Origin of the sequence: Sorangium sp. So ce362, assembly GCF_051519845.1 — a bacterium.
Taxonomy (GTDB): domain Bacteria; phylum Myxococcota_A; class Polyangia; order Polyangiales; family Polyangiaceae; genus Sorangium.
On the sequence record NZ_CP150332.1, the window covers coordinates 6,852,890 to 6,968,232 of the forward strand.

Here is a 115,343-nt window from a genome sequence, read left to right on the forward strand (position 1 = left end):
GCGTGGGCACCTGCTCGTCGTGGGGGCCTATCGGGACAGCGAGGTGGACGGGGCCCACCCGCTGCGCGCCGCGCTGGAGGAGCTGCGCAAGCAGGGACTCGAGCCGTCCGAGATCGGGCTCCGCCCGCTCGATCTGCCGAGCGTGCGGCTGCTCCTCGCGGAGACGTTCAAGGAGAGCGAGGTCGAGCGCGTGGAATGGCTCGCCGCTCAGGCGATCGCGAAGACCGAGGGCAATCCGTTCTTTCTCTCCCAGTTCTTGATCGGGCTCCACGGCGCGAAGCTCGTGCGGCTCGACCGGGCCACGGGGCGCTGGGTCTGGGACGAGGCCACGATCGCGTCGGCGCCGGTGACCGACAACGTCGTCGATTTCATGGCCACGCGAATACAGGCGCTGGAGCCGAGCACGCGGCGCGTGCTCTCGCTCGCCGCGTGCATCGGCCACCAGCTCGACCTGACGACGCTGGCGACGATCGCGGAGCTGCCGCATGCCCAGACGGCGGTGGCGCTCTGGCCATCCCTGCGGGACGGGCTGCTCTTGCCGATCGGCGGAGACTACCGGCTGCTTCCTGTGGTGAACGATCCGGACGACCTCGATCCGGGCGCGCTGGCCAAGCTGGACGCGTCCTACCGGTTCCTGCACGATCGCGTGCAGCAGGCGGCGTACTCCCTCATCCCGGCGGAGGAGCGGGAAGATGTCCACCTCCGCATCGGGCGGTGCTTGCGCAGGACGCTCCCGGACGAGCCGCGGGCCGAGCTCGCCTTCGAGCTGGTCCGGCACCTCAACCTCGGCGCCGCGCGGATGCGCGACAGGGAGGAGCGCGCCGATCTCGCGCGGCAGAACCTCGCGGCCGGCCGCATGGCGAAGGCGGCGACGGCGTTCGCGTCGGCGGCCGGCCTCTACGCCGCGGGGATCACGGCGCTCGACGGGGGGAGCTGGGGAGAGCGCTACGATCTCACGTTCGCGCTGCACCGCGAGCGCGCCGAGTGCGAGTACATGGCGGGTCGCCTCGACGAGGCCGAGGCGCACCTGGACGGGCTGCTCGCCCACGTGCGCCACAGCGGGCAGCGCGGAGGGATCTTCGGGCTGCGGGTCACGCTCTACCTCGCCCAGGCGCGGTTCGCCGAGGCGCTCGCCGCGGGGCGCCAGGGCCTCGCGCTCTTCGGCATCGACGCGCCCGGGACGAGCGAGGAGACCCAGGCGGCCTGCGACGAGCTGCTCGCGACGATCGATGAGCTCCTCGCCGGCCGAGCGATCGAGTCGCTCCTCGACGCGCCCACGGTGTCCGACCCGGATCTCCAGACCTGCCTTCAGCTGCTCGCCGAGCTCAAGGTGCCGGCCTATTTCGTCGAGCCGGGCCTGTACTCGTACGTCGTGCTCAAGGCGGTTCATCTCTCGCTGTTGCATGGCAATTGTCGCTCGGCCGCGGACATTTTCGTCACGTTCGGGTTCTTTCTCTCTGGCAGCCTGGCCCGCTACGCGGAGAGCGTCCGTTTCGGCAAGCTCGCCCTCGATCTCACCGAGAGGTTCGGCGCGACGAGCGCCTCTCACAGGGTCTTCTATGTGCTCGGGTACCTGATGCCCTACGGGGAGCCCTTGCGCGCGGCGCTCACCTATTTCGAGCGCGCCAAGCAGCTCGGCCTCGAGTGCGGGGATCTCGTCCACGGCTCCGCGGCGATCGGGGAGCTCGTCGCCGCGACGCTCCGCGTGGGCGAGCCGCTCGGCAGGGTTCGCGAGGAGATCCAGCGCGGTTTCCTGGTCACGCGGCGCACGCAGGTCGTGCTGGCCAACGAGATGCTCACGCTCCTGCAGCAGGTCGTCGCCTGCCTGGAGGGCCGCACGGCGTCGCCAACATCGCTCAGCGACGACGTCGTCGAGGAGGAGGCCTGGGTCGCGCGCCTCACCAGCCTCGGGATGAACCACCTCCGGTTCTACCATCTCCTCACCAAGATGCAGCTCCTGTTCCTCCATGGCGACGCCGCCGGGGCGTTCGCCATGATCGAGGCCGCAGAGCAGTTGCGCACGGGCGCGTTCGGGCAGCACTGGCCGACGGAGCTCCCGTTCTACGCGGGGCTCATCCTCGCGGCGGTCTATCCCACCGCGCCCGCGGAGGAGCAGCCGCGCTTGCGCGAGGCGCTGGCCCGCCAGCAAGAGCGACTCGCGATCTTCGCGGACGCCTGTCCGGCGAACGCGCGGCACCAGCAGAAGCTCGTCGCCGCGGAGGTCGCCCGGGTCGAGGGCCGCCCCTCCGACGCGATCGACGCCTATGAGCAGGCCATCCAGCTCTCGCGCCAGCATGGCTTTCCCCATCACGAGGCGCTGGCCAACGAGCTCTGTGCCGGGTTCTTCATGGCGCGCGGACAGACCAGGGTCGCTCACGTCTACATGTCCGAAGCGCTCGGCGGTTACGCGCGCTGGGGCGCCGCCGTGAAGGTCGCCCAGATCAGGGAGCGGTACCCCTCCATGGTCCCGGCCCCGACGATGCTGCCGTTGAGCGCGTCGGCCGTGACGGCGGGGAGCACGACGAACGGGACGACCGGCGCCCAGCTGCTCGACGTCACCGCCGCGCTCCGCGCGGCGCAGGCCATCGCCAGCGAGATCGTGCTGAGCAGGGTGGTTCATCGGGTCATGCGCATCGTGCTGGCGAACGCCGGAGCCGAGCGCGGCTTCTTGATCCTGAATCAAGGCGCGTATCTGCGGGTGGAGGCGTTCCTGCAGGTCGGCCCGGACACCGTGCAGGTGGGGCTCAACACCCCGCTCGAGTCGCGCACGGATCTGGCGCAATCCGTGGTCCAGCTCGTCGCCCGCACGCTCGATCCGGTGGTGCTGAGCGACGCCCGGTACGACCTCCGGTTCGCCGGCGACCCCTACGTCATCGCCGCCCAGCCGAGGTCCCTCCTGTGCATCCCGCTGACGCACCAGGGGCGGCTGCGGGGCGTCCTCTACCTGGAGAACAACGTCGCCCAGGCCGCCTTCACCGAAGGCCGGATCGAGCTCTTGCAGATGCTCTGCGCTCAGGCGGCGATCGCCGTGGAAAACTCGCTGCTCTATGCCCATGTTCAGGAGGTGAGCGCGCAGCTCCAGGAGGCGAACCGAAGTCTGGAGAGGCAGGTCACCGAGCGCACGGAGGAGCTGCGCGACGCCAATCAGCACCTGCAGCATCAGACGGAGCAGCTCCACGTCTCCAATGGGCGCTTGCAGCACGAGCTGGCGGAGCGGGAGAAGGCCGAGCGCTCGCGCGCTGCCTTGCAGGGAGAGGTCATCCGCATGCAGAGCGATCTGCTGGAGGAGCTGTCCACGCCCCTCATCCCGATCACGAACCAGCTCATGGTGCTGCCCCTGATCGGCACGGTGGACAGACGGCGCGCCGAGCGGATGCTGCACACGATCTTGCAAGGCGTCGAGCGCCACCAGGCGCGCGTCGTGATCATCGACGTCACGGGGCTGAAGCAGATCGACGTTCAGGTCGCCGAGACGCTGATCCGCGCCACGTCGGCGCTTCGCCTGCTCGGCGCGAAGGCGGTCATCACGGGGATGCGGCCGGAGGTGGCGCGGCTGCTCGTGGAGCTCGGCGTGGATCTGAGCCGCGTGGAGACCCGCGGCACGCTGCAGAGCGGGATCGCGCGCGCGATCGGCGGCGTCGGGCCGCGCAGCTGAGCGGGGAAGTCAGATCACGGATGGTCGGTCGGGTCGGCCGGGTCGGTGTGATGGTCCTCCTCATCGCCGTCCCGGAAGCCATCCTCATCGCGGTCGAGGCCGATGCGCACCCCTGAACCGGGCGGTACACAGGTGTACGTCAGCTCCCTGTCTGCCACGAGCGAGAGCTGCCGGAGCAGCGCATCGGCGATCGGCGGGAGGGCCACGCGGTTGCTGATGAACTTGCCGTTACGGTAGAGGAAGCCGAGGTCGGCGTGGAGGACGCGCGCCTTGGCCACCAGATCGCACTCGCCGACGTCCGCCCGCGCGATCAGGAGGTCGATGCGCGGCCCGACCGCCGCCGCGTTGCTGCTCGTGAGCGTCACCTGCTGGCCCACGATCGGCGCCATGTTGCTGGCGAAGACGAGCAGGTAGGCCTCCACCGCCCGGCGCAGGGGGTTGCCTGGCGGGCCGTCCGGGAAGGCGCCCGAGGCGAACCCGAAGGGGCTCGCCTGGCTGAAGCCGAGGTTCGTGTGGAAGCGGAACATCGTGTCCGTGCTTCCATCATGCACGAACCCGAAGCCGCGGACCTGATCGCCCATGTGCTCGTGATCGATGAAGTTGAAGTTCGGGTGAGGCGCGAAGCCGAACATGCCGACCTTCTGGTAGAGGTTGCGGAGGTGGGGGATCTTGAACCCCTCTGTCGCGGCGTCGAAATTCCGCCGGCCGTCCGTCCCGAAGAAGCCCGGGATGGCAACGCCGAACTCGGCGTTGGCCGTGGGATCGAGGACGTGGCAACGGGAGCAGGGGAACTCTCCGGGCTCCGAAGGTGAGTTCTCGAAGAAGTCCCGGCCGATGTCCTGCTCCGGCGTGAGGGAGTTGTCCAGGGCGCGGATCGGGTTCGGCGGATAGGTGATCTGCAGGGCGAAGTCGGTGAACGCCTGCATGTCCTCGTCGGGGATGGGCTCGCTCCGCCCGAGGAGGCCCGTGAAGGCCACGCTGAACTCCTTGAACGCGGTGACCTCGTCGAAGATGCCGCTGTCCGGCTGGACGCTGGGCCCCTCATCGCCGCCGGTGCGGTCGCCCCGCCAGTGCATCGGACCGTGGTTGGCGAGCCCGCGGAGGCTCTGCGTCGTCATCGGGCCCTTCATGGAATGGAAATCGTCGTTGAACCCGAAGTCCGACGGCCTGAGCACGAACAGCCCTTCATCCGTCCTCACCACGTCGTCCGGGTTGCCGAGGTTCCACGCGAGGCTGTCGAAATCGCCGAAGACGTGGCAGCTCCCGCACGACGAGTCGCCGTGGCTCGAGCTGAAGGCGGCGTCGTAGAGGAAGCGGCGGCCGCGGACGATGCTCTCCGGCTCGGGGCTATACATCGGGACGTGCGCCACCTCGGTGTTCGTCGTCGTGTTGATCACCGAGATCGAGTTATCGAACCGGGTGAGCACGTAGAGCTTCTTGCGTGGCTCGTCCAGGACCAGGCCCGTCGGCCCGCCGCCGCTCACGGGGATCTGGTTCGCCGCGCTCGGGACGAACGTGTCGCTCTCGAGCTGAGACGTGCTGAAGACGCCGATCTTGCTCGATCCAAAGGCCGAGACGTACAGCTTGGCGCCGTTCTTGGTGATCGCCATCCCGAGCGGCGTGGCGAGGCTCTTCGCGTTCTCGGCGTTCGGGATCGGGGCGCAGCACGCGCTGTAATCGATGTGCTTGTTCAGGTGGCGCGGCGCGACGCCGGCGCCGCTGAGGACGGTGATCCGGCTCTCGTGCAGGTGTCCCCGGACGGTCTGTCCGCCAAAGAGGCCGGGGCCCTCGAAGCGCTTGTCATTAAACGCCTCGGTGTTTGTGACGTAGATCTTCCCGTTCACCGGGTTGACGGCCATGTTGTAGAGGATGGTGCCGACGCCCTGGAAGTAGCCGGCGGGGCCGGCGACCTGCGAGGGAGGGCTGGCCATCGCATCGATGACGAAGACGTCCTTGTCGGGCAGGGAGAACTTCACCTTGTCGTCCCACACCCGGCCGAGCTCATCGACCCAGTGGGTCCCGTCGAACTTGGCGATGAGGCTCGTCTCGGGGCGCGGGACGCCCTCGAAGTTCGTGGCGGGTCCGGGGATGCCGCCGGCGGCCTCACCGCCGTCGGGGACGTGGTTCTCGTGGATGCTCGTGGTGCGGTTCCCCGAGTGGAATGCCGCGGCGTACACCCGCTTGCCGTCGGGCGTCACCTCCAGCGCGCGAGGCGTGTCGCCGAAGAGCGCGACGATGCTCAGGGGATTGCCGCCGAGCGTGCTGCCGAGATTGCCGGCGTCGAAGACCCAGACGTCGGCGCGGCCCACGCCGGGGGTCGTGAGCTGCGGATCGTTCGGGCTGTTCTGGCCGCGGTGCGCCGTGGTGATGAAGGCGCGGCGCCGGCCCGGGCCGGCGAAGACGATGTCGCGGGGCTCGTCGCCGACGAGCAGGGTGCGGACGACCCGGCTCCTCCGCGGGTCCTTGACGTTCACGACGCTGACGCTGTCCGAGAGGTGATTGACCACCCAGACCTCATGGTTATTGCGCGCGGCGACGGACACCGGCTCGAGGCCGACGGACACCGACGCGCGATGCGTGAGGCCATGCGGACCGATGTCGAAGATCTCGAGGCGATTGTCAGGCGTGTTGACGGCGAAGAGCCGCGATCTGTCGGGCGAGAGCGCCAGCGGGCGAACCTGTCCGCTCTCGAAGAGCGTGAACGATCGCGGCGCGCTCTCGACGCGCTCCTGACTGCTTGCGATGGCCGGAGCGTCGGCGGCCGAGTCAGGCTCGGTGTCATCCTGAGAAGGCGAGCAGGAAGAGATCAAACAGACCGTGCACAGGTAGGCGACTCTTCTCATGGGGCATCTCCTTGAATATCGGGCATGATCGCTGACCGATCGTAGGGATGGGAAAGGGCATCTTGATGATGTACAAACTCCGGCGCGATGGGCATCGGGTGCGCCGGACAACGGCTACCATGTCGAATGCAGCCTCGCGGCGGCAAGCCAAGCTGTTGCCGAGAGAGCATCTATGATAAATGCAACAATGAACTAATTCGCGCTCGAGATGACGACGATGTGCGCGGCTGTACGGGGCTGGCGATCGCCCCTTCGAGCCCTTGTACCGCCGGCTGGTCGATCGGCTGCGCCGCGAACTCGGCGCGGCGCAGCCGGCGCGTCCGGCGCCCGCACGCGCGCGCGCGGGGAGTTGGGCGCACTCGCCCCCCCGCGCAGCGGCTTCCTTAATTCCCCTTGAATGTAATCCCGCCCAACTTAGATCTAACAATCTAGCACGAGCGTGACAAATCGAAAAATCGAAAAGGCGGCTACGCAATCCAAAATGGCAGCGCGGCAGCGATCCGGCCCAAGTTGGCGGCGCAGCGTGGGTTGCGTGACAACGGCTATCCAGCCTGGGTCGGGTGACGGCGATGCCCTCGCCGACGCGCCGCGGCTCCAGCCTGCCGCGGCGCGTCCTCGTCGAGGCTCTACCAGAGCTGGTGAACGGCAGGCCGCAGCCGGCGATCGTAGATCTCGCGGATCTTCGCCATCGTCTCCTGCGGCAGGGCGGGCAGGTCCGCCGCGCTCGCGTTCTCGTCCACCTGATCAGGGCGCTTCGCGCCGGGGATCACGCACGTGACCGCGTCCTGCATGAGGATCCAGCGCATCGTCCACGCGCCCATGCTCACGCCGGCAGGCACGAGCGGGCGGAGCTCCTCGACCACCTCGAGGCCCAGATTGTAGTCGACCCCCGAGAACGTCTCGCCCTTGTCGAACGCGGCGCCCTCGCGGTTGAAGTTGCGATGATCGTCGGCCGCGAACTTCGTCGCGGCGCTCATCTTCCCGGTGAGCAGCCCCGATGAGAGCGGCAGCCGCGCCAGGATCCCGACCTGCCGGCGCTTCGCCTCGACGAAGAAGAGGTCGGCCGGGCGCTGCCGGAGGACGTTGTAGATGATCTGCACCGACTGCACACCGGGGTATTCGATGGCCTTGAGCGCCTCTTCCACCCGCTCGACGCTGACCCCGTAGAAGCGGATCTTGCCCGCCTTCACCAGCCGATCGAGGACGTCGAACGCCTCGGGCCGATAGTAGACGTCCGTCGGCGGGCAGTGCAGCTGGACCAGGTCGAGCGCGTCCGCCTCGAGGTTCTTCAGGCTGCGGTCGATGAAGGCCGTGAGGTTCTCGGCGCTGTAGCCGGCCGCGGTGTGCGGGCTCAGCCGCCGGCCCGCCTTCGTCGCGATGACGATCTCCTCGCGCCGCTCCCGCCGGAGGCGCGCGAGCAGCCGCTCGCTCCGGCCGTCGCCGTACACGTCCGCCGTGTCGAAGAAGTTCACCCCGCGATCGGCGGCCCGGTGCAACGCCGCGAGCGACTCCGTGTCGTCGACGTCGCCCCAGGTGCCCCCGATCGCCCAGGCACCGAAGCTCACCGAGGAGACACGGAGCCCCGTCCTGCCAAGTGGTCGATATTCCATGGCGGCGAATACAACCAGATTTCATCGGCCACGGCGAGCGCGCCGTGGGCGCGCTCAGGCGGGCTCGACCCCGCGGCGGCGGTGCGCGCGCTTGCTGCGCTCGACGAGCGCGACGAGCTCCTCCCGCGTGACCCCGAGCCGCGCCGCGGTCCGATGCGCGAGCGACGTCCGGGCGACCCCGTCCACGAACTGGTACGTCGGCCACTGCTGCGCGTCGAGCTCGACCTGCAGGAACACGAGCCGATCGACCGGCCGGTCGCGCTCGAGCCGCGCCGCGAGCTCCAGGAAATGGGTCGTGATGAAGGCCTGAGGGCGGAGCTCCGCGAGGAGCGAGATCACGAGCTGGAAGATCTCCTCTCCTTCCGACGGGTTCGTGCCAGAGCAGAGCTCGTCGAGCACCACCATGTCGCCGACCTGCATCGCCTCGAAGAGCGACCGGATGCGCAGGAGCTCCATCCCGAGTCGGCCCTCGCTCTGGTCGGCCTGCGCCTGCTCGATCAGCGACACGAAGAGCCCGTGGCACGGCGACAGGCGGGCCTCCGCGGCCGGCACGAAGAAGCCCGCCTGCCCGAGCATCTGGGCGAGCGAGAGCGCCTCGAGCAGCCGCGTCTTTCCCCCCGAGTTCGGCCCGGTCACGATGACGGTCGCGTCGTGAGGGTCGGTCGCGATGTCGCACGCGACGACGCGCGACGAGCTCGCGAGCAGGATCGGATTGAAGAGCCCCTTGAGCGCCCGCCCGGGGGCCTCGTCGCGCGCGCCGCCTGGCCGGGCGAGCTCGGGGCCGCTTGGCCAGGCGAGCTCGGGAAGGCAGACGGAGAGCCCGGCCGCGCGGGCGCGCTCGCGCAGCGCGAGGCCGGCGAGGTAGAACTCGAGATCTCCGAGCAGCTGGATGAGCGCGACGAGCTCGTCCTCGATGCCCTCGAACACGCTGTTGACGTAGCGGGTGAGCAGCTCCTCGTCGCTGAACCGGTATCCCCGCCACAGCATCACGAGCTTCGTGAAGACGCGCCCGATCGGCGACTGGTAGAAGCGGTTCTCGCTGTTCTCGCGGATCGACAGGGCGCGGAGGTCGCGGACGTGGCCGTCGGAGCCGACGCGGATCCGGACATCCAGCGTCGCGAGCTCCTCGTCGTACGCGAGCAGGTCCGCGAGGCGGCGGTACGCCTCGGTCTCGCGCACGGCCGCGCCGAACGCGGAGAGCCGCGCGAGACCGGAGCGGGCGCCCGAGAACCCGTCGGCGAGCGCGTCGAACGCCCCCTTCGCGGCGACGAGGATGTCCAGCCGGCGCCGGCTGCCCTCACGGCGCGAGATGGAGATCGTCTCCAGCTGGCCCACCCAGCGGCGCAGCGCCGCGTAGGCGCGCGCGAGGTCGCGGCGCTGCGCCTCCGAGCCGGCGAGCTCGCGGAAGATCTCGCGCCGGAGCTCGACTGTATCGCGGTCGCTCGGCGGCCGGGAGAGCGCGCGGCCGAGCAGCGCCGGGCTCGGGATGTACGTGCGCCCCTCGCTCGTGAAGTGGAGGCAGCCCACGATGAGCTCCTGCAGAAAGACGTGCTGCGCGAAGCGGGCCGGATCCCAGGTCGACGCGGGTAGCGACGCGGAATCGATGTGCCGGTCGAACGCCCCGCCGGGCGCGCCGCCCGCGAACGCGAACGTCAGCGACTCCTTGACGGCCCGCGCGTCGACCCGGAGCGCCGGCCGGTGCGAGAGGAGGTCGGGCGCGGAGCGCTGCCCGGGCGGGGCGTCTGGCAGGACGGGTTCCGGCGACGCCGCGCTCACGACCTCGAGCCTACGCTGTCTCAGGCCGGAGCGCTCGTCCGGTGTCCGCTGCCACCTCTGCGCGGTGGCCAGGGAAGGTCTCGGCATGGTCGTCCCGACACGCGCGCCGCGCGGTTGTTCCCGAGCGGCCGGGAGCGACCGCGTTCATGGCACGACGCCTGCCTCGGTGACCGGTCGGAGATGCACCATGAGCTATCGCTGCACGATGAGCAGAATACGTTGGTTCTCCGGCCCAACCGTCCTCGCGCTCGCCCTCGTCGGCACGGCCTGCAGGAGCGAGAGCGAGAGAGCGGAAGGAGCGGTCCGCGAGCCGGTGGACCAGACCAAGGGCGACAGGAGCGCGCCGCCCGAAGGCCAGAACCGGAAGCCCGGCCAGGAGGAGGCGCGCGAGCAGGCCGAGCGCGCGAGTGAGAAGGCCGAGCAGCTCGCCCAGAAGGGCCAGGAGCTCGGCCGGGAGGCGCGCGAGCAGGCCGAGCGCGTGGGCGAGAAGGCCGAGCAGCTCGCCGAGCGAGGGCGCGAGGTGGGCCGCGAGGTGAACGACCAGATGAACCGGGCCGGCGAGCAGACCGGCGCCCTCAAGGACGACCGGGGCTCGGGCGCGCGCGACCAGGCCGCGCCCCCCGCGGCTCCCAAGGATCAGGGCGCGCAGCAGGGCCGGGAGGCGCACGGCGCGCAGCAGGGCCGGGAGGCGCAGGGCGCGCAGCAAGGCCGGGAGGCGCAGGGCGCGCAGCAAGGCCGGGAGGCCCACGGCGCGCAGCAAGGCCGGGAGGCCCACGGCGCGCAGCAAGGCCGGGAGGCGCAGGGCCAGGCCGGCGGCGCCAAGGACAAAGATCAGGCTGGAAGCACCACCGCGAGCGCGCGCGATGTCTGGACGCAGGCGGCAAAGGACAACGATTATAAGGTCAGCTTCAACCGCGACGGTGCGGTCGTCGCCACCAAGGAGGCGAAGGGCACGGGCCAGCGCCCGCCCGACGAGACGCTCCGGAACGCGGTGGGCGGCAAGCTCGCTGATAGCGACCACGAAGGAGTGAAGAAGCTGACCGTGACGGTGCGCGACGGGGTGGTCACCCTGCAGGGCAACGTCTCCAGCATGAAGGAGGCGACCGAGGCGGTGAAGGACGCCCTGGAGGCCGATGGCGTCACCAAAGTGATCTCCTACATCCGTCACGGGTCATGACCGTGACCTCTTCTCTCCAGCTGCCGTCACGATCGATCGATGGGTGCCCAGGACAGGACCTCCGCCCCCCGTCGATCCCAGCAGCCCGGTGCAAACGCGCGGCCCCGCCCCGCCGGGCGGCAGGTTCTTCTCGCTAGAGCACCGAGCGCGCTGAAGAGCAGAACCCCAGAGACACAGAGCTCCTTCGTCCTCTGCTCTGTGTCTCTGGGCTTCCTTCTCTCATGAGGCCAAAGACGAGCTTGGGCGGCGCGGTACCCGTCAGCGCGCTAGGGAGCGCCTCCGGCCGTGGAGGGCCGGCTGGACCCGGCAGCGAAGTTCGTGGGCCGCAGCTTGACGGAACGCTCGACCGCCTCCGCAGGGGTGAGCGTCAGCATGAGCGTCTCATCGAAGCAGTCGGACCTGGACACGACCACGACCTGCGTGCCCACGGGCAGCTCGGTCTTGAGCGGCGTCTTGCCGAGCATCTTCCCCTTCCAGCTCACGGTGGCGTCGGGCGGGTCGCTCGCGATCACCACGCTCACCTTGGGGCCTTCGTCGGGCTTCTTCTCGACAGCCCCCCCGGCCTCCGCGCCGCGCGCAGCGGCGGCAGCCACCGGAGGCTCGGCCACGGGCGCGCGCTTGCTCGCGACATGCAGCGCGCCACCGGCCACCGCGATCAGCGCGGCCAGGCCGGTCGCTCCGATCAGGTAGCTGCGCCTCGAGGTGGACGCGGGCACCGTCGTGGTGGCGCGCAGGCTCACGGAGTCGCTCACCGGGGTCCTCGGCCGCCCGAGGCCCGAGCCCCGCTCGAGGCCCGAAGCTCCTGCGAGACCCGAAGCGCGATCGAGGCCGGAGCTGCTCGGCTCGCCGACATAGGGGAGCCTGCTGCCCGAGCGCGAGCTCGAGGGACCCGCCGCGAGGCCGATACCGCTCAGCGTCACCGGGCCGGGGGCCTCGCTCATGAGCAACGAGCTCGTCACCCGCTCGATCTGCGCCTTGATCTGCTGGCGGATGGTGGCCCTGTTCTCCGAGAAAATGCCGCGCATGCAGGCGCCGAGGAACTCGCTGCGGATGTCCTCGCCCGACCACTGCAGGTAGCTCTCGAGCACGTCGCACATCTCCTGCGCCGTCGCGAAGCGCTTCGACGGCTCGCGCTCCAGGGCCTTCGCGGCGATCTGGTCGAGCGCGATCGGGATCCCCGGGACGACGGTCGAGAGCCGGGGGATCTTCCCCAGCAGGAGCTGGTGCATCACGCTGATCTGGTCGCCCTCGAACAGCCGCCGCCCGGCGAGGAGCTCCCAGAACACGACGCCCACGGCGAAGATGTCTGCCCGGCGATCCGCCGTCTTGCCCGCCGTGACCTGCTCGGGCGCCATATAGGTGAGCTTGCCCTTGAAGGTCCCGCTCTCGGTGTTGGAGGAGTTGACGGCGGCCTTGGCCACGCCGAAGTCCACGAGCTTCACCGCGCCGTCGTACGTGACGAAGATGTTGTGCGGAGAGACGTCGCGATGCACGATCCCGAGCGGCTTGCCATCGAAGTCGCAGAGCTCGTGCGCGTAATGGAGGCCGCGCAGCACCTCGGCGACGATCCGGATCCACGTGCCGCGGACGAGCCCCCCGGTGCCGGACGCCCGATCGACGGCCGCCTTGATGACGCGCTTCAACGGCTGGCCGTCCAGGTACTCCATCACGATGAAGTACCCTTCCTGGTCGCTGCCGACCTCGTAGGTCTGGACGACATTGGGGTGGTTCATGCGCGCCGAGAGCTTGGCCTCGTCCATGAACATGAGGACCTGGCGGTCCTCCTCATCCGCGAAGCTGCGAAGGCGCTTGACGACGACCAGCTTGTTCACGGAGGCCGGCCCGTGAGCCATGGCCAGGAAGACGTCGGCCATCCCGCCGCGGCCGAGCTTCGCAATGGGACGATATCGCCCGAGCCCAAGCTGGGTCGGCGTGTCTCTCAGGATCGACGCTCCGTGTTCTCCGATCACACCCACCTCAGTATGCAAAATTCATTAATTGTGCGTCCAAGTCAATACGAAGAGTTTGCGTTGTCGTCATTGAGGTAACACTACCCCAGTGAAGTGAAACCCCGGAACTGTGTGAGCGAGAGAGACATACGACGACATCCGAACACAGGCGCCCACGCGCGTTTTGACATCGCTCCCCGCGTCCGCGTGCGCTGACCATTGGCCATTGCCATTGGCCGTTTGATCGCCGCGTGCTCGCGGTCGCTTCGCGCTTCGTTCGACGGACGCTGGCCGGAGGGGTGCCGATGCAGCTGAGCCGGTGACGTGGCTCCCCTGCCGGTTGGGCCGGTGCCCGGTTGACCGCGCTGCCGACGCGGGGTTCGCCGCAGGCGGTGATGTGAACGTAACAAAGGCAACGCCGCGTGCAACACGCCACAGCGCGCTTGGTCGAAAATCCAGCGGCCCTCCACGCCGAGCGCGACAGCACGCCAGGCGCCACCGCCGCACCGCGATGGCGCCACCGCCGCACCGCGATGGCGCTACCGCCGCACCGCGATAATGCCCGCGAGCTCGAAATCGAGCGGGATGCCGTCAGGCTCCCGGTACGCCTCCAGCCGGGTCGCGAACTCGTCACAGAGCGGCTGGAGCACCTCCGGAGGGAACTCCCGCAGCGCGGCGTGGGTCACGAACCCGCTCTCCTGAAGCCAGCTCGCCACCTGCGCGCCGGAGCCGAACCACAGCCGGAACCGGTGGGTCCACGCCTCCACGGTGCGGAGACCGCCGCGCTGGAGCTCCTCGCTGACCTGCCCGGCGCTGTCCGGGACCGGCAGCTCCACCCTGCCAAGGTTGAGCTCGTCGGCCATCCGGCAATAGACCGCGTACGCCTGCGGCGTGCTGCTCGAGAGGTTCGTGAGGATCCCCGCGCGACCGTCGGACCGGAGCATGCGCCCGAGGCACGGCAATGCTGACCGCCAGTTCAGGTAGGCGAGACAGAAGCGGAGGGTGACGACATCGAAGCTCGACGCCGCCGCGCGCCGGATGAAGAGCTCGCCCTCCGCGCGCCTCGTCGAGAGCTGCAGCCCCGCGTCCGCGGCCCGGGCCCTGGCGGCCCGGAGCATCTCCTCGGAGCAGTCGACGCCGACGACCTCGCCGGGCGCGACCTGCCTGAGCATCTCCACGGTCTCGATCCCCGTGCCGCACCCGATATCGGCGCACCGCGCGCCGGGAACGAGCGCGAGCCCCGCCGTGAGCCGGTCCTGAGGCTGCCTCATGTGGCGCCCCCACCGGTCGTCGTACCGCTCGGCGATCCGGTCGTACACCGACCGCACCAGCTGTTCTGCGCTGTGCACCCCCGCCGCGCTCCTTCCTGCTCAGGCGGCCGAGGCGCGCGGAATCAGACGAACCGACGAGGACCGACGAACCGGCGAACCGACGAATCCGACGGTTCGGACGAATCCGACGGTTCGGACGGTCCGACCGACGCACCCCTCCGCCGGCCCGCAGGCGAAGCGAGAACGGTGCCAGGCCCAGCAGGGAGTCGGGCCGGCGATTTATGTACAGCGGCTCAGATCAGAGCTTCCAGAGCGCGCAGCCCCAGTGGACGCCGGTCCCGAGCGCGAGCACCATGGCGAGCTGCCCTTTCTTCAGCCTGCCGGCGCGCATCTCCTCGTCGACGAGGATGGGCACGGTGGCGCCGCTCGTGTTGCCGAATCGCTCGATGTTGCTCGGGAGCTTCTCGACGGGCACGCCGAGATCCTTGCGGATGTGCTCGTTGATGCGGCCGTTCGCCTGGTGCGCCAGGAACACGTCGATCTCCTCGATCGTGACGCCCTGAGAGGCGCAGAGCTCCCGCACCGTCGCCGGGAGCTTGGTCACCGCGAACTTGAAGAGCTCGCGACCATCCATGCGGGGGATGTGGGCGTCGTCCTCGAACGACGTCTCCTTCCAGTAAGGCCGCGAGCGGAAGCCGCCGCCGGGCACGAAGAGGAGCTCGGCGAAGCGCCCGTCAGAGCAGATCTTGTTGCCGCGAAGGCCCGCGTCACGATCTGTCGCACGGAGGACGAGCGCGCCCGATCCGTCCCCGAACAGGACAGCGAGGTTCCGGTGGCGGTCAGCGCGCGCCCGCGCCTCCGGCGTCGCGGACCGGCCGTTCTTCGGGTCGAGCGCTCCCCAGTCCTCCCAGGGCATGAAGCCGGCGTGCGCCTCGGCGCCCACGAACAGGATGGTCTTGGCGGCCCCCGTCTGGACGAGCCCGTCGATCGTCTGAAGGCCGAACAGCATCGCAGCGCACTGCTGCCGGATGTCGAGCGCAGGGACGCCGGGGATGCCCAGCTTCGCGCCGAGCACCGCCCCGGAGCCGGGAAAGATGTAGTCCGGCGTCATCGTGGCAAAGAGGATGTAATCGATCTCCGATGGTGATATTCGCGCGGACTCGATGGCGCGCTTCGCCGCCTCGCACGCGAGGTCGCTCACCCCCGTGCCGTCCGGCGCGTAGTGCCGCTGGCGGATACCGGAGCGCTGGTAGATCCACTCGTCGGAGGTCGTGATCACCCGCGCGAGGTCGTCGTTGGTGACAGGTTCGCCGGGCACGTAGTGCCCCGTCCCGATGATCTCAAATCCCATCTTTGACACAGACCTGCCTTACTCGAACCGCACGCCCGCGGCGACCGGGAACCGCACGAGGCCGCGCCCGAGCGCCTCACGCCGCGACGGGGCGATCCGCGCATTCCCGCGATCGCCCTCATGACGCCGCCCGAGCGGTGCGCCCTGCTTGACGGCCGCCGGCGCTCCGGATAGCCTGTCGCCTCCCCGGGCGCCATGGGTCCGCCGCTGCCGCGGGCCCGCCGACCGCCCCAGCCTCAGCGCCGGCGCGCGGCCCAGCTGCAGATGGGGCAGCCGGCCATGTCGTGGCGCAGCGCCGGGCAGTGCTCGCGGCCGAAGTAGATGAGCTGCAGGTGGAGCTTGTTCCACCGCTCGGGGGGGAACGCGCGCTTGAGGTCGCGCTCCGTCTCGACGACGTCCTTTCCGGACGACAGCCCCCAGCGGAACGCGAGCCGATGAATGTGGGTGTCGACCGGGAAGGCGGGATGGCCGAAGGCCTGCGCCATGACCACCGAGGCCGTCTTGTGACCGACCCCGGGCAGCGACTCAAGGGCCTCGAACGAGGCGGGGACGACGCCGCCGTGCTCGATCGCGATCCGCTCGCTCAGCGCCTTCAGGCGCCTCGCCTTCGTCGGCGCGAACCCGATCCTCCGGATGAGCCCGGCGATCTCCTCGGCCGGCACCGCCGCCATCTCCGCGGGCGTCCGGGCGCGCGCGAGGAGCGCCGGCATCACGGCGTTGACCATCTTGTCCGTCGTCTGCGCGCTGAGCATCACCGCCACGAGCAGCGAATACGGATCCTCGTGGAACAGCGGAATGGCCGGCTGCGGGTACAACCGGTCGAGGACCTCGCCGATCCTCGCGGCTTTCTCGGCGCGCTTCACGGTGGGTGTCAGAGCAGCCCGTAGAACGACAGGAGATCGCCGAGCTCCTCGTCGGAGAGGACCTCGGCGGAGAACGGCGGCATCTGCCCGCCGTAGCCGACGAAGGAGCCGTGCCGGACCTTCTCGACGAAGACCATCAGCCGCTCGCGCTCCGTGTACTCGCCGAACGGGTGCTCCTCGAGCGTCTGATCCGGCAGCGCCGGGGCCCGCTCGACGAGCCGCCCTTCCCCCGAACGAACGCGCCCGTGGCACGAGGCGCAGGCGCGATCGTGGATGGGCCCGCCCCGCCCCGGGTCGCCGGGCGGCGGCTCGCTCAACGTGTAGATCGGCGTGAACGGGACGGCCTCGGCCGCGTCGCCGTCGCTGGGCAGCGACTCCAGGTAGGCGTACATGGCCCGTGCAGCGGGGTCGTCCGCGGTCCAGGGCAGATCCTTGGTCATGAAGAAATAGAGGCAATGGTTGATCGCGCCGAGGAGATCGACCTCCTGCCCGCCCCAGTAATGCGGGCGCGCGACGGCGCCGGCGAGCGGGGCGCCGGGGAGCATGGCGCTCCCCGCCTCGCCGGCGATCGCCTCATGGCACGTCGAGCATGCATAGCGATTGAAGCGCGTCTCCGCGATCGAGGGATCCCGGAAGAGCGCCGCGCCGTGCTCCACGGCCGTCGCGTCGATGATCTTCGTCTCGGGATCGCCCGTGCAACCGCAGAGGAGCGCGGCGCAGGCGAGCGCGGCCGGCGCGCCGGAGAGCGCCTTCATCGCGCCCCCGCGGCGACGCGCGCGAACGCGTCGGGATAGAGGCCCACCTCGGCGTCGCTGCGCGTCTCCAGCGTCTCGGGATCGAGCCGGAGCACCCTGCCGGGGGTCTCGGTCTGATCCCCCTCGCAGACGAGGAAGAGCCCGTGCTCCTCGTCGAGGTCCGCAAGGTGCGGCCTGAAGCATTCCCCGGAGAGCTCCCGTGAGACGATGTCGTCGTCGCCCGGGGCCACGCCGATCAGCGCGATCGCGTCGGGCACCTGCGTCGGCAGGTAGATGCGGCTCCCGTCGGGGGTCCACGCGACGAAGTAGGGCGCGCCGATCACGGGGATCGTGCGGGACTCGTCGAACGTCTCCGACGCGACATCGAAGAAGCGCACGTCTCTCGTCTCTATGTTGCTCACGGCGATGGTCTTCTGATCGGGCGACATGACGGCGGCGTAGGGCCCGTAGGTGGGGTCGGCGATGCGCGGGCTCGGTCCGACGGGGACGCGCTTCACCTCGGCGTCCGGGTCCGTCAGATCGACGATCGCGAGGACGTCCTCGCCATAACAGGCGACGTAGGCGCGGGCGGCGTCCGGGCGCGAGAGGACGATGCCGTGCGCGGCCATGCAGACGGGGATGAGCCTCGGCGCGGCCGAGCCCGAGGGCAGGACGGCGTCGGCATCGATCACCGCGAGGGACGAGCGCGCCGCCTCGATGTCCCCCGGATTGTCGAGCACGCGCTTGAGATCGTAATGAGAGACGACGACGCGGCTGCCATCCTCGGAGATCACGATGTCGCCCGGATTGGGCTCGACGCGCACCTGCCCGAGGACGCGCATGTCGTCGAGCGCGAGCTTCTGGACATAGCCGGCCATCGCGCTCGATCCGTGGGTCGCGTGGGGGCCGATCGCGCCGGCGAGGACAGGGTACGACAGCGCGACATAGAGCGCGTTTCCCGGGGCGTCCACGGCGACATGATGAGGCCCGTCGAGCGTCACCGGATCGCGGCCCACAGGGTAAACACCGAATCGCTCTCCCGTCGCGAGCGCGATGAGGGAGAGCGTGTCGGAGCGGCTATCGGTGACCACACCCATTCCCCCCTCCGGAACCACGATCTCCGGACGCCGGTCCGGATAGGCGTCCCCCTCGTAAGCTCCGTAATGGGTCTCGATGATGGGATCGGGCTCGCCGCAGCCCACCAGCGCCGCCGCCGCGAGCGCGCAGCCCAGGAATCGCGAAATGACCATGGATGACCTCGAGAGGGGCGCCCGGAGCCCGGACGCGCCGCATCGTAGCAGCAGCCGGCGCGCTGGCCGCGGCTCCGCCCTACCATGGTTCAGTCCGCCCGTGCTCATCAACGTGACGCTCCGCGGCGACACCCGGAACACGTGGGATGGTTAACCATCATTCCGGAAACTCTCGTTTCTTTGCCGATGCCGGCCGTCAGCAAGGACGATACCGCCTGAATGAACATTTCTTGATCAGACGCTGCTGTCTTGTCATGTAAGGCAGCGATGAGCCAGACACGAGCAGTGGGTACGAGAACGGCGGAGCCCGGCCGCTCGTTCGGCGCGCGTATGCGCAGGGGTCGCCCCGCGGCGGTCTTCCTCCTTGCGCTCGCGGCCTGCGCGGCGGAGGAGTCCGTCGATCCCGCGCCCCTGCCTGCGCCGACGCCGCTGCCGGCGCTCGCGGGCGCGCCGCCGCTGACGACCGAGCGCACCCTCGTGCCGCGCGCCGCCGTGATCGATCCGCCGGCCAGGAACCCCGCGGTGCCGGTGGAGATCGAGCAGATGCTCGCCGAGGGCTACGGCGAGCTCGAGATCGGGCCGGGACAGCCGCTCGCGCCGGCGACGCTCGACGGCACGCCCCCGCCGCCGCGCGGCCCGCGCCCGAAGCTGCTGACGCGGTTCGTGCACCTCGCCGACACCCAGCTCGCCGACGACGAGTCGCCCGCGCGGCTCGCGATCTTCGACGGGCCCGGCCCCTTCGCGTCGGCGTTCCGCCCGCAGGAAGGGCACGAGTGCCGGATCCTCAACGCCGCCGTGCGCACCATCAACGCGTTCCACCGGAGCACGCCGCTCGACTTCGTCCTGCTCGGCGGCGACAACGCCGACAGCGCGCAGACGAACGAGATCGCGTGGTTCACGGCCATCCTCGACGGCGCCGAGCGCGTCGAGTGCGACTCGGGCGACGACGACGATCCCGTCCAGGGCCCGGACAACGATCCCAAGGACCCGTTCTTCGCCGAGGGGCTGCTCATGCCGTGGCGCTGGGTGACCGGCAACCACGATGTCCTGCACCAGGGGAACTTCCCGGTCGACACCCGCGCCGAGCTCGTGACGGGGAGCCTCTCGGACGGCGGGACACGCGACTGGTCGCTCCCCGGCGGTCCGGTGGTCACCGGCGAGGTCGTGCCCGATCCGAGGCGAGCGCTCCTGAGCCGCCCCGCGCTGCTCGATCAGCTGGCGGCGACGGGCGATGGGCACGGGATCGGGCCCGACGAGCAGGCGTACGGGAAGGCGTTCTACGAGTTCGACGTGAAGGACACGCCCCTCCGCGTCCTCGTGCTCGACACGGCCGCCGAGACCGGAGGCCCGAACGGCGTGATCCTCGAGGACGACGTCGAGCGGTTCATCCGCCCGGCGCTCGACCGAGCGCAGCGCGATCGCAGGTGGGTCGTCCTCGCGTCCCACCACGCGTCGCGCCTGCTCGGGGATGGCTCCTTCGCCGCGACGGGCACCCCCGCCGTGCCCGGCGCGCTCGGCGTCGAGGCGTGGCAGGCGCTCGTCGGCGGCTACGACAACGTGCTGCTCCACCTCGCGGGCCACACGCACGTGCACCGGGTTACCCCGGTGACGCCGAGCGGCGGGCACGCCTACTGGGAGGTCGAGACCTCCGCGCTCTCCGATTACCCCCACCAGGTCCGCGTCATCGAGATCTGGGACGAGGACAACGGCTTCGCCGCCATCCGGGGGGTCGCCCTCGACTACGCCGTCGACGACGACCCGGTCGCCGCCGAGGGGCGCCGCCGGGCCGTCGTCGACGTCACCTCCGGCTTCGGCCGCGACGGCAGCGGCGCGCCGTCGTGGCGCAACGTCGAGCTCTCGATCGAGCGGCCGGACTGACCGCGCCGCGCGGGCGGCCCGCGCCGCCGCTCATCCGCCGTCGCGCAGCGGCACCGTCTCCCGGAGCTCGATCGACAGCGGAGGCTCGCCTCGCGTGCGGATGGCGGCGGCCATCCTGTGCCGCGCCGAGGGCTGGTAGAGCGCGAACTGCCAGGCCGAGGGATCGTCGCCGAGCCGCGGATCGAAGGAGATGCCGATCGCCGGCCCGTCGTCGAGGTGGAACGAGAACTGGTCGAGCGGGATCGCGAGCCCCATCCCGCGCGCCTTGATGTACGACTCCTTGAGCGTCCAGTACGCGAAGAAGCGCGCGCGCTGCGTCTCCTTCGGCAGGGCGCGCAGCGCGCGCACCTCGGCGGGCGAGAAGAAGCGGTCGGCGATGTCCACCGCGCTGCTCGATCGCTCGGTGTCCTCGACGTCGACCCCCACGTCGCGGTCCAGCGCGACAAGGCAGGCGATGAGCCCCCGCGTGTTGGACAGGTTGAACCGGAGCGGCGGCACGCCCGGCGGCCCCGCGATCTGCGGCCGACCAAATTCGTTTCGGACGAACGTCCATGCCTCGGGCGCGACGTCCGCGTACTTCGAGAGGACCGTGCGCGCGAGCGCGCGGGTGAGCAGGTACTCGTGCCGGTTCTCCGCGAACAGGAAGCGCGCCTGCTGCGCCGCCTCGTCCGGCGCCATCAGCCGGTGGTACGCCGCGAGCAGCGCCTCGTCGCAGACCGGTTCGGAGAAGACGTACCAGAGGTGCGCGGTGCCGGGACCGATCTCGAGCATCTACATCATCTCCAGCGGAGCCGCGCCTGCGGCCCCGGGCAGGATCTCCCGCAGGCAGCTGTCGAGGGTGAGCCCGGCGGGCCGCTGGCGCGGGTAGCCGAACGACACCTCCTCGAAACGGACACCGTCGATCCAGTCGGTGCGGGGGATGTGGAGGTGCCCTGAGACGACCACCCGCGCGCGGAACCGCGTGTGCCAATCGTGCGTGCGCCGCGTCCCGCACCAGATCGAGAAGCGCGGGATGCGCCACAGGCGCACGAGCTCTTCTCGCAGCGGGAAGTGGTTGACGAGCACCGTGGGGAGCTCTTCGATCGCGGCGAGTCGGGCCTCTGTCTCGGCGAGGCGGGCCCGGCACCACGCAGGCCGGCTCGCGTAGGGGGCCGGGTCGAGCAGCTCCTCGTCCGTGCAGAGGATGCCGCTCTCCATCGCCCACGCCACCGCCTCGCGCTCGGCCACGCCGGCCGGCCGGAAGCTGTAGTCATAGAGCAGGAACATCGGCGCCAGCACGTGCGGCCCGCCCTCGCCCTCCCAAAGCACGTAGGGATCCTCCGGCGTAATCACCCCGCGGCTCCGGCATAGCTCGACCAGCCGATCGTAGCGGGCCCGGCCGCGCAGCCCGCCGTGATCACCCGGCATCGCATAGAGCTCGTGGTTGCCCGGCGTCCACACGAGCTGCTTGAACCGCGGGCCCAGGGTGTCGAGCACGTAGAGCAGGTGCTGCTCCGTCTCCCCGAGGTCGCCAGCGAGGATGAGCCAGTCGCTCGGCCGCGGCGTCATGCGCTCGATGGCCGACCGGTTCTCCGCATAGCCGACGTGGAGATCACTGAGTGCGAAGAGCTTCATCCGAATGACGCGTCGCCGGTGGACGGGCCAGCAAGCCGGCCAGCCCCACCCACACCACGGGCGGCGACGGGCGTCCACTGCCGAGCGCCGCCCCCCCGGCCCATCCGGGCCGCGGAGAGGGGGGACCGCTCCCCCATTTTTGCGCCCGATTCGGCGGGGATTGGCGCGCCGCATTAACTAGGGCTCCAATCCTTGTGCCACATGTGCTACGCGCGTGTGAAGTCAGCACCATGCCTCTGCCCCAACCACAAGGTCTTTACGATCCGGCTTTCGAACACGACGCATGCGGTCTCGGATTCGTCGCCACGCTCCGCCGTGAAGCGACGCACGAGGTCGTTTGCCAAGCGCTCGAGATCCTCGAAAATCTAACCCATCGCGGCGCCGCTGGCTGCGACCCCTGCACCGGCGACGGCGCGGGCGTCCTCCTCCAGATCCCGCACGAGCTGTACGCCGCATCCCTGGCCGCCGTGGGCATCGCGCTGCCTCCTCCCGGCGACTACGCCGTCGCGACGGTGTTCTTCTCGCAGAGCCCGTCCCGGCGCCGCCAGTGCGAGGCGATCCTCGAGGCCGCGGTCGTGCACCACGGCCAGCGCGTCCTCGGCTGGCGCGACGTCCCGATCGACGACGCGGCGATCGGCCCGGTCGCCCGCGACTCGCGCCCCGCGATCCGCCAGCTGTTCATCGGCCGGGTCGCGCCTCGCCAGTCCTTCGAGCAGGTCCTCTATGCGATCCGCAAGCGCGCCGGCCGCATCGCCGACTCCGAGGACTTCTACATCGCCTCCTGTTCATCGCGGACGGTCGTCTACAAGGGCCTGATGCTCGCGGAGCAGGTCGCGGCGTTCTACCCCGAGCTGTCGGACAAGCGCGCCGTGTCGCGGCTCGCGATGGTGCACTCGCGCTTCTCGACGAACACCTTCCCGACGTGGGAGCGCGCGCACCCGTACCGGGTCATCGCGCACAACGGCGAGATCAACACGGTGCGCGGCAACACCGCGTGGATGTCGGCGCGCGAGGCGCTGCTCAAGAGCGATGTGTTCGCGAACGCGATCGAGGACTTCAAGCCGATCATCCGCGCCGGCGGGTCCGACTCGTCCGCGCTCGACAACGTCGTCGACTTCCTGCTCGCGAGCGGCCGCTCGCTGCCGCACGTGATGATGATGCTCGTGCCGGAGGCCTGGGCGCACGACCCGGACATGTCGGCCGAGAAGAAGGCGTTCTACGAGTACCACGGCTGCCTCATCGAGCCCTGGGACGGCCCCGCGGCGCTGTGCTTCACCGACGGCCAGCTGATCGGCGCGACGCTCGATCGCAACGGGCTGCGCCCGGCGAAGTACGTCGTGACGAGCGACGGGCTCGTCGTGCTCGCGAGCGAGTTCGGCGTGCTCGACATCGAGCCGGCGCGCGTCATCCAGAAGGGGCGCCTCCAGCCGGGCAAGATGTTCCTCGTCGACACGAGCGAGGGGCGCGTCGTCAGCGACGACGAGATCAAGCGGCGGGTCGCGACGCAGAAGCCGTACGCGGCGTGGGTCGCCGAGAACAAGATCGACCTGCGCGCCCTCGAGGACGTGCCGAGCCTCTACACCATCCCGCACGCGGACCTCCGGTCCCTGCAGCAGACGTTCGGCTACACCGAGGAGGACCTGCGGATGATCCTCGCGTCGATGGCCACCCTCGGCGAGGAGCCGGTGGGCTCGATGGGCATCGACATCCCGCTCGCCGTCCTCTCCGAGAAGCCCCAGCTGCTCTTCCGCTACTTCAAGCAGCTGTTCGCGCAGGTCACCAACCCGCCGGTCGATCCGCTCCGCGAGGAGATCGTGATGTCGCTCGTGAGCTGCGTCGGCGGCGAGGGCAACCTCCTCGAGGAGACGCCCCGCCAGTGCCGGATGCTCGAGCTGCCGCACCCGATCCTCACGCAGGACGATCTGTCGAAGCTGCGCAAGAACGTCTTCCCCGACTTCCGCGCGGCCACGCTGCCGATGTACTTCTCGGTCGACGGTGACCCGGAGGACAACCTGCGCAACGCGCTCGCCAAGCTCTGCAAGGACGCGAGCCGCGCGATCGCCGACGGCGCGAGCATCCTCATCCTGAGCGACCGCGGCATCGACGAGACGCTCGCCCCCATCCCGAGCCTGCTCGCGACGGGCGCCGTGCACCACCACCTCATCGACGAGGGGACGCGCACGCGCGCCGGCATCATCGTCGAGACCGGCGAGGCGCGCGAGGTCGGCCACATGGCGCTGCTCATCGGCTACGGCGCGGGCGCGGTGAACCCGTACCTCGCGTTCGAGTCGATCGCGGCGATGTGCCGCGACAAGACCCTCGGCCCCGACCTGTCGCCCCCGGCGGCGAGCTCGCGGTACGTGAAGGCGCTCAAGAAGGGCATCCTGAAGATCATGTCGAAGATGGGGATCAGCGCGCTCTCCAGCTACCAGGGCGCGCAGATCTTCGAGGCGATCGGCGTCGACCAGCTCGTCATCGACGCGTACTTCACCGGCACGGCGTCGCGCGTCCGCGGCGTCGGGCTGCGCGAGATCGCGGAGGAGACGCTCGCCCGCCACCAGGCGGCGTACGGCGAGCGGGCGCGCGCGCACCTCGACGTCGGCGGCCACCACCACTTCCGCGTGTCCGGCGAGCGGCACCTCTGGACGCCGCAGTCGGTCTCGACGCTCCAGCGGGCGGTCCGCCTCGACGACGCGAAGAGCTACGCCGAGTACTCCGCGGTCATCAACGAGCAGCACGAGCACCCGATGTCGCTCCGCGGGCTGTGGGACTTCAAGCCCGCCGGCCCGCCGGTGCCGATCGAGGAGGTCGAGCCCGCCACCTCGCTCGTCAGGCGCTTCGCCACGGGCGCCATGTCCTTCGGCAGCATCTCGAAGGAGGCCCACGAGACCCTCGCCGTCGCGATGAACCGCATCGGCGCGCGGTCGAACACCGGCGAGGGCGGCGAGGACCCGGGGCGCTTCCTCCGGCTGCCGAACGGCGACTCGAAGCGGAGCGCGGTGAAGCAGGTCGCGTCGGGGCGGTTCGGCGTCACGGCCCAGTACCTCGTCAACGCCGACGAGCTGCAGATCAAGATGGCGCAGGGGGCCAAGCCCGGCGAGGGCGGCCAGCTCCCGGGCCACAAGGTCGACGCGGTGATCGCGAAGGTGCGCCACTCGACCGCCGGCGTGACGCTGATCTCGCCGCCGCCGCACCACGACATCTACTCGATCGAGGATCTCGCGCAGCTCATCTTCGACCTGAAGAACATCAACTCGAAGGCGCGCATCAGCGTGAAGCTCGTCGCCGAGGCGGGCGTCGGCACCATCGCCGCGGGCGTCGTGAAGGCGCACGCCGACGTGGTGCTGATCAGCGGCGACTCGGGCGGCACCGGCGCCTCCCCGCTCACGTCGATCCACCACGCGGGCGTGCCGTGGGAGCTCGGGCTCGCCGAGGCGCACCAGGTGCTCGTGATGAACGGGCTCCGCGGCCGCGCCATCGTGCAGACCGACGGCAAGCTGATGACCGGCCGGGACGTGGCGTTCGCCGCCTTGCTCGGCGCCGAGGAGTTCGGCTTCTCCACGGCGCCGCTCGTCGCGGCGGGCTGCATCATGATGCGCAAGTGCCACCTCAACACCTGCCCCGTCGGCATCGCCACGCAGGACCCGGAGCTCCGCAAGAAGTTCACGGGCGCGCCGGAGCACGTCATCAACTTCTTCTTCTACGTGGCGGAGGAGCTCCGGCAGATCATGGCGAGCCTGGGCTTCCGCACCCTGAGCGAGATGGTCGGGCGCTCCGACTGCATCGTGCAGCGGCGCACCGGGCTCCACGCGAAGGCGAGGAAGATCGACTGCTCCGAGGTGCTCTACCGCCCGAAGGAGGCCCTCACGAGCCCGAACCACTGCGTCGAGCCGCAGGACCACAAGCTCGACCGGGTGCTCGACCTCAGGCTGATCGAGCAGGCGCGCGCCACGATCGACGGCGGGTCGCCCGTCGTCATCGAGACCCGCGTGCGGAACTCGGACCGGACGCTCGGCGCCATGCTGAGCGGTGAGATCGCGCGCCGCCACGGCGGCGACGGGCTGCCCGAGGACAGCATCGTGGTGAAGTGCACCGGCAGCTCCGGCCAGAGCTTCGGCGCCTTCGCCTCGCGGGGCATGACGCTCGAGCTCGAGGGCGACGCGAACGACTACGTCGGCAAGGGCCTCTCGGGCGGCGTCGTGGCGGTGCGCCCGCCGCGCGAGGCGCCGTTCAAGCCGGACGACCAGGTCATCGTCGGCAACGTCGTGCTCTACGGCGCGACGAGTGGCCGCGCGTTCTTCAACGGCCGCGCCGGCGAGCGCTTCGCGGTCAGGAACAGCGGGGCCACCACCGTCGTCGAGGGCGTGGGCGACCACGGCTGCGAGTACATGACGGGCGGCACCGTGATCATCCTCGGCACCACCGGCCGCAACTTCGGGGCCGGCATGAGCGGCGGGCTCGCCTATGTCTTCGACGAGGACGCGCTCTTCGAGGCGCGCTGCAACAAGGAGATGGTGCAGCTCGAGACGATGACCGCGGCCGACGCCGAGTCGGTGCGGGCGCTGCTCGAGGAGCACGTACGGCGCACGAGCAGCCGGAAGGCGACCGAGCTGCTCGACTCCTGGCAGGCCGTCCTGTCGAAGTTCGTGAAGGTCGTCCCGAGCGAGTACCGGCGCGCCCTCGAGGCCGCGGCGTCGCCCGCGACGAACGGGGCGGACGCGACGGACGGGATCGTGTCCCTCCTTTCGCCCTCCACCCCCTACGTTTCCACTGGACGTTACATCCCCGCCAACGCGGGCCCCGCGAGCACGGGAGAGAGGTCGGCCGCCCATGGGTAAGGTACGAGGCTTCCTCGAGATCCAGCGGGTCGACATCAAGAAGCGACCCGTCTCCGAGCGTTTGAACGACTGGCAGGAGTTCGAGCTCCCGGTCCCCGATCCCGAGCTGCGCGATCAGGCGGCGCGGTGCATGGACTGCGGCATCCCGTTCTGTCACGACGGCTGTCCGCTCGGGAACCTGATCCCCGACTGGAACGATCACATGTTCCGCGAGCGCCTCCCCGAGGCGATCGCGGCGCTCGACGCGACGAACAACTTCCCCGAGTTCACCGGGCGCGTGTGCCCGGCGCCCTGCGAGGCGGCGTGCGTGCTGAACATCGAGGGCAAGCCGGTCACGATCAAGAACGTCGAGCGCGGCGTCGCCGATCGCGCCTTCGAGCGGAACCTTGTCGTGCCGGTCATCGCGAAGCAGCGCACGGGCAAGAAGGTCGCGGTGATCGGGTCGGGGCCGGCCGGCCTCGCGGCCGCGCAGCAGCTCGCGCGCAAGGGGCACGACGTGACGCTCTTCGAGCGCGACGACCGCATCGGCGGCCTGCTCCGTTACGGCATCCCCGACTTCAAGATGGAGAAGCACCTCATCGACCGCCGCATGGAGCAGATGCAGGCCGAGGGGGTGACCTTCCGCACGGGCGTCCACTGCGGCGTCGACATCACCGGCGACGCGCTGCGCGAGCAGTACGACGCCATCGTGCTCTGCGGCGGAGCGCGCCGGCCGCGCGACCTGGCGGTGCCGGGCCGGGAGCTGAAGGGCGTCCACTTCGCGATGGATTTCCTGACGCAGCAGAACAAGCGGGTCGCCGGCGACGTGATCCCCGACAGCGAGGCGATCCTCGCGACGGGCAAGCGCGTTGTCGTCATCGGCGGCGGCGACACCGGCTCGGACTGCCTCGGCACGAGCCACCGGCACAACGCGGCGCACGTGACGCAGCTCGAGCTCCTCCCCCGCCCGCCCGAGCAGCGCTCGCTGACGAACCCGTGGCCCGCGTGGCCGCTCATCCTCCGCTCGTCGTCCTCACACGAGGAGGGCGGCGAGCGCGACTGGTCGGTCTCGACCACCGCGTTCCTCGGGGACGAGCACGGGCACGTGCGCGCCCTCAAGGCGACGCGGGTGAGCCTGGAAGGCGGGAAGTTCGTGCCGGTCCCGGGGAGCGACTTCGAGATCCCGTGCGAGCTCGTCCTTTTCGCGATGGGCTTCGTCGGCTCCGAGCGCGAGGGGCTGCTCGAGCAGCTCGGCGTCGCGATGGACCAGCGCGGCAACGTGAAGGCGCCGGGCGGGTGCACGAGCGTGGAGGGCGTCTTCGCCGCCGGCGACATGTCGCGCGGCCAGAGCCTCGTCGTGTGGGCGATCGCCGAGGGGCGCAAGGCCGCCGAGGCGGTCGACGCGTACCTCATGCAGCCGGCGAAGCGCCGGCTGGCGCTCGCGGCAGGCTAGAGCTCGCCCGTGCGAGCGCTGGTCTGGGACGGCACGGCGGCGCGCGTCATCGACCGCGACCCGCCCTCGATCACGGCCGGCATGGCCGTGGTCGAGGTGCGGTGCGCTGGGATCTGCAACACGGATCTCGAAATCACCAAGGGTTACATGGGCTTCCGCGGCACGCTCGGGCACGAGTTCGTCGGGGAGGTCGTGGACGGGCCGGCCGCCTGGCGCGGCCGTCGCGTGGTCGGGGAGATCAACTTCGCGTGCGGCCTCTGCACCACGTGCGCGCGCGGGCTGGGGCGGCACTGCCCGGCGCGCACGGTGATGGGCATCGTCGGCGCCGACGGCGCGCTGGCGGAGCGCGTCGCGGTGCCCGTGGCGAACCTCCACGCCGTGGACGACCGGGTGGACGACGAGGAGGCGGTGTTCACCGAGCCGCTCGCGGCGGCGTTCGCGATCCTGGAGCAGGTGCGCGTGGCGCCGGGCACCTCGGCGCTCGTGTTCGGCGACGGGAAGCTCGGCCTGCTCATCGCCCAGGTGCTGCACCAGGCCGGCGCCCGCGTCCTCGCGGTCGGCAAGCACGAGGAGAAGCTCGCCCTGCTGCGCGCGCAGGGCATCGCGACCGAGCTCTTTCGCCCGGTCGCGCCGGCCGACACCGGCGCCGCGCCTCCTCAGGGCGCCTGGGCCGGCGAACCGGCCGAGCTCGTGGTCGAGGCCACCGGCACGGCCGAGGGGTTCACGAGGGCGGTCCGCGCGACCCGGCCGCGGGGCACGCTCGTGCTGAAGAGCACGGTCGCCGGGCTCTCCAGCGTCCACCTCGCGGACCTCGTCGTCCACGAGATCACCGTGGTCGGCTCGCGCTGCGGGCTGTTCGACCCAGCCCTGCGCGCCCTCGAGGGCCGGACCGTCGACGTCCGCTCGCTCGTGTCGGCCCGCCTCCCGCTGGAGCGCGCCGAGGAGGCGCTGCGGGCCGCCGCTGCGCCGGGCGCCCTCAAGGTGCTCGTGACCCGCTGAGCTCATCCCTGAGCTCGGCGGTGGCACTTGCTCTTACCCATCTCCCGAGATGCGACTGCGGCCACAGATGCCGTGTGCAACGGCGAGGCGTCCCCGACGAGCGAGCGCTCAGCCGGCCCGGCGGAACAGCCCGGAGATGAACCGCGATGGCGGCGGCACCGGCCGCGGGCGCCACGCCGACGCGGACACGATGGACACCCCATTGCGCATGAGCAGCAGCGCCGGCTCGTCCGCCCGGACGTCGAACCCCTGGCTGAGGCGCAGCCCTCCGCGGACCGGCGGCTCATGCTGGGAGACGCGCAGCGGCTCGAAGCCGTTCATGCGGAGGCGGCGCTGCCAGGCGCCACGGCGCTCGTGCCGCTCGACCCGCGCCGCCCCCTCGCCCACCACCACGTTCATCACCTCCTGACCGAAGAAGACCTGCTCGATGGTCTCGCGCGCGGCGATGTGCGGCGGGAGCAGTGCCTCGAGCGCCTGGAATACCGCATAGTAATGGCCGATCGCCTCGGAAAGGCGCGGGAGGAACTGGAGCGCGTTGTGCTCCACGTCCGGCTCGACGAGCGTCAGCACGCGCGGCGACAGCGCGCGGATCCTCGTGAGGATGGTGTCGCGGTTCGCGGTGGCGTGCACCGAGGCGTCGGGTACGTGGTGCAATGCAAACGCCGCATTGACGGCGATGGGCGCCGTCGCGCGGGACGCAATACGGCTCCAGTCGACGCGCTCCACCGAGGACGCGACGCCGTGGAACTCGAAGGGGACCTTCAGCCGCTCCGCCCATCCCCCGATGAACGCGCCCGCCCAGCGCAGCCGCTGCTCGGGATCCGGGCCCCGACACGGCAGGTCGATCCCGGTCAACCGGACCCGCGGCGGACCGCCGGGCCGCGTCGCCAGCCGATGTAGCAGGAACGGCCACTGGGTACCGCCCCCGACACCGATGTCGATAACGTGGATCTCCTGCTCGTCCTGGAACGCCTCGACGATCGCCGCGTTCGCGCTGAGGTATCCGAAACGGATGAGCGGCGTCGCGTGCACGAGCAGCTGAAACGCCGCGAGCATGTCCCGCGGTCCAGCGCTGCGCAGGTAGAGGTTGCCATCGCCGGAGCGATCTCCGTCCAGACGAGCGAGCAACGCTCGGCCGAACACACCTGAAATGCGCTCCGACGCGTCCCCCGTATCGGGCTCCGCCCGCAGGATGCCCTCCAAGAGGGCCCTCGCGCTCTCGCCATCCCCTGCGTCGATCGCCTCGCCCGCCGCCAGCAGGCGGCTCAGGAACGGGCGGCGCCGGGAGTGGGTCTGCCGGGTGCCCGAGCTTGGCTGCTGTCCGAGCCCGGGTCCGGACGCGGCCGAGCTTGTCGGCCCCTCGATGTGCTCTCGTAGGCTGACAGACGCCTCTTCGGCCGATGCGTGTCTACGGATCGCGTTCATGGTGTCCAGGGCTGTTCAACCAGGCAGCCCGCCGTCCTGGCTGGGCTCTCCGCGATCGGCCGAGTTCAAGCGCGAACGCATGACGTCGATCACCTCGCAGGAGCCGGGGGTTTCAATGTTTGCTGATGTCGCTGCGGGAGAGCCCGACGGCGAGCCGGGAGCAGGCGTTCGGCGGCCGCGCGCCCGCGGTAACGCTGCGAAGCGCAGCGCACGCCCATGACACGACGGGACCTGAGCTCGCACGAGGGCCCGACAGACAACTCTCTGTACATCGATGAAGCCGCTCGTCCGGTCAAGTCCAAGATCATGATTGTGCATCGCGCTCCCTTCTTCGCGCGCCTCGCACCGTCCGAACCTGCCTTCTGGCGGCAGACGTAGGCTCTCGTAGGCACCGCGCGAGGCAACCGCGGCCGCCTCCCAGGAAGGAGTCCCCGCCCGCCGCGGGGCGCGGGCGGACCGCGATGCGCGCGGCCTCGACGTCGCGGCCTGGCGGCTCGCGCGCAGCGCGACGACGCGCGCCACGCGCAGGACACGGCACACCTTATCGCTGCTTTCTTCAGAGCGCATCGCGCCCTCCGACCTGGCGCGCCGCGCGCGCGCCGGACTCGTTGACTTGACCGTGGTCGTGACAGCACCTCGGGAGACGGGGCTTACACTCCACATTACAACCCGCAACACCACGTCTGTAAAGTCCCTATACATGGGCGCTCGGTCGATCGAGCCGGCGTTGCGTCGCCGGATGGAGGCAACCCTGCGACGACCGGCCTGCTCGACGCCCGGGCCTGGTTCGCCGGAGAGGAGCGGCGCCGCGGCCCAGCAATCGCCCGAGGGAACCAGCGCGCTTGCTGGAGGCAATGTATGGAACGAACGTCCTGTCGGCCTCAGCAGCCTACGCCCGGAGCGACTTCGTCATCGAGGCGCAGCGCGGCGGGCAGGCGCTTTCCATCGATGCCGTGCCGCCATTGACGTGCTCCTGTACCTGTGCTTACGAGGCCGGTGAGCTGCTCAGTCGTTATCGGACAGATCGCTCCCATCGGCGAAGTGGGAGCGATCCACGCCATTCTTCTCTAGCCAGCGCCGAACTCGATTCCTGTGCACGCCGAGCCTGCTGGCCGCGCGAGACACATTGCCTCGCTCGAGGCGAAGCGCCTCGGCGATCTCATCTTCGGGCGGCGCCTGGCTCGCGCGCGAGGGGCCCGGCCTACCATCGCTGCCTGTCTGCCGGGTGCGCGGCTCCAGCGTCTCCGGGCCCAGCCCGATGCCCGCGAGCGGGTCGAGATCCTTGGCCTCGACCGTGCGCCGGCCCTCGTCGAGCGCGCGCGTCACGGCGCGCCGGGCCTCGCCGACGAACTCGCGCAGGTTCCCTGGCCAGCGGCGCATCGCGCACGCGATGATCATCGAATGGTGAGTCGTCGGCGGCGCCTTGCCGTAAGCCGTGCCGACCGCCTTCGCGCATTGCGTGAGCAGCCAGGGGATCTCCTCGGTGCGCTCCCGGAGCGGCGGGAGTCGGACCTCGGGCCGGCCGATGCGGTAGTAGAGATCGTCCCGGAAGCGGCCCTGGGCGACCCGCGCGCGCAGGTCGTGTGTCGCGGCGCAGATCCGGATCTGCACCGGGCGAGGCGCGACCGCGCCGAGCTCGAGCACCTGCCGGGTGTCGATCGTCCGCAACAGCTTCGCCTGGACGGCCGCGTCGAGCTCGGCCACCTCGTCGAGGAAGAGCGTGCCCCCGTGGGCGGCCTGCACGTAGCCCTCGGTGTCGTGCGTCGCGCCGGAGTAGGCGCCGCGCCGGGCGCCGAAGAGGAGCCGCTCGGCCAGGCCCTCCGGGATGGCCGCGCAGTTGACGGCCACGAACGGCCCGCGCGCCTGCGGCCCCGCCTCGTGGTAGGCGCGCGCCGCGAGCTCCTTGCCCGTGCCGCTCTCGCCCGTCACGAGGAGGCTGTCGCCCGCGGCCGCGGCGCGGAGGATGGTGTCGTAGACAAGCTGCAGCCTGGGCCCGAGGACGCTCTCCTTCTCGAGCTGCACGCCCCCGCGCGAGAAGCTCCGGATGTCGGCGAGCGCGAGGAACACCGACGTCCCCGCGCCGACGATCTGGATCGCCTCCCTCCGGACCTCGCCGCGGATGGGCTCGCCGTTGACGGACGTCCCGTTGGTGCTGCCGAGGTCCTCCACGGTCCAGGCCGCCCCGTCGTACGCGATGCGGGCGTGTCGCCGCGACATGAGCGAGTCATCCACCAGGGGCACGCCGGCGACGCCCCCGCGCCCCAGCACCACGGCGCCACGATCGAGGGGGATCGGCGCGCATCGCGGCTGATCGCCCGAGAAAATCAGCACGATTCCGGGAACAGGCTCGGCGACCGAGGTCTCCGGGGGAACCGAGACGCGGACGGTGGAGTGGTCCATCAGGATCTATCTTACCTGTTCAAGAACCTGGCCGGCCAGTGGCCGGCCATCCCATCGGTCGCTTCGGGCTACCAGGGCAGAACTCCTGGTAAATCAAGGTCCTCCCGTTCGCCAGGCTCGGCACGAGTTGTGCTTGTTTTGCCGGTATGGTGGCCTCTGCAAGAGCTCGCATCCATCGGGAACGGGGGTCCGCCCTCGAGGTGAACATGGGTTCCGGCCGCAACATCGACGACGCGGGCCGCCGCTCACCCCGGCGTCTGCACACATCCCGCACCCTGCCGAGCTTCCCTACCCATCCCGGCCTCCAGAGCATCAGCGGCCTCCGCGGCGCGCTCGAGTTCCTGGAGTGGCCGGCCTCCGAGTGGACGCTCACAGACCTCCAGGATTGGTTCGTGGACAACCTCGTGAGCCCGGGTCTGATGAAGCGCCCGCAGATCGTCCGCGAGCCCGGCGCGACGCCCGTCATGCTCGACCCGCGCGCCGACGGCGGCAGCAACCTCGAGGAGCTGATCCACAAGGCCCGCGGTCGCGTCATCACGGCGCTCCGGGGCCTCATCGCTCCCGTCGCCGACGATCGATTCCTGAACGCGGCCATCTACGGGGGCAGGGTCCGCCGGGCCGCGGTCGGCGGCCGTCCCGTCTGGGTCGCCTCGCCGCGCGAGATCGACTTCCTGGGCGACATTGTGCTCAGTTTGCTCGCCGCCGACATCCTGCTCGATCGCGAGTTCTATCGCGCACACCTCTGCATCTGTGAGGTGTGCGGGAGGGTGTCATTCAAGGACAACCCGGACGCGCGAGGCGTATGCAGCGAGCACCGGAGCAGCGTGTCCGGGTTCACGCCGCGGGTGCGCTGAGCGCCTGCGGCGGAGGCGTGATGATGGAGACGATAAAGGCCGGCTGAAGAGCCGGCCTTCGTCATTTCTCTCGCCACGGATCCCGTCCGCCCGTCACGCGACGACGCGCCCGCGTGGACGGCGCGGCGTCAGTTCGCGTCGAACGAGACCCAGGCGCCCGTCGCCCAGGTGTCATCCGCCTTGAAGGCGCCGATGTAGCTCGCCTCCGCGTCGAAGAAGCCGTCGTCGGGCGGCGTCGCCGCGTTGTCGACGAGCGTGACCGCCGGCCGGAAATCGGGCGCCTTGGCGAAGCAGTCGGCGAGCCCCGGATCCTCGACGCTGTTGGACGCCTCGCCCTCGAACCACGCGATCTCGTCCGCTCCCGCGTCGTCGTCGTCATCCAGCTTCGACTCGGTGGTCTCGTTCGCGTCGCTCTCCACGTGGGCGATGTTCGCCGCGATGTTGCCGAAGAAGATCGAGCTCGCGAGCTCGACCTCGGTGAGCTCGTCGCGGAGGTCCACGCCCGCCTCGAAGCCGGTCACGATGATGTTGAAGAGGTGGGCCTTCGTCGCGTGGCGGAGCAGCATGCCGTACTGCTGCTTGTCGACGTCCTTGTTCTTGCCGCACAGGGTCGCGTTGTAGATCGTCGGCTCGCTGACCGGCGTGTTGGTCGATGAGTCGGCGTCGTTGTCGCCCTCGAAGCCGTTCGTGTCGTCGGCCACCGACGGATCCTGCTGGACCGCGATGAACTGGAGCTTGCCGACGTAGCCGAGGTCCCAGTCGATGCCGTCGTCGCCGTTCTGCGCGCAGATGAGGTGCTTCGCGTTGACCGTGCCGCCGAAGAACTCGAAGCAGTCGTCGAGCGTGTGGTGGACCATCACGTGATCGACCGTCGTCCCGGAGCCCACCCCGGCGAAGGTGAGGCCGTTCACCTCGTTGTCCTGAGAGAGCAGGATCCCGCTGTACTCGATGCGCACGTACTCGAGGACGCCGCTGTTGTCCTCCGGCTTATCGCCGCCATACTCGGTTCCTTCGCCGGTGATACCCTCGACGGCGGCCTTGCCGCCTTCGACGTTGATGGGCGCCTCGCCGAGCAGGATGACGCCGCCCCAGTCGCCCGCGGCGCGGTCCCCCTTCTCGCCCTGGCTCGTGAACACGATGGGCTTGTCGGCGGTGCCCTTGGCGTGGAGCTTCGCGCCGGGCTTCACGACCAGCGTCGCGAGGCTCACCTTCTCGCCCATGATCGTCGTGCCGGGCTCGACGGTCAGCGTGGCGCCGGGCTCGACGAAGACGATCCCCTTCATGAGGTAGCACCTGTCGGCGGTCCACGTCGCGTCGGCGGTGATCGCTTTGGTGACCTCCACCGGGGCGGCGCAATCGGCACCACCACCACCACCACCACCACCGCCGCCGCCGCCGCCGCCACCACCGCCGCCGGAGCCGCTCGTGGACGAGGAGCTGGTCGTGGTCGGGGAGATCGACTCGTCGTCCCCGCAAGCGGCGAGCGCCGCGACGGAGAGCGCCGAGGCGCAAGCCAGGGTAATTCCTAATGTACGCATGCTATTTACCTCCTGGCGACCCAACATGCATCACGCGGGCGAAATCGCGGCGATCGCCGCGTGACGATTCAATGGCACGCGCTCAATAGGTGTACGAGGCGCTCAGCGTCACGGTCGTTCCGGTATTGTATTGACTGACGATCTTGTCGTCGTCGTTCGCTTTGCCCTGCGTGACGCGAACCGGAGCATCGATGAGGTTCTCGCCGGCGAGCTTCAGCTCGACGTGCTCGCCGATGCGCTGGGCGACGGTCAGGTCGATCTGGTGCCGCGGCTGCTCGTACTCGTCCTCCAGCCCTTGGCTCCCCACCCTCCTGAGCCGGGCGCCGAATACGTTGTAGAGGAGCCGGGCGCTCGCTCCGGTCGACTCTCCGGTGTAGTCGAGCCCCAGGTTCACGACGAAGGGGGATTGCCCGTGGAGCGGGTGCGCCGGATTGCTCTGGATTTTGACCCCGCCCGCGCTGGCCTCCGGATCGACCGTCACCTCCGAGGTAACGAACGTGAGGTTGCCGAGCGCGGTGACCTCCCGCAGGAGCGGGGCGATGAAGCCAAGGCCCTTCCTGAGCTCGATCTCGACGCCGGCGACATGGCCCACGTCTCCGTTCACATAGGTGAGCCTGCCCCTGCCGCCGTTCGGGAGGATGACCTCCTCGATCGGCCCCTGGAAGTGCTTGTAAAACACGCTGACCGCAGCGACCTCGCCGGCCGTCGGGAAGATCTCGAAGCGGAGATCGCCGTTCACGACGCTCGTCCGCCGGAGCTCGGGATTGCCTTGCGCTTCTCTGCCGCTATAGCCCTCCTGATACAAGGTCGGGCTGAGCTCGCGGAGCTGGGGACGAGCCAGCGTCCTGGCCACGCCGAACCGGACATTCGAGTTCGAGCTCGCCTTGACGATGATGTTGACCGCGGGCAGGAGATCGATCTTGGCGCTCTCCACGTTGGTCTCGGGGTTCGCCGGAGAGTACCTGTCGAACGCCCTCAGTGACAGCGCGGAGGCCTCGATCCGGGCGCCGAGCACCGCGCGGAGCCATCGCGTCGCGGCGGCGTCGGTCATCACGTAACCCGCGTAGAGATCGTCGTTCGCCGTATAGGAGTCGGTCTCGCGCGTGATCTCCTCCAGCTCGAGCACCGCGCCGATGTTCTCGTCCGAGAACAGCCGATCCGGCTCCTGGCGCAGGAGCATCGAATCCGAGCCAGGACGCTGCTTGAACCGGAACCGGCGCGCGTTGAACTCGCGCTCTCGACGGTTGAGCAGGCCGCCCACCTTCAGCCGGGTCGGGGTGTCCCCGCGGACGAGGGGCTGGGTATAGGAGAGCTGCCCGCCGTGGCTCACGTCGCTCATGTCGCTGAAGAAGTGCGCGCCGCTCAGCGTGCCCTCGTCCCACGAGAAGGCGCCGCTCGCGTCGTCCCGGATGTAGACGGCTTCCCTCGTGTCGGGCTCGTCCGAGGTCGCGAGAGAAATCGATGCTTTCCAGTCGACGGTCCCGCCGAGGAGCGCCCCGATGCGATGCTCTCCCTGGAGCTGACCCAGGGTGAGCGATCGCGAGATGAACCGCAGCAGCGTGTCGCGAAACGCGCTGTCACCGCGGCTCGGGTTCCCGTCGGCCTGGCTGGCCAGGTCGTCCGACGAGCGGCTGTGGAGCCCGGTGAGCGTTACCTTGTGGTCCGGAGCCGGGTTGTAGGTGGCGCTGGCGAAGCTGCCCCAGGACACCTGATCACGGATGCTCCCCGTCGCGATGTCGCTGGCGCGAATGGGCTCGCCGCCTCGAGGGTCGGGGTCGAAGTCGCCGAGGGCCTCGTTGGCGCGCGGAGAGAACTTCCGGCCGTAGCTCAGGGTGGCGATGTAGCCGAGGCGCTGCTCGCCGCCGAGCTTCAGCGTGTCGCCGACGACCACGCTGCCGCTCCCGTTCGGCGGGGTGAACGCCCGCGTCGTCGCCATCGACGAGTTGATCGCCCTGCCGTAAGCCGTCATCTCGTCCCTCGTGAGGGTGCCGCCGCCCGGCTTGGGGCCGAGGCGCACCAGCTTGTAATCGGGGATCTCGCCCGGCAGCGCGCGGGCGCCGCCGTCGATCCCGAGCCAGTCGGTCCCGGATCCGGCGTAGCTCATGCGATCCCGGAACGTCGCCTGGCTGTTCAGGCCGAGCGACAGCGAGGCCTGGAAGAGGAACCTGGTCGGGAGCTCGCGCGTGTTGACCTGGACCGAGCCGCCCGCGAAATCGCCGGGGATGTCGGGGGTGAACGTCTTGACGACGGTGATGTCGCTGAGGACCAGCGACGGGAAGAGATCCAGCGGGACGGCCTGCCGGTCGGGCTCGGGGCTCGGCAGCGGGGCGCCGTTCAGGAGGGCGTTCGTGTAGCGCTCGCCCAGGCCGCGCACGTACACGTATCTGCTGTCCACCACGGTCGCTCCGACGATGCGCTTCGCGGCCTCGGCGGCGTTGCGATCGGGCGTCTTCGCGATCTCCTTCGCGCCGACCGCGTCGCCCACGTGCGCCGCGTTCTTCCGGATGAGCAGCTGCGCCGCGACGCTCGCCCGCTCCGGCTCGAACTCGACCTCGATGACCTCCTCCGCCTGCTGATCCGGATCGAGGCCGACATCGATCTGGCTCACTTGCCCGGCGGTCACGCGCACGTCCTGCACGCGCCGGGGCCTGTACGCCTCGTACCAGATCCGAAGCTTGTAGCTCCCCGGCGGGAGCTCCAGGCGGTAGCGGCCGTCGAGATCCGCGATGGCCTTGAGCTTCGTCCCGACGACCGACACCTGGGCGTCGAGGAGGGGCTCCTTCGTGGCGGCGTCCGTGATGACGCCCCACACGGCGCCCTTCCCCGCCGGCGGCGGGCGCGACGGGCTCGGCTCGTCGAGGCCCCCGGCGTCCTCCGCCGCCGGGGCGCCGGCCGGGGTCCCCGCGCCTTCGGGCGGCGGCGCGGCCGCTCCAGGGTCGCCCTGGGCGAGGGCCGTGGCCCCCCAGCAAAGCGGCGCCACGAGCGCTGCGACTACCCCCGAGATCCTTCTGCGATTCATGCACCTGTCCCTTCACGCCCCGAGCTCGGGCGCGCCTGTCGATCCGATGGCTGGGCGCACCTGCGCCCGTCGATGAGGAGAGCGGAGAGCCAGCTACCCGCCGCCCTCTCCTGTGCGCCGCGCCGCGAGCGCGCCCTGGGACGTCGGCCCCGCGCGCGCCCTGTCAGCGCCGCATCGGGGCCGAGCGCCGCGCCGGCTCAGCGCCCGGTCTTCTCTGTCAGGACGGCGATCGTCTTCGCCCCGCCCATGCGCGCGGCGTCCATGGCCTCCACCGCGACCGCGTAGACGGCCTCGTCCTCCGCGTCGAAGTAAAGCACGCTGTCCGAGCGCGCCGCGAAGATGCGGGCGAGCCGCTCTCTCAGCTCGCCGCGCTGCACCTCGGCCTGGTTGATGCGGATGACGCCGCGCTGATCCACCGTGAGCACCACGGGCTTGCTGGCGTCGTCGGGGGGTGGCGCGAGCTTCGCGGTGTCGTCCTTCTTGGGCAGGTTCAGCCAGAACTGCTTCGCGAGCAGCGGCGTCACGACCATGAAGATGATGAGGAGCACGAGCACCACGTCGACGAGCGGCGTCACGTTCATGCTCGGCGCGACGCCGCCCCTCTTGCCTCCGCCCTGCGAAACGCTCATCCCCACGACGCTAGCCCTCCTCCGGCTCCGGGGAGGCCCCGCCGCCCCGCTGGCTCACCTGCAGCGAGATCCCGCCGAAGCCGACCTCCTGGCACAGCGCGAACGCCTCCCGCACGCGACCGTACTTCACGGAGGCGTCGCCCTTGATGACCACCCGGCGCTCCGGCTCCGCGGCGCGGATGGCCCGCAGCCTCTCTCCGAGCGACGGGAGGTCGGCGACGGCCTCCTTCTCCAGGAACACGGTGCCGGCGCCGGTGATCGTCACGTAGATCGGATCGAGCGCCGATCTCGACCTCCGATCGGGCTGAAACACCGCCGGGAGGTCGACCCGCTCGCCGTGCTCCATCTGGGGCGCGATCACCATGAAGATGATGAGGAGCACGAGCACCACGTCGACGAGCGGCGTGACGTTGATCTCCGGCTCAGGCGGCGGCTGCCGACCCGAACGACCGCTCTCCGCTCGAACGCCCATGCTCGTTCTCCATTTCATCGATGAGCTCACCCGCGCTGCGCTCGAGCGCGAGCTCCACCGCGGCGATGCGGGTGGTGAGGTAGTTGAAGCAAAGCACCGCCGGGATGGCGACCCCGAGCCCGAGGGCGGTGACGATGAGCGCCTCGGAGATGCCGCCGCTCACGGCGCCGAGGCCGCCCGAGCCGGTCGAGGCGATGGTCTGGAAGGCGGTGATGATGCCGATGACCGTGCCGAGCAGCCCGACGAACGGGGCCACCGAGCCCACCGTCGCCAGCACCGAGAGGCCGCGGCGCAGGTCGGCGGAGATCGCCTCGCGGCGCCGCGACACCTCGCGGCGCGCGAGCTCCACCGGGGGCACGCCGCCCTCGCCGGCGTCGACGGCGCGCTGGAAGCGGCGCACCGCCGCCGCGACGAGCCGGGCGAGCGCAGAGCGCCCGTACCGGTCGGCGATCGCCGCGAGCCGCGCCGTGTCCCACGCTTCCATCACCGGCCGCGCCTCGCTCGCGAAGCGCCGGCTCTCCGAGGCTTGACGCGCCAGCGCGATGAGCCGCTCCACCACGACAGCGACGCTCGCCAGCGCCATGAGCACGAGGGCGAACGCGACGAGCTTGCTGAGGAGCCCCATGGTCGCCCAGATGTGCCCGAGATCAAACTGCATCATGGCTCTACTCCTTCACTCCTCTCGCGAGACGCCGCCTCCGCGGCCGCGCGCTCGACGTCATCTCTTCGCCTTGAAGGGGATCCTGACCGTCTTGAAGGTCGACACCGGCCTCCCCTCGTGAACCGCCGGCCGGTAGCGCCACGTCTTCACCGTCGCGAGGACCACGTCGTTGAAGAGCGGATGGCCGCGGACGATGGTGACGTTCGTGACCTCGCCCGTCTCGGTCACCACGAACCTGACGACCACGGTGGCCTCTACCCCTGCGCTCAGCGCCGCCTCGGGGACGGAAGGAAGCGCGTTGGAGAGCGCGACCGGCGGCGTCGCGTTCTCGGGGAGGTGAATCGGCCCTCTCGGCGGCGGCGGCGGCGGGGGTGGCGGCGGCGGCGGGGGCGCCGCCACGGCGGCCGTTCCCGTGCCGCCGGGGACCCCGCCGGGCACGCCGCCCGGCGCACCGCCCGGCTCTCCGTAGGTGTCGTCGTCGCTCGCCGTGGCCTGGCTCGGGTCCGCCTCCGCCGGCGCCTCGGAGGGCACCGTGGTCGGCGCGACGAGCGCCGGGCGCCGGGGCGCCGCGGGGCGAGGCGCCGGGGCCTCCGCCGCCGGCGGCGGGGGCGCCGGCGCCGCTGCGACGGGAGGCGCCTCGGGGAGCCGGGCGGCGAGCTTGACGTCGACGACCTCCTCCTCGGGCGGAGGCGGCCGGATCGCGCCGCTCAGGCGGGCGGCGGAGAGCGCGATGCCCGCGAACAGCAGGAGCCCGGCCGCGTACCCGATCGCGAGCCGCCTCGCTCGGTCAGGATCGGCCTCCCCCGCATTCCACGTCTCAAGGTGCATCGAGGCTCCCGGCGCCAGCTAGCGAAAAGACCAGAGCTCCACCCGAGCTCCAAATAAGGACGAGCGGCTTCAATGGGTTATCCCATCGTGGGATTCAACATTCGCACTGTATACCAGCTTGCGTTACGGCAGAATGGCGTGGCGGCAACGATTGTCGCGGATCGCCCGGCATCGCGATCACGCGCTGCGGCTCTCGGGCACGTCGGGCGACGCGGCGAATCGATAGCCGATACCGCGGACGGTCTGGATGTAATCGCCCGCGCGGCGCAGCTTGTCGCGCAGGCGCTTGACGTGGGTGTCCACGGTCCTCGTCGTGATGCTCACGTCGATGCCCCAGACGCCGTCGAGGAGCGCGGTGCGCGTCTGCACGCGCTCGCGCGCCTCGTACAGCGCGACGAGGAGCTTGAACTCGAGGAGCGTCAGCTCGACCTCCTCGCGATCGACCCACACGCGATGTGCGCCCTCGTCGATCCGGAGACACCCGAACTCGATGCACCGCTCCCCGTCCCCGGAGGACTTCGCGCGGCGGAGCACGGCCTGCACGCGCAGCACGAGCTCCCGCACGCTGAACGGCTTGACGACGTAATCGACGGCGCCGAGCTCGAAGCCGACAATGCGGTCGACCTCGTCCCCGCGCGCCGAGACGATCATCACGGGGATACGCTGGGTGTCGTCGCTCTGCTGGAGAGCGCGGCACACCTCGGTGCCCGAGATGTCGGGCAACATGAGATCGAGCAAGACGAGATCGGGTCGCTGGTCCAAGGCCAGCCGGACCCCCTCACCGCCCTGCCCCGAGAGGAGCACCTCATGCCCGGCTTGCCTGAGGTTGTAATCGAGCACCTTCTGGAGCGCCGGCTCGTCCTCGATGACCAAAATCCGCGACATGCTGAATAGCGCGTGTACCCGAGCGATGTGACGGGCCGATGACCGGAGGGCAACAGCGCGGTGCGCCGGCTCCTCCGGAGGAGAATGCGCCGCGGTCTCTCCTGGAGGTGGGCCCGCGCAGCAGAGGGGGTGCACGGTCGCGCGGCGAAAGCTCGCACGGTCGGGGCGAGGTGCGCTAGTCTCGCGGGGATGCTGCGGACTTTGCGACTCATCGCTGCCGACGTGCGCAAGAAGGCGACATGGTGCTACGGCAGCGACCCATTGCCGACGCTCCTGAAGACGCTGGCGACCGACGGCACGGCGGCGATGGTCCTCTACCGGTTCACGCAGGCCGCGCGAGCCCACCGGATGCCCGTGGTCGAGATGCTGCTCAACAAGGCGACCAACCTCGCCGGCGGCTGCGTCATCGGGCGGGGCGCGGACTTCGGGCCGGGCTTCGTGCTCATCCACTCGAACGGTGTCGTCATCAACGGCAACGTCCGTGGTGGCACGAACGTGCTCATCGAGCACCAGGTGACGATCGGCGCCGACCGGCGTCAGACGCCGGTGCTCGGGAGCGACCTCTTCATCGGCGCGGGCGCCAAGATCGTCGGCGGCGTCACGGTCGGCGACGGCGCCCGGATCGGCGCCAACGCCGTGGTCGTGCACGACGTCGCGCCGAACACGACGGTCGTCGGCATCCCCGCGAAGCCCGTGCAGCGGCGCGAGGACCGCCCCGCCCCCCGCCCCATCACAGACGACACAACCGGCTCACAGAGCTGACCCCCCACCGCGCGCCTGGGCTCCAGCTCCAGAGCGGCAGTCTAGCGAGGAGAGCGGGCGTGGAGCTCTTGCCGGAGCTGCGCGATCTCGTGGCGGAGCGGACCGATGAAGTCGGCGCTGATCGTCCGGTTCCGCCCCTCCAGCGCGCGCGCCGTGTGCCACTTGCTGAGCGCGAGCCGCGCGCCGGCGCGGATGAAGCTCCGCCCGGTGGCCCCGCGCCAGCCGAGGGTGCACCGGAGCCGGCCGATCGGCGAGCAGACGAGCTCGAGCTCGTCCTGGGTGAGCATGCCGAGCGCGACCTCGTCGCGCAGATGATCCCGGATCACCCAGCCCTTGCGGACGACGAGCGCCACGATGATCCCGAAGAACGACGCGACGAAGCATAGCCAGAGCAGCAGCCACGGCATGAAGAGGTCCCCCATCGCGCGCCCCAGCGCGGTCGGGAGGAAGTTCCACACCGCGTGCAGCGCGACGCCGAGCAGGTAGCCGCCGATCGGGGCCGCGACGCGCACCCAGGTCTTCGACGACTCCCGGGCCAGGCCGAAGCCGATCCCGGTCATCGACGTGAACAGCGGGTGGAGCCAGGGCGTGAACACGCCGCGCAGGACGAAGGTCCCGGCGAGCACGTCGCTGCCCTGCATCGAGGCGCGCGCGTAATAGAGCACGTTCTCCACCGCGGCGAAGCCGAGCGCGCAGAACGTGGCGTAGATGATGCCGTCGACGATGCCGTCGAACTCCCGGCGCAAGAAGTAGAAGAAGCCGAACACGCCGAGCCCCTTGAAGAGCTCCTCCGCGAACGGGGCGCTGACCGACGCGCTGACGAGCTCGCCCACCGGCTCGCCGAAGTTGCTGGAGACGCCGACGTGGACGCCGGTGTTGATCAGGATCGAGAAGCCGGTCGCCGCGAGCGCACCCCACAGGAACGCCATCAGCAGGCACCACCACGGCTCAGGATCGTACCGATCGATGACCATCGGGACGAAGAGGTAGAGGACGAGCGGCGGGAACGCGAAGAGCGCTCCGACGAGCATGGCGCTCAGCATGCTCCCCCCGGACTCGATCACGCCGAAGAGCGTGAAGATCAGGTTGAGGACCGCGCCCGCGATGATGCCGTTGGCCCACAGCCACAGCCCGGCGATGCGCCGCCGCCGATCCGGGTCGGGCCTTCGCGCTACCCGGATGACCGCAGGGTAGCCGGCGTGGGGATGCGCGGGCGCAGGGTGCGCGGCGCCGTACAGCGCGGGAGCGCCGTGCGGCGGAGCAGGGCCCTGCGCTGGCATCGGCGCACGGGCTGGCGGCCAGTAGCCCGGCGGCGCGTGCCCGTAGCCCGGAGGCGCATGCCCGTGTCCCGGAGGCGCATGCCCGTGTCCCGGAGGCGCATGCCCGTGTCCCGGAGGCGCATGCCCATGTCCCGGAGGCGCATGCCCATGTCCCGGAGGCGCATGCCCGTGTCCCGGAGGCGCATGCCCGTGTCCCGGAGGCGCATGCCCATGCTGCCCGTGCCCCTGCGGCCAGTGCGGCGGCTGTCCCGAGGAGAGCTGCCCCGCGCCGTGCGCCGGGGACCCCGAGCGAACCTGCCCGCCACCAGGCTGGGCATGCTCGCTCGGGCGCTCCGCCGGCCGGGGTTGCTGCGGCAGGCCGGGGAAATCGGGACGGCGTCCGTGGGCGTTGTTCATGGATCGAGCGCTCTCGCGAAATCCTCGTGACAGCGGGTGACCTTCAGCCGAGACGAACCGCCACCGCACACGTGGAGCCGCCAGAAGCGGCGACGATCCGAGGCGGGCAACGGCAGTCTCGGAGCTGTCGCTCACACCCGTCGGATCGAAGCATCACACGATATTTCTACCACGGCAGGGACGCGCCGGGCAGATCTCCCAGCAGCATCGGCACGTCGCGCGGCCGGCTAGGAGCGCGGGCGCCGTGACGCTCCGCTTCCTCGATCTGTGGGCAGTGGCAGCGCGGCGGGGCTCCGCGCCGGAAACATGGCGGGATGACGTCAGGGGCGGACGACGCGCGTGCCGGGAGGGGGCGTGAAGTCGAACTCGTTCTTCGCGGTCGGCTGATTGACGACCGGCGACGCGAAGTCGAACCGATTCCGGTTGCCCTGCGCGTCGAGGATCAGCACGCGCCGGACCTGGTTGGTCTGCCCGTCCACGTAGAGGAGCATCTTCTGATAGGCAGGGGTCGCCTCCTTCGGCGTCCCCTCGAGGACATAGCCGCCCTCGAACTTCATCTGCGCCGGGTCGAGCAGGCGCAGCGAGAAATCCTTCGTGAGCTGCCCCTTGCCCATCAGGAACGAGAGCGCCGCCGGGTACTGGGAGCCCTTCACCGGCGTCTCGAACATCTGCTCGTTGTCCTTCTCGTAGACCTTGATCGTGACGCCGTCGGAGACGACGCGGTTCCCGTTCGGCGCGTCGTAGACCCAGCTCATCTTGCCGGGCTTCTCGAAGATCACCTTGCCAGTGGAGACCTTCTTCACGTCCTGGACCTTGATCGTGTAGGTCTGCGTGAAGCTCGCCTTGAAGGTCTTCGTGGAGTCGTAGAACTGCTGGACGCGCCTGCCGAGCTCCTCGGCGGTAGGGCCCGCTGCCTGGGACTCGCCGGCGGTCGCGAGCACGACCGTGACAGGCGCCGTCAGCCCGATGAGGCACGCGGCGGCCAGGCGGTAAAGTGAGGTTCGCGTCATCCTTCCCGATCTCCTTTGATGTCCAGAGGCGTGTCGCCTCCGCGCTTCGTGAGACAGGGGCGCCGGTGATGCACCGCCGGTTCCCCCGGCGACCGCCGCCCTCGCTGAAGCCGGGGCGCGCCGCACGTTTTCACCTTGGACGCGGCGCGGGCGCGTCCGATGCAGGCTCCATAGCACACGGGGTGTGCGCCCGAACCGCCCGGGTCGCGCCCGGCGGATCCACGTCGAGCCCAGCCGCCGCGCCCCGCAGGCCCACGCTCAACCCGGGCGCGCCCGTCGCGGTCTGGCCCGGGACCGGACGGGCGCGCCGGACGCCGCCAGCGCGGCCGCGAAGCCCGCGGCGCTGAGGTGGGTCATCGCGATGGCGAGCGCGTCGGCCGCGTCCGGCCGCGGGGGCGCGGCGAGGCGCAGGACCGCGGTCATCACCTGCGCCACCTGCGCCTTCTCGGCCGCGCCCCGGCCGACGATGGTCCGCTTCACCAGCGCCGGCGCATACTCCGAGATCGGCACGCCGGCGCGCGCCAGCCGCAGCAGCACGACCCCGCGCGCGTGGCCGAGCTTCGCCGCGCTCTGCGCGTCCTTCGCGAAGAACAGGCTCTCCACCGCCGCCGCGTCGGGCGCGTGCGCGGCGATCACCTTGCCGAGCTCGTCGTCGATCTCCACCAGCCGGCCGGCGAACGTCCCGGTCGTGTCGACGTCGATGACGCCATGCGCGATGTGCTCGATGCGCGTGCCCTGCCGCACGAGCAGGCCCCAGCCCAGGTGGCGCGAGCCGGGATCGATGCCGAGGACCCGCATCGACTAGCAAGCCCCGTGCGACGGCGCCGCGACGTGGGTCGGGAAGCCCGGCGCGCGCTCGGTCCCCCCGTCGCGCTCGCCCCGCTCGACCGCGGTGAGCGCGCGCCGCGGGAAGATCTTGTGCGGGTTGAGCAGGCCCTTCGGGTCGAAGACCGCCTTGATCCGGCGCTCGAGCGCGATGAGCTCCGGCGACTGCTCGAGCGCGAGGAACTCGGCCTTCGACGTCCCGATGCCGTGCTCGCCGCTCAGCGTGCCGCGCATGCCGATCACCGCGTGAAACAGGCGCGACAGCGCGATCTCCACCTGGGGGACGAGCTCCGGATCGTTCCAGAGCAGGTTGACGTGGAGGTTGCCGTCCCCGGCGTGGCCGTACGTCAGCATGCGGACGCCGGTCGCCGCCGAGATCTCCGCGACCTCGTCGAGCAGCGCCGGGATCTTGTTGCGCGGGACCACGACGTCCTCGGAGATCTTGTAGCGCGCCATGGCGCGCGTCGTGGGCGAGAGCTGGCGGCGCGCCTCCCAGAGCCGGTCGCGCTGCGCCTTGTCCTGCGCGACGAGGACGTCGAGCGCCCCGGCGTCCATGCAGACCTCCCCCACCCGCTCGGTCTGGACCTCGCAGTCCGCGGGCTCGCCGTCGACCTCGATGATCAGCATCGCGCCCGAGCGCTCGTCGACCCCGACGCCGCGCGCCCGGACCGCGTCGAGCGTCGAGCGGTCGAGCAGCTCGAGGCAGCGCGGCACGACGCCGGCCGCGACGAGGGCGCTCACGGCGCGCCCGCTCGCGTGCACGTCCGGGAACAGGCAGAGCAGCGTCATGACCGACGGGGGCTTCGCGATCAGCCGGAGCGTCGCCTCGGTCGTGATCGCCAGCGTGCCCTCGCTGCCGACGAGCAGCGCCGTGACGTCGTAGCCCGTCACGCCCTTCACCGTGCGCCGGCCGGTGCGGAGGCGCGTGCCGTCGATGAGGATCGCCTCGAGGCCGAGCACGTACTCGCGCGTGACGCCGTACTTGAAGGCGCGCGGGCCGCCGGCGTTCTCGGCGATGTTGCCGCCGAGCGCGCACATCTTGAGCGAGTTCGGATCGGGCGGGTAGAAGAGCCCCTCGGCCTCCACGGCCGCGTGCAGGTCGGCGAGGATGACGCCCGGCTCGACGACCGCGACCTGCTCCTCGCGGCTGATCTCCTTGATGGAGCTCATGCCGATGGTGGCGATGACGATGCCGCCCGCCACAGGCACCGCGCCGCCCGACTTGCCGCTGCCGGCGGCGCGCGGCACGACCGGCACCTCCGCCTCGCTCGCCGCTCGCACCGCCTTCTCGATGTCGGCCGCCGAGGACGCGAGCACGACCGCATCCGGGCTCACCGGCGGCTGATCCGACTCGTCCCCCGCGTAGGCGGCGCATCCCTCGGCCGACGTGATGACCTTCGAGGGGCCGAGCGCGCGCTCGAGGAGCCGGCGCGCCTTGTCGATGGCCGCCGCCGACGGGCGCGGGAACGTGGGGTGAAGTCGCATCTCGCCTATTTACCGCGGATCGCGCGGCGACGCTGCGGGATCCGCGCGGTCAGAGTAGATCGAGGAAGGCGAGCAGCGCCTCGATCGCCCCGGCGTCCAGCGCGCCGAGGTCCTCGCCCGCGGGGGCGCCGTCGTGAAAGAAGGCCCCCGACGCGGCGGCGGCGCTCGGCCCGCCGTCGGCGGCGGCGCGGCCGCCCGTGTCACCGAAGCGCGCCCGCTCGAGCACCTCCCGCAGGCTCTTCGCCGAGCCGTTCGTGAAGTACGGCCGCTTCTTGTAGAGCCGCCGGAGCGACGGCACCCGCGCGCCATCCTCGTGCACGTACGGCACGACGCCGGTCTTCTCGTACCCGGCCCGGCCCCACACGATCGCCCCCTCGGGCGCGAGCACGAGCTCCTCCCAGCGCTCGAACGGCGCCGCGGAGCCGGGATCGTCGCTGCGGAGCACGGGCGCGTGGCAGCGCGCGCAGCGATCCCGGAACACCCGGGCGCCCTCGCGCTCGAGCGGGGTGAAGCGCGAGCGGCCGAGGGCGGCGGGGTTCGCGCGGTGCGAGAACGCCATGAGAAAGCTCATGAGCGCGCGGCGGAGCGCCTCGGGCGGCAGCCCGGCGCGCGCGGCGTCGGCCAGCCCGAGATCGACGAGCCACGGGGCGTCGGCGGCGGAGAGGGGGAACCACGGGTCGTGGCCGCTCAGCGCGCCGGCGACGCGGAACTCGTTGTCCGCCACCGCGGTGAGATCCGGATCGAGGGCGCGGGAGAAGTGGGGGCGGTTGTTGAACAGGCCGAGCAGCGGCTTGGTCGTGGCGCGCACGTCGCCGCGGCCCGTGTGGTGCGTGCGGCCGTCGACGTAGCCCTCGAAGTGGCACGTCTCGCACGTGAACCGGCTGAGCGGCCCGTCGGTCCGGTTCCAGGGCGCCATCAGCGACGTGAAGAAGAGCGCCTCTCCGAGGCGGAGCTCCTCGGAGCGAGCGTCCTCGCCGCCGTCCTGGACCGGCCGCTTCGAGACGCTGCCCTCGTCGCCCGCGTCGAGCAGCCACGCGTCGAGCAGGGGGTTCGCATAGGCGAAGGCGCCGCCGCCGAGCGCGACCATGCCGGCGACGCCGGGGGCGAGCGGGCGGGTGGAGACCTCCGGCGCGGCCGAGAGGCCGGCGTCCGTCGCGCGGAAGAGGAGCTCGGCCCGGCGGTCGCCGCCGTAGCCGGTCGCGACCACGCGCACGCCGGCCGCGCCCGGGAGCGCCGAGAGCGCGATCGCCTTCGGGGTGAGCACGCCGAGCTCCGAGACGTTCACGGCCGAGAGGCGCGCCGCCTCGGGCCGGGCGCCGGTGGTGACGCGGTAGAGGAAGACGAACGAGTCGATGTAGCCGAACGAGCCGCCGGTCCGGTCGAGCGGGCGATCCTCGACCCCGCCCGCGGCGAGCAGGAGCCCGCCCCCGGCGTCGGCCGTCTCGAGCGCGTCGAAGCTCCAGATCGGGCCGTCGTGGCGGATGCGCGCCGCGCCGCCCGGAAGCGGGCGGCCGTCGGCGCCGACCGGGAGCACGACGAGCGTGTGGTCGAGGAGGCAGTCGACGATCAGGTGGCGCGCGAGGCGCACGACGCGGAACGGGCCGGCGCCGATCGGCTCGTCCCAGCGCTCGACCTCGAGGCGCCCGTCCGCGCGGGCGGGACCAGGGCGCAGCGTGAGGAGCGCGCCGGCGCGCTCGTCGAGCGCATAGAGGACGCCCTCGGGGCCGGCCGCGACGTCACGGACGCCGTGGAGTCCCGCGAGCTCGATGCGCCCCGCGGGCTCGAGCGAGGCGCCGCGCACGACGTAGCGGAAGAGGACGGGCGACGCCTCGCCGCTCGCGAAGACCTCGCCGGACGGCATGACTGCGACCCCCGTCGGCGAGGCCGGCGCGGGGGCCCGGGAGAGCTCGCGCAGCGACGCGTCGAGCAGGACGAGCGCGTCGCGGCCGCGGAGCGGCGAGAGCAGCGCGGGCGCGCCCGGCGCGGCGGGGCGACCCCGCGGATCCACGGGGCGAAGCGCGATCGGATCGGGCCCGAGCAGCCGGTCGGAGCTGGGCAGGCGGGAGAAATCGGTCGCGGCGCGCCGGGACGCCTCGAAGCGCCGCAGCGGATCGAGCGGGTCGGGGCCGCCGCCGCCGGGGGCCGGCGCCGCGGAGGCGGGGCCGCCGCCGGGGGCAGGCCCCGCGGGGCGGCCGTCGCAGGCCGCGGCGGCGAGGCCGAGCGAGAGCGCGAGGCGGAGCGCGGCCATGCGCCGATGCCACGGGGCAGCGGGCCGAGCCGCCGCGCCGATCACCAGCCGCCGGTGCTCGCCGGCTTGGCGGTCTCGGCCGGCGCCGTCTGCGCGGGCTCGGCCGCCTTGGGCGCGGGCTTCACCGGCTCGGCCGTGGTCGCGGCCTTCGCCGGCTCGGGCGTCGCCTGCTGGTGCTTGTCCTCGCAGCCGATGAGACACACGGCGCCGAGCGCCACAAGCACGGTCAAGACATTCTTCATGGGGCTCCTCCTGAATGAGCGGCGCAAGCGAAGCACATTCGCTGGGCGCTCGGAAGGGGGGCGCTGCGCCCGCGGCGAGCGGACGCGGCACGACGGTTGCTGCGGCAATGGAGGGTTGCTGCGGTGATGCGAAGCGGACGCGCATCGACGCGCGCGCCGGGATGTGCGCGCACAGGCGGGCGCGCGCTGGAGGCAGGGCGCGAGGCGCCGGCTATCCGGCGCCCGCGCCCTGCGCGCTCGCTCACGTCCCGGGGACGATCTTCACGAGGCTGTTGCGGTTCGCCACGAAGTAGAGCTCGCCGGCGTTGTCCTCGACGATCGCGGTGAGCGCCTGGAACGCCGGCAGGCCGCCCTGGCGCGTGAACGCCGGAGCGTTGGGCGTGTTCGGATCGGGGTTCTTGTTCAGGAGCGTGAGGGGCGACGTCTTGTCCCCGCACTGGACGAGCGCGCCCATGCGCGCTCCTGTGTAGTCGCCGAACAGGTACACACCCTTGAGCTGCGGCACCTCGCTGCCCCGGTACACGAAGCCGCCGATGACCGATACGTAATCGCGGAACGGCCCCGTCGCGCTCCGCCGCCTGTCCATGTCGACGATGGGCCGCGTGTGCGTCGTGCCCTCACGCAGGTTGCGTCCGGGGCAGGTATCCGCGTGGTCGCCCTCGTGCTTCGCCCAGCCGAAGTTCAGCCCCGACACGCCCGCGGGAGCGAAGTCGACCTCCTCGTAATCATTCTGGCCGACGTCGCCGATGTAGAGGTCGCCCGTCGCGCGATCGAAGCCGAAGCGCCACGGATTGCGCATGCCGTAATGCCAGGTCCGCGCGCCGTCGCCCGGGAAGGGATTTCCGGCCGCGGCGTACGGCGCGGGAGCGTTCGGATCGAGGCGCAGGATCTTGCCGAACGGCGAGCTCGGGTCCTGCGGTGTCCCGGGCTTGTCGCTGTTGCAGGAACCGCCTCCGTCGCCCGTGCCGACGTAGAGCATGCCGTCGGGCCCGAACGCGATATGGCCGCCGTTGTGGTTCACCATGGAGCTGTCGAGCTGCAGGATCGTCTTCGTGGGCGTCGGGTTGGCCACGTAAGGGTCGTCGGAGCGCTGGTACTCGAGCACCGTGTCGCGGTTCATGCTCGCGCCCGCGGTCGGCGTCATCATGATGTAGAACTTGCCGCTCGTCGCGTAGTCGGGCGGAAACGCGATGGTGAAGAGCCCGCGCTCGTCGTCGAACGAACCGCTGAGGAGCTGGATGTCTTTGCTCACGTCGAGGAAGACCGCCGGCCGCAGCGCGCCGCCCGTGAACACGCGGATCTGCCCGGTCTGCTGCACGAGGTACCAGTCGCTCGATCCCTTCGGCTGAGCGGCGTAAACCATCTTGTCCAGGCCGGTGACGACGGGAGCGAGCGCCAGCTTCCCGACGTCGGGAGCGGCGCTGGCGTCGCACGCCAGCGGCTCGCCGCCGCCCGCGCCGCCCTGTCCCGTGGTGCTCCCGGTCGCCGGCGTGCTGCCGCCGGCACCACCGGAACCGCTCCCGGCCCCCGTCCCGCTCCCGGCCCCCGTCCCGCTCCCGGCCCCCGTCCCGCTCCCGGCCCCCGTCGTCCCGGTGGAGCCCTGGCTCCCCGGGCCGGACGTTGTGTCGCCGGAGCTGGTCGCCCCGTCATCGCTGCATGCGCCGGCGCCCAGCGCGAGACACGCGCTGCCAACCAGCGAGAGGGACATCCAGAAAGCCAAGGTCGTTCGCTGCTTTGTCATGGGACGCATTCTACCTGACAGGCGCCGTGGCGCCCACATGATCTATTGCCCGGGCGAAAGAGCCAGGTCTGCAGTCGCAGAGGCCATGGCCCGCGGGCCCCAAGGCAGCCGATAGGCCCGCTCGGCCGCTCGCCGCCGTTCATCGCTGTCGAATGGCATGGTCTTGCCCATGGAGTCAATCGGGGCATTCAGGTGGAATGCGCCTGACACGCGCCGAGGCGCTCCGGCGATGCACCCGATGTCTCTCCAAGGCAGACATTTGAAACAGAGCGGTAGCCACGAATCCCGTTTGGAGGTCGGGCCAAGCTATATTCCCGCTCAGCATCCTTCTGATCATCGCCTGCACGGATCCCCACCGGCGAGGCCTACCGCCGAGGCTCAACGGACGTCAGTCATCGCGGATCAGAGAAGAGGTCTTGTGGAGGGGGCGGCGGGCGCCGAGGCAGCGGCTGCGCAGGCCGCACCGGCGGCCGTACGACCGGCGCGGGAGCGCTCGCCGGCCGCGCCGTGGGCTCGCTCGCCGGCGGCAGCGCACGCGAAGCCCCGGGCGCGCCTGGCGCCGGCGCGGGGCCGCCGTCGAGCAGCTCCGGGAGCTTGCCGGTCTCGGGCCCGGGCAGCGTCACGGGCGCGGCCTCGCCGTGCCGCGGCGTCTCCGGCGACAGGGAGGCGCCGAGCTCCGTGCCCGGCGCCGAAGGGCGGAGCGCGACCCACCCGAAGCCCGCGCCGACAAGGAGCGCCGCGGCGAGGCCCGCCGCGATCCCGAACGTGCGCGCCCCGGTGCGACCAAGGCTCGCGGAGGCGCGTGCGCCGCCCCAGGAGCGATCCGCGGCCGCGCCGTCGGCCACGAGCGCCGCGGGCGCGCCGGACCACGCGGAGATGGCCGGCACGCCGGGGCCGCCCGAGCTGCCGCCGGGCTGCGGCGGCGCGCTGGCGGGCCCGGGCGCCGTGGAGAGCGGGCGCCGCGGCGACGCGAGCTCGCGGCGCCCCTCCGCGCCGCCCTCGGCGAGCCCGTCGAGGCGGATCCGCAGCACGCGCGCCGCCCGCTCGGCCAGGTGCTGCGCGTGCGGCGGCGCGAACCGGGCGAGCTCCGCGGCGAGCTCGGCGATGTTGCCGAATCGCTCGCCAGGATTCCTCTGGAGGCAGCGGTGCACCGCCCATTCGAGGCGCTCGGGCACGTCGGCGCGCAGACCGCGGAGCGGCGGCGGCCCCTCCAGGATGCGGTCGTAGATCTCCATCACCGACTCGCCATGGAAGGGCGTGGCCCCCGTGAGCAGCTGTACCAGGATCGCGCCCATCGACCAGACGTCGGCGCGCGCATCGACCGTCTTCGAGGAGACCATCTGCTCGGGCGCCATGTAGAGCGGAGAGCCCAGCATCGTCGATGTCTGCGTCATGTCGGACACCTCGGGCGCCGTCGTCTCCGCCGCCAGGGCCATCTTGGAGATGCCGAAATCGATCACCTTGATCAGCGGGCTGCCGTCCGCCCGCTGGCTCAGGAACAGATTGCCCGGCTTCAGATCCCGATGGATGATCCCGAGCGCGTGCGCCTCCGCCAGCGCCTCGCACGCCTGCAGCAGGTAGTCGCACGCGAGCTCCACCGGCAGCGGCCCGCGGTCGCGCAGGAGCTCCTTGAGGTCGATCCCCTCGAGGTGCTCCATCACGAGGTACGGCTCGCCCCCGGCGAGCTTGCCGACGTCGTACACGCGCGTCACGTGCTCGCTCCGGATGCGCGCCGCGGCCTGCCCCTCCCGCAGGAAGCGGGCCACGAGCTCCGGGCGCGACAGCGCCTGCGGCAGCAGGAACTTGATGGCCACCCGCTCGCCGAGCAGGAGATGGCGGGCGGCGACCACCACGCCCATCCCGCCTTCTCCGAGGACGCGCTCGACCTGGTATTTCTCCGCGAGGACGTCCCCCTCGCTGACCGGTGCGCCCATGCATGTCCTCGCTCTGCGTCTTCGCTAGTATCAAAACGGAGAGTGCGCGACAACGCGAGCTTTCCCGGAAACCCGGAAGGAAGAGCCTCCACGCCCTCCTCGCCGCGAGGGCGCGCGCATCGCCGCCGAGAGAACGTGCGCCCCTTGTGTCCTCGCCGCCTCGACAGGGCGCGCGCAGGGCCAAGGGGCTCGTTCGGGTTCGCCAGGCGCGCTCGCTGCCTGTATATGCATGCCGCAATTTCACCATGACCAACGAGCCGACCGACCCCTTCGCCCTCGCGCGCGAGCTCCTGGAGCAGCGGCAAACCACTGAACCGACCGACGCGACCGCCATGACGCTGGCCACGGCGGATGCGTCCGGGCGCCCCTCGGCGCGGATGGTGCTGCTGAAGGGCATCGACGAGCGCGGATTCGTGTTCTTCACCAACCACGAGAGCCGCAAGGCGCTGGAGCTCACGGCGAACCCGTTCGCCGCGCTGTGCATCCACTGGGCGAAGGCGGCCGAGCAGGTCCGCGTCGAGGGCAGCATCGAGCGGATCAGTGACGCAGAGTCGGACGCCTACTTCGAGACCCGCCCGCGGGGCAGCCAGATCGGCGCGTGGGCGTCGCGGCAGAGCGCGCCGCTGCCCTCGCGCGAGGAGCTCGTCGCGCGGGTGCGCGAGATCGAGGCCCGCTTCGAGGGACGGCCGGTGCCCCGGCCGGCGTTCTGGGGCGGCTACCGCGTGGTGCCGGAGCGCATCGAGTTCTGGCGCGGCCAGGAGAGCCGCCTGCACGACCGCGTGCTCTACCTCCGCGACGGCGACCGCTGGCGCGTCGAGCGGCTCTACCCCTGAGCGGCGCGGTGGTCGATCGCGCGCGCCGTCACGCTCCGTGACGTGCGCGCGCGGGAGGAGCCATGAAGTCGAAGGCCGACTATTTCTATTTCGAGGCGAAGACGAAGCGCGAGCGCATCAGCGTCGCCGTCGCCCTGGTTCCGCGCGCCAGCGATCCCTGGCGCGCGGAGAGGCGGGCGCGACGCGCGCGCCAAATCATAATATAGCGAATTCGTTGATACTTTGCCGAATCGGCGCGCTAGCCGCCGACCTGCGCCGCGGACACCGACGCGTCGGGTCGGCCGGCGCAGTACGTCTTCGCTCCGCGCTGCATGAGCGAGGCGATCGCGCCGAGCGCGTCCGTCCAGGCCTGCTGGTGCTCGGGGGTCCAGTCGGCGGCGGCGACCTCGGCCATCGCCGAGATCAGCGCGTCGGCGACCCAGGGGTACATCGCGTCCGTGACGCCGTAGTCGACGTGCTTGGCCCCCATCGCCATGAGCTTCTCCTCGAGCCAGGACGCGTCTTCCAGCCGGTCGATGACCGCGGCGAGCGCCTCCGTGAGCATCTTCTCCTGTTGGTCCTGGCTGTTGCGCCCGAAGAGCGGCTTCACCTGCGGATACCGCGAGAACAGGATGCCGTAGAAACGGTGTGTGAGGTTGGGCTCCCTCTCGATCACAAGCTCGAAGCTCTCCCGCAGCAGGCCCACGTTCAATCCCATGACAACCCTCCGAGCCGGGCGCGGTGCCCGCGCGCCAGCCGTTTTCTTCGCCATCCAGCTCCCCCGCCGGCGCACAGGACATCGCACGGGCCGTGCCATGAGCGTCTCTCCCGCAGATCGCGCCGATCCCGCCCGCCCGGCGCGCGCCGCGTCGGGCGACGGTTTCCTCCAGGAAACCAGGCCCGCGACCGCGCGCGGCAGCTCCGGCGACGCCGCGCCCGCAAGGCGCCGAGCCGCGCTTGCGCCGCCGGCCCCCAGGGTGTCTCCTGCGGTGGTTTCCGGAAGGAAACCGCCGTGGCATCCGTCTCCTCGAGGAACCCCGTGACCCTGATCGACGCCGTGCTCAGCCTGTCCGAAGCGCCCGTCCGCGACGAGGCGCTGCAGCGGATCCTGCGCGCGCTCGCGCAGGTGACGGCGGCAGACGCGCTCTCGGTGCTCACGGCCGCAGAGGACGGGTCGGTCGGCGTCGCCGCGCAGATCGGGCTGTCGCCGGCCGCCCTCGGGATCAGCTTCCGGCCCGCGGAGCACCCGCGGCTCCGCAGGGCGGCCCTCGCGGCCGGGCCGATCCGGTTCCTCGACCCGAGCGAGCCGGACCCCTACAGCGGCTGGCTGCTTGGCAGCGCCGGCGAGATCAACCCGATCCACGCCTGCATGGCGGTCCCGCTCCACGTGCAGGGCCGCCTCGCGGGGCTGCTCACGCTCGACGCCTGCGATCCCCACGGCCTCCGCGGCCTGCGCGACGAGGACGCGCGCGTGTTCGCGGGGCTCTGCGCCGGCGCGCTGCGGCTCGACGCCGGCCCCGCGCCGGCCCTCGCCACGGAGGCGGGCCTCGCGCTCAGCGGCGCGTCCGGGGGCCCGGCGCTGCCCGGCAGGTCGGCCGCGATGCAGCGGATCGAGCGCGAGATCGCGATGCTCGCCCCGCTGCCCGGGCCGGTGCTCATCACGGGCGAGACGGGCGTGGGCAAGGAGCTCGTCGCCCGCGCGCTGCACGAGCGGTCGCCCCGGGCGGGGCGGGCCCTCGTGATCGTCAACTGCGCGGCGATACCGGCCCAGCTCGTCGAGTCGGAGCTCTTCGGCCACAGGAAAGGCGCCTTCACCGGCGCCACGGCGGCGCGCGCCGGCCGGTTCGAGGCGGCGCACGGCGGGACGCTCTTCCTCGACGAGATCGGCGAGCTCCCGCTCCCGGCGCAGGCGCAGCTCCTGCGCGCGCTGCAGGAGGGGGAGATCCAGCCCGTGGGCGAGGACCGGGCGCGCCGCGTCGAGGTGCGGGTCGTCGCGGCCACGAACCGCGATCTCCGGCGGGAGGTCGCGGAGGGTCGCTTCCGCGCCGATCTGTTCCACCGGCTCTGGGTCTACCCGATCTGCGTGCCGCCCTTGCGCGAGCGGCGCGAGGACATCCCGGCGCTCTCGGAGCGCTTCGCCGCGGAGGTCGCGGCCGAGCTCGGCGCGGAGCGCGTGGACTTCACCGGGCCGGCGCTGCTCGCGCTCACGCAGGGCGCCTTTCCAGGCAACGTCCGCGAGCTGAAGAACACCGTGCAGCGCGCCGCGCTGCGCCGGACGATCGCGGAGGGCAAGAGCGCCGCCGGCAGGCAGCTCGTGCTGCGGCGCGAGGACATCGATCCCGTCGTCGGCGACGCGCCGGAGCGCCCCGGCGCGCTGCTTGTCGAGCCCGCCGGAGCGCCGCTGTGGCTCGGGGACGCGCCGCCGGAGGAGCCGGTGGAGCCGCTGGTCGAGGCGCTGGAGAGGGCGCGTCGCGAGGCGTTCGCGCGCGCCTTCCGGGCCGCCGGCGGCAACGCGGCGACGGCGGGCCGGCTGCTCGGGCTGAGCCGCTCGTTCGCCTACAAGGAGGCGGTGCGCCTCGGGCTCATCCCCGCCCCGCGCAAGCGCTGACGAGCTCGCGGAGGCGGCGCGCCTCGGGCCCGGGCCGGCGCCCGGGCCCGAGGCGCGCCGAGGAGCTCGAGAGCGACGCTGTCGCCTCGACGGGCGAAGCTCAGCGCCCCTGCTCCGGGGCGCCGATCCCCTCCAGCGGTACGCGCGCGAGCGCCGTGTAGCGCGCGCCCTTCGGGGTCATCTCGCTCTGGTAGACGATGATCTCCTCGATCCTCGTCTCGCCGAAGTCGACGTTGCCGACCGCCTGAGCGCACGCGTCGAGCGCCGGATCGCCGCGCGGGTCGCGCGACCGGGCGAGGGTGAGGTGCGGCGCGAACGGCCGGTCCTCCGGCACATAGCCCGTCGACATCGAGAGCGTCTGCTCCAGGTCGCGGTGGATCGCGGTGAGGGCGCCGACCGCGCCGCCCACGCCGAGCCAGAGCACGCGCGGGCGGCGCCGCGTACCGAACGCGCCGCCCTTCTCGATGCTCAACTTGAGCGGCCTGTGGAAGGCGGCGACGCTCCCGGCCGCCGCGATGACGAGCGGCAGGCGCTCCTCTCCGATCTCGCCCATGAAGGCGAGCGTGATATGCAACCCGGCAGGCTCCACCCACTTGGCGGACGGGGCCCGGGGCGAGATCTCCCGCAGGAGCTCTCCGACCTTGGCGAGGAGCTCGGCTCCTGGATCAACAGCGACGAAGACACGCACAGCTCACCTACGCTCGATTACCACCCACAGACTTCACCCTTGTTCTGCTCCTTGAGCCACCTCCTGAGCGGCTCGAAGTACTCCAGCATCGCGCTCGGATCGGCCCCGGTCTCGCCCGTCATCGCCTGCATCGCCTCCTGCCACGGGCGGCTCGCGCCGAGCGACAGCATGGCGCGCAGCTTCTCGCCAGCGGCCTCGCTGCCGTGGATCGAGCACGCATGGAGCGGCCCCGTGTGCCCGGCCGCCTTGCAGAGCGCCCGGTGGAACTGGAACTGATAGATGTGCGCGAGGAAATACCGCGTGTACGGGACGTTCGCCGGGACGTGGAACTTCGCCCCCGGGTCGAAATCGGCCTCGCTGCGCGGCACGGGCGGCGCGACGCCCTGGTACTTGAGCCGGAGCGCCCACCACGCCTTGTTGTAGTCGGCCGGCTTCGTCCTGCCCGAGAAGACGTCCCACCGCCACTGGTCGATGAGCTTGCCGAACGGCAGGAACGCGATCTTGTCGAGCGCCTTCTTGAAGAGGAAGTTGATGAGCCCCTTGTCGTCCGCGGGCACCCTGTCGATGAGCCCCAGCGTCTTCAGGTAGCTCGGCGTCACGGAGAGGGCGAGCGTGTCCCCGATCCCCTCGTGGAAGCCGTCGTTGGCGCCCGCCTGGAACAGGATCGGGAGCTTGTAATACTGATGGTTGTAATAGATGTGCCCGAGCTCGTGGTGGATCGTGATGAGATCCTCCTCGGTCGGCTCGATGCACATCTTGATGCGGAGATCGTCCCGGTCGCCCACGTCCCACGCGCTCGCGTGACAGACGACCTCGCGATCGACGGGCTTCTTGAGCAGCGACCGCTCCCAGAACGTCGCCGGCAGCGGGTCGAAGCCGAGCGAGGTGAAAAACCGCTCGCCGAGCGAGACCATCTGCTTCTCGTCGAGCTTCTTCGCCTTGATCTTGCGCGTCACGTCGAGCGAGGGCTGGCCCTTGTACGGCTCCATGAGCGCGTAGACGTTCGACCACTCCTGCGCCCACATGTTGCCGAGCACGTGCGCCGGGATCGGGGCCTTGTCGCCGATCCTGTCCTTCCCGTGGATCGCGCGCAGCCTCGCGCGCACGTAGCAGTGCAGCTCATCATAGAGCGGCTTCAGCTTGCCCCAGAGCCGCTCGGTCTCGCCCTCGAACGCGTCGGGGGGCATGTCGTACCCGGCCCGCCAGAGCGCGCCGACGTCCGGGAAGCCGACCTCCGCGGCCCCCTTGTTGCCGAGGGCGACGTAGCGCTCGAACTTCGGGCGCAGCGGCGGGGCGATCGCGTGCCAGCCCGCCCACGCATCGAGCAGCTCGTCCCACTTGCGGCTGGTCTTCAGGATGCTGGAGAGCGCGTCGAGCGCGAGGCACTTCGGCGCCGCCGCGCCCGCCGCTGGCGCGGCGCGTCCCGGCTTGCCCTCCGGGCAGTACTTGCCCTTGCCGTAGAGGCTCGTCATCTCGACCGAGAGCGCGGCCAGCTCCGCGCGCTCCGCCGGGTCGCTCGGCGCCGGCAGGGTGGTCGAGATCTTGAGGAGCGTCAGCTGGCGGGCGAGCTCCGCGGGCAGCGCGAGGCCATCGAAGCGCCTCGCCGCCTTCATCGCGCGGTTGAGGTACTCCATGCTCGCCTCCTCGGCGGAGGCGGAGAGCGCGTCGGTGTCGTCCGTGATGAAGGTCTGGTTGACCCACGCCGCGCGCGCGGCCTGGAGCCGCAGCCTGCGCAGGTCCCTGTCGACGCCGGCCAGGAAGGCCTGCGCCTCGGCCACGCTGGGCGGCGCCTCCTGCGGAGGGGCGGCCTGAGGCCGGGGGACCGCGGGCGCCGCCAGGGGCGCGGGCGCCCCTCCGCCGGGAAGCGGCGGCGCCGGAGACGCGGCGCCGCTGCAGGCCGACCCGAGCCCGAGCGCGACGAGCATCAGGGGGCGCAGGATCGCCGTCCGGGCGGGGGAGTAGCGGACCACGGGCCCTTCATACACGCCGGACCGTGCCGAGGGAACCAGGAGCGACGTGCGATCGTCGCGGCTCGGCCCCGCCGCTCCTCCCCCGCTCCCCGCTCCTCCCCCGCGACCAGGACGAACCGGGCTTGCCGTGACGGCTGCCAAGCGGCCCTGAAGTACCGTTACAATGCGGACCCACCATGAGGAATGCTCTCGCGCCCAGGCCCACGCTCCCGGCGGTCCGCAGCCTCGCCGCCTCCGCCCCGCCCGGCGCCTCGCTCGCCCGAGGACGCAGCGCGCAACCGATGCGCGACGGCCCGGAGCAGCGCCCTGCCGCGTCGATCCGCGAGGAGGCGACGGGGGACAGGGCGAGCTGCGACCTCCAGGGCCGATGCGGGCAGAGCCCCTACCGCGAGGCGCAGGCCACGACCCTGTGCGCGCCAGGCGGCGGCCATGAGTGAGCTCGAACATTTCTCCTTCGTCATCCCCGGCGAGCTCGCCGGCATGGCGTACCCCCACGCGCCGCGGGCTGTCGAGGAGCTCGCGGAGCTCGGCTTCCGCAGCATGGTGTCGCTCTCGCGGCGGGCGCCTCCGCCGCACGCGCTCGGCTCGCTCGTCCACCTGCACTGCCCGCTCGCGGACTTCACGCGCATCCCGAGCGTGGACCTCCTGCGCGCCGTGGCGTTCCTCGACCGGGCGCCGCGGCCGATCGTCGTGCACGGAGAGGGCGGCATCGGGCGCACCGGGGTGGTGCTCGCGTGCCGCCTCGTGTCGCTGGGCCGGTCGCCGGCCGAGGCCATCAACGAGGTGCGGCGCGCGCGGCCGGGCTCGATCGACGACCCCGAGCTCGAGGCGTCCGTCGCGGAGTTCGAGCTCTTCTACCGGAGCGAGCGCGAGCAGTCGACGCCGGTCCCCTTCAACTTCGCGTCCGCGTCGCCGCTCGACAGGGTCGTGCACGGCGCGGAGCGCCCCGGCTTCGGGATGGCGCTCTGGTCGGCCTCCGGGATCCGCTCGTCCGTGGCCCCGACGCCGGGCGCCGCGCAGCAGCCCGATCCGAGCGACGGCCCCATCGAGGCGTGGCTCGGCTTCATGGCCCGGCACGGCATGCGCGAGGTGCTGTGCCTGCTCGACGAAGGGGAGCTGGCGCTCCACCGGGTCCCGCTCCTCGGCCGCTACCAGCGCGAGTTCCTCCGGGTGACGCACGTGCCGCTCGAGGGGGGCGCGATCCCCTCGCCCGACGCGCTGGAGCAGGCGCTCGTCGCGCTCCGGCGCGCGGAGGCAGGCGGCGCGCCCATCGTTGTGCACTGCGCCTCCGGCGCGGGCCGCGCGGGCATCGTGCTGGCGGCGTGGCTGCGCGCCCGGCACGGCCTCGCCCCCGAGGCGGCGCTCGGGGCGGTCCGGGATCACGCGCGGCACTTCGGGGCGCATCGCGAGCCGCTGAAGGCAGGGCCGGCGGTGCGGGACCTGCTCGCGAGCGTGCCGGCGCGCGGGTGAGCGCGGGCGGGCCGGCGCGCGGGTGAGCGCGGCGGCGGCGCCGTGCGTCACCCGCCGGCGTGGAGCCCGGCCTTCCGGTGCCGCTGCTCGCGGTACAGGCGCTGGACGAACGCGCCGGCCGGCTCGTCGCGGAGCGACGCGACGAGGTCGCGGAGGCCGGACGGCAGCGCGCCGGGCGGCGGGAGGGGCACCGGGTGGCGCTCGGGCACGAGCAGCGGCGCGGCGAGCGCGGCGAACGCGAGATCGGCGGCCGAGAACCGGTCGCCGACGAGGAACGGACGCCCGTCGCGCAGGCGCTCGTTCACCACGTCGAAGACCGCGCGGATCTTCCCCCGCGAGCGGTCGGCGCCGACGGCGTCGATGCGCATCGCGCGCTTCATGACCGCGCGCGCGACAGGAAAGTAGGCGCGAAAGGCGCCGCGCCCGAGCCAGAAGCGCGGCGCCGCGCCGGCGCCATCGAGCGAGCGGAACGAGCCGCTCATCAAGGCGAAGGCGGCCTCCTCGTCGGGCAGGAGATGAAAATACGCGACGCGGCGGGCGGCGGGGCCGAGCTCGCGGTCGAAGCGCTCCTCGAGCGCCTCGACCTCGGCCCGGCGCGCGCCGGGCTCGCCGAGGAAGAGCGCGTGCTCCGACGGGACGAACGCGTCGGCGTAGCGCAGGATGTCGGTCGAGTCGCCGAGCACTCCCGCCCGCGTGACGAGCACCGGCACGGAGCGGCGCCCGCCCGCGCGCAGCGCCGGGAGCGCGTGGGCGAGCGGGAGGTAGGCGTCCTCGCGGTACGGCACGCCGGCGCGGTCGAGCGCCCACCGCGCCTTCTCGCAGTAGTGGCTGAAAGGGATGGTGATGAGGCGGAGAGGCGCGGCCGCGCCGGCATCCGACATGAGGACCTCCAAGCTCGGAGCGACCCGGGCGCGCCGGCCGCTCAGCGCCGGATCTCGAAGAGGTGGGTGCCGTACGCGGGGAGCTCGACGCCGAGGCCGCGCGACAGATCGACGAGCTCGTCGCCGTCGCGCGGGTGCTCGTTGCCGGTCATGAGGTCGACGAGCAGGACCTTGCGGCCGGCGATGCCGGCCATGTCGAGCGGGATGCGGCCCCCGCTGCGCGACGGGGCGAAGTTGACCACCGCCACGAGCGGCGCCGCGCTGCGGGGCGCGCCGCAGGCCGGGAGCGGCTCCCACCGGTAGGCGACGAACGCGTCGGCGCCCGGGCCGCGCGGGGTGAGCGTGGCGAAGCTCCCGGTGCGCAGGATGGGACGACGCACCGCGGCGAGGAGCCGCTCGTGGAAGGCGAGGCACGCCTGATCGACCGGCTCCTCGGGGGCGCGGGCGAGGTGCAGCGAGGCGCGCACCGTGCGCCCCTCGAGCTGGCCGTGGTGGATGAACCGCATGCCGGGCACCGTCGCGGCGATGAACTCCGCGGCCCGGCGCCGGTCGGGCGGGAGCACGGCCGCGATGCGCGGCTCGTCGTGGTGCTCGATGAAGCGGACGCTCCGCCGCTGGTAGTCGGGCGTGGCCGCGAGGTGGCCGCGGACCGAGGACGCGGAGGCGTGGCTCAGCCGATCGTAAAGGCTCTTGTCGAAGGTGTAGTCGAACCCGAGCATCTGCAGCCGCCACTCGAGATCCCAGAACGCCTCGGCGATGAAGACGAAGCTCGGGTGGTCGCGGCGGACGGCGTCGATGGCCTCCGCCCAGAACTCGCCGGTGGCCTCGGCCTGTCGCGCTGCGGGCGGCCGCTTGGCCCACGTGTGCCGGAAGACGTCGTCGAGCACGAGCATGGCCATGTCGCAGCGGACGCCGTCGCAGCGCGAGGCGACGCTGCGGAGCGCCTCGGTGGAGGCGGCGCGCGTCGCCGCGAGGCGGTAGTCGAGCTGGGCGGTGTCGGGCCACGGCGGGATGTAGGGGTCGCGCCCGCTGAGCGGGGCGCCGTCGTCGCCGACGACGAAGCACTCGGGCTTCTCCTTGACCCAGTGGTGGTCGCGCGCGACGTGGTTGGGGACGAAGTCAAGGAGGATCCCGATGCCGCGCGCCGCGAGGCGCCGGCGCAGATCCGCGAGCGCGGCGTCGCCGCCGAACGCGGGGCTCACCTCGTACCGCGCGACGGCGAACGGGGAGCCGGCCACGTCGGCCTCGGTCCAGTCCGGCAGCACGCGGTCGTACTCGGCGCGCAGGTCGGGGTGCGTGAGCGAGAGGCGCGAGCCCTCCTGGCCGAGCGTCCAGACGCCCATCAGGTACACGTAGTCGACGCCGAGCGCGGCGAGCCGGTCGAGCGCCGCGTCGGGCACGCTGGCGAGCGTCACCCTGGCCTTGGCGGCGCGCGAGAGCTCATGGAGCCAGACGCGCACGAAGACCGCGTACAGCAGGGGGTGCTGGTGGGCAGGGACTAGGGAGCTCATCGATTGGATTGGGACGGCGGGCCCGCGAGGGAGTCGCGGGCAGGCGGCGTCGGCAGAGGATTGTCTGCGGGCTCGGGTGGTCCCTGCAAGGGCGATCGCGAGGTTGGGGGCGCCGCGGGCCGAGGCCGCGCGCGCCGTCCAGCGCAGAGGCTGTCTCACAGAGACCCGTCCGCCCAGGCTGCCGGCGCAGGCACGGGTGCTCGGTGCGCGCTGCGACCGATCGCGGCGTGCGCCCGACCGCGGCGTGCGACGCTAGCCGCGGCGCGCGCGGCGCCTTCGAGCGAGCGCGGCCGCCGCGCCCAGGGCGACGAGCGGCAAGGCGAGGGGCGTCGAGACCTCCTCGGGCGAGAGCCGGCAGCCGCAGCCGCCCTGCTTCGGCGAGACCGGGGGCGGCGCCTCGTCGGGCGGGATCTCGGCGTCGGAGGGCGCCTCCGCGGGGTCGGACGCGGGCTCGGCGTCGGACGCCTGCTCCTCCTCGGCCCCGTCGCTCTTCTCGGTCTCGGCGCCGGCGCTGTCCGCCTTGTCCTTCTTCTTCTTCTCGCCGGTGAAGACGATCGCGCGGCGATCGATGATCTCGTTGTCGCCCTTCAGGGTGATCTTCTGCCTCTGCCCCATCTGCACGCCGTCGCTCGCGCGCTTGATCACGAGGTCGTACTCGCCGGCCTCGAAGCCGCGATCGCGGCGAAGGACGAAGTCGAACTTGGTGATCGAGAAGACCTTGCCGCTGCCGTCGGAGAAGCCGACGTCCATGCTCTCGTTGATCGACTGCTGGTTCTGGAGCGGGATGCGGTTCAGGATCGGCTTCTCGGGCGACTGGTCGGTGAGCGCTCGCTCGTAGTGCACCGTCGGCGTGAACGAGAACAGCATCGGGATGTGCGAGAGGTGCGGCGTCCCTCCGTAGTTGATCGTCATCTTGAGCTTCCAGCGGCCGCCGTCCTCCTTGGGCGCGCGATCGGCGATGGTGACGGTGCCCGCCGCGTGCGCCGCGGTCGCGGGCAACCACGCCCCGATCAGGGCGAGCGCGGCCGCGACGACGCGCGCGAGCAGGAGCCCGCGGCCGCCGCCGGCGAGCAGGAGCCCGCGGCCGCCGCCGGCGAGGCGGCGCGCCGCTCCGGCGCGGGCGTGGGCGGGGCGGGCGTGAGAACGCTCGGCGCGCTGACGTCGCGCGCCGGGCTGAGAGAGGTGACCGGTTCGAGGTCGGGCGGTTCGCATGCGCAGCACGCTACCAGGGATTTCTTGGAAACGAGGCGCGGACGAGAGGGCCGGCGGCGCGGGCTCAGTCCGGGAACCAGAGCAGGTCGTCGGAGGTGGGCTTGTAACAGGCCTGGCGGCCCGCCTCCTCGTTGTCGGTGCAGCTCGCGTTGTCGAGGCAGTCGATGATCTCGTAGCGGCCGGCGCCGTTGTAGATCGAGGTGAACATCGCGCGCTGGGCCGTCTCGAGCTTGCTGAACGCGGTCTTGCAGTCTGCGACGGGGATCTTCTCGCAGCGGGCCATGCGCGCGCAGCGGGAGTCGATGACGGGCTTCGCCGTCGGCTCGTCCGGGTTGATCTTGACGGCCACCTCGTCGTTGCACTCGAGGATGATCTGACTCCGGTCAGGCGAGCTCTCGGTGGAGGCCTCCATCCGCCGCGAGAAGCAGCTCGTCATCGCACGGAGATAGGTGGGCGAGGAGGTCGGGTAGGCGGCCTTGCACGCGTTGAGGTGCTCCCAGGACGCGCCGGCGCGCTGGAGCTTGGCGAGCGCGGCACACCACTCGGCCTGGGCGGCGATGACGCCGTCGCGGTCGGGAAAGCTCGTAGGCCGCTCGGAGCAAGCGATCACCGGGCCGAGCATCGACGCGGCCACCGCCATCGGCAAGGCCAAGGATCGAAGGGCGAGCATGGGCCGACCCTAGCACGGTGGTCCGCCGGAGCGGAGTTTCCGGGAACGCGCCGCGCGCATCAGGGCCGGTCCGGCAGGAGCTCGCAGCGGAGCCCCGCGCCGCCGCCGCGGAGGGCCGCGGCCCCGCCGGGGCCGAACACCGCGCCGAGGTCCTGCGCGCCCCGGGCAGCGGCGCGGATCTCGATCGCCTCGACGCACAGCGCCCCGCCGCCGCCGGCGAGCAGCGCGGCCCCGGGGGCGTCCTCCTCGAGCAGCGGGGTCCCGCTCCTCGACGCCACCCGCAGCGTGACGGGCAGCTCGGCGATGAACCGGTGGGACGGCCGAGCGCCGCCGCAGTCGCCGGCGCCGATCTCGGCGAGCGACGCGAGGGATCCGAGCGGCTCGAGGGGGCCGACCTGACCCCGGGCGACGTCGAGCGGCCCGGCGACCACCTCCCCCGAGGCGACCGAGTAGCCGACGAGCGCGAGGCCAGGGGCGTCGAGCCGCCGGCCGAGGGTGAGCCGGGCGCCCGCGACGTCGGGGACAGGCGCGAGCCCGGCGACCGGGAGGGTGGCCCGCCGGGTGACGAGGAGGAGGCTCCGCTTGCCGGCGTCGAAGGCGAGCAGGTCGCCGCCCGGCAGCTCGGCCGCGGCGGCGATCGTGCCGGCGTGGTCGAACGGCAGCAGCGCCGGGGGCGCGGCGCCCGCGCGCACGCGGAGGCCGCGCCGCCCCTGCGGTCCGCTGGCGTCGAAGAGCAGCAGCAGATCCACGGGCGCTCCGGCGCCGGGCGCGAGCAACACGGGGACGGCGGCGCCGGAGGCCGCGGCGAGCGAGCGGTCGCGGAGGGACAGGCGGCGCGGCGCGGCGGCGGTCGCGAACGGATCGAGCACGCTGGCGGTGAAGACGCCGTCGCGGAGCGTGCCCAGGGGGGAGAACGGGGCGGTCCACAGCGAGACGGCCGGGGGCGCGCCGCCGAAGAGCCGGGCCGCCGCGGAGGCGCCCGGCGCTGCGAGCGCGACGCGGGGGGCGCGGCCCGGAGCGGGACGAGCCGGGGGGCGCGCCGCCGGGAGGGCGGCAGGGGGCGGGAAGGACGGAGGGTCGCCGTCGAGACGGCAAGAGACGAGCGGCGGAGGGGCGGTCCGGGGCGCGGGGCTCGCCGCGGGGGTGTAGGGCGGCGGCGCGCTGCGCGGCGGCGGCGGAGGGCTGCCCCAGCCGAGGCGGACGAGGCCGTGATCGCCCATCGCGCAGCCGATCGGAGAGCAGGCGAAGGGGGTGCCCTCGTCGAGCGGAGGCTCGATCTGGCGAGCGGGAGGGCCCTCGACGGGGCGCCACGAGCGGCCGCCGTCGGTCGACTCGAAGTAGCCCGGCGGGTCGTCGCCGGTGGCGGCGAGCGCAAACCGGCCGCCGGCGACGACGTGCGCGACGGCGGCCGGGAGGGGATAGACGGTGGCGCCGCCGCGCGCGTCGATGCGCAGGCCGGCGATGCGGCCGCCGCGGCGGCGCGAGAGGAGGCGCGCGGCGGGCCCGGGCGCGCCTTCCGCCGGCAGCGCCGCGCGGTCCGGCGAGGCGCCGCCGGCCGCGTCGGGCAGGTGGAGCCAGCCGCGCACGGCGCCGTCGTCGTCCTCCCAGAAGTCGGTGTCGACGAGGCGCGGCGAGGCGGGGTCGGCAAGCGCCGGGAAGACGCCGCCGGCGAGCGCCGGGTCGCGCTCGCGCACGCGGATCACGCGGACGCCCTCGGATGGGCTCGCGGGACGGGGCTCGCGGTCGCGCGAGACGGGAGGCGACGTGCGCGGCGCTTCCTCGTCCCCGGCGGTCCGCGGTCGCGGCGCTTCCCCCTCGGCGGTCCGCGTTCCCGGCCCCCTCGGCGCCGCCAGCACGAGCGCGGTCACGGTCCCGCGCTCGCCGGCGATCCAGCGGTAGAGGCGGGCGGCATCCTCGCCCTCGATCCGGCGCTCGACCCAGCGGCCGCCGCCGGTGCGCACGCACACGCGCGCGGCGTGCTCCTCGGCGGGCTCGCCGCTGTCGGACGAGCCGCGCGCCATCGCGGAGCGCGGCTCGTCCGGCAGCGGCAGCGCGGAAGGCCAGGGCGACCGCTCGCCGTCCGGCGAGTCGGCGCCGTCCGGGCTCTCCTGGAAGTCGTGGACCCCCGGAGGCGCGCTGCCGCACCGGCCGGAGAAGGCGAGGCGGCCTCGATCGTCGCCGACGAACGCCCCCCGCGAGGGCGCGATCGGATCGGGGTCGCGGCCGCGGGGCGGGAACGTGGCCTCCAGCCGCGGCGCGGCGAGCGTCGTCTCGAGCCGGAGCACCTGGGCGGCCCCGTGCGCGCACGCGAGCAGGACGTCCTCGCCTGCCCGGAACGGCTGGCAGCGCGCATAGCGCGGGTCCAGGCCCTCGATCGCCGCGTCGGCGATGGGCTGGGCCGTCGCCGCGGCGAGCACGGCGAGGTCGCCGTGGCGGGCGACGAGCAGCCTGCCGCCCGGGAGGAGGGCGCCGGTGGCCGCGGCCAGCGCGAGCGCCTCCGGGGCGAGCGCGCGGCCCGAGGAGGCCTCGCGCGGCGGGTCCCGCGCCAGCGGGAGGTGGAGCGACGGGCTCGGGCTGTCGCGCGGCGGAGCGGGCGTGGCAGGCACGAGGCCGGCGGCGGTCACGCGGAGCGCAGCGCCGCCCGAGGGGCCGAGCAGCGCGACCTCCCCGCCCCCCTCCGCGAGGAGCGTCGTGGCGAGCCCGTGGGTCTCGAGCACGTCGATCCAGGTGGCGCCCCCGTCGAGCGTGACCGAGGCGCGGCCGAGCAGGTCGAGGCGCGCCGCGCGCCGCGCGTCGACGGCCACGGCGTCGACCACGCCCGCGGCGCCGAAGCGGCGAAGGGCGAGCGTGGACGGGTCGATCTCGAGGAGCCCCCGATCGCTGCGCAGGAGGATCGCGTCGAGGTACGGCCGGGCGCCGCCGGGGGCGCCGACGTCGGCGATGGGCGCGAGCGCGCCGAGGAAGTCGCTGGCGCGGTAGACGCGGCCCTCGGACCACAGGACGAACCCACCCCCGAGGCGCGCCGGGATCGACCGGAACCCGCGGAGCAGCTCGGACGCGGGCGCGGCGCCGAGCACGACGCCGCCCTCGAGGCGCACGCGGATCCCTTCGTGGAGCGCCGGTTGCCGGCCGGGCGCGGGCGAGCCTTCGCCGGACGCGGCGGCGGCGTCGAAGAGGACCCCGACGCCCTCGGTGAGCACGTAACGCGCCGGAGCGAGCGGCGGCGCGTCGGAGAGCGCGGAGGCCGGGGGACCGGCCCGCCGCGGAGCGCGCTCCGGGGCGGCGCTGCAGGCAGCGGCGAGGGCGAGCCCGAGCAGGACGCCTGCGCGGGAGGGCTTCGCGGCGACGGCGGCGCGGCGCAGGAGCGAGCGCCGCGGCGTCAGCAGAGCGCGCCGGCGGCGAGCTTCGCGCCCCGGACACCGCCGATCCGCCGGGCGAGGGCCGCGCGCTCGACGCGCTCCCGTGCGGACCGGGGGAACATCGCTCTGGGCTCGCTCTGCCGTTCCATCTTCAAGCGCCTCCAGCGCCCTCCGCGGGGCTCAGGCGGCGCACTGTAAACGATCCGAGCGAACGCCGCAGCGCGCTCCTGGCCCGGACCGCCCGGGCGCAGCGAGCGCCGCCTGGACCCGCGTGAGGCGGCTCGCTCCGCCGCCGCGCGCCAAGGCCGAGCCGATCGCGAGCACGCGCGCTCGCCTCAGCGCCCCCTCACGACCGCCTTGCACTGCACCGGCTGCCGCACCTCCTGGCCGTGCTGGACGAGCACGAGCGTACCTCCACCAGCTCCCTGCGCCGGCTCGCCCCGCCGCGCGGGCGCGGGGCTCGGCCCGCCGCGCGCGCCGAGCGAGGCCGCGGGCGGCGGCCCCGCGAAGCGCGCGACGAGCTTCTTCACGACGCCGGGCGGCTCGTAGAAGCCGAGGTCGACCTCGTAGCGCTCGTCCCGCACGGTGAGCTCCACGGCGTCGAGGCACGCGCGATCGCGCGACCACCGGATCACCGCGACGCCGGCCGTCCCGGCCTCGGCGATCCCCGGCAACGCGCCGGGCGCGAGGCCGATCTCCGTATCGAACGGCAGGACCACGCGCGCCTCCCCGCGGCGCGGCGCGCACGACGGCTCGCTGCCCGCGATGAGCTCGCCGAGCGGCGCGAGCGCCTCCTCGGGGCCCAGCTCGCCGAGCTCGGGCTCGACAGGCGAGAGCACCGCGCCGCCGTCGCCGGCGACCGCCACGGCGACCGGCGCGCCCGCGCGCACGCCCGCGCCGAAGGCGAAGCGCGCCTGCTGCGCCGCCGCCCGCCCCGAGCGCTGCCGGTGGAGCTCCCGGAGCGCCGGCGGCGGCCCGCTGCCCCCGGATCGCGCGCTCGCCGACGCCCCGCGCGCGGACCCCGCCTCTCCGCGCAGGTCGACGGCGCTCACCGCGAGGCCGTCGTACCCGGGGCTGAGGAGCACCGCGCGCTCGCCGAGGTCGACGCCGACCGAGAGCCGGGGGACGCAGCCGCCGATCGGCCGCGTCACGCGCGCGGCGTCCAGCAGGCCGGCGAGGCACGCCTCCTTCGGGCCGACCGCGACGGGGGCCACGCGGCCGTCGCGATCGATCACGAGCCCGACCTGCGCCTCGTAGGGCCGGTACGCGAGCTGGGGCAGCCCGGCGCTCGCGAGCGGCACGGTCGCGCGGCGGATCTCGGCGCGCAGATCGAGCGGGGCGATCCAGGCGAGCTCCGCGTCGGCGAAGGCCGCCGGCTGCGCGCCGCCGAACGACGGCAGCGTCAGCACCCCGAGGGTGCCGAGCCGCAGCGGGCTCGTCGCGCGCAGGGGCGGCGCGGCCACGGCGCCGAAGCCGTACGACTCCGGCACGCGCGCGGCGGCGATCGGCCCCGCAAAGCTGCAGGCGAGCCGCGCGATGGGCGGCGGGACCGGCGGCCGCGCCGACCCGTCGCGCTCGCGCCGCGGACGCCCGGCGGACCGCTCCGCCGCAGCCGCATCGGGCAACGACGCCCCGCGCTCCCCGCCGCCGCTCGCGGCCGACGCCCACCCGAGCCGGAGGAACGGGCCGAGGCGGCATCCCACCGCGGAGCAGCCCGCGAGCCCGGCCGCCGCGCTGCCCGGCGGCGGCGCGACGGGCGCCCACCGCCTCCCGCGATCGATCGTCTCGAAGAGCCTGCCGTCCTCCGTCTCGACGAGCGCGAACGGGCCCGACGCCTCGATCGAGCTCGCGCGCGCCGGCAGCGGGAGGCGGCGCAGCCGGCCGGCGGCGTCGATCGCGATCGGCGCGAGCCGGGCCGCGCCTTGCACGGGGAGCCAGCCCTCGATGGCGCCGCCCGCGAGCACGGCGAGCGCGCGCGAGAGCAGCTCCGGCCGCCGGTCGCCGTACGCGGGCAGGACGAGCGGCGGCTCGCCGCGCGCGATCCGCACGACGCGGAGCGCGCCGCGCACCTCGACGCGCTCGCCGTCCGGCAGGAACGAGCCCGATCGCGCGACGAGGGCGACCGCGCCCCCGCCGCCGCGCGGGATCCACGCGAGCACGTCGGTCGCGTCCGCCGGATCGAGGCGGTGCTCGACCCAGACGAGAGGCCCGCTCCGCACGCAGAACACAGCGCTCCGCGGCGCCGGGTCGCCGGCGAACGCCGCGCTCGAGATCGCGCGGAGGTCGAGCCGCGGCTTCGGCAGCCCCTCGCACGGCCCGAGGTAACCGAGCGCCTCGCCGTCCACGCCGACGAAGCGACCGGCCTCCCGCTCCGGCTCGGGCCGGAGCTCGAACGCGCGCTCGATCCGGAGCGCGCGCGGCGCGCGCGCGTCGCTGGCGACGTCCACGACGCTCGCGCGATCCGGGCCGGCGCAGACGGCGAGCAGCGCGTCGCTCGCGCGAAACGGCGCGCACTGGCCGCTGCCGGGCGGCAACGGCGCGACGGACGAGGCGCGACCGGTCGCGAGATCGATGCGGCCGATGGAGCCATCCGCGGCGATCACCGCCCCCCCGTCGGCGAGCGGCAGGCCCGAGGCCACGGCGCCCGCGAGCTGCTCGAAGGGGGCGCCGGGGAGCCACCCGGAGTCGACGCCGGCCGGCGGCCGCGCGCGCGGGGCGCGGGGCTCGCCGAGGCGGCCGCTCGGATCGACGGCGCGCTCGAGGCCGCCGAGGAGCGAGACGACGATCTCCTCGCCGCGGACATCGAGCGCGATCGCGCCGCCGAGCTCCGCGGTGACGTCGCGGTAGGAAGCGCCCGCGTCCAGCGTGAGGAGCGCGCGCCCGAAGACGGTGAGGCCGAGCGCGCGGCGCTCGCCGGCGGCCGCGGCCGCGACGAGGGACGGCAGGCCGAGCGGCCGCAGCGCGCCGCTCGCGCCCTGGACGACGAAGCTCCCGACCGACGTGATCAGGCCGATGCCGTCGAGCCACGGGAACACGCCGGCGACGCTGCCCGGCAGGGTCGCGAGCCTGCGGAGCTCCCCGGCAAACGTGGCCGCCGTGTAGATCTCGCCGCCGCTCCAGAACACGTAGCGCGGCCCGGTCGGCGCGCTGGCCTGAGCCCAGGCGGGGAACGCTGCGCCGCCGGCGAGCTCCAGGCCGTCTGCGCCGAGCGGCTCGATCCGCTCGAGGCCGTGCAGCTCGACGCGCTGGCCGTTGACGACCGCCCTGCCGACCTCCTCGCCGCCGACGACCACGCGCTCGACGAGGCCCTGCGCCGGCGGCGCGACGTACCGGGCAGGGCCGAGCGCGACGACGGCGGGGGCGCGGCGATGCGGCTCGGGTGCGCCGGGCGGCGCGGGCGCCGACGCGGCCGCCCCGCAAGCCGCGAGCGCCGGCGCGGCGACGAGCGATAGCCGGCCGAGCGCGCGGGAGAGCGCGCCCGGGGGGCGCGGAGCGGCGGCCCCGCGCCTCACTCGTCGCCCGGCCGGGCGCCCGCAGCGCACGTCAGGCGCTGCATCGTCGACGCGGTCCGCAGCACACCTTCTCCGCCTTCCTCCCCGCTCCCCTGCCCGCGCGGCGCCGTCCACCGCGCGATCAGCGCCGCGCCCACCGCCGCCTCGCCGCGCCGCCGCGAGTCGGCGACCGCGAGGTGCAGCGCTTCGAGGCAGACGCGCTCGCGCCCCCAGCGTACCTGCGCGATGCCCTGGTCCCCGGGGGCGATCGCGGGCAACGCCCTCCGATCGAGGCGCAGCGCGCCCTCCGGATCGAGCGCCACGAGCGCGCGCCACGCGCCCCGCATGGCGCGGCAGCGCGCGTCGCTCGCGGCGGTCAGCGTCGACCAGGGCGCGAGCGCGACCACCTCGCCCGCCGTCGCGGCCGTGCGGTCGAGCACCGCGGCCCCTGCGGTCTCCGGGGCCGGGCCGTCGAGCACCAGCACGCCGGTCTCGCCGTCGTCGCGCCGGGCCAGCGCCATCGGCCGGCCCCGCAGCTCCTCGCGGTCGAGCCCCACGATGCGCGCGGGCTGCCGGGGCTCCGGCGTGTGCTCCTCGATGGCCGCGCGGCGCCGGTGCTCGCCGAGCACGAGGGCGCGGCCCGGGCCGAGCAGCAGACCGGGGGCCCGCCCCGCGGAGGCGTCCGCAGGGCTCCGGCGCGGCTCGAACACCGGGAGCGCCCGCGCGCCCCCGGGGCCGAGCAGCAGCTCGCCCACGTCGGCGAGGACGAGCAGCGCCGTCTCGCCGCCCGCGGCGAGCAGCGGCACCGAGGTGGCCCGCTGCGCGCCGCGCCTGCCGCTCGGCGCGAGCTCGGTCGCGTTCAGCCGCAGCACCTCGCCGCGCAGGTCGAACGGAGGGCGAAACAGCGCGCTGTGCGTCCGCGGCGCCGCGGCCTTCGGGCCGCCCTTCCCCGGCGCCGCCTCCTCGACCGGCGGCGCCTCCTCGGCCGGCCGCGTGGCGCGCTCGGGCGCCGGCGCGTCAGCGACGATCTCCAGCGTCTCGCCGTACGGCGTCGACACGGTCCATCGCTCCGCGCCGGCCGCGGGCGCCGCCTGCGGGAGCGGCGCCGGCAGGCCGACCGGCGCGCACGACAGCACCGGCAGCCCCGCCGTCGTCTCCTGCGGCCGGCCGCCTCCGCTCGGGCAAGCCGCCGCGCCCGCCCCGCTCGCCTCCGCAGCCCCGCAGCCGGGGCCCGGCGCGGGGGCGACGTCCGGCGACACCTCGCCCGCGCCCCAGCCGAGCCGCACCACGCCGGCCAGCGCGCAGCCGAGCGCGGAGCACGCGCCCTGGAACGACGACGGGGGCACCGGCGAGCGCCCCGCAGCGCGCCACGTCCGGCCGTGATCGAGCGTCTCGTGGAGCTCCGCGCCGCGCGTGACGAGCACGCCGTGATCGCCGGTCACCACCATCCCCGCCGGATCCGGCGGCAAGGCGTGCCTCTCGATCCCCCCGTCCGCCGCGATCGAGACGCCCAGGCTCGCTTGCCTGACGGGATCGGGCCACTCGACCGACGACAGCCACCCGTCGACCCCGCCGTCCTCGCGCGCACGGAAGCGCCGGTCGACGAGCACCCGCGCCCCGTCCCGCGGAGGCGGCGTCCAGTACCAGCCGGGGAGATGCCCGCGCAGCTGCACGACCCGCACGCCCCCCTCGTCGCGGCCCAGCGGCGCGCCGACCGGCGCCGGCAGCGCGTCGCGCTCGCCCTGCAGCAGCGCGACAGCGCTCCCGTCCCGACGCGGCGCCCAACCGACCAGCGCCTCCGCCCCGCCGATCTCGACCGCGTGCTCCACCCACGCGCCCGCGCCGCGCCGCACGCAGATCCTCGGCGAAACCACGACCGCTCCGTAACGGCGATCGCGCTCCTCGTCGCTCACGAGCCGCGGAGACGCCGCGCAGCCGCCGACGTAGCCGAGCGCGCCGCCGTCATCGGCCACGAAGAACCCCTCGTCGCTGAAGGCGCGCTCCACCCGCGGCGCCTCGCCGCGCTCCGAGCGCAGGACGTAGCTACCGTAGCCCTCGTAGTCGTCCCACGCGCACAGGAAGAGCAGCCCGTCCTCCGCGCGCATCGGGGCGCAGTCCAGCCCGTCCGGAAACCAGCCGGCGAGCCGCTCGCGCGTCGCCCCCGTGCGCGCGTCGATCCGCGCGACCCCGCCCTCCAACACCCCGAGCGCCGTCCCGTCCGGCAGGAGCGCGCCGGCGGAGACGGCCGCGTCGAGCGGCGCGAGCTCCTCGACGGCCAGCTCCCCGCGCCCGCCGGCCCGGGGGCCCGCGAAGAGCAGCTGGAACGAGCCGCCCGGCGACATCGCGCGGAGATCGCCGTCGGGGCGCCCGAGCGACCCGTCCGGCAGCACGGCCACACGCCCGAGCGCCGTGCCGAGCCAGAGCGCGTCCGGCGCGACGACGAGGCCGCGCGAGGCGAGGCCGATCCGCCGGCCGACATCGCTCCATGTCCTGCCGCCGTCCACGGTCGTCGCCGCGCGGCCGAAGACGTCGAGGCGCGCCGCGCGCGCCGCGTCCAGCGCGGCGAGATCGTGGATCGCCGGCGCATCGAGCGCCCGGCCGCGATCCTCGCCCGGCAGGAGCGCCCGCGGCCCCTGCTCCGTGAAGACCACGACGCCGCGCAGGCCGTTCCGGGCGCCCCGCACGGCGCGGGCGCCGCCGCCGATCGCCACCTCCGCGAGCGGCCCCGTGAAGCCGCGCGACCGGAACGCCCTGCGCCGGGTCCAGTGCAGGAAGCCCCCGCCGAGGTGGGGCGCGACCGCGAGCGACCCGACGACCGGATCGCCGGACGCCCACAGATCGGGCTCCCACGCCGCCGCGACGACCCGCCCGCCCCCGCCGAGCTCGAGCCGCGCGCCGGCCGCGACGACGCGGTCCACGACGGCCGCGTCCGGTCCGCCGTGCGTCACGCGGAACACGCCGTCCGCGAGCCCCTGGACATAGCGAGCCCCCGCCGGCGCCGCGCCTGCCGCGCCTGCCGCGCCCGACACACCCGACACGCTCGACACACGCGCAACCTGCGCAGACCGAGCGGCCCCCGCAGCGCCGCGCGCAGGGGCCGGCTCGGGCGCGAGCGCGCAGGCGGCCGCGAGGAGCGCCGTGAGCAGACCGAGCGAGCGCGCCAGCATCGGGGAAGACACGACGGTATCCGCTGTACCGTCCCCGTCCAGAGCCGATCCGCCTCGCCCAGCCAACAGCCGCGCTCTCCCCTCGCGCCCCGTCGTAAGCTGCGGCCCACGGCGCGCTGCGCCCGCCCGGAAAGCCCGTGCCCACCCCTCCCCGACCTCGAAGGCCCACCCGCGAAGAGCTCCTCGCCGCCACCGGCACGACGGTGCCGGACGTCATCGGCCCCGACCTCCGCGTCCTCTTCTGCGGCATCAACCCGGGCCTCTACACGGCCGCCGTCGGGCACAACTTCGCCCGCCCCGGCAACCGGTTCTGGCCGGCGCTGCACGCCGGCGGGTTCACCGATCGCGTGCTCGCTCCCTCCGAAGAGCGCGAGTTGCTGAAGCTCGGTTATGGGATCACCAATGTGGTCGAGCGAGCGACAGCATCGGCCGATGAGCTGTCCGCCGACGAGCTCGCCGCCGGGGGGCAACGGCTCGCGGCCAAGGTGCGGCGCTACCGCCCCCGCTTCCTGGCCGTGCTCGGGATCGGCGCCTACCGGAGCGCCTTCGGCAGGCCCCGCGCCGCGCCCGGCCCGCAGCCGGAGACGCTCGAAGCGACGAGGCTCTGGGTGCTGCCGAATCCGAGCGGGCTCAACGCCAGCTACCAGCCGGAGAAGCTCGCGGCGATGTTTCGCGCCCTCCACGACGCGGTCGCGTCTGCCACCGTCTCACCGTGAGCTGCTGAGTCCGCCGACTCCGCTCTCCCGGGAGGTGGTGCCCGCCTGCCGCCGTCGCGCGAGCTCCGTGTTGCGCCGACTCGGCTGTTCCCCCTCAGGCCAGCTCGGCGGTCGCGGTCGACAGGCGGGCTCCCCGCGGACGCGCGCTCGCCGCCTCGCCGCGCGCCTACTCGGGCAGCGCGCTCTCCTCCTCCTGAGGCACCTTTGCGCGCGCGCTGCGGGCCTCCTCCCGCAGGGCCGCGAGGCCGGGCGGCCCCTCGGGCGAGCGCGCGCCGCGGTTGCTCACCGCAGCGAGCCAGGCCATCGGCGAGTCGGGCATCCTTTGCGTGACGAGGAGCACTCCGCGCGACGCGTAACGCGAACAGCCCTCTTCGCACATGGGCAGCACGAGGCCGAGCCCACCGCCGCCGCCTCGGCTCACGAGGGGCGCCACGCGCATCTCGGCCGGATGCGGCGCGAAGGCGGCCACCATCGTGCGCTCGACCAGCGCCACGAACATCCCTCGAGACGTCGCGGGCGGCTCCGCCGCCTGGATCGCGGCGCGCACCGACGCGTCGGACCGGCCCGGCGGGAGCGCGTAGAGCCCCGCTCCGTCGGCCGCGTTCGCCGGCGACGGCGGCAGCGCGCCCACGAGCGCTCCGCCAAGCGCGCCGACGAACGAAGCCAGCTTGAATCCGAATCGCATAGGTGCTCCCTCGGCGGCACATCCAGCAGGCCCCATGCCAGCCACGCGCGGCCGGCTGCCGCGGCGCATCGCGACGCCGGCGCCTGTCGCTCCGCTCGCCGCGCGTGCCGGATCGCCACAGCGTGGCGCGCGGGTCCCGGCGCCGCGCGGCGCGGTGCGACACGGTGGCTGGGATGCTGGAGAATCGGCCGCTGCCGTGCGAGCGCCGCTTTCGCTTGCCAGACGGTCCGGGCGCCGTTAACCGTCATCGTTATGCCCGACAGAAGGCCAGGGCTGAGCCCTTACGAGAAGAAGGCCCCTCTCCCGCCTGGCGCCCCCCTCCCCTCCACGCCTTCCGAGCCCGTCGCGAGCATTCTGCTCGTCGACGATCACCGCCCGAACCTCCTCGCCCTCGAGGCCGTGCTCGATTCGCTGCGCCAGCGGCTCGTCACCGCGCAATCCGGCGAGGAGGCGCTCGAACACCTCACCCGCGAGGAGTTCGCGCTGATCCTCATGGACGTGAAGATGCGCGGTATCGACGGCTTCGAGACGGCCGCTCGCGTGAGGGGGCTCGATCAGGCGAGGCACACGCCGATTATCTTCATCTCGGGGCTGCCGGAGGACGAGGATCGACTGTATCGCGGCTACCGCGAGGGCGCGGTCGATTATGTCGTCAAGCCGTTCAATCCCGACATCCTCCGCGCCAAGGTGGCCGTCTTCGTCGAGCTGCACCGCAGGGCCGAGCAGATCAAGCGGCAGGAGGCGGCGCTCCGCCAGCTGGAGCGCCAGGCGAGCGACGAGGTGTTCCGGCGCATCATGGACACCAGCATGATGGGCCTGCTCTTCAGCGACTACGAAGGGCGCGTGATCGAGGCGAACGACTGCTTCCTCTCGATGGTCGGCTACACCCGCGAGGACCTCAAGGCGGGCTTGCTCACCTGGCAGCTGCTCTCCCCCCCGGAGTACGAGCACGTGCATCGCGACGCGGTCCACGAGCTGAGCGTCCACGGGGCCACGAAGCAGTTCGAGAAGGAGTACATCCGCAAGGACGGCAAGCGCGTGGCGGTCCTCGTCGGCTCCGCCCGCATCGAGACGCAGCGGCGCAACCTCACCTACGTGCTCGACATCAGCGAGCGCAAGCGCGCCGAGGCCAACGTCAGCCTGTTCGCAGGCGCGGGCGAGATCCTCTCCTCGTCGCTCGATTTCCGCGTGACGCTCGGGCAGCTCGCCCGGCTCGTCGTCCCGCTCCTCGCCGACTGGTGCGCGGTGGACATCCAGGCGCAGGACGGCGTCATCCAGCGCGTCGCCGTCCAGCACACCGACCCCGACAAGGTGACGCTCGTCCGGCAGATCGAGGAGAGGTACCCGGTCGATCCCGGGGCGAGCCGCGGGGTGCCGAAGGTGCTCCGGACCGGCGAGACCGAGTGGGCCCACGACATCCCGGACGCGTTGATCGTCGAGAACGCGCGGGACGAGGGGCACCTCCGGATGGCGCGCCAGCTCGGCCTCCGGTCGTACCTTGTCGTGCCGCTGGCGGCGCGCGGGCGCGTCCTCGGCGCGATCACGCTCGCGCACGCGGAGTCGGGCAGGCGCTACACGAAGGCGGACGTGCAGTTCGCCGAGGAGCTCGCCCGGCGCGCCGCCCTCAGCGTCGACAACGCGCTGCTCTTCGAGCGCGAGGTCACGGTGCGCAAGGAGGTCGAGACGCTCGCGGAGGAGCTGAAGCACAGCGAGGCGCAGTTCCGGCTGCTCGCCGAGACGATGCCGCAGCTCGTGTGGACCAACCGCCCGGACGGCCATCACGAGTACTTCAACCAGCGCTGGTACGACTACACGGGGCTGACGGCCGAGGACACGGGGGGCGAGGGCTGGAGCCGGATCATCCACCCCGAGGAGCACGAGCCGGCGATCGAGGCGTGGCGGCAGGCGCTCCGCACGGGCGAGTCGTACGAGAGCCAGTGCCGGCTCCGGCGGGCGGACGGGGTCTACCGCTGGTTCATCGGCCGGGCGGTCGCGGCGCGCGACGGGTCGGGCCGCATCGTGCGCTGGTTCGGCACGTACACGGACATCGACGATCAGAAGCGGGCCGAGGAGGAGCGGCAGCGGCTCGTCCAGGCGCTGGAGCGCAGCAACAAGGAGCTCGACCAGTTCGCGTACGTCACGAGCCACGACCTCAAGGCGCCGCTGCGGGGCATCGCCAACCTCTCGCAGTGGATCGAGGAGGATCTGAACGACAAGATGACGGCGGAGAGCCGGAAGCAGCTCGATCTGCTCCGCGGGCGCGTCCACCGGCTGGAGAACCTCATCGACGGGATCCTGAGCTACTCGCGGGCGGGCCGCGTCCGCGAGAAGCCCGAGACGATCGACGTCGGCAAGCTCCTCCGGGAGATCGTCGAGCTGCTCGCGCCCCCACCGGAGATGCGGGTGGAGATCGCCCCCGACATGCCGGTCCTCGTCACCGAGCGCGCGCCGCTCCAGCAGACGTTCCTGAACCTCATCAGCAACGCGCTGAAGCACGCGGGGCGCGCCGATCCGGAGGTCCGGCTCAGCGCGCGGGACGCCGGCCCGTTCTGGGAGTTCTCGGTCTCCGACAACGGCTCGGGCATCGCGCCCGAGTACCACGACCGGATCTGGGGCATCTTCCAGACGCTGAAGGCGCGTGACAAGGTCGAGGGCACGGGCATCGGCCTGTCGGTCGTGCAGAAGATCGTCCAGAGCAAGGGCGCGCGCGCGTGGGTCGAGTCCGCCGTCGGCGCCGGCGCCACCTTCCGTTTCACCTGGCCGAAGCTCGAGGCCAGAGAGCCCTCCTCGCCCGGATGACCCTGCCGGTCGCCGCGCGCTGCGCGTGACGCAGCGCTGCTTCAGATCCTGAGTTCACATCTTACGTTTGCGACGGCGCGGCGGCGCGGCGCTGGGGCGGACTGGGGCGGCGCGTCACGACAGATGTGGCATTTCGTCACGGAGGCGTCACGGTGAGGGGCGCGGCTGCGGGGGTAAGCGGGCCGTGCAGCGCGATCCGGGGGTTGGTCCGGGGCCTGCAATGCATCCGCTCACGAACCGGCGGACGTCATGTCCGTCACAAGGAGACGAGAGCCATGACGAGACTGAATGACGCGGTGGGGACTGCGAAGGGTGTGTACGAGGCGGCGGCTGGCGGCGCGGGTGTCGCCGCGACGACGGCGAAGATGACCGCGTTCGACGTCGCGAAGGCGGCCGCCGGGATCGCCGCGACCGTCGGGGCGCTCGGCGTCGACGACGTGCTTGGCTGGGTCGGCCTGGCGCGCAAGCGGAGCCCGCTCACGACGCTCGCGTTCTTCGGCGCCGGCGTCGCGGTGGGCGCGGGCGTGGCCATGCTGCTCTCGCCGAAGTCCGGCGAGGCGCTGCGCCGCGACATCCTGAACCACCTCGACGGCCTGAAGCGCCAGGCGACCCGCGGGGTCGAGCAGGCCGAGCGCACGGTCCACGACAAGGTCGACGGCGCCGTCGACGCGGTGAAGGGCGCGGTCTCGTCGTCCGAAGCCGGGAACTCGCATTACGGCACCGAGGGCGGGCGAGCCCAGGGCGGCGAGAGCGGTCACCACCTGAGCTGAGGCGTAAGCCGTGTGGCTCGAAGCCATCATCACGAGGGAGGATCTCGTCCAGGTGCTGGGCGAGTTCCTCCCTGTGAAGATCCACCTGGACGACGACGAAAAGACCGACCGCTGGCTCTACCTGGGCAAGGCGACCCACATCAACCTGGTCGAGGACATGGGCCTGCGCGTCACATGTCCTGCGGAGCTGAAGTGGTCCATCGCGGGCGTGAACCCCACCATCCAGCTCGACGAGCTCAGGGTGCTGATTTCCCCCGAGATCATCGAGAGAAACAAGGGGAGCGTCCTCGCGTTCAACGTCGAGCTCGAGGAGGCTGACATCCGCGGCCTCCCCTCGATCATCGACCACACCATCATGAAGGCCGTCAACGCGGCGCTTGCGAACAAGAAGCCTGAGTGGAACTTCACGAAGACGCTCACGAACACAGTGGGTCTCCCCTCCAACCTCGATCCGATCGAGGGGCTGCACATCGGGGTCGCCTGGGGCAAGCGGCGTATCCGTCAGGACGCGCTCGTGCTCGTGGTCTCCTTCAAGCTCAATTTCGTGCGAAACGATTGAGAGGCGCTCTGAGTCTCCGCCTCTCAGCGACGAGCCCCAGACGCCCCGCCCCCATCTCCGGGGGGCGGGGCGTCTCCACTCGAGCCCGGCAAGCCTCAGCTCAACCGCAGGCCCCCCCAGCTACCCCGCCTGAGCCGCCAGCCGGATCCTCCCGAGCCTCCCCCCGCGCCCCCGCGTGAGCGCCCCCGCGATGTCCGAGTGCTTCACGAGCCCGAGGTAGCTCTCCCCGTCGAAGACCGCGACAACCGGCGTGTTCTTCTCGACCATCTTCCGCCCCACCTCGTCGAGCGACACGTCCGCCGCCACCCGCGGCACGTCGCAGCGCATGATCCAGGCGATGAACGACCCCTCCTCGCCGGCAGCGAGCGCGCGCATCACATCCGTGCGCGTCACGATCCCGATCACGCGATCCTCGTAGACCACCGGGAAGTCGGGCTCCTGGCTCGCGAGCATGCGCCGCGCGGCGTCGCGCACGAGCTCGCCGGGCCACAGCTGGACCGCCCTGCCCTCGCGCGCCTCGGACGACGCGACAGGCGCCATCACCGCCTGCGCCGCGCTCCACTCCCGCCGCGCTCCCAGGAAGAGGAGCGCCGACAGCACCGCGATGAGGAGCTGACCGCCGATGAGCGCGATGAAGAACAGCAAGGCCGCCGTCGCCTGCCCGATCGTCGCCGCCATCGACGTCGCGAGCCAGGCGCCGGTGAGCGGCGACAGCGCCTCGCGCAGCACCCGCCCCCCCTCGAGCGGCAGCGCGGGGAACAGGCCGAGCAGCGCGATCCCGAGGTTCGCGCTGGCGATCCACACGACCGCCGTCTCGCGCGAGGGCGCCTCCGCCGCCTGCAGGACCGACGCCCACCGCAGCTCCTCCGCCCCGTGCTGGGCCCCTGCGGCCACAAAGAGGAGCACCGCCAGCGCGAAATTCGCCGCGAGGCCGAGGGCGCCGCTCTGCGCCCACCCCCCATCGGGCCGCGAGCGCCTCGCGATCGCGCCGATCGGTGAGAGCAGCACCTCGCTCAGCCGGAGCCCGAGCTGCCGCGCCACGATCCCGTGCACGAGCGCCTGCAGCGCCACGCACGCGAACAACGCCGCCCCCAGCGCGCAGCCGAAGAGCGCGCCGCTCCCGCCGTGCCGCGCTCCCCACTGGAGCGCCCCGATCGGGATGAGCAGGCCGAACGCCGCGTGCGCAACGACATCGATTCCGCCGATCCGCGTGATCCTGATGACCCAATTCATGGCGTGTTGCTCCTGGATTCCCGCGCAGGCACCTGCGCAGAGCGGGAGGGGCAGTGACGACCTGCCACGCCCCAGTCCCCCCGGGGCGTGGCGAAACCTCGTCGCGCGGTCGACGGCTGACGGGCCAACGTGCCGGATCTTTCTATGTTCACAGCAAATCACATGCCGCTTTCCTGCGCCTGCCGGCGAGCGGCGCCCACCGCCGCGCAAAGGCGGGTCGCGGCGGGCGATGGAGCGCGCGGAGGGGCGCGAAGGTCCCTTCCGCGCTCCGCTTGATTCATCGGGTCGACGCGGGCGCGACGGGGCGCTCACGCGGCCGTGATGCGCCGGATGAGCGCGCCGGCGTCATCGCCTCTGCCTCGATGTCGCGGTGTGGCGTTCCGCTACGCAGCGGGCGCGCTCCAGGGCGCGCGCGTCCAGCACCTCCGTGAGGCTCCCTACCCTGCGCATGAGCAGGCACGCGACCCCGCCGATGAACAGCGCCGAGAGAAGCGACCGCAGATCGGCCACGAGGTCCTGACCGAGCGGCGTCATCTTGGCGAGGCTCGCCGTCAGGATGATCCCGAGACAAAGCGTCACGGGGCCAATTGCCGCGTCGAGCGTCTTTTCGTCCCATGGCGTCGCCGTCCGTCGCACGACGACCGGACCGGCGCGCCGGAAGAGAGCCCCACAACCAGCCGAGCGAGCGCGAAGCCGACCGGAACGCTCGCCGCGACGATCACCCACGGCCACAAACCGTCGGCCGGGAGCCCCAGCCGGGCGCCGAGCGATTCAACGTCCGAGTTCTGCATGGGCCTGCTCCTTCAACCAGCGCCGCGCGCGCCGTCACGTCATGCCAGGTCCACCCCTGAGGCACGGCCCCCGTGGCCCCCGCGAGCGCGACGGGAGGGGCCATGACGCGGCGAAGCGCCACGGGCTCATCCATCCTGTATGCGGCATTGCCACGGCACAGAGCGTGCCGCCGAGTCCGCTCCGGCATTTCCCTCTGGGTGTCCGGCGCGCTCTGCTGGCGAACAGCCCACATCGCGATTACAGGTGGAGGCAGCCCTGCCACGCTGCGACAAATCGCTACAACGCCGCACGACTCCCCCTTGTCCGTTCCGTTCCAACAATCTGCGCTGGCCCGGCATGCGGCGTGCAGCTAAGTCAATCAGAGAGTCGAGATCAGCTGAAGAGACGCAGCAAAGGACTCGTTTATGTCAGAGCGCCGAAGCCAGGTCGATGATTTCACGCGGCTCACCGAGGAGACGGAGCGGCTCGCGAAGCACGTCGAGGATCTCCGGCTCCGGATCGCCGCGACGACCGCGAAGCGGCGCGCATCATCCGGCACGCTCCCTGCGCAGAATGCTGCCGCGATCGAGGGGCTCCTCGGCTCACCCTCGGAGCGGCCGCATCCCGGCTCGCTCTCGGAGCGGCCGCATCCCAGATCGCTCTCGGAGCGGGCCCTCGACGCCATCGAACGGCCGCACGACGCCGCCTCGGAGCGGGCCCACGACGCCGCCTCGGAGCGGGCCCACGACGCCATCGAGCGGCCTCACGACGCCGCCTCGGAGCGGCCGCACGACGCCGCCTCGGAGCGGCCTCACGACGCCGCCTCGGAGCGACCGCGCCCCCGTCACTCTCCGTTTCCCGAGCGCCCCTCGTGCCTCGCCAGCGTGTCGCGATGGCTGCCGCCGCTGAGGCCGGGGCGAGAGGCGATGGATTCGGGCGTCCACGAGAGGATGGGTGAGGCAGGGCGTTACTGCATCGTCACGCCACGCGAGAAGCCCAGCGCTCCCCCGCCGAGGCGCCGGACGCCCAAGGCCGACGTGGCCTGAGGCAGCGCCTCGGCCACCACCTGCGCCGGCGCAACACCCGCGCCCATGCGCAACCCCCGCGCCACGGCAGCATGCGGCCAGCGCGCGCACGCGGCGCGAAGCTTGCTCGGATGCGCGCCTGCGTAGTATACGAAACCCATGCTGCGGCGCGGCGGGTGCAAACGCGCATGGCCACCGTGCCTCGAAGCCTGAACCCGATGGGCCCCGACGGAATCTTCACGGTCGGGCCGCGAGAGCCCCGCCTCCTGGCGGCGCGAGGCGCCCCGCCGAAGCCCGAGGCGGTCGCTGATTCCGCCGCGCAGGCGAGAGGGCAACTCCACCTCTCCTCCTCTCGCCGCCTTGCGATGATGCCATGGCGCCCGGGGGGCGCGCCGGGGCGCCGGGTCCCACCGCTTCAGGCGCTCCGGGGTCCCTCCGCGGCCCAGGCGCGCTCTCGTTTCCCTTGACAGATTGGCCCTGCCCGCAAGGCAGGGCCAGGAGAACAGCGGCATGGAGCAGCGAGGCGACCTCGGCAAGGCCCGGAAAGCGAAAGCTGGCAGTGGCAAGAGCAAGAAGGGCCTGTCCGGCGAGGGGTTGCACGGCGCCGCACACGCGACAAAGGCCCCCGCGGCGGTGAGCCCGCCCATCGAGCGCGACAGGCTCGACCGGCGGGCGCTGCTGACCTCGCTGATGAGCCTCAAGAAGGGCGATTTCTCGGTGCGGCTGCCCGTCGACTGGATCGGGCTCGACGGAAAGATCGCGGACACGTTCAACGATGTCGTCGAGCTCAACGACCGGATGGCGAAGGAGCTCGACCGCCTGAGCCGCGTGGTCGGCAAGGAGGGCAAGCTCTCGCAGCGCGCCTTCATCGGCGAGGTGAACGGCGCGTGGGCCGACGAGGTCGCGTGCATCAACGCGCTGATCGGCGATCTCGTCCACCCCACCGCCGAGACGGCGCGCGTCATCGGGGCCGTCGCCAAGGGCGATCTCTCGCAGGTCATGGCCCTGGAGGTCGACGGCAGGCCGCTCGACGGCGAGTTCCTCCGGACGGCCAAGACCGTCAACACGATGGTCGAGCAACTCGGCTCCTTCGCGTCCGAGGTCACCCGCGTCGCGCGCGAGGTCGGCACCGAGGGCAAGCTCGGCGGACAGGCCGACGTCCGCGGCGTCGCCGGCACCTGGAAGGACCTCACCGACAACGTGAACTCGATGGCCGGCAACCTCACCGCCCAGGTGCGCAACATCGCGACCGTCACCACCGCCGTCGCCAACGGCGACCTTTCCAAGAAGATCACCGTCGACGTCAAGGGCGAGATCCTCGAGCTCAAGAACACCATCAACACGATGGTCGATCAGCTCAACTCCTTCGCCTCGGAGGTCACCCGCGTCGCGCGCGAGGTCGGCACCGAGGGCAAGCTCGGCGGGCAGGCCGACGTCCGCGGCGTCGCCGGCACCTGGAAGGACCTCACCGACAACGTGAACTCGATGGCATCGAACCTCACGGCGCAGGTGCGCAACATCGCGACCGTCACCACCGCCGTCGCGAAGGGCGACCTCTCCAAGAAGATCACCGTCGACGTCAAGGACGAGATCCTCGAGCTCAAGGACGCCATCAACACGATGGTCGATCAGCTGAGCGCTCTCGCGGCCGAGGTCACCCGCGTCGCGCGCGAGGTCGGCACCGAGGGCAAGCTCGGCGGGCAGGCCGACGTCCGCGGCGTCGCCGGAACCTGGAAGGACCTCACCGACAACGTGAACTCGATGGCCGGCAACCTGACGAGCCAGGTCCGCGGCATCGCCAAGGTCGTGACCGCGGTCGCCAACGGCGATCTCAAGCGCAAGCTGATCGTCGACGCGAAGGGCGAGATCGCCGCGCTCGCGGACACGATCAACGGCATGATCGAGAAGCTCGCGACGTTCGCGGATCCGGTGACGACGATGGCGCGCGAGGTCGGGGTCGAGGGCAAGCTCGGCGGGCAGGCGAGCGTGCCCGGCGCGGCCGGCACCTGGAAGGACCTCACTGACAACGTGAACCAGCTCGCGGCGAACCTCACCACGCAGGTGCGCGCGATCGCCGAGGTCGCCACCGCCGTGACCAAGGGCGACCTCACCCGGTCGATCAAGGTCGAGGCGCAGGGCGAGGTCGCGGCGCTGAAGGACAACATCAATGAGATGCTCCGCAACCTCAAGGACACGACGCTGAAGAACAGCGAGCAGGACTGGCTCACGAGCAACCTCGCCAAGTTCTCGCGCATGCTCCAGGGGCAGAAGGCGCTCCTCACCGTCGGCAGCCTCATCCTGTCCGAGCTCGCCCCCGTGGTCGCGGCGCAGCAGGGCGTCTTCTACATCATGGACTCCTCCCGGGAGGAGCCCGTCCTGAAGCTGCTCGCGAGCTACGCGTTCAAGGAGCGCAAGCACGTCGACAACCAGTTCAAGCTCGGCGAGGGGCTCGTCGGGCAGTGCGCGCTCGAGAAGAAGAAGATCCTCCTCGTCAGCGCGCCGCCCGACTACATGACGATCACGAGCGGCCTCGGCGAGGCGCCCCCGGTCAACATCATCGTGATGCCCGTGCTCTTCGAGGGGGAGGTGAAGGCCGTCATCGAGCTCGCCTCGCTCGAGCGCTTCAGCCCGACCCACCAGGCGTTCCTCGGCCAGCTCACCGAGTCGATCGGCATCGTGCTCAACACGATCGAGGCCAACATGCGCACCGAGGACCTGCTCAAGCAGTCCCAGTCGCTGGCGCGCGAGCTCCAGAGCCAGCAGGAGGAGCTCCAGGAGACGAACGCCGCGCTCGGCGAGAAGGCGCGCCTGCTGGCCGAGCAGAACGTCGAGGTCGAGCGGAAGAACCACGAGGTCGAGCAGGCCCGCCAGGCACTCGAGGAGAAGGCGCGGCAGCTCGCCCTCACGTCGAAATACAAGTCGGAGTTCATGGCCAACATGTCCCATGAGCTCAGGACCCCGCTGAACAGCCTCCTCATCCTCTCGGACCAGCTCTCCAGGAACAACGACCAGAACCTCACCCCGCGGCAGGTCGAGTTCGCGAAGACGATCCACGCGTCGGGGACCGATCTCCTGACGCTCATCAACGACATCCTCGACCTCTCGAAGATCGAGTCGGGCACCGTCGTCGTCGACGTGGGCGAGATCAACTTCAAGGACCTGTCCGATCACGTACAACGTACGTTCCGGCACGTCGCCGAGTCCAAGAAAGTCGATTTCGAGCTCGCCTTCTCGTCGATGCTGCCGTCCTCGATGCTCACCGACGCGAAGCGGCTGCAGCAGGTGCTCAAGAACCTGCTGTCCAACGCCTTCAAGTTCACCGAGCGCGGCAGGGTGATCCTGGAGGTGACAGTGGCCCGCGACGGCTGGAGCCGTGAGAACGATGTGCTCAGCCGGGCCGACGCGGTGATCGCCCTCTCCGTCCACGACACGGGCATCGGGATCGCGCCGGACAAACAGCAGATCATCTTCGAGGCGTTCCAGCAGGCGGACGGGAGCACGAGCCGCAAGTACGGGGGCACCGGGCTCGGGCTCGCGATCAGCCGGAAGATCGCGCGGTTGCTCGGCGGCGATCTCACGCTCATCAGCGCGCCGGGCCGCGGCAGCACGTTCACGCTCTACCTGCCGCGCACCTACCGGCCCGTGCGCGCCGCGCGGCGGCAACCGGCGTACGTCCTCGACACGCCGCCCGCCCTCGGCGAAACCGTCCACAGCAGCTGGCCCTCGGAGCGCATGGCCACGGTCGCGGACACGCAGATCATCGACGACAGCGAGACCGTCCGCCCCGGCGACCGCGCGATCGTGATCGTGGAGAACGACACAGCGTTCGCCCGTTTCCTCGTGGACGTCGTGCGAGAGCACGGCTTCAAGGCGGTCGTCGCCGTCCGCGGCGCGACGGGGCTCTCGCTGGCGCGCGAGCTCAAGCCGTCGGCGATCACGCTGGACATCAACCTGCCCGACATCGACGGCTGGCGCGTGCTCGACTGCCTGAAGCGCGATCTGTCGGCGCGGCACGTCCCGGTCCAGGTGATCACGACGGAGACGGAGGAGGAGCGGAGCCGCGCGCGGCGGATGGGCGCGGTGGGGCTCCTCATCAAGCCGCTCAGCAGCCGGACGGCGCTCGACGAGGCGTTCGCGCGGCTCGACGGGCTGGTCAGCTCGCCGCGGCGCCGGCTGCTCGTTGTCGAGCCGGACAGGGCATCGGGCGATCCCGTTGTCGAGCTGCTCGGGGACGAGGGGCTCGCGATCACCAGCGTGACGACGGGCCAGGAGGCGCTCGCCGCGCTCGAGCGCGAGCCGTGCGACGCGCTCGTCCTCGGGCTGCGCCTGCCCGACATGCCCGGCTTCGAGCTCATCGAGCACCTCGACCGCGCCGGGCGCTTCGCCGATCTGACGGCCATCGTGTACACACCGGCCAATATCGCCGGGGACGACGAGGTGCAGATCGGCCGCCTCGCGCAGCGGCTGCCCGTGAAGCACGTCCAGTCGAGGGAGCGCCTGCTCGACGAGGTCACGCTCGCGCTGCACCGCCGGATCTCGGATCTGCCCGAGCCGAAGCGGCTCATCGTGGAGCAGCTCCACGAGTCGGCCGCCGCGCTCTCCGGCAAGTTCGCGCTGATCGTCGACGACGATTTCCGCAACATCTACGCGCTGAAGACCGTCCTCGAGAACCACGGGATGACCACGCTCGCCGCCGATACGGGCAAGGCCGCCATCGAGCGTCTGGAGAGGACGAGCGGCATCGATGTCGTCCTCATGGACATCATGATGCCAGAGATGGACGGATACGACACGATGCGGGCGATCCGGAATCGGCCCGCCTTCCAGACGCTGCCGATCATCGCCGTCACGGCCAGGGCGATGAAGGGCGATCGCGAAAAATGCCTGGAGGCCGGCGCGACAGACTACATCTCCAAGCCGGTCGACACGGAGCAGCTGCTCGCGCTGCTCCGGATCTGGCTGCATCGCTGAGCTCGCTTCATCCCCGGCTCACCGCCGCGCGGCCGTGTCCGAGCGCGCGCGGGTTCGTCTTGGCTGCAATGACGCCCCAGTGTGGCGTCTCTGCGCAGGCTCGCGCGCCGACCGTCCACAGCCGACGGCGCAGGACAGCGCGCATTGGAGGCATTCTTTGCTGGCACGGAGCCTGCTGTGCCGGCGTGGGACTCCAGAGTACAGAGAGGGGACGCGCCCGGCGAGGACGTTCTTCGGGAAAGGAGCCGTAGGTGAGGGCAAAGCTGGTGACCGGTCTTGTGAGGACACGGCTCGACGCCGAGAGAGCGGTTGAGCGCGTCATGAGCTGTGGATACAAGCGCGATTCCATCAGCCTTGTCATGAGCGACGCTGCGTGCAGCCCCCCTGTCGACGGCGGAAACGGATCGATGGCGGACGTCGGCGGCGCGGTGGGGGCGGCCTTCGCCGCGTTCGCGGGGGTCGGCGCGAGCGTGGCGTTCCCTGGCCTGGGGCTCGTCGTGGCGGGCCCCATCGAGGCAGCGCTCGCGGAGGCGGGCGGCGCGGCCGGCGGTCTCGTCGGTGCGCTCGTCAGCGCAGGAATCCCCGAGCACCGCGCGCGCGTCTACGAGAGCGGCCTGCGGCAAGGAGTGATCCTTGTGGGCGTTCATGCGACCTCGGGGCGAGACGCCGAGATCCTGGAGATGATCCTCGAGTATTCCGGCGCCGAGAACGTCCGGAGCGAGAGCGCGCAGCGACGTCCTTATGACAGCTTCATCTAGTCGGCTCGCGGGGCGGGGCTCGCGTGCTGCCGGGGCGCTGCTCGGCGCGTGGCAACTTGCCTCGCACGGTCGCGCCGCCGCTGACGGCCCCGCGCGGCATTTCAGGCGCTCCCCGAGAGGAACGCCTGGCACGAGCGATGCTCCAGGTTTGGCCCGTGGCGAAGCGTGACGTGGTGGGCGGCGGATGGCCGAAGCAGGCGGCAGGAGAGCGCATGTCGAGCAACATGACCCAGAGGCTCGAGCACACCTTAGGGGAGCGCTTCGAGGCCGGCACGGTGGTGGGCGACAAGTACCAGCTCCTGCGCAAGGCGGGAGAGGGGGCGATGGGCTCTGTCTGGGTCGCCGCGAACACGGCGCTCGAGGCCAACGTCGCCATCAAGGTGCTGCGGCCGGAGATGCGCTCTCCTGCGATCGCGGAGCGCCTGCTGCGCGAGGCGCGGGCCGCGGCGAAGCTCAGTCATCCGGGGATCGTGCGCGTCTTCGATCTCGGCAAGACCGCGGAGGGCACGCCGTACATCGTGATGGAGCTCCTGGAGGGCGAGGCCCTCCGGGACGTGCTCTGCCGCGAGCAGCGGCTCTCGCCCGAGGCGGCGCTCGCGATCCTGCTGCCGGTCGCGAGCGCGATGCACGCGGCGCACGAGCGCGGCGTCGTCCACCGGGACCTCAAGCCGGACAACGTGATGCTCGCGGCACAGGGCGACGGGAGGATCCATCCGAAGGTCGTCGATTTCGGGATCGCGAAGGTGACGTGGACCGAGCCCGAGTCCGGCTCGACGGGCGCGGCCGTGATCGGGACCCCGCAGTACATGCCGCCCGAGCAGGCGCTGGGACAGGGCCGCATCGATCATCGCGCGGACATCTGGGCGCTCTGCACGATGCTGTACGAGTCAATCGCGGGCGAGACGCCCTATGCCGGGGAGCAGGGATTCGGGACGCTTCGGGCGGTCATCCAGGATCCGGTGCCGTCGCTCGTCGAGCGGTGCGGCACGGACCCGGCGCTGTGGTCGCTCATCGAGCGCGGGCTGCGCAAGGCTCCGGCGGATCGCTGGGGGAGCATGCGTGAGCTCGGCGTCGCGCTCGCGACGTGGCTCCTCTCGCGGGGTGTCTCGGAGGACGTGTCCGGCGCGTCGCTCCGCGCGCAGTGGCTGGACGAGCGGGCGAGCCAGCTCCCCGCGCAATCGCCGCGGTCGATGGTGGTGAGCGCTGCGCCGACGCTGCACTCGCGCCGCGCCGACGAGGCGCCGGAGCAGGGCTCCTCCTTCGCGTCCGCGCGCAGCGCGCCGGCGGAGGCGGCGCGCCGGCGGATAGAGGAGAGCGGCGAACGCGCGTGGTCCGAGGCGACGGTGGCGGTGAACCTGCGCGAAGCGTCGGCGCCGGCGCGGCGACCGCCGTGGCGGCAGCGCTTCCCGCTGCGCCGAGCGGCGGCCGCGGGGTTCGTGCTGATGGCGGGGGCGACGGCGTGGAGCGTGGCGCCGATCGTGGGCGTGGGGGACGCTCCGCTGAGCCCGGTGCAGGTCGCGCCGGGCGCGCTCGCGACGGCGCCGTTCGCCGGGGCATCCGGGGCCGAGCCGCCGCGCCCGCCGGCCGGGGCGAGCTCGCTCGCGGCCAGCATGGCGCGCGGGGTCGCCGTGGTGCCGCCGCCGGCGGTCTCGCCCTCTCCTGCTGCGCCGGCGCGCGCCAGCAAGGCCGCTCCGTCAGCGGCGCCGACCGCCGTCGCCGAGACAAAGCAGCCTGTTCGGGTGCCCGCCGCCCTGCCGGAGCTGCCAGCGGCCGACGCGGGGGCGGAGGGGGCGGAGGCGCCGGTGGTGCCAGCGCAGAGGATCGCTGCCGGCGGCTTGACGGCACTGGACGGCGGCCCGTCCTGCTCCGCCGCGGGGATCGAGGCCGGGAACGCGGCCTGCCCGCCCCCCGCCGACGCCTCGACCCACATCAGGGAGGACGAGGACGCCGGCGCGCTCCAGGGCGCCTCGGTCCAGGGCGACGCGGGCGCTCCCTCGTCAGCCACAGAGGAAATACCGCCAGCGCCTGTCGAGGACGCCCCGGCCGACGACGCGCCGGAGGCGCCGGGCTCCGAGGCGCCCTGATCCGCGCCTGAACCGCCCATCGTGAAGCTCCCGCGCCGCGCCAGGAGCCAGGAGTCGATAGCAGCGGAGGCACGCAGGGCGCCCCGCAAAGCCAACGATCGCGCCCTGGCAGCCGGAGCTATGCCCCGCTTCCTGGACCGATCAACGCAGGCCCACGCAACCAGGAAATTCCCTAGGGACACGCCAAATTCAGCCTACGCCATTCTGAAGTTTGTTCTCCCAGTTCGTTAGCTGGTGGACATTTCGGACCAATACCGTATTGTCCGCCCTCCAGGCGCGCCGTGTTCTGTCTTGCACAAGCGCCTTGTTTATCATTCCCTTAGCGGGACGAGCATCAGAGGTAGGGGCATGTGGGGACCGGACTGCCGCGCTCTCGGGAGGGGGAGCGTCATCGGCGTGGCTGGAAGTGCGCGCGGAAGCTCCTGCAAACGTGGAGCGAGAGCGCGGCTCTTCCATCCCGGTGACGGGCCTTATTGAACGGGCCGCGGAGCGATCGCACCACCGGGAGCTGTCGGGGTGTCCCCAGATAGAGATTGGCACGAACGGAGAAATGAAACGATGAACAGCGACGGCAGCTTCTGGGTGGAGCTAGTGGGAGAAATCATCGTCGTGCGCGTGCGCGGCCGCCCGACCGAGGACAGCATCCGTGGCTGCCAGGACGCTGTGCTGATGCTCCTGCGCGACACGGCGCGGAGCAAGATCCTGTACGACACGCTCGAGATGGTCGACCCGACTGCGGATCTGGCGATCGCGCAGCAAGCCCTGGACGTCCAGATCGCGGATCGCCACATACGCCGCGCGATCGTCGTGCCCAACGCGCGGCTCGCCTATCTGTCACGCATCGCGTTCGGGGACGGGGAACACCGCGTCTTCTACAACGATCTCTCCTCGGCCTTCGTGTGGCTGCAGGACACGCCCACTTCCACCTGAGCAGCGCACCGCGGGGGCTCCTTGAGCAGTCGTGAGTAGCCCGCCGCGGGACCTGCGGCGCGGTGAGCTCATGCCTCGCGGTCAGCCCGGCTGCGCCGCAGCGAGCCGCCGATCCCCTGCCGCTGCCGCGCGCGCGGCAAGCACGCGCGAAGCGCGCGCCGTCCCCTGCGCCGTTCAATCCAAACCGTAAATCGACACTTCAGCAGCAATTCGCGCTCAAGCATCCCGTTAGCAGTCGTCAAATTCCTGCGAACGCGGGCTTATTCCACGCCATGACATGATTATGGCGTTCCGTACAGGACATGATTATGGCGTTCCGTACAGGACATGATTATGGCGTTCCGTACAGGACACGATCATTTGTCTTGTTCGGATAACTTTAAATGCTAACAATGCTGAGCTCGTCCGGTACGCACGGGATGTGTGCGCCGCGCTCGAAGCGTAAAAAACATTACATCGTCCTGCGCAGGCCGGTGGAATCATCGCGCGCGTCCGCGGGGCGCTGGCCTTCATTGCTGAGGCAAAGGAGCGATCATGAGCGACCTGATCGAGAGCATCGTCATTCTGGGCGGTGGAACTGCGGGCTGGATGGCTGCCTCGTATCTTTCCAAGGCCCTGCAGCACAAAGTGAAGATCACCCTGGTTGAATCCAAGTCCATACCCAAAATCGGGGTCGGCGAGGCGACCATACCGAATCTTCAGAAGGCTTTCTTCGATTACCTCGGCATCCCCGAGCGACAATGGATGAAGCACGTCAACGGCGCCTTCAAGACGGGAATAAAATTCGTCAACTGGAAGAAGACGCCGGAACCGGGGCGCGAGAACGCCTTCTACCATCTGTTCGGCAATTTGCCGGCCTGCGACGGCATCCCGCTCGCACACTACTGGGTGAGGAAGCACAAGGAGGGTTTCACCGAGCCCATGGCGTACGCCTGCTATCCGCAGCCGGAGGCCCTGGACGCGAAGCGCGCCCCGTGCCTGCTCGACGGCACGAGGCAGATGTACTACGCCTGGCACTTCGACGCGAACCTCGTCGCCGACTACCTGAAGCAATGGTCGATCGAGCGAGGGGTCACGCACATCGTCGACGACATGGTCGACGCGACCCTCGACGCCAGGGGGCACATCGCCAGCGTGTCCACGAAGGAGGGGCGGACGCTGCGCGCCGACCTCTACATCGACTGCTCGGGCTTCCGGAGCCTCCTCATCAACAAGACGCTGAACGAGCCCTTCCTCGACATGTCCGACCACCTACTTTGTGACAGCGCGGTGGCGAGCGCGGTTCCGAACGATGACGCGCAGTTAGGGGTGGAGCCGTACACGTCCGCCATCGCGATGAACGCCGGGTGGACGTGGAAGATCCCGATGCTCGGCAGGTTCGGGAGCGGGTACGTGTTCTCGAGCAAGTTCACGTCGCGCGAGCAGGCCACCGCCGACTTCAGGGCGCTCTGGGGGCTATCGGAGAGCCACCCGCTGAACCAAATCAAGTTCAGGGTCGGGCGGAACGCGAGGAGCTGGGTCAAGAACTGCGTCGGCATCGGCCTCTCGTCGTTCTTCCTGGAGCCGCTCGAGTCGACGGGCATCTACTTCATCTACGCGGCGCTGCACCAGCTGGTGAAGCACTTCCCGGACACGTCGTTCGATCAGCGTCAGATCGACAGCTTCAACAAAGAAATCGCGTACATGTTCGACGACTGCCGGGACTTCATCCAGGCCCACTATTTCACAACGTCGCGGGACGACACGCCGTTCTGGCGCGCGAACCAGCACGAGTTGCGGATCTCCGACTCCATCAAGGAGAAGATGGAACGGTACAATGCCGGCCTTGTGGTAACAGCGACGAACCTCGAAGAATCCAGCTACTACGACAACTTCGACTACGAATTCAGGAATTTCTGGCAGGACGGAAACTACTATTGCATCCTCTCCGGCATGGGGTGCCAGCCGGAGCGCGTGCTGCCTGTGATTCGTTACCGGCAGTCCTCCATCGACAAGGCGGAGGCGATGTTCCGCGAGATCAAGCTCCGCTCCGAGCAGCTGAAGTCCAGCCTGCCCACAAACTACGAGTACCTTCAGGCGCTGCAAGGCGGGAGGGTGGGCACGCTCCGCCAGCCTCACCCGACCGAGCCGTCCTCGCTCGCGTAATCGTGCCCCCAGCCGCTCCCAGTGTACCGCTATGGAACCGGGCAACAATTTCGCTTCGCTGCACGCCGCGATCGCGGCACGCAATCCCCTGAACGCGACCGCCACGGTGCTGCGGCTGCGGATGTTGAACCAGGAGAAGGACGTGGGGGGCATCTTGCATCACCTGCGAGACATCCTTCCGCGCCGGGAGCAGGTCAAGGCGTACGACTTCGCGGACGCCGCGGCCGCCATGCGCGACATCGGCTTCTTTCTGGGTTCCCTCAAGAGGCACGGGCACGAGCCCGTCGAGGCGATGCCTGGTCTGGAGCCGCTCCTCCTGGATCTGGCCCAGGCCACCGGCTTGCCCCCGCGAGAGACCCTTCTGCACGTGACCGTCTGGAACCCTCCCGGCGATCACGTGGAGAGGACGTACACCTGCTCTCGTGACGAGGTCCACCTCCTCGAGAGCGTCCGGATATCGATGGCCGCGCTGGAGTCCGCCATTCATCGCACCGTCGTGCTATCCGATGTATCCGTCCGATCGAGCGCGTTCGCCGCGACGTGCGATGACATCACGGACAACCTCCAGAAGATGGTGGAGTCCATCGTCTACGCTCGGCGGAACATTTCGCCCAGCGTCTTCATCCACGAGCTCAGGCCATTCTACGATCCCATCCGCGTCGGAGGCAGAGAGTACCTGGGCCCCGGCGCGGTCGAGATGCCGCTCTTCCTGTTCGACCATATCCTGTGGGGCTCGCGCTCGGAGTACCAGCCATACATCGATTACAAGCAGACGTACTTGCCTTACATCCTCCCTCAGCTGCGGGACATCTACGCGCGGTTCGACGGTCGAGCGCCGCTGCTCGACCGAGTGCTGGAGGAGGCGAGCGCGGCAGGGGCGGAGTCTGACATCGTCCGGAATGGCTTGCGGTCGCTGGACAAGATCTTCGATCTCCTGACGCGCTTCCGCGCGCCCCACCTCCGGATGGCGGAGGAGGCCTACCGAGCCGGCGAGGAGGTGCACGTGGTCGGCAGCGGAGGTTACGCGCCCACCTTGCTCAGCGAGCTCCTCACGCTCACGCGCGACGCTCGGTCGCGCCTCTCTGTCGTGCTGCGCAGATCGTGAGACGACCGCGGATCGAGCGAGACGCTCGACCCGCCTGCCTCACGACCCCAGCGGCACCACGACGAGCACTCTCACCGAACCACGACAGGAGAACCTCTTTCGATGCAACATCGTGACCACAAGGCCAACGGCAAGAGCAATCATTTCGACGTGATCATCCTTGGCTCGGGGATGTCGGGCACGCAGATGGGCGCGATCCTCGCCCGGCAAGGCTTCCGCGTGCTGATCGTCGAGGAGTCGTCCCACCCGCGGTTCACCATCGGAGAGTCCAGCATCCCCGAGACCTCGTTGATGAACAGGATCATCGCGGACCGCTATGGGGTGCCCGAGATCAAGACGATCACCTCGTTCTATACGACCTCGAAGAAGGTCGCCTCCAGCACGGGCATCAAGAGGAATTTCGGCTTCGTGTTCCACAAGCCCGGCCAGGAGCACGACCCGACGGAGTTCACTCAGTGCATCATCCCGGAGCTGCCGTGGGGCCCCGAGAGCCATTACTTCCGGCAGGACGTCGACGCGTACCTCATGAACGCCGCGATCCGGTACGGCTGCACCGTCCGCCAGCGGACCACGATCACGGACTACGAGGCCGACAAGACCGGCGTCGCGGTGACCACGTCTCAGGGCGAGCGCCTCACGGGTCGATACATGATCGACTGCGGCGGTCCCAGGGCGCCGCTCGCGGCCAAGTTCGGGCTCCGGGAGAACCCCTGCCGGTACAAGACGCACTCGCGCTCTCTGTACACGCACATGGTGGGCGTCAGGCCGTTCGATGAGATCTTCAGGGCCAAGGGGCAGCGCTGGAGGTGGCACGAGGGCACCTTGCACCACATGTTCCATGGCGGCTGGCTGTGGGTGATCCCGTTCAACAACCACCCCTGGTCCACGAACGAGCTCGTGAGCGTGGGCCTGCAGTTCGACCCCCGTATCCACCCGAAGACGGACATCCCGGCGCAGCAGGAGTTCGACGAGTTCCTCGCGCGCTTCCCGAGCATCGCGGCGCAGTTCAAGGAGGCGAAGCCCGTGCGCGAGTGGGTCAAGACGGACCGGCTGCAGTACTCCTCGACGCGCACCGTGGGAGACCGCTACTGCCTCATGCTCCACGCGGCGGGCTTCATCGATCCGCTCTTCTCGCGCGGGCTCGAGAACACCGCCGTCACGATCCACGCCCTCGCGGCGCGCCTCATCAGGGCGCTCCGGGACGATGACTTCTCTCCGGAGCGCTTCGAGTACATCGACCGCCTGCAGCAGGCGCTGCTCACGCACAACGACGACTTCGTGAGCTGCTGCTACACGGCGTTCTCCGACTTCCCGCTCTGGGATGCCTTCCATCGCCTGTGGGCCGTCGGTACCATCCTGGGGCAGTTCCGGCTGATCCAGGCGCACGCCAAGTTCAACAAGACGCGGAACGAGGACCACCTGGACCACCTGGACGACAACCCGCCCTACCTTGGCTACCTGTGCGCCGACATGGAAGGCTACCACCGGCTGTTCAACGACGCCAAGGCGGAGGTCGAGGCCGTGGCCGAGAAGCGTAAATCGTCCGCGGACGCCGCGGCGAACATTCACCGCATGATCGACCAGGCCGACTTCGCCCGGCCGCTCTTCAGCTTCGGCTACTGCGTCACCGGCGCCAAAAGATACGTCAACCACTCCAAGTACAGCCTGCTCCCCGCCGCGCGCCTGTTCCACTGGACCCAGACCGCGGCGCCCCCCGAGGTCAAGAGGTACTTCGACAGCCCCATGCTCTCTCTGCTCAGGTCCTACGTACAGGCCCGGGTGGAGATGGTCATGAGGTGAGCGCTCGCAGGCCCTCTCGACTTCACAACACCGTCTCGGCCGCCGAGGAGCTTGGAGATGATCGACATCGCTGAAATCGAGCAACACCGCGACAAACCGACTTCCAGAGCGGAGTACGCGACCACGGACCTCGCTGCGAGCTGGTACGTCGCGATGCGGTCCACGGATCTGAAGAAGGAGCCCGCAGCGCTCAAGATGTTCGGCCAGCTGCTGGTCGCATGGCGCGACGGATCGGGTCGCCCCGTGGTCATGCACCGCCACTGCTCGCACCAGGGCGCGAGCCTCGCCGAGGGCAAGGTGGTGGACGGCTGCATCCAGTGCCCGTTCCACCACTGGCGGTTCGACAACGCGGGCGCGTGCGTGCTCATCCCTGGGCACAGCACCTCGGTCCGCAGGCTCGAGCCGATCCCTCGCACCGCACGCCAGTCGACCTACGCCACCTGCGAGCGGTACGGGTACATCTGGGTCTGGTATGGTACGGCGACACCTCTGTTCCCCCTGCCGGAGCTGCCGGGCGCCGACGAGGGCGATCAGGACGGCTACATGTGCCTGAGGTTCGCTTACGAGACGAAGACGTCGGTGCTCAGGATCGTGGAGAACTTCTACGATGCGCAGCACGCAGCCCCGGTGCACGAGCTGCCGGTCTCCGCCTTCTCGCTAGGCGCGCTCGAGGACCATCGCCAGTCGAAGCTGGACGTCGAGGCGCTGGCCCAATCAGGCGCGTGGTTCGGCGGGGTCATGGAGTTCCACGTCGACAGGTACTTCGGGCTCATGGGCGTCGTCTCCCGCCTGGTGGGGCTCCAGATGAGCAAGATGAGCCTCCGGTTCGACGGCTACCCCGGCGGGTGCATCATGACGGTCCTCATCGATGACGAGGAGAAGTACAAGCTGCTCCAGTGCGTCACGCCGGTGGACAAGGACGAGACCAGGCTGCACGTCCTGATCACGATCAAGAAGGACAGCAGCCTCCTGCGGAACGCCGCCAACTACGTCCTCTTCGGCATGCAGACGAAGGTCGCGGCCGGGTACGACGTCGCGATCTGGAACGCGATGAAGTCGAACGGCGGAGGGGCGTACATCAAGTACGACCAGCTGGTCTTGAAGTACAGGGCGTTCTACCGGAGCTGGGTGGACAAGGTGGTCCAGGGGCAACCGGGGCGCGCGGCGTAAAGAGCGGGCCCGGAGCTCGCGGATCCCTTGGGCCCGCGGTAGCAGTCAACCTCCTCCTTCCACGCGCAGGTCGTCATCACGCGTCGGTCCGCACGGGCGCGCCCGCTGCAGCGTTCCAGCATCGTACGATGCGACGTCCCCTCCTCGTTCCCGGGGCGCGCGGCGCTCCCGGGGGGACAGCCTAGATCCCGAGGGCTTGGAGCCGCCCGCCCTCGCGGAGCTCGCGCACGCCCGCGGAGCTCGCGCACGCCCGCGGGGCTCGCGCACGCCCGCGGGGCTCGGCTCCAGGAGGTCGAGGCTCAAGCTCGACAGCGCGTGGCGCAGCCGCGCGAGCGGCGCTCGTAGGTGACCGCGGGCGGCCTGGGCGCGTCGGTGATGAGCTCCACGTCGTCGTAGACGCCGCCCGTCCAGTAGTGGATGGAGCGCCCATCGGCCTCTTCGCCCTGGAGCCTGGACAAGCCAGCACCGAGCAGGTCATGTCGAATCCCGAACGCCGAGCGGCTGCAGCTCGATTGCCGCGGTGGCCCGTATACCCTCGCCACAACGGCTGAAGCAGCCCGTGTGCCACCTCGCCAACGCGCGATCGCGCGGGATGTCCGACGGAGCAGACGCGCGACGTGGCAGACTGCCACGCTCGACCGCGGCGCAACTGCGCTGCCGGAGTAAGATGCCTCTCCGGCGCAGCCCAGCTCTACATTTTCCTCCGCGAGCTGACCGCGACATCACTCTTGGCTCGCCTCGCGCAACGTAACCCTCTCGTGCGATGGGGAGCGCGGCGCCAAGGTGCCGCTCCGCACCTTTATCTTCCCCTGACAGCCATGGAAACCGTAGCCCGCGTCGCCGTCGTCTATGTGTTCCTCGCCGTGGCGTTCCGCGTGCTCGGCAAGCGCGAGCTCAGCTCGCTGTCTGCCTTCGAGCTCGTCACGCTCATGCTGATTCCGGAGATCGTCTCTCAGGCCCTCATCCGCGAGGCGTCGCTCGCGAACGCGCTCGCGGGCGTGTCCCTCTGCTCGTGCTCGTGTTCCTGACGTCGGTCCTGACGCACCTCGTCCCGCGGGCGTCCAAGGTCATCGACGGCTCGCCCACGGTCCTTGTCGCGAAGGGTCGGCTCCTGGAAGAGGGGTGCAACCGCGAGCGCATCCAGCCGGAGGAGATCGTGCCCGAGATGCACAAGAGCGGGCTGGAGCACCTCTCCCAGGTGCGCTGGGCCATCCTGGAGGCGGACGGCGATCCGAGCATCATTCCGGAGCAGGGCCACGGCCTGCCCGTCGCGCGGCGGGGGGGGGCGCGGGACGCGGGCGTCTGAGCGCCGGTCAGGCCAGGCGGGAGGCGAAGCGGCGCGCGCCGCGGCGGGCGATCGCCGCCGCGAGGGCGAGGGCGCCGAGCGTCATGCCCACGAGCGTGCCCTGCCCGCGCGTCCGCGAGGCGCGGTCGCCGTCGACGAGGGGGAGCGCCGCGCCGCAGAGCACCTCGGCGTGGACGCTCACGCGGGCGCGCATCCAGTTGTCGACCCGCTCCTGCTTCGCGGGGATCAGCTCGAGGTCCGTGTCGAGCGCCGCGCGCGGCAGGTTCGCCTCGAGGCGCGTGAGCCAGACGTCCTTCGGGTGCAGGCCGACCATCGCGACCGCGAGGTCGTCGAGCGGGGGGTCGCTCGGATCGAGCGGCCTGCACGCGAGCTCGCGCGCGTCGATCTGTCCGGAGGCGACCTCGCCGCAGCTCGGATCGTCGAGCCGGACGCCGGCGGGGCACGGGTTCGCCACGACGCGGCCCTCCATCGCGATCTCGGCGAAGCGCACGGCGCACGCGGAGTCCTGGGCCTCGCCGTTCGCGAGCCCCTGCTGGACGAACGCCGCGGCGATCGTGTCGACCGGGGTGGTCGAGCCGCTCGTCGTGTACTGCACGCCGAACGGCGCCGCGGAGCTCGACACGCGCGAGAACAGCGAGCCCTGCTGCGCGTAGGGCGTGAGGAACGCGCGGCCGCCGTCGGCCGCCGCGAGCGCCTTCTCGCGGAGCTCGCCGTAGTTCGAGTCCTGCGAGGCGAAGTCCCACGCGAGGAGGTCGTGGGGGACGGCCGCGGCCGCGAACCCCTCTGGAGCGAGCCGCGCCTCGCTGATGGTGAAGAGGGTGATCGCGACGTTCGCGCCCGTCCCGGCGGCGACCATCCGGAGCGGGAGCGTGGGGCTCGCCCCCGGCATGACGACCCGCACCGGCTTCATCTCCTTCACGTCCTTGCCCGGCTGGAGCTTGAGGGCGATGAAGTCGAAGCGCTCCTCGACGTAGGCGTCGATGACCGGCTGCGTCGATGCGTCGACGCCGAAGCCGTTCGCCTCCAGCCACTTGTTCAGCGCGCCGGGCGTGTCGGTCGCGAGCGTCACGGTGTCGTACGGGCCGACGGTGCCGCGGTGGACCACCGTGACCTGCTCGCCGCCGAACGCCCCATCCGCGAAACCTGCCGAATCGCTGCTGCCCAGCGCGCCGCAGCCCCCCCCGCTCGAGGCGCACATGGAGTTGGGCGGGGTGATGCGGACCGACGTGGCCGCGTCGAGCGTCTCGAACCAGGCGTCCGAGCCGACCTCGATGGTCGCCCCGGGCTTCACCGGGAGCACCCAGGCGAACTCGCTCGGATCGCCGGCGTACTGGATCTGATCCCAGAGCACCGACTGGACGGGCGACAAGGAGAGGACCATCCGGTGCGCGTTGACGACCGTGGTCTCGGTCGTCGGGGCGAAGCACCCACCGCAGGCGAGCGCCTCGCGCGGCGGCAGGAGCGTCGCGAAAGGAACGGCGAGCGCAAGGAGCGAGAACAAGCGAAGTTTCATCGGCTACCTCCATGGGCGCGGGTCCGCGCGCGCGGCTCCCGGAGCGCGCGGGCGGCGCGCAGCGCACCACCGCCAGGGTATCCAAGCCCGCGCGTGGCGGGCAGCCCGCGCACGATTGGCGCGTCGCTGGCGCGCGGCGTCATGGCCCGCCGGGGCCGCCCGTCAGCCCGCTGCCCACCATGCGTCGAGGTCGCGGAGGGCGCGCTCGGCCATCGCCTCGTAGCGCGCGCGCTTGCGCAGCCTGCCGCTCGCGGGATCCAGCGGCGCGATGTGCGCCCAGGTGATGTTCGACGGCTGGTACGACGGCTGCGTCCGGCCGAGGTGCGTGAGGATGCCGCCGAGCGCCGTCGTGGGCGGCGGCGGCCGGAGCGGCTCGTTCCGCAGCTGCTGCGCGAGGAGGAGCGCGCACACGAACCCGGCCGCGGCGCTCTCCACGTAGCCCTCGACGCCCGCGATCTGTCCGGCCAGGTGCACGCCCGGGAGCGCGCGGAGCTCCATCGCCGGGCCGAGGAGCGCCGGCGCGTTGACGAAGGTGTTCCGGTGCACGGAGCCCATGCGCAGGAACTCGGCCTCCTCCAGGCCGGGCACCATCCGGAACACCCGGAGCTGCTCGGCGTACTTCATGCGCGTCTGGAAGCCGACCAGGTTGTACGCCGTCGCCGCCTCGTCCTCCGGGCGCAGCTGGAGCACCGCGTACGGGCGCCTGCCGGTGCGCGGATCGGTGAGCCCGACCGGCTTCATCGGCCCGAAGGAGAGGGTCTGCTCGCCGCGCGCGGCCATCACCTCGCACGGCAAGCACCCCTCGAAGTAGCGCACGTCCTCGAAGTCGCGGGCCTCCACCTTCTCCGACGCGACGAGGGCCCGGACGAACGCCTTGTACTGCGCCTCGTCGAAGGGGCAGTTCACGTACGCCTCGTCGCCGGCCTCGGCGTCATCGCGGCGCTCGGCCGCCTCCTCCGGCGACGCGGCGCGCTCCGGCGGCGCGGCCCCCTCCGGCGGCGCAGCTCGCTCGCCGCGGAGCGCGCCCCCCTTGCCGTAGCGCGACTGCTTCCACACGCGCGACCAGTCGATCGAGTCGGCGCTGACGATCGGCGCGATCGCGTCGTAGTAGGCGAGGTGCTCGGCGCCCACGGCCGCGGCGATGCTCGCCGCGAGGGCGTCGGACGTGAGCGGCCCGGTCGCGAGGATCACGGGGCGCCCTTGGGGGATCTCCGTCACCTCCCGCCGCTCCACGGCGATGCGCGGGTGGGCCTCGATCGCCCGCGTCATCGCCTCGGCGAACCGCTCGCGGTCGACCGCCAGCGCGCCCCCGGCCGGCACCGAGGTCTCGTCGGCGCACCGCAGGGCGAGCGAGCCCACGCGCCGGAGCTCTTCCTTGAGCAGCCCCACCGCGTTGCTCAGCGCGGCGCCGCGCAGCGAGTTCGAGCACACGAGCTCGGCCATCCGATCGCTCGTCTGCGCGGGGGTGCGCTTGTGCGGCTTCATCTCGACGAGGCGCACGCGCAGCCCGCGCTGCGCGAGCTGGTACGCCGCCTCGCAACCGGCCAGGCCGCCTCCGACGACGACGACGTCGTCGTCGTGCGGGCTCTCCGCTCCGTTCATACAGGTCACCAGGATGGGGGGTTCGCGGCCTTCTTAGCTCGCCGTGCGCCGGGCGCGCACGGCCCGCGCGGGCTTTTCGGCTGCCCCCTCCTGGGGCGCGCCGGCCGGAGGCGCGGCCTCGGGCCGGGCGGCCGGCGCGGGCTCCGCCGGCTCGGGCCGGGCGGCCGGCGCCGCCGCGGCGCTCGCGACGGCGTCGAGGGAGGCCGCGCCGTTCGCTGCGCCGTCCTCCCCCTCCGCCTCGACGATCTCCTGCTTGAAGCCGCACTCCTTTGTCGCGCAGACGAGCATCGCCTTCTTGCCGGCGGTGCGCGAGACGAACTTCGCGCCGCACTGCGGGCACGGGATCGGCACCGGCTTCTGCCAGAGCTTGAACTCGCACTTCTGCTCGGCGTTCCAGTTCGAACATCCGTAGAAGGTGCGCCCGCCCTTCTTGCGGGGCCGGATCTCGATGAGATCGCCGCCGCAGCTCGGGCACGCGACGCCGAGCGGCACCGGGCGCGTGTTCTTGCAGGTCGGGTAGCCGGTGCACGACAGGAAGTCGCCGAAGCGGCCCGTCTTGATGATCATCGGCTTCCCGCACTTGTCGCACGAGATGTCGGTCTCGCGGACGGCGGCCGTCCCCCGCGTGTCGGACAGGTCGCGCGTGGCCTTGCACTTCGGGTAGCGCTCGCAGCTCAAGAACCAGCCGTTCTTGCCCCACTTCTTGAGCATCATCGACCCACACTCGTCGCAGACGATGTCGGTCTTCTCTGCCTCGGGCTTCCACGGCGCGAGCTTCTTCGACTTGTCGAGCTGCTCCCTGAACTTCTTGTAGAAGCGCTTGAGCAGCTGCTCGCGCTTCAGGTTGCCGGCGCCGACCTCGTCGAGCTCCTCCTCCATCTGCGCCGTGAAGTTCGGATCCATGATGTCGAGGTTCGACCGGACGAGGCCGTCGACCACGAACTTCCCGAGGAGCGTCGGCTGGAACGCGCCGCCGTCCCGCTTCTCCACGTACGCGCGCTGCTGCACCTTGCTGATGATCTCGGCGTACGTCGACGGGCGGCCGATGCCGCGCTTCTCCAGCTCGCGCACCAGCGAGCCCTCGTTGTAGCGGGGCGGCGGCTGCGTGAACTTCTGGTCGGTGACGACCCCCGGCGGCGACACGGCGAGCGCCTCGCCCTCCTTCATGTCAGGCAGGAGCGCCTCCGAGTCCTCCTCGGCCGCGGGCCCCGGCGCCGCTCGCTCCGCCTCGGCGGCGCTCGCCTCGGCGGTCGCAGGCGCGGCGCCTCCGCCGCCGTCCGGCGCGGCGCCGGCGCTCTCCTCCTCGCCGGCGAACTCCTGCTGGCCCTCGGTCACCTGCAGCCAGCCGGCGAACTTCAGGATCCGCCCGCTCGCCCTCGCGAGGTAGCTCCGGTACGCGGGCGCCGCGATCGTCGGCGAGACGTCGATCTCGACGGTCGTGCGGTCGTAGACAGCCGGGCTCATCTGCGAGGCGACGAAGCGGTTCCAGATGAGCTTGTACAGCTTGTACTGCTCGTCCTTGAGGTACTTCTTGATCGAGTCCGGGTGGATCTCGACGCTCGTCGGCCGGATCGCCTCGTGCGCGTCCTGCGCGTTCTTCTTCGACTTGTAGATGTTCGGGCGCTCGGGGACGAACTCCTTGCCCCATCGCTTCGCGACCACGCCGCGCACCTCGGCGATCGCGTCGTCGCTCACGCGCGTCGAGTCGGTACGCATGTACGTGATGAGGCCGACCGGGCCGCCGTCGCGCTTGAGGTCGATGCCCTCGTAGAGCGCCTGCGCGATCTGCATCGTCCGCTTGGCGCCGAAGTGCAGGTAGTTCGTCGCGTCCTGCTGGAGCTTGGACGTCGTGTACGGGGCGGGCGGGTTGCGCTTCTGCTCGCGCCGCACGACCTTCGCCACCTGGTAGCCGGCCGTCTCGAGGTCGGCGCGCACCTTCGCGGCGACCTCGCCGTTCGTCACCTCGAGCTTCTTGCCGTCGGCGGAGGCGAGCTTCGCGACGAACGGCGCGCGCTGCGGCGGGCTCGCCGCGGTGAGGCCGACCGCGATGTTCCAGTACTCCTCCGGGACGAACGCCTCGACCTCGCGCTCGCGATCCACGATGAGCCGCAGCGCGACCGACTGCACCCGCCCCGCGGACAGGCCGAACGCGAGCTTCGACCACACGAGCGCCGAGACGTCGTAGCCGACGATGCGATCGAGCACGCGCCGCGCCCGCTGGGCGTCGTAGAGGTTCTCGTCGAGCTTGCGGGGGTTGTGGACGCCGTGGTCGACCCCCTTCTTCGTGATCTCGTGGAACTCCACCCGCGCCACCTTCAGCCTCGGGTTCTTGATCTCCTCCGAGATGTGGAACGCGATCGCCTCCCCCTCGCGATCGGGGTCGGTCGCCAGGAGCACCTCGTCCGCCCTCTTCGCGGCGGACTTCAGCTCCTCCAGCACCTTCTCCTTGCCCTCGATGACCTCGTAGGTCTCGGCAAAATCGTTCAGCACGTCGACGGCGTTCTGCTTCTTGGGCAGGTCCTTGACGTGCCCCTTCGAGGCGAACACCTCGTACCCGTTGCCGAGATACTTCTTGATGGTCTTCGCCTTCGCCGGCGACTCCACGATGACGAGCGTCTTGGCCATCACCACCTTCTGAGCAACGAGATATGGGCTTGTTGAGAGGATTTGAAGGGCGCCCTTCGGTGCGGGGGAGCCCCCCCCGCGAGGAAGCAGCCACCCGAAACCGCACTGGGCAGGGTGGGCCGGCGCGCCCCTTCAACGAAGAGCCCGCCGAAACAACCCGGCGGGCCCCTCTACTACTACGGCGTGGAGCGTCAACGTCAAGAGTGCCTCCACGGCGTGCCTGGGCGGAAGCCCCGTCCTCTCGCAGACCTCATCCACGTGCGCCGGGTGGGCGTCCAGGGCGTCGAGGACGGCGCGCTCGGCCGCGCTCATCGCCGGGATCTGCGCGGTTTTCTCGGGCGGGACGCTCGCCCGCGGGGCGAAGGCCGCGTCGGGCAGCGGCAGGGTGCCGGCAGCGGGCGAGCTGTTGCGCAGCGAACGCCGCGCCCGCCTGCGGGGCGGCGGCGGCGGCCCGCCGAGGACGTCGATCACGTCGGCGGCGCGCGTGACGGGGCGCGCGCCGGACGCGAGCTCCAGCGCGCAGCCGACGCCGCGCGGGCTCCACGGGGCGTGGGGGACGACGCAGAGGTGGCGCCCGAGGCGGCGAGCCGCCGCGGCGGCGGAGCGGGCGCCGCTCTCGATGCCCGCCTCGACCACGACGGTCGCGAGGGTGAGCGCGGCGAGGACCGCGTTGCGCTGGAGGAACAGCCCCGGCAGCGGCGGCGTGTCGTCGGGGACGCGCGCGAGCAGCGCGCCGCCCGCGGCGAGGATGCGATCGAAGAGCGCCGCGTGCTCCCGCGGGTAGGGGTGCGCGTGGCCGCCGCCGCTGACGACCACGGTCGGCGCGCGTGCATCGAGCGCGCCCTCGTGCGCGGCCGCGTCGACGCCGCGGGCGCCGCCCGACCAGATCGAGAAGCCCGCCTCGCCGAGCGACGCGGCGAGCTCGCGGGTGAACCGGAGCGCCTCGTCGCTCGCGGCGCGCGTCCCGACGATCGCGACGCCCGGGCGCGACGGGAGCGCGCCGCGCAGGTAGAGCGTCGGCGGCGCGGCCTCGGACTCGGTCACGAGGGCCCAGAGCGGCGCGGGGTAGGTTGGATCTGCGGGCAGGATCTCGATCGACGCCATACGCGGCGTGTCGACCGGCGCGCGGGCCGAGTTGCGCGAAATGAGGAGCGCGCGGCCCCGCGCGTCGCGGGCCGCCGCGGCGCTACCGGAGCGGCGCGGCGCCGGGCGGCGCCATGCCGGGGGACGGCGCGCTCGGCGGCGCCGTGTCGGGCGGGGTCGCGCCGGGCGGCGCCGCGCCGGGGGGAGCGGCCGGGCGCGGGCCGCGGTAGGCCTGCACGAGCACGACGCCCGCGCCGCGCCGCACCTGAGCGTGCAGGCTCACGGCGAGCGGCGCGTCGCCAGGCAGGGTGAAGCACGCGCCCCGGCCGCCGATCACCGCGATCGGCCCGCTGTCCGCGTCCTGGGCGACGATCTCGAGCGACGGCGGCGCGCCCTTCGTGACGAAGAGGTCGACCTCGATCACGCCGAGCCCGCCCTGCGCGATGAGCACCGCGCACGCCTCCGGCGCGACGCGCACCGGGATCGCGGCGCTCTCCCCCTCCCCGATCGCGAGCGACACGACGTCGCCCTGCGGCGTCATCCCCCTCGCCTCGCCGCGCGCTGTGTTGGCGAGCGCGAGCGCGGTCACGCGCGGCACCGGCGCGCTCGCCGCGGGCCGCAGCTGCCCCGCGCGGCTCAGGAACAGACGCGCCGCCTCCGGGTCCGGCGCGGGCGCATCGCTCGGCGGCGGCGGGTTCTGCGCCGCGCGCGCGGGCGCGGCGGCCGGCGCGGGCGGCGGGCTAGGCTGCAGGACCTCCGCGCGGGACGCCGAGGCGCCGGCGCCGCAGCCCGGAGCGACGAGCGCGAGCGCGAGCGCGAGCGGCGCGCCGAGCGATGCAGCGGACGAGCGGCGCGCCGGCCTGAACGGATGCAGTGCGAGGAGAACGGGGGCGCGCCGCACGGCGCGGAGACTACCAGAACCGCCGCGCGATGCCCGGTCCGCGAGCGGCGGGCCGTGGGTCGTGCTACCCCCTCGCCCGATGAAGCCCAGGGACATCGTCGTCGCGACGCACGGCCACTGCTTCGACGGCATGGCGAGCGCGGCGCTGTTCACCCGCTTGATGCAGGCGCTCCGCCCCGGCGAGCCGCTCGCGCTCCGGTACCGCTCCTGCGGGTACGGCCCGGGCATGTCGATGATCCCGCCCTCGTGGCTCGACGGCGACGAGAACGCGATCCTCGACTTCCGCTACACGCCGACGAAGAAGCTCACGTGGTACTTCGACCACCACATCACCGGGTTCGGCTCGGACGACGAGCGCGACGCGGCGCTCGCCGGCGCGTCGCGCTCGCACGCCGTGGGCGACGCGCCCCACGTCTTCTACGACGCCGCCTACGGCTCGTGCACGAAGCTCATCGCGGACGTCAGCCGCGCTCACTTCGGCGTCGAGATGTCCGGCGTCGATGAGCTCATCCGCTGGGCCGACGTCATCGACACGGCGCGCTTCCCCTCGGCCGAGGCCGCCGTGAGCCGCGAGGAGCCGATCATGCAGCTCGCCTCGGTCGTCGAGCACCACGGCGACGGGCGCTTCCTCGCCTCCGTGGTGCCCCGCCTCGTCGAGCGGCCCGTGAGCGAGGTGGCGCGCGCGCCCGACATCCAGGATCTCTGGCGCCCGCTCTCCCTCTCGCGGCAGACCTTCGTCGCGCGCATCAAGCGCGGCGCGCGGAAGCTCGGCCGCGTCGTGCTGGTCGATCTCTCCGACGCGCCGCTCGAGGCGGTCGGCAAGTTCATGACGTACGCGATGTTCCCGGACTGCGTGTACTCGGTCACGCTCTCCCGGCAGAAGCAGCACTACAAGCTCTCGGTCGGCTACAATCCCTGGTGCGGCGTCGCGCGCGATCGCGACATCGCCCCCATCTGCCGCCGCTACGATGGGGGCGGGCACCCGGCCGTCGGCGCGGCGTCCTTCCCGCTCTCGGCGCTCGAGCGCGCGCGCGAGGCGGCCCGCACCATCGCGGAGGAGCTCAACGAGGAGCCCGAGCGGTGATCTGGGCCGAGCAGCGCTTCCGCCGGAGCGCGCGCGAGCCGGGGCAGGCGACGTCGCGGGGCGAGCCCGGGGCGGCGGCGTCGCGCGCGCCGCTCCTCTTCGGGCACCGGGGCGTGCGCGGCGAGGGCGCCCCCCCGGAGAACACCCTCGCCGCCTTCGCGGAGGCGGCCGCCCAGGGGGCCGACGGGATCGAGCTCGACGTGCGGGTGTGCGGCTCGGGCGAGCTCGTGGCGCTGCACGACCCGGACCTCGCGCGGGTGACCCAGGGCGCGGACCCGCGCGCGGCCGCGGCGCTCCGCTGGGACGAGCTCCGGCAGGTCGACCTGGGCGGCGACCGGGTGCCGCTCCTCTCCGAGGTGCTCGCGTTCGCGCGCGGGCGGCGGCTCGCGGTCAACGTCGAGATGAAGCGCGACGTGCCCGACCGCGCCGCCGTCGCGCTCGCGACCGCGCGCCTGCTGCGCGCCTGGGATCCTCGCCACCCGGTGCTCGTCTCGTCGTTCGACCCGGTCATGCTGGCGTCCTTCAGGGTCATGGCGCCGGCCGTGCCGCGCGCGCTCCTCGTGCACCGGAGCCGCTACCACGACGCCGCCGTGCGCCTCGCCCCGGCGCTCGGCGTGCTCGCCGCGCACATCGAGCGGACGATCGCGTCGCCCGAGCGCATCGCGCTGCTGAAGCGGCAGGGGCGCGTGATCAACGTGTGGACGGTGAACGATCCGGGGGAAGCGCGGGACCTCGCGGCGCTCGGCGTCGACGGGCTGATCACCGACGCCCCGCGCCGCATCCGCGACGCGCTCGCGTGACCGACCAGCCGCCGCCGACCGGGGCGCCATCGGGCGCGACCGGCCGCTAGCGTCGCTGCCAGGGGTCGATGATCTCGCGCGCCCGGTGCGGGCCCCGACGCGGAGCCGACCGCGCCGGCCGGTCCTTTCGCGCGGCGGACGCCGCCGGCGCCGCCGTGCCCGAGGGCGCCGGCGAGGGCGGCGCCGTGTCCGCGGTCGGCGCGTCGGCGGCGACGAGCTGGAGATCCATCTCGGGCGTCGACGTACGGGCGACCTCCACCGGCGGCGAGGCTGAGCTCACGGGCGCGAGCTGGAGCGGCGCGACCACGGGAGCGGCGCCCTCCTTGCCCTCCTTGCCGATAGCGCGCAGCGCCGTGATCGCGATCGTCCCGCTGAGCACGAAGAGCGCGCCGCACGCCAGCAGCCAGCGGAGCGTCGCGCTCGCGCGCGGCCTGCGAGCGTCGTGGACCTCCCCGGCCGCGGCGGCCGTGAGCGTCCCCTGCTCCAGCGGATCGGGCAGCGGCGTGAGCGCGTCCTTCCGCGGGCCTGCGCCCCGGTCCTCGGCCCCGAAGAGCGCGCCGAGGTCGCCTGCCCCCGTGAGCTCGGCCGCGCCGCCCGGCGACAGCCCGAGCAGCGTCCCCGTGCGCGACGTCACCGGCTCCGGCCGCGGCACGGAGGGCGCAGGCAGCGGGATGCCGAGGTCGCCCGCCGCGGCCACGAAGGCGTGCACCATCTCCTGCGCCGACTGGAACCGCTGGGCCCTGTCGCGCGAGAGCGCGCGCAGGAAGAACGCGTCGAGCTCGGCCGGCAGATCGCTCACGAGCTGCGTCGCCAGCGGGATCGGCTCGACGAGGATCCGCGACAGGACCGCGCCGAGCACGTCGCCCTCGAACGGGAGCTTGCCCGTGACCGCGCGGAAGAGGATGACCCCGAGCGACCACAGGTCGCTGCGCGCGTCGAGGTCCTTGTCGCCGCGCGCCTGCTCCGGGCTCATGTAGAACGGGGAGCCCAGGAGCTCGCCGGTCTTCGTTGTCTCGTCGCTGAGGAGCTTGCCCGTGAGCTGCTTGGCGATGCCGAAATCGAGGACCTTGACGATCTCCTCCTCGTCATCGACGCGCGAGAGGAACAGGTTGCCAGGCTTGAGGTCGCGGTGGACGAGCCCGGACTCGTGCGCCCGGCGCAGCGCCTTGCCGGTCTGGAGAGCGATGCGCGCCGCCTCGGCGACCGAGAGGCGCCGGACCCGCCTCAGGCGGCGGCTCAGGTCCTCGCCCCGGAGCAGCTCCATGACGAGGTACGGGACGGTCCCCTGGATCCCGTAGTCCTGCACGCTCACCACGTGCGGGCTCTCGAGGTTCGCCGCCGTGCGCGCCTCACGGTAGAAGCGCGCGCGGAACTCGGGCGAGGCCGCGTGCTCCGGGTCCATGAACTTGATCGCCACCGGCGCACCCAGCTGGACGTGCCGGGCCACCCACACGGAGCCCATCCCGCCCCGCGAGAGCGGCCCTTCCAGGCGGTATTTTTCGCCGACGATCGTTCCCGGCTCGACGTCCATCGCCGACTCCTCCCGCCACGGCGAGGTGGATTGCGCAGATCTAGACGTTCAACCGGGCGGCGTCCACGCCGTAAGGCGAGCGCGGCCGGCGCCGCCGGTGAGGTACGTAGTCCCCACAGGAAACACCTGCGCGCCGGACTCAGTCCTGGCAGTCGACATAGCGACGGACGACGCCGCCGGGGATCGGCTGGGTGAAGGCCCCTGAGATGAGGGGCGGATTCCACTTCGCCTCCTTGTATTGAAAGATGACGTCGTCCTCTGTATTGGGCACCCGCATGCGGATCGAGCGGGGGATCTCGGCCTCGCAGGCGCCGCCGCTCGGCGGGATCGGATCGTCGATCCCCTCCGGATCGACGCGCGGCGCCGCGGTGCGGATGATCTCGTGATGGCTGAGCTCGGCGTGATAGAGGTCCAGCCCGCGCTGCGCGACCCGGACCTCCCTGACGCGCAGGCGCTGCTGGCTCCACGGCAAGCGCCAGTCGTCCGGGCGCGGCTCGAGGTGGATCTCCTCCACCGCGTCGCGGGTGCTCTGGATCAGCACGCGGTAGAAGCCGTCGCCGTCCCAGGCGATCGAGGCGCCGTTCGGCTCGTGCACGAGCACCGGCGCCTCGCCGCGAAGCAGCGAGACGAGCGCGTGCCCGGGGATGGGCACCTGGGTGAGCCGCGACAGGTTGCACGCGCTCGCGGGCCCATGCAAAAGCTGCTTCTCCCCGACATCGAGCATCTGGAACAGGGTGCCATTCGACGTGAGCGTGTAGAGCGTCGCGCCGAAGGGGCTCACGATATCGAAGCGGACCCGATCGGGATTGACCGCCAGGATGTACACGTCACCGCGGATCCTCCCCTGACGCGAGAAGTGGTCGATCTTGGCGGTGCCCTGGACGCCGTTCACGCAGGCATACGTGGCCTTCATCCGGCCGAGCGCCGCGTCGGCGGTCGGGAACCGGGATGGCGGCGGAGCCACGGAAGCACAGCCGGTCACGAGCACGGCGAGGGACGCGGACCAGGCGATCGCGCGATGGCGCATGGGCGCGGACGCTGACAAGGATCGCCGAGCCCGTCAACCGCGGAAGCGGTGCGGGCGGCGTCACCGTGGAGGAAGGGCGCCGAAGACGGCGCCGAGGGGGAGGAGCAGAAGAGCGGCGCCGCGCGCATCCGGCCGGAGCGAGCCCCCGGCCGGACGCGCGCGGCCGGGGTCAGGACGCCCGGAGCGCCTCGAGCAAATCGACGTCGGGGATCGCGATCGGCAGGCGGGCGCGGAGGACAGCGACGTCGTTCTCCTCGCAGACGCGAGCCACAGCGAGCCCGTCGAAGAGGGAGATCGGCGCGGTCCCCGGGATCGCGGCCTCCTCGCGCGCGCCGGAGAGCATCTGACCGGCGGTCAGGATCCAGCCCGCGGTCGCGGGGCCGTAGTGGTGGAGCGAGCCGCGCAGCTCGGTGACCCGCTCGCGGCCGACCTCGCGGCCGTCCCGACGGACGACCAGCGCCAGCTTGATCTCGTCGCCCGCCGTGCGGAGCGCCCCGGAGAAGTGGCTCTCGCCGCCCGGCGCCCCGGCGCGGCGCACCGCGCGCAGCTGGCCGAGGCCGATGCGCTCGAGGGCGAGGACACAGATCTCGACGAACGCGTGGCCCGGGAGCTCGGAGAGCTTGCGCGCGAAGGCGCGCCGCGCGGCGTCGCGGTAGCGGTCCACGGCGGCGAGCGCCTCCTGCTCCAGCCGCGCGAGGTCGCCCGGCAGCAGCCAGTCGGTCAGCGCGAGCCGGCCGCCGGCGAAGCGGAAGCGGGGCCGCTGCCCCGCGGCGATGCGGCGCGCGTTGTCGGCGCGCACGGCGGCCGCGACCTGGGACTGCACGAGCTGCACGTCGCCGGCGAGCCGGCCGCGGCGCTGCGCCGTCTCCGCGATCTGCCGGAGCGAGACCGCGCCCGCGTTCCGGTCGAAGGTCGAGAGGATCCCCGCGATCGCATCGGCGAGATCGCGGCCGGCCAGGTCGTCGAGCGCGTGCCCCTCGCCGCCCGTGAGCTCGATCACCTGCGGGCCGCGGTAGACCGGCTCGGCGCCGAAGCCCTCGGCGCGCTCGGCGCGCTCGGGTCGGTCGAAGCGCTCGGGTCGGTCGGCGCGCTCGGTGCGCTCGACGCGCTCGGTCCGGTCGGTGCGCTCGGTCCGCTCGGAGCGCGGCGGCTCACGGCCGTTCTCGCGCCGCGCCTCGAACACCGGCGTCGCGACGTAGGAAGGCAGCCCACCGGCGTTCGGGGTGGCCTCCGCGGTCCCGCGGCCGCGGCGGCGGCGGCGGCGGCGGCGGCGTCCCTCGCCCTGATCGCCCGACGAGCCGGGGGTCGCGCGGTCGTCGCCGCCGAGGATCGGCTGATCGTCGTCGTCCTCCTCGTCGAAGAGCTCCGCGGCGCCGGCGACGGCCTCGGCGCGCATCGCCTCGTCCGGCCCCGGCGGCTCGGCGTCCTCGATCTCGCCCTCCTCCTCGTCGAGGTAGGCGCCTACGGCCCGCGGGGACGAGGGCGCAGGCGACGGAACGGCCTCACGCGCTGCCGGGATCTCCACCCCGTTCAACCCGGCCATCTCGACCGCGTTCGTCGCGCCGGCCACGACCTCCTCGTCGTCGTCCTCGTCGTCGAACGCCGGCGCAGCCTGCGCCGCCCCAGCCGCGGCCTCGACCGCCTCGCCGTCGACGGCCAGAGCGCCCGGATCGCTCTCTTCCACCGCCTCGCCGTCGGCGGCCGCCTCGAACAGGGTCGGCTGCTCCCCCTTGCGCGCCTTGACCGCCTCGGGCTTGCCGCCGCGCTTCGCCTTCTTGCCGTCGACCCCGGCCTTGATCGTCTTCTCGTCCCACTCACGCAGCGCGAAGACGCCCGGCTTGACCCGCACCAGGGGGTTGTCCGCCGTGTCCTTCTTCAGCGTCGCCGCCAGGCGGGCGCCCATCGTGACCTCTGGGCTCTTGCCAACGTGGCTAAGGAGGTTCTTCTCGATCGCGATATCGGTGATCTCTTTATAGTGAAGCGGTCTACCGATGAGGCGAAGGACCTCGGCGGCTGCATCCGTGAACGTCATCTTTGTTCGCCCTTCGGGGCGCACCGCTCGGCGGGCGCCCTCGTCGTCCCCATCGCGGCCGCCCCGTCCTGCTGTGGCTGACGAAGCGCGCGGGATACCCCACCGCGGCCGGGAAACGCACATTCGCTCCCACTCGGCCACGACGCGCGGAACGGCCTGCTCGTAGCATGCACGGGAACCGCGGTCAACGGGCGGCGCGATCTGCCTCAAGATAAGCCGCTGGCCGAGCTCTGGGGTGTGGAACCGGCGCGCGGCCGGCGCGATGCCCGGGTCGGCCGCGCGTGGCAGCGAGCGCGCGACGCGGGCGTGAGCGTGGCGCGGGCGTGAGCGCGGCGCAACTGCGCGCGGGCCCTGCTGCACAAGCATCGATGTCGCGCGTGAGCGGCTGTAGGCCAGTCCGGAACACGGGATAAGCCGGAGACGGGAAATCGGTGGAGCGGTTGTCGGAGCGGTTGTCGCAGGGCGCGAGGGCTCCCGCGCGGCCGCGGCGGCCACAACATCGCTTTTGCGCTTTGCCATCTCCTGGATAAGGGGGTTACGCTGCGTGGGTGGAGCTTTCGCGGCTGCTCGATGAGCTCACCCTGGCGGCCGACAGGGTCGGCATC

The 115,343-nt window shown here is 71.9% G+C and carries 83 protein-coding genes (2 of these 83 running past the window's edge); 31 read left to right on the forward strand and 52 right to left on the reverse strand.

Annotation, left to right across the window (positions count from 1 at the left end; translation table 11 throughout):
* Positions 1 to 3,655: the 3' portion of an AAA family ATPase gene (locus tag WMF17_RS26115; protein ID WP_437643868.1), read on the forward strand. Its footprint begins 1,433 nt before the window's first position; 3,655 of the gene's 5,088 nt are visible here — the last part of the coding sequence; the start codon falls outside the window, past its left edge; its stop codon occupies positions 3,653 to 3,655.
* 14 nt (positions 3,656 to 3,669) lie between these two features.
* Here WMF17_RS26115 and WMF17_RS26120 read toward each other — a convergent pair whose 3' ends face one another.
* The 3 genes from WMF17_RS26120 to WMF17_RS26130 all read right to left on the reverse strand — a co-directional run bounded on the left by WMF17_RS26120 (position 3,670) and on the right by WMF17_RS26130 (position 9,884).
* The gene (locus WMF17_RS26120; RefSeq protein WP_437643870.1) at positions 3,670 to 6,498 is read right to left on the reverse strand and encodes a beta-propeller fold lactonase family protein; all 2,829 of its coding nucleotides are present in this window, start codon (positions 6,496 to 6,498) and stop codon (positions 3,670 to 3,672) included.
* Between the two features lie 626 nt (positions 6,499 to 7,124).
* A complete protein-coding gene (locus WMF17_RS26125; RefSeq protein ID WP_437643872.1) occupies positions 7,125 to 8,108 on the reverse strand; it encodes an aldo/keto reductase in 984 nt (327 codons plus the stop codon).
* Positions 8,109 to 8,162: 54 nt separating this feature from the next.
* A complete protein-coding gene (locus WMF17_RS26130) occupies positions 8,163 to 9,884 on the reverse strand; it encodes a MutS-related protein (protein ID WP_437595866.1) in 1,722 nt (573 codons plus the stop codon).
* Between the two features lie 205 nt (positions 9,885 to 10,089).
* On the opposite strand from WMF17_RS26130, the gene WMF17_RS26135 reads away from it, so the two are divergent.
* Positions 10,090 to 11,061: a BON domain-containing protein gene (locus tag WMF17_RS26135; RefSeq protein WP_437643873.1), complete on the forward strand. Its 972-nt coding sequence runs from the start codon at positions 10,090 to 10,092 to the stop codon at positions 11,059 to 11,061.
* Between the two features lie 266 nt (positions 11,062 to 11,327).
* On the opposite strand, the gene WMF17_RS26140 is transcribed toward WMF17_RS26135, so the two are convergent.
* The 6 genes from WMF17_RS26140 to WMF17_RS26165 form a co-directional block, all read right to left on the reverse strand.
* Positions 11,328 to 13,031, reverse strand: coding sequence for a protein kinase domain-containing protein (locus WMF17_RS26140; protein ID WP_437595868.1), 1,704 nt, complete (start codon positions 13,029 to 13,031; stop codon positions 11,328 to 11,330).
* Between the two features lie 518 nt (positions 13,032 to 13,549).
* On the reverse strand, positions 13,550 to 14,359 hold the full coding sequence (locus WMF17_RS26145) for a class I SAM-dependent methyltransferase (protein ID WP_437595870.1): 810 nt from the start codon (positions 14,357 to 14,359) through the stop codon (positions 13,550 to 13,552).
* Positions 14,360 to 14,579: 220 nt separating this feature from the next.
* Entirely contained in the window at positions 14,580 to 15,632 is a 1,053-nt protein-coding gene (locus WMF17_RS26150) for a 3-oxoacyl-ACP synthase III family protein (protein WP_437595871.1), read from the reverse strand.
* Positions 15,633 to 15,868: 236 nt separating this feature from the next.
* Positions 15,869 to 16,495, reverse strand: a complete 627-nt coding sequence (locus tag WMF17_RS26155; protein ID WP_437595872.1) for an endonuclease III domain-containing protein — start codon at positions 16,493 to 16,495, stop codon at positions 15,869 to 15,871.
* 8 nt (positions 16,496 to 16,503) lie between these two features.
* Positions 16,504 to 17,250 carry a c-type cytochrome gene (locus WMF17_RS26160; protein ID WP_437595873.1) on the reverse strand — a complete coding sequence of 249 codons (747 nt, stop codon included), beginning with the start codon at positions 17,248 to 17,250 and terminating at the stop codon, positions 16,504 to 16,506.
* Positions 17,247 to 18,479: a YncE family protein gene (locus WMF17_RS26165; protein WP_437643874.1), complete on the reverse strand. Its 1,233-nt coding sequence runs from the start codon at positions 18,477 to 18,479 to the stop codon at positions 17,247 to 17,249. The genes WMF17_RS26160 and WMF17_RS26165 overlap by 4 nt, the downstream gene beginning before the upstream one ends.
* Before the next feature lie 330 nt (positions 18,480 to 18,809).
* On the opposite strand from WMF17_RS26165, the gene WMF17_RS26170 reads away from it, so the two are divergent.
* Positions 18,810 to 20,357 (forward strand): metallophosphoesterase, encoded by a 1,548-nt coding sequence (locus WMF17_RS26170; RefSeq protein ID WP_437643875.1) that lies wholly within the window; start codon positions 18,810 to 18,812, stop codon positions 20,355 to 20,357.
* 30 nt (positions 20,358 to 20,387) lie between these two features.
* On the opposite strand, the gene WMF17_RS26175 is transcribed toward WMF17_RS26170, so the two are convergent.
* Together WMF17_RS26175 and WMF17_RS26180 are read right to left on the reverse strand one after the other, a co-directional pair.
* Entirely contained in the window at positions 20,388 to 21,128 is a 741-nt protein-coding gene (locus WMF17_RS26175) for a 4'-phosphopantetheinyl transferase family protein (protein WP_437595879.1), read from the reverse strand.
* Positions 21,129 to 21,971, reverse strand: a complete 843-nt coding sequence (locus WMF17_RS26180; protein ID WP_437595880.1) for a metallophosphoesterase family protein — start codon at positions 21,969 to 21,971, stop codon at positions 21,129 to 21,131. It abuts the gene before it with no gap.
* A 230-nt stretch (positions 21,972 to 22,201) separates the two neighbouring features.
* On the opposite strand from WMF17_RS26180, the gene gltB reads away from it, so the two are divergent.
* Genes gltB through WMF17_RS26195 form a run of 3 tightly spaced genes read left to right on the forward strand, consistent with a single transcriptional unit; the run spans position 22,202 to position 29,240 of the window.
* On the forward strand, positions 22,202 to 26,809 hold the full coding sequence (gene gltB, locus WMF17_RS26185) for a glutamate synthase large subunit (protein WP_437643877.1): 4,608 nt from the start codon (positions 22,202 to 22,204) through the stop codon (positions 26,807 to 26,809).
* A complete protein-coding gene (locus WMF17_RS26190; protein WP_437595882.1) occupies positions 26,802 to 28,241 on the forward strand; it encodes a glutamate synthase subunit beta in 1,440 nt (479 codons plus the stop codon). The genes gltB and WMF17_RS26190 overlap by 8 nt, the downstream gene beginning before the upstream one ends.
* 9 nt (positions 28,242 to 28,250) lie before the next feature.
* A complete protein-coding gene (locus WMF17_RS26195; protein ID WP_437643879.1) occupies positions 28,251 to 29,240 on the forward strand; it encodes an MDR/zinc-dependent alcohol dehydrogenase-like family protein in 990 nt (329 codons plus the stop codon).
* A 108-nt stretch (positions 29,241 to 29,348) separates the two neighbouring features.
* On the opposite strand, the gene WMF17_RS26200 is transcribed toward WMF17_RS26195, so the two are convergent.
* Positions 29,349 to 30,665, reverse strand: a complete 1,317-nt coding sequence (locus WMF17_RS26200; RefSeq protein ID WP_437595884.1) for a GRAS family protein — start codon at positions 30,663 to 30,665, stop codon at positions 29,349 to 29,351.
* A gap of 1,005 nt (positions 30,666 to 31,670) precedes the next feature.
* Entirely contained in the window at positions 31,671 to 33,065 is a 1,395-nt protein-coding gene (locus WMF17_RS26205; RefSeq protein WP_437595885.1) for a sigma 54-interacting transcriptional regulator, read from the reverse strand.
* A gap of 206 nt (positions 33,066 to 33,271) precedes the next feature.
* Here WMF17_RS26205 and WMF17_RS26210 point away from each other — a divergent pair, with 206 nt between their 5' ends.
* Complete coding sequence (locus tag WMF17_RS26210; RefSeq protein ID WP_437595886.1) at positions 33,272 to 33,919, forward strand: hypothetical protein; 648 nt, start codon at positions 33,272 to 33,274, stop codon at positions 33,917 to 33,919.
* 128 nt (positions 33,920 to 34,047) lie between these two features.
* Here WMF17_RS26210 and WMF17_RS26215 read toward each other — a convergent pair whose 3' ends face one another.
* The 7 genes from WMF17_RS26215 to WMF17_RS26245 form a co-directional block, all read right to left on the reverse strand.
* On the reverse strand, positions 34,048 to 35,457 hold the full coding sequence (locus WMF17_RS26215) for a T9SS C-terminal target domain-containing protein (RefSeq protein WP_437643881.1): 1,410 nt from the start codon (positions 35,455 to 35,457) through the stop codon (positions 34,048 to 34,050).
* A gap of 82 nt (positions 35,458 to 35,539) precedes the next feature.
* Entirely contained in the window at positions 35,540 to 38,476 is a 2,937-nt protein-coding gene (locus tag WMF17_RS26220) for a TonB-dependent receptor domain-containing protein (RefSeq protein WP_437643883.1), read from the reverse strand.
* A gap of 197 nt (positions 38,477 to 38,673) precedes the next feature.
* On the reverse strand, positions 38,674 to 39,105 hold the full coding sequence (locus WMF17_RS26225; RefSeq protein WP_437595890.1) for an ExbD/TolR family protein: 432 nt from the start codon (positions 39,103 to 39,105) through the stop codon (positions 38,674 to 38,676).
* A gap of 10 nt (positions 39,106 to 39,115) precedes the next feature.
* The gene (locus WMF17_RS26230; RefSeq protein ID WP_437595891.1) at positions 39,116 to 39,577 is read right to left on the reverse strand and encodes an ExbD/TolR family protein; all 462 of its coding nucleotides are present in this window, start codon (positions 39,575 to 39,577) and stop codon (positions 39,116 to 39,118) included.
* Positions 39,528 to 40,238, reverse strand: coding sequence for a MotA/TolQ/ExbB proton channel family protein (locus tag WMF17_RS26235; protein ID WP_437595892.1), 711 nt, complete (start codon positions 40,236 to 40,238; stop codon positions 39,528 to 39,530). The genes WMF17_RS26230 and WMF17_RS26235 overlap by 50 nt, the downstream gene beginning before the upstream one ends.
* 57 nt (positions 40,239 to 40,295) lie before the next feature.
* Positions 40,296 to 41,066 (reverse strand): energy transducer TonB, encoded by a 771-nt coding sequence (locus tag WMF17_RS26240; RefSeq protein ID WP_437595893.1) that lies wholly within the window; start codon positions 41,064 to 41,066, stop codon positions 40,296 to 40,298.
* A 177-nt stretch (positions 41,067 to 41,243) separates the two neighbouring features.
* On the reverse strand, positions 41,244 to 41,951 hold the full coding sequence (locus WMF17_RS26245; RefSeq protein WP_437595894.1) for a response regulator: 708 nt from the start codon (positions 41,949 to 41,951) through the stop codon (positions 41,244 to 41,246).
* Positions 41,952 to 42,140: 189 nt separating this feature from the next.
* On the opposite strand from WMF17_RS26245, the gene WMF17_RS26250 reads away from it, so the two are divergent.
* Complete coding sequence (locus WMF17_RS26250; RefSeq protein WP_437595895.1) at positions 42,141 to 42,713, forward strand: serine O-acetyltransferase; 573 nt, start codon at positions 42,141 to 42,143, stop codon at positions 42,711 to 42,713.
* A 41-nt stretch (positions 42,714 to 42,754) separates the two neighbouring features.
* On the opposite strand, the gene WMF17_RS26255 is transcribed toward WMF17_RS26250, so the two are convergent.
* The 8 genes from WMF17_RS26255 to WMF17_RS26290 form a co-directional block, all read right to left on the reverse strand.
* Complete coding sequence (locus tag WMF17_RS26255) at positions 42,755 to 43,993, reverse strand: PrsW family intramembrane metalloprotease (protein ID WP_437595896.1); 1,239 nt, start codon at positions 43,991 to 43,993, stop codon at positions 42,755 to 42,757.
* A 716-nt stretch (positions 43,994 to 44,709) separates the two neighbouring features.
* Positions 44,710 to 45,399, reverse strand: a complete 690-nt coding sequence (locus WMF17_RS26260; RefSeq protein ID WP_437595897.1) for a LolA family protein — start codon at positions 45,397 to 45,399, stop codon at positions 44,710 to 44,712.
* A gap of 258 nt (positions 45,400 to 45,657) precedes the next feature.
* On the reverse strand, positions 45,658 to 46,197 hold the full coding sequence (gene ruvC / locus WMF17_RS26265; protein ID WP_437595898.1) for a crossover junction endodeoxyribonuclease RuvC: 540 nt from the start codon (positions 46,195 to 46,197) through the stop codon (positions 45,658 to 45,660).
* A gap of 3 nt (positions 46,198 to 46,200) precedes the next feature.
* Positions 46,201 to 47,709: an FAD-binding oxidoreductase gene (locus WMF17_RS26270; protein WP_437595899.1), complete on the reverse strand. Its 1,509-nt coding sequence runs from the start codon at positions 47,707 to 47,709 to the stop codon at positions 46,201 to 46,203.
* Between the two features lie 49 nt (positions 47,710 to 47,758).
* Positions 47,759 to 49,957, reverse strand: a complete 2,199-nt coding sequence (locus WMF17_RS26275; RefSeq protein ID WP_437643885.1) for a hypothetical protein — start codon at positions 49,955 to 49,957, stop codon at positions 47,759 to 47,761.
* A gap of 41 nt (positions 49,958 to 49,998) precedes the next feature.
* The gene (locus WMF17_RS26280; protein ID WP_437595901.1) at positions 49,999 to 50,199 is read right to left on the reverse strand and encodes a hypothetical protein; all 201 of its coding nucleotides are present in this window, start codon (positions 50,197 to 50,199) and stop codon (positions 49,999 to 50,001) included.
* Positions 50,200 to 50,440: 241 nt separating this feature from the next.
* Entirely contained in the window at positions 50,441 to 51,940 is a 1,500-nt protein-coding gene (locus tag WMF17_RS26285; protein WP_437643887.1) for a PQQ-dependent sugar dehydrogenase, read from the reverse strand.
* Positions 51,941 to 52,332: 392 nt separating this feature from the next.
* On the reverse strand, positions 52,333 to 53,874 hold the full coding sequence (locus WMF17_RS26290; RefSeq protein ID WP_437643889.1) for a serine/threonine-protein kinase: 1,542 nt from the start codon (positions 53,872 to 53,874) through the stop codon (positions 52,333 to 52,335).
* Between the two features lie 245 nt (positions 53,875 to 54,119).
* On the opposite strand from WMF17_RS26290, the gene pdxH reads away from it, so the two are divergent.
* Together pdxH and WMF17_RS26300 are read left to right on the forward strand one after the other, a co-directional pair.
* Positions 54,120 to 54,707, forward strand: coding sequence for a pyridoxamine 5'-phosphate oxidase (pdxH, locus tag WMF17_RS26295; protein ID WP_437595907.1), 588 nt, complete (start codon positions 54,120 to 54,122; stop codon positions 54,705 to 54,707).
* Between the two features lie 62 nt (positions 54,708 to 54,769).
* Complete coding sequence (locus WMF17_RS26300) at positions 54,770 to 54,913, forward strand: hypothetical protein (protein WP_437595908.1); 144 nt, start codon at positions 54,770 to 54,772, stop codon at positions 54,911 to 54,913.
* A 32-nt stretch (positions 54,914 to 54,945) separates the two neighbouring features.
* Here the strand turns inward: WMF17_RS26300 and WMF17_RS26305 are convergent, their stop codons facing one another.
* Positions 54,946 to 55,404, reverse strand: coding sequence for a globin domain-containing protein (locus WMF17_RS26305; RefSeq protein WP_437595909.1), 459 nt, complete (start codon positions 55,402 to 55,404; stop codon positions 54,946 to 54,948).
* A gap of 294 nt (positions 55,405 to 55,698) precedes the next feature.
* Between WMF17_RS26305 and WMF17_RS26310 the strand changes: the two genes are divergently transcribed.
* On the forward strand, positions 55,699 to 57,294 hold the full coding sequence (locus tag WMF17_RS26310) for a sigma 54-interacting transcriptional regulator (RefSeq protein WP_437595910.1): 1,596 nt from the start codon (positions 55,699 to 55,701) through the stop codon (positions 57,292 to 57,294).
* 100 nt (positions 57,295 to 57,394) lie between these two features.
* On the opposite strand, the gene thpR is transcribed toward WMF17_RS26310, so the two are convergent.
* Entirely contained in the window at positions 57,395 to 57,982 is a 588-nt protein-coding gene (gene thpR, locus WMF17_RS26315) for an RNA 2',3'-cyclic phosphodiesterase (RefSeq protein ID WP_437595911.1), read from the reverse strand.
* A 17-nt stretch (positions 57,983 to 57,999) separates the two neighbouring features.
* Positions 58,000 to 59,907, reverse strand: a complete 1,908-nt coding sequence (locus tag WMF17_RS26320; protein WP_437651396.1) for a M2 family metallopeptidase — start codon at positions 59,905 to 59,907, stop codon at positions 58,000 to 58,002.
* Between the two features lie 221 nt (positions 59,908 to 60,128).
* Between WMF17_RS26320 and WMF17_RS26325 the strand changes: the two genes are divergently transcribed.
* Positions 60,129 to 60,389, forward strand: a complete 261-nt coding sequence (locus tag WMF17_RS26325) for a hypothetical protein (RefSeq protein ID WP_437595912.1) — start codon at positions 60,129 to 60,131, stop codon at positions 60,387 to 60,389.
* On the forward strand, positions 60,382 to 61,422 hold the full coding sequence (locus WMF17_RS26330) for a phosphatase domain-containing protein (protein WP_437643890.1): 1,041 nt from the start codon (positions 60,382 to 60,384) through the stop codon (positions 61,420 to 61,422). The genes WMF17_RS26325 and WMF17_RS26330 overlap by 8 nt, the downstream gene beginning before the upstream one ends.
* Before the next feature lie 47 nt (positions 61,423 to 61,469).
* Here WMF17_RS26330 and WMF17_RS26335 read toward each other — a convergent pair whose 3' ends face one another.
* From WMF17_RS26335 to WMF17_RS26370, 8 genes are all read right to left on the reverse strand, one after another.
* Positions 61,470 to 62,303 (reverse strand): glutathione S-transferase family protein, encoded by an 834-nt coding sequence (locus WMF17_RS26335; RefSeq protein WP_437643892.1) that lies wholly within the window; start codon positions 62,301 to 62,303, stop codon positions 61,470 to 61,472.
* A gap of 41 nt (positions 62,304 to 62,344) precedes the next feature.
* Positions 62,345 to 63,814 (reverse strand): alpha-amylase family glycosyl hydrolase, encoded by a 1,470-nt coding sequence (locus tag WMF17_RS26340; protein ID WP_437643894.1) that lies wholly within the window; start codon positions 63,812 to 63,814, stop codon positions 62,345 to 62,347.
* 252 nt (positions 63,815 to 64,066) lie between these two features.
* A complete protein-coding gene (locus WMF17_RS26345) occupies positions 64,067 to 65,026 on the reverse strand; it encodes an MYXO-CTERM sorting domain-containing protein (RefSeq protein WP_437643895.1) in 960 nt (319 codons plus the stop codon).
* A 64-nt stretch (positions 65,027 to 65,090) separates the two neighbouring features.
* Positions 65,091 to 65,696 (reverse strand): hypothetical protein, encoded by a 606-nt coding sequence (locus tag WMF17_RS26350; RefSeq protein WP_437595918.1) that lies wholly within the window; start codon positions 65,694 to 65,696, stop codon positions 65,091 to 65,093.
* Positions 65,697 to 65,755: 59 nt separating this feature from the next.
* A complete protein-coding gene (locus WMF17_RS26355; RefSeq protein ID WP_437643897.1) occupies positions 65,756 to 68,896 on the reverse strand; it encodes a hypothetical protein in 3,141 nt (1,046 codons plus the stop codon).
* 179 nt (positions 68,897 to 69,075) lie between these two features.
* Positions 69,076 to 69,204, reverse strand: a complete 129-nt coding sequence (locus WMF17_RS26360; RefSeq protein ID WP_437595920.1) for a hypothetical protein — start codon at positions 69,202 to 69,204, stop codon at positions 69,076 to 69,078.
* Between the two features lie 186 nt (positions 69,205 to 69,390).
* Positions 69,391 to 72,567: a hypothetical protein gene (locus tag WMF17_RS26365; protein WP_437643899.1), complete on the reverse strand. Its 3,177-nt coding sequence runs from the start codon at positions 72,565 to 72,567 to the stop codon at positions 69,391 to 69,393.
* Positions 72,564 to 75,725, reverse strand: coding sequence for a hypothetical protein (locus WMF17_RS26370; RefSeq protein WP_437643900.1), 3,162 nt, complete (start codon positions 75,723 to 75,725; stop codon positions 72,564 to 72,566). The genes WMF17_RS26365 and WMF17_RS26370 overlap by 4 nt, the downstream gene beginning before the upstream one ends.
* Before the next feature lie 191 nt (positions 75,726 to 75,916).
* On the opposite strand from WMF17_RS26370, the gene mug reads away from it, so the two are divergent.
* Positions 75,917 to 76,429, forward strand: a complete 513-nt coding sequence (mug, locus tag WMF17_RS26375) for a G/U mismatch-specific DNA glycosylase (RefSeq protein WP_437651398.1) — start codon at positions 75,917 to 75,919, stop codon at positions 76,427 to 76,429.
* A gap of 166 nt (positions 76,430 to 76,595) precedes the next feature.
* On the opposite strand, the gene WMF17_RS26380 is transcribed toward mug, so the two are convergent.
* On the reverse strand, positions 76,596 to 77,114 hold the full coding sequence (locus WMF17_RS26380; protein ID WP_437643902.1) for a hypothetical protein: 519 nt from the start codon (positions 77,112 to 77,114) through the stop codon (positions 76,596 to 76,598).
* A gap of 252 nt (positions 77,115 to 77,366) precedes the next feature.
* Between WMF17_RS26380 and WMF17_RS26385 the strand changes: the two genes are divergently transcribed.
* The 3 genes from WMF17_RS26385 to WMF17_RS26395 all read left to right on the forward strand — a co-directional run bounded on the left by WMF17_RS26385 (position 77,367) and on the right by WMF17_RS26395 (position 81,242).
* Positions 77,367 to 79,913 carry a PAS domain S-box protein gene (locus WMF17_RS26385; protein ID WP_437595924.1) on the forward strand — a complete coding sequence of 849 codons (2,547 nt, stop codon included), beginning with the start codon at positions 77,367 to 77,369 and terminating at the stop codon, positions 79,911 to 79,913.
* Positions 79,914 to 80,188: 275 nt separating this feature from the next.
* On the forward strand, positions 80,189 to 80,683 hold the full coding sequence (locus WMF17_RS26390) for a YtxH domain-containing protein (RefSeq protein WP_437643904.1): 495 nt from the start codon (positions 80,189 to 80,191) through the stop codon (positions 80,681 to 80,683).
* A 10-nt stretch (positions 80,684 to 80,693) separates the two neighbouring features.
* Complete coding sequence (locus tag WMF17_RS26395) at positions 80,694 to 81,242, forward strand: hypothetical protein (RefSeq protein ID WP_437595927.1); 549 nt, start codon at positions 80,694 to 80,696, stop codon at positions 81,240 to 81,242.
* Positions 81,243 to 81,362: 120 nt separating this feature from the next.
* Here the strand turns inward: WMF17_RS26395 and WMF17_RS26400 are convergent, their stop codons facing one another.
* The 3 genes from WMF17_RS26400 to WMF17_RS26410 all read right to left on the reverse strand — a co-directional run bounded on the left by WMF17_RS26400 (position 81,363) and on the right by WMF17_RS26410 (position 83,266).
* Entirely contained in the window at positions 81,363 to 82,475 is a 1,113-nt protein-coding gene (locus WMF17_RS26400; RefSeq protein ID WP_437643906.1) for a CBS domain-containing protein, read from the reverse strand.
* Positions 82,476 to 82,820: 345 nt separating this feature from the next.
* Complete coding sequence (locus WMF17_RS26405; RefSeq protein WP_437643908.1) at positions 82,821 to 83,054, reverse strand: hypothetical protein; 234 nt, start codon at positions 83,052 to 83,054, stop codon at positions 82,821 to 82,823.
* Positions 83,051 to 83,266 (reverse strand): hypothetical protein, encoded by a 216-nt coding sequence (locus WMF17_RS26410; protein WP_437643910.1) that lies wholly within the window; start codon positions 83,264 to 83,266, stop codon positions 83,051 to 83,053. Before WMF17_RS26410 ends, WMF17_RS26405 begins: the two co-directional genes overlap by 4 nt.
* 405 nt (positions 83,267 to 83,671) lie before the next feature.
* On the opposite strand from WMF17_RS26410, the gene WMF17_RS26415 reads away from it, so the two are divergent.
* The 9 genes from WMF17_RS26415 (at position 83,672) to WMF17_RS26455 (ending at position 99,234) form a co-directional block, all read left to right on the forward strand.
* On the forward strand, positions 83,672 to 84,292 hold the full coding sequence (locus WMF17_RS26415; RefSeq protein ID WP_437595932.1) for a hypothetical protein: 621 nt from the start codon (positions 83,672 to 83,674) through the stop codon (positions 84,290 to 84,292).
* Positions 84,293 to 84,781: 489 nt separating this feature from the next.
* Positions 84,782 to 89,242, forward strand: coding sequence for a response regulator (locus WMF17_RS26420; protein ID WP_437643912.1), 4,461 nt, complete (start codon positions 84,782 to 84,784; stop codon positions 89,240 to 89,242).
* 359 nt (positions 89,243 to 89,601) lie between these two features.
* Positions 89,602 to 90,000 (forward strand): hypothetical protein, encoded by a 399-nt coding sequence (locus WMF17_RS26425; protein WP_437643914.1) that lies wholly within the window; start codon positions 89,602 to 89,604, stop codon positions 89,998 to 90,000.
* Between the two features lie 275 nt (positions 90,001 to 90,275).
* Positions 90,276 to 92,084, forward strand: coding sequence for a protein kinase domain-containing protein (locus tag WMF17_RS26430; RefSeq protein WP_437595935.1), 1,809 nt, complete (start codon positions 90,276 to 90,278; stop codon positions 92,082 to 92,084).
* 558 nt (positions 92,085 to 92,642) lie between these two features.
* Positions 92,643 to 93,014, forward strand: a complete 372-nt coding sequence (locus WMF17_RS26435; RefSeq protein WP_437595936.1) for an STAS/SEC14 domain-containing protein — start codon at positions 92,643 to 92,645, stop codon at positions 93,012 to 93,014.
* A gap of 534 nt (positions 93,015 to 93,548) precedes the next feature.
* Positions 93,549 to 95,159: a tryptophan halogenase family protein gene (locus WMF17_RS26440; protein WP_437643915.1), complete on the forward strand. Its 1,611-nt coding sequence runs from the start codon at positions 93,549 to 93,551 to the stop codon at positions 95,157 to 95,159.
* A 31-nt stretch (positions 95,160 to 95,190) separates the two neighbouring features.
* On the forward strand, positions 95,191 to 96,264 hold the full coding sequence (locus WMF17_RS26445; RefSeq protein WP_437595938.1) for a monodechloroaminopyrrolnitrin synthase PrnB family protein: 1,074 nt from the start codon (positions 95,191 to 95,193) through the stop codon (positions 96,262 to 96,264).
* 102 nt (positions 96,265 to 96,366) lie between these two features.
* Positions 96,367 to 98,064: an NAD(P)/FAD-dependent oxidoreductase gene (locus tag WMF17_RS26450; RefSeq protein ID WP_437595939.1), complete on the forward strand. Its 1,698-nt coding sequence runs from the start codon at positions 96,367 to 96,369 to the stop codon at positions 98,062 to 98,064.
* 57 nt (positions 98,065 to 98,121) lie between these two features.
* Positions 98,122 to 99,234, forward strand: coding sequence for a Rieske 2Fe-2S domain-containing protein (locus WMF17_RS26455; protein ID WP_437643917.1), 1,113 nt, complete (start codon positions 98,122 to 98,124; stop codon positions 99,232 to 99,234).
* A 299-nt stretch (positions 99,235 to 99,533) separates the two neighbouring features.
* Here the strand turns inward: WMF17_RS26455 and WMF17_RS26460 are convergent, their stop codons facing one another.
* Positions 99,534 to 99,692 (reverse strand): hypothetical protein, encoded by a 159-nt coding sequence (locus WMF17_RS26460; protein ID WP_437595941.1) that lies wholly within the window; start codon positions 99,690 to 99,692, stop codon positions 99,534 to 99,536.
* Between the two features lie 360 nt (positions 99,693 to 100,052).
* Between WMF17_RS26460 and WMF17_RS26465 the strand changes: the two genes are divergently transcribed.
* Positions 100,053 to 100,262 carry a hypothetical protein gene (locus WMF17_RS26465; protein WP_437595942.1) on the forward strand — a complete coding sequence of 70 codons (210 nt, stop codon included), beginning with the start codon at positions 100,053 to 100,055 and terminating at the stop codon, positions 100,260 to 100,262.
* Positions 100,253 to 100,540 (forward strand): YetF domain-containing protein, encoded by a 288-nt coding sequence (locus tag WMF17_RS26470; protein WP_437643919.1) that lies wholly within the window; start codon positions 100,253 to 100,255, stop codon positions 100,538 to 100,540. The genes WMF17_RS26465 and WMF17_RS26470 overlap by 10 nt, the downstream gene beginning before the upstream one ends.
* A gap of 7 nt (positions 100,541 to 100,547) precedes the next feature.
* Here the strand turns inward: WMF17_RS26470 and WMF17_RS26475 are convergent, their stop codons facing one another.
* From WMF17_RS26475 to WMF17_RS26495, 5 genes are all read right to left on the reverse strand, one after another.
* On the reverse strand, positions 100,548 to 102,053 hold the full coding sequence (locus WMF17_RS26475; RefSeq protein ID WP_437595943.1) for a DUF2330 domain-containing protein: 1,506 nt from the start codon (positions 102,051 to 102,053) through the stop codon (positions 100,548 to 100,550).
* 162 nt (positions 102,054 to 102,215) lie between these two features.
* Positions 102,216 to 103,655, reverse strand: coding sequence for a methylenetetrahydrofolate--tRNA-(uracil(54)-C(5))-methyltransferase (FADH(2)-oxidizing) TrmFO (gene trmFO, locus WMF17_RS26480; protein WP_437643921.1), 1,440 nt, complete (start codon positions 103,653 to 103,655; stop codon positions 102,216 to 102,218).
* A 33-nt stretch (positions 103,656 to 103,688) separates the two neighbouring features.
* Positions 103,689 to 106,280 (reverse strand): type I DNA topoisomerase, encoded by a 2,592-nt coding sequence (topA, locus tag WMF17_RS26485; RefSeq protein ID WP_437595945.1) that lies wholly within the window; start codon positions 106,278 to 106,280, stop codon positions 103,689 to 103,691.
* Positions 106,281 to 106,412: 132 nt separating this feature from the next.
* Positions 106,413 to 107,384 carry a DNA-processing protein DprA gene (locus WMF17_RS26490; protein WP_437643923.1) on the reverse strand — a complete coding sequence of 324 codons (972 nt, stop codon included), beginning with the start codon at positions 107,382 to 107,384 and terminating at the stop codon, positions 106,413 to 106,415.
* An 82-nt stretch (positions 107,385 to 107,466) separates the two neighbouring features.
* Complete coding sequence (locus WMF17_RS26495) at positions 107,467 to 108,264, reverse strand: hypothetical protein (RefSeq protein ID WP_437643924.1); 798 nt, start codon at positions 108,262 to 108,264, stop codon at positions 107,467 to 107,469.
* Between the two features lie 79 nt (positions 108,265 to 108,343).
* Between WMF17_RS26495 and WMF17_RS26500 the strand changes: the two genes are divergently transcribed.
* A complete protein-coding gene (locus WMF17_RS26500; protein WP_437643926.1) occupies positions 108,344 to 109,348 on the forward strand; it encodes a hypothetical protein in 1,005 nt (334 codons plus the stop codon).
* Positions 109,345 to 110,148 carry a glycerophosphodiester phosphodiesterase gene (locus WMF17_RS26505; protein WP_437643928.1) on the forward strand — a complete coding sequence of 268 codons (804 nt, stop codon included), beginning with the start codon at positions 109,345 to 109,347 and terminating at the stop codon, positions 110,146 to 110,148. Before WMF17_RS26500 ends, WMF17_RS26505 begins: the two co-directional genes overlap by 4 nt.
* A gap of 46 nt (positions 110,149 to 110,194) precedes the next feature.
* Here WMF17_RS26505 and WMF17_RS26510 read toward each other — a convergent pair whose 3' ends face one another.
* The 3 genes from WMF17_RS26510 to WMF17_RS26520 all read right to left on the reverse strand — a co-directional run bounded on the left by WMF17_RS26510 (position 110,195) and on the right by WMF17_RS26520 (position 114,738).
* The gene (locus WMF17_RS26510; RefSeq protein WP_437643929.1) at positions 110,195 to 111,679 is read right to left on the reverse strand and encodes a serine/threonine-protein kinase; all 1,485 of its coding nucleotides are present in this window, start codon (positions 111,677 to 111,679) and stop codon (positions 110,195 to 110,197) included.
* 139 nt (positions 111,680 to 111,818) lie between these two features.
* Positions 111,819 to 112,706 (reverse strand): LolA family protein, encoded by an 888-nt coding sequence (locus WMF17_RS26515; RefSeq protein ID WP_437595953.1) that lies wholly within the window; start codon positions 112,704 to 112,706, stop codon positions 111,819 to 111,821.
* Positions 112,707 to 112,875: 169 nt separating this feature from the next.
* Positions 112,876 to 114,738, reverse strand: a complete 1,863-nt coding sequence (locus WMF17_RS26520) for an HTH domain-containing protein (protein WP_437595954.1) — start codon at positions 114,736 to 114,738, stop codon at positions 112,876 to 112,878.
* Between the two features lie 548 nt (positions 114,739 to 115,286).
* Between WMF17_RS26520 and WMF17_RS26525 the strand changes: the two genes are divergently transcribed.
* Positions 115,287 to 115,343, forward strand: partial view of a hypothetical protein gene (locus WMF17_RS26525; protein WP_437595955.1) — the start only. It continues 336 nt past the right edge of the window; 57 of the gene's 393 nt are visible here — the first part of the coding sequence; it begins with the start codon at positions 115,287 to 115,289; its stop codon lies beyond the right edge, outside the window.

Excerpts from the sequence above, each read along its gene's own strand:
- WMF17_RS26490 (WP_437643923.1), bottom strand. The coding sequence starts at position 107,384 with ATGGCGTCGATCGAGATCCTGCCCGCAGATCCAACCTACCCCGCGCCG.
- topA (WP_437595945.1), bottom strand. The coding sequence starts at position 106,280 with ATGGCCAAGACGCTCGTCATCGTGGAGTCGCCGGCGAAGGCGAAGACC.
- WMF17_RS26515 (WP_437595953.1), bottom strand. The coding sequence starts at position 112,706 with ATGCGCCATCGCGCGATCGCCTGGTCCGCGTCCCTCGCCGTGCTCGTG.
- WMF17_RS26300 (WP_437595908.1), top strand. The coding sequence starts at position 54,770 with ATGAAGTCGAAGGCCGACTATTTCTATTTCGAGGCGAAGACGAAGCGC.
- WMF17_RS26345 (WP_437643895.1), bottom strand. The coding sequence starts at position 65,026 with ATGCGAACCGCCCGACCTCGAACCGGTCACCTCTCTCAGCCCGGCGCG.
- WMF17_RS26320 (WP_437651396.1), bottom strand. The coding sequence starts at position 59,907 with ATGCTCGTCGCGCTCGGGCTCGGGTCGGCCTGCAGCGGCGCCGCGTCT.
- WMF17_RS26285 (WP_437643887.1), bottom strand. The coding sequence starts at position 51,940 with ATGACAAAGCAGCGAACGACCTTGGCTTTCTGGATGTCCCTCTCGCTG.
- WMF17_RS26425 (WP_437643914.1), top strand. The coding sequence starts at position 89,602 with ATGAGCGACGCTGCGTGCAGCCCCCCTGTCGACGGCGGAAACGGATCG.
- WMF17_RS26450 (WP_437595939.1), top strand. The coding sequence starts at position 96,367 with ATGCAACATCGTGACCACAAGGCCAACGGCAAGAGCAATCATTTCGAC.
- WMF17_RS26465 (WP_437595942.1), top strand. The coding sequence starts at position 100,053 with ATGGAAACCGTAGCCCGCGTCGCCGTCGTCTATGTGTTCCTCGCCGTG.
- WMF17_RS26160 (WP_437595873.1), bottom strand. The coding sequence starts at position 17,250 with ATGAAGGCGCTCTCCGGCGCGCCGGCCGCGCTCGCCTGCGCCGCGCTC.
- WMF17_RS26280 (WP_437595901.1), bottom strand. The coding sequence starts at position 50,199 with ATGAAGAATGTCTTGACCGTGCTTGTGGCGCTCGGCGCCGTGTGTCTC.
- WMF17_RS26330 (WP_437643890.1), top strand. The coding sequence starts at position 60,382 with ATGAGTGAGCTCGAACATTTCTCCTTCGTCATCCCCGGCGAGCTCGCC.
- WMF17_RS26380 (WP_437643902.1), bottom strand. The coding sequence starts at position 77,114 with ATGCGATTCGGATTCAAGCTGGCTTCGTTCGTCGGCGCGCTTGGCGGA.
- WMF17_RS26385 (WP_437595924.1), top strand. The coding sequence starts at position 77,367 with ATGCCCGACAGAAGGCCAGGGCTGAGCCCTTACGAGAAGAAGGCCCCT.
- WMF17_RS26360 (WP_437595920.1), bottom strand. The coding sequence starts at position 69,204 with ATGGAACGGCAGAGCGAGCCCAGAGCGATGTTCCCCCGGTCCGCACGG.
- WMF17_RS26410 (WP_437643910.1), bottom strand. The coding sequence starts at position 83,266 with ATGCAGAACTCGGACGTTGAATCGCTCGGCGCCCGGCTGGGGCTCCCG.
- pdxH (WP_437595907.1), top strand. The coding sequence starts at position 54,120 with ATGACCAACGAGCCGACCGACCCCTTCGCCCTCGCGCGCGAGCTCCTG.
- WMF17_RS26335 (WP_437643892.1), bottom strand. The coding sequence starts at position 62,303 with ATGTCGGATGCCGGCGCGGCCGCGCCTCTCCGCCTCATCACCATCCCT.
- WMF17_RS26305 (WP_437595909.1), bottom strand. The coding sequence starts at position 55,404 with ATGGGATTGAACGTGGGCCTGCTGCGGGAGAGCTTCGAGCTTGTGATC.
- WMF17_RS26135 (WP_437643873.1), top strand. The coding sequence starts at position 10,090 with ATGAGCAGAATACGTTGGTTCTCCGGCCCAACCGTCCTCGCGCTCGCC.
- WMF17_RS26200 (WP_437595884.1), bottom strand. The coding sequence starts at position 30,665 with ATGAACGCGATCCGTAGACACGCATCGGCCGAAGAGGCGTCTGTCAGC.
- WMF17_RS26170 (WP_437643875.1), top strand. The coding sequence starts at position 18,810 with ATGCGCAGGGGTCGCCCCGCGGCGGTCTTCCTCCTTGCGCTCGCGGCC.
- WMF17_RS26230 (WP_437595891.1), bottom strand. The coding sequence starts at position 39,577 with ATGGGCGTTCGAGCGGAGAGCGGTCGTTCGGGTCGGCAGCCGCCGCCT.
- WMF17_RS26510 (WP_437643929.1), bottom strand. The coding sequence starts at position 111,679 with ATGGACGTCGAGCCGGGAACGATCGTCGGCGAAAAATACCGCCTGGAA.
- WMF17_RS26290 (WP_437643889.1), bottom strand. The coding sequence starts at position 53,874 with ATGGGCGCACCGGTCAGCGAGGGGGACGTCCTCGCGGAGAAATACCAG.
- trmFO (WP_437643921.1), bottom strand. The coding sequence starts at position 103,655 with ATGAACGGAGCGGAGAGCCCGCACGACGACGACGTCGTCGTCGTCGGA.
- WMF17_RS26445 (WP_437595938.1), top strand. The coding sequence starts at position 95,191 with ATGGAACCGGGCAACAATTTCGCTTCGCTGCACGCCGCGATCGCGGCA.
- WMF17_RS26210 (WP_437595886.1), top strand. The coding sequence starts at position 33,272 with ATGGGTTCCGGCCGCAACATCGACGACGCGGGCCGCCGCTCACCCCGG.
- WMF17_RS26245 (WP_437595894.1), bottom strand. The coding sequence starts at position 41,951 with ATGTCGCGGATTTTGGTCATCGAGGACGAGCCGGCGCTCCAGAAGGTG.
- WMF17_RS26205 (WP_437595885.1), bottom strand. The coding sequence starts at position 33,065 with ATGGACCACTCCACCGTCCGCGTCTCGGTTCCCCCGGAGACCTCGGTC.
- WMF17_RS26240 (WP_437595893.1), bottom strand. The coding sequence starts at position 41,066 with ATGCACCTTGAGACGTGGAATGCGGGGGAGGCCGATCCTGACCGAGCG.
- WMF17_RS26220 (WP_437643883.1), bottom strand. The coding sequence starts at position 38,476 with ATGAATCGCAGAAGGATCTCGGGGGTAGTCGCAGCGCTCGTGGCGCCG.
- WMF17_RS26520 (WP_437595954.1), bottom strand. The coding sequence starts at position 114,738 with ATGACGTTCACGGATGCAGCCGCCGAGGTCCTTCGCCTCATCGGTAGA.
- WMF17_RS26250 (WP_437595895.1), top strand. The coding sequence starts at position 42,141 with ATGCTGCGGACTTTGCGACTCATCGCTGCCGACGTGCGCAAGAAGGCG.
- gltB (WP_437643877.1), top strand. The coding sequence starts at position 22,202 with ATGCCTCTGCCCCAACCACAAGGTCTTTACGATCCGGCTTTCGAACAC.
- WMF17_RS26235 (WP_437595892.1), bottom strand. The coding sequence starts at position 40,238 with ATGATGCAGTTTGATCTCGGGCACATCTGGGCGACCATGGGGCTCCTC.
- WMF17_RS26225 (WP_437595890.1), bottom strand. The coding sequence starts at position 39,105 with ATGAGCGTTTCGCAGGGCGGAGGCAAGAGGGGCGGCGTCGCGCCGAGC.
- WMF17_RS26435 (WP_437595936.1), top strand. The coding sequence starts at position 92,643 with ATGAACAGCGACGGCAGCTTCTGGGTGGAGCTAGTGGGAGAAATCATC.
- WMF17_RS26500 (WP_437643926.1), top strand. The coding sequence starts at position 108,344 with ATGAAGCCCAGGGACATCGTCGTCGCGACGCACGGCCACTGCTTCGAC.
- WMF17_RS26350 (WP_437595918.1), bottom strand. The coding sequence starts at position 65,696 with ATGCTCGCCCTTCGATCCTTGGCCTTGCCGATGGCGGTGGCCGCGTCG.
- WMF17_RS26455 (WP_437643917.1), top strand. The coding sequence starts at position 98,122 with ATGATCGACATCGCTGAAATCGAGCAACACCGCGACAAACCGACTTCC.
- WMF17_RS26270 (WP_437595899.1), bottom strand. The coding sequence starts at position 47,709 with ATGCGACTTCACCCCACGTTCCCGCGCCCGTCGGCGGCGGCCATCGAC.
- WMF17_RS26260 (WP_437595897.1), bottom strand. The coding sequence starts at position 45,399 with ATGACGCGAACCTCACTTTACCGCCTGGCCGCCGCGTGCCTCATCGGG.
- WMF17_RS26275 (WP_437643885.1), bottom strand. The coding sequence starts at position 49,957 with ATGGCCGCGCTCCGCCTCGCGCTCTCGCTCGGCCTCGCCGCCGCGGCC.
- WMF17_RS26415 (WP_437595932.1), top strand. The coding sequence starts at position 83,672 with ATGTCAGAGCGCCGAAGCCAGGTCGATGATTTCACGCGGCTCACCGAG.
- WMF17_RS26120 (WP_437643870.1), bottom strand. The coding sequence starts at position 6,498 with ATGAGAAGAGTCGCCTACCTGTGCACGGTCTGTTTGATCTCTTCCTGC.
- WMF17_RS26165 (WP_437643874.1), bottom strand. The coding sequence starts at position 18,479 with ATGGTCATTTCGCGATTCCTGGGCTGCGCGCTCGCGGCGGCGGCGCTG.
- WMF17_RS26325 (WP_437595912.1), top strand. The coding sequence starts at position 60,129 with ATGAGGAATGCTCTCGCGCCCAGGCCCACGCTCCCGGCGGTCCGCAGC.
- WMF17_RS26340 (WP_437643894.1), bottom strand. The coding sequence starts at position 63,814 with ATGAGCTCCCTAGTCCCTGCCCACCAGCACCCCCTGCTGTACGCGGTC.
- ruvC (WP_437595898.1), bottom strand. The coding sequence starts at position 46,197 with ATGCGGGTCCTCGGCATCGATCCCGGCTCGCGCCACCTGGGCTGGGGC.
- WMF17_RS26400 (WP_437643906.1), bottom strand. The coding sequence starts at position 82,475 with ATGAATTGGGTCATCAGGATCACGCGGATCGGCGGAATCGATGTCGTT.
- WMF17_RS26180 (WP_437595880.1), bottom strand. The coding sequence starts at position 21,971 with ATGAAGCTCTTCGCACTCAGTGATCTCCACGTCGGCTATGCGGAGAAC.
- WMF17_RS26175 (WP_437595879.1), bottom strand. The coding sequence starts at position 21,128 with ATGCTCGAGATCGGTCCCGGCACCGCGCACCTCTGGTACGTCTTCTCC.
- WMF17_RS26475 (WP_437595943.1), bottom strand. The coding sequence starts at position 102,053 with ATGAAACTTCGCTTGTTCTCGCTCCTTGCGCTCGCCGTTCCTTTCGCG.
- WMF17_RS26125 (WP_437643872.1), bottom strand. The coding sequence starts at position 8,108 with ATGGAATATCGACCACTTGGCAGGACGGGGCTCCGTGTCTCCTCGGTG.
- WMF17_RS26215 (WP_437643881.1), bottom strand. The coding sequence starts at position 35,457 with ATGCGTACATTAGGAATTACCCTGGCTTGCGCCTCGGCGCTCTCCGTC.
- WMF17_RS26390 (WP_437643904.1), top strand. The coding sequence starts at position 80,189 with ATGACGAGACTGAATGACGCGGTGGGGACTGCGAAGGGTGTGTACGAG.
- WMF17_RS26420 (WP_437643912.1), top strand. The coding sequence starts at position 84,782 with ATGGAGCAGCGAGGCGACCTCGGCAAGGCCCGGAAAGCGAAAGCTGGC.
- WMF17_RS26440 (WP_437643915.1), top strand. The coding sequence starts at position 93,549 with ATGAGCGACCTGATCGAGAGCATCGTCATTCTGGGCGGTGGAACTGCG.
- WMF17_RS26150 (WP_437595871.1), bottom strand. The coding sequence starts at position 15,632 with ATGGGATTTGAGATCATCGGGACGGGGCACTACGTGCCCGGCGAACCT.
- WMF17_RS26190 (WP_437595882.1), top strand. The coding sequence starts at position 26,802 with ATGGGTAAGGTACGAGGCTTCCTCGAGATCCAGCGGGTCGACATCAAG.
- WMF17_RS26255 (WP_437595896.1), bottom strand. The coding sequence starts at position 43,993 with ATGCCAGCGCAGGGCCCTGCTCCGCCGCACGGCGCTCCCGCGCTGTAC.